This window comes from Flavobacterium sp. ASV13, assembly GCF_000745775.1.
GTDB lineage: Bacteria > Bacteroidota > Bacteroidia > Flavobacteriales > Flavobacteriaceae > Flavobacterium.
Genome location: NZ_JQJY01000002.1, coordinates 749,728 through 834,512, shown reverse-complemented (window position 1 = coordinate 834,512; position 84,785 = coordinate 749,728). Strand labels below are relative to the sequence as shown.

General features: G+C 33.2%; 63 protein-coding genes and 1 tRNA gene (1 of these 64 running past the window's edge). 29 read left to right on the top strand and 35 right to left on the bottom strand.

From position 1 onward, the window contains the following. From GQ47_RS07330 to GQ47_RS07305, 6 genes are all read right to left on the bottom strand, one after another. Positions 1-13,118, bottom strand: a 13,118-nt coding sequence (locus tag GQ47_RS07330; protein ID WP_035646770.1) for a SprB repeat-containing protein, incomplete at its 3' end; no start/stop codon positions are given. A gap of 128 nt (positions 13,119-13,246) precedes the next feature. Beyond that, positions 13,247-18,073 (bottom strand): PorP/SprF family type IX secretion system membrane protein, encoded by a 4,827-nt coding sequence (locus GQ47_RS07325; RefSeq protein ID WP_035646768.1) that lies wholly within the window; start codon positions 18,071-18,073, stop codon positions 13,247-13,249. Between the two features lies 1 nt (position 18,074). After that, positions 18,075-19,559, bottom strand: coding sequence for a gliding motility protein SprC (gene sprC / locus GQ47_RS07320; RefSeq protein WP_035646766.1), 1,485 nt, complete (start codon positions 19,557-19,559; stop codon positions 18,075-18,077). Beyond that, complete coding sequence (locus GQ47_RS07315; protein ID WP_035646764.1) at positions 19,556-19,969, bottom strand: hypothetical protein; 414 nt, start codon at positions 19,967-19,969, stop codon at positions 19,556-19,558. The genes sprC and GQ47_RS07315 overlap by 4 nt, the downstream gene beginning before the upstream one ends. Positions 19,970-20,067: 98 nt before the next feature. Continuing rightward, entirely contained in the window at positions 20,068-21,357 is a 1,290-nt protein-coding gene (locus GQ47_RS07310; RefSeq protein WP_035646763.1) for a hypothetical protein, read from the bottom strand. A gap of 188 nt (positions 21,358-21,545) precedes the next feature. Next, positions 21,546-21,998, bottom strand: a complete 453-nt coding sequence (locus GQ47_RS07305; RefSeq protein WP_026727351.1) for a hypothetical protein — start codon at positions 21,996-21,998, stop codon at positions 21,546-21,548. A gap of 435 nt (positions 21,999-22,433) precedes the next feature. Here GQ47_RS07305 and GQ47_RS07300 point away from each other — a divergent pair, with 435 nt between their 5' ends. The 4 genes from GQ47_RS07300 to recA all read left to right on the top strand — a co-directional run bounded on the left by GQ47_RS07300 (position 22,434) and on the right by recA (position 25,689). Beyond that, positions 22,434-23,582 carry a DNA polymerase III subunit gene (locus GQ47_RS07300; RefSeq protein WP_035646761.1) on the top strand — a complete coding sequence of 383 codons (1,149 nt, stop codon included), beginning with the start codon at positions 22,434-22,436 and terminating at the stop codon, positions 23,580-23,582. A gap of 7 nt (positions 23,583-23,589) precedes the next feature. Next, a complete protein-coding gene (locus tag GQ47_RS07295; protein ID WP_035646758.1) occupies positions 23,590-23,973 on the top strand; it encodes a hypothetical protein in 384 nt (127 codons plus the stop codon). Between the two features lie 34 nt (positions 23,974-24,007). Then, positions 24,008-24,520, top strand: coding sequence for an acyl-CoA thioesterase (locus GQ47_RS07290; RefSeq protein ID WP_035646756.1), 513 nt, complete (start codon positions 24,008-24,010; stop codon positions 24,518-24,520). Between the two features lie 161 nt (positions 24,521-24,681). Beyond that, entirely contained in the window at positions 24,682-25,689 is a 1,008-nt protein-coding gene (gene recA, locus GQ47_RS07285; RefSeq protein WP_035646753.1) for a recombinase RecA, read from the top strand. A gap of 539 nt (positions 25,690-26,228) precedes the next feature. Here recA and GQ47_RS07280 read toward each other — a convergent pair. Then, the gene (locus tag GQ47_RS07280) at positions 26,229-27,014 is read right to left on the bottom strand and encodes a lysophospholipid acyltransferase family protein (RefSeq protein WP_035646751.1); all 786 of its coding nucleotides are present in this window, start codon (positions 27,012-27,014) and stop codon (positions 26,229-26,231) included. A gap of 197 nt (positions 27,015-27,211) precedes the next feature. On the opposite strand from GQ47_RS07280, the gene trpS reads away from it, so the two are divergent. Further along, positions 27,212-28,186 (top strand): tryptophan--tRNA ligase, encoded by a 975-nt coding sequence (gene trpS, locus GQ47_RS07275; protein WP_035646749.1) that lies wholly within the window; start codon positions 27,212-27,214, stop codon positions 28,184-28,186. A gap of 69 nt (positions 28,187-28,255) precedes the next feature. Here trpS and GQ47_RS07270 read toward each other — a convergent pair whose 3' ends face one another. The 6 genes from GQ47_RS07270 to GQ47_RS07245 form a co-directional block, all read right to left on the bottom strand. Then, entirely contained in the window at positions 28,256-29,113 is an 858-nt protein-coding gene (locus tag GQ47_RS07270) for a hypothetical protein (protein ID WP_035646746.1), read from the bottom strand. A 75-nt stretch (positions 29,114-29,188) separates the two neighbouring features. Then, positions 29,189-30,289, bottom strand: a complete 1,101-nt coding sequence (gene dprA, locus GQ47_RS07265; RefSeq protein ID WP_035646743.1) for a DNA-processing protein DprA — start codon at positions 30,287-30,289, stop codon at positions 29,189-29,191. Between the two features lie 226 nt (positions 30,290-30,515). Further along, positions 30,516-31,748, bottom strand: coding sequence for a hypothetical protein (locus GQ47_RS07260; protein ID WP_035646741.1), 1,233 nt, complete (start codon positions 31,746-31,748; stop codon positions 30,516-30,518). A gap of 172 nt (positions 31,749-31,920) precedes the next feature. Then, on the bottom strand, positions 31,921-32,532 hold the full coding sequence (locus GQ47_RS07255) for a response regulator transcription factor (RefSeq protein ID WP_035646738.1): 612 nt from the start codon (positions 32,530-32,532) through the stop codon (positions 31,921-31,923). Continuing rightward, on the bottom strand, positions 32,529-34,289 hold the full coding sequence (locus GQ47_RS07250) for a sensor histidine kinase (RefSeq protein WP_193745214.1): 1,761 nt from the start codon (positions 34,287-34,289) through the stop codon (positions 32,529-32,531). The genes GQ47_RS07255 and GQ47_RS07250 overlap by 4 nt, the downstream gene beginning before the upstream one ends. A gap of 25 nt (positions 34,290-34,314) precedes the next feature. After that, positions 34,315-34,722 (bottom strand): hypothetical protein, encoded by a 408-nt coding sequence (locus GQ47_RS07245; protein WP_035646732.1) that lies wholly within the window; start codon positions 34,720-34,722, stop codon positions 34,315-34,317. Between the two features lie 436 nt (positions 34,723-35,158). On the opposite strand from GQ47_RS07245, the gene GQ47_RS07240 reads away from it, so the two are divergent. Further along, the gene (locus GQ47_RS07240; RefSeq protein WP_035646730.1) at positions 35,159-36,124 is read left to right on the top strand and encodes an HU domain-containing protein; all 966 of its coding nucleotides are present in this window, start codon (positions 35,159-35,161) and stop codon (positions 36,122-36,124) included. Positions 36,125-36,252: 128 nt separating this feature from the next. Further along, a complete protein-coding gene (locus GQ47_RS07235; RefSeq protein WP_035646729.1) occupies positions 36,253-36,696 on the top strand; it encodes a hypothetical protein in 444 nt (147 codons plus the stop codon). Positions 36,697-36,731: 35 nt separating this feature from the next. On the opposite strand, the gene GQ47_RS07230 is transcribed toward GQ47_RS07235, so the two are convergent. The 7 genes from GQ47_RS07230 to GQ47_RS07200 all read right to left on the bottom strand — a co-directional run bounded on the left by GQ47_RS07230 (position 36,732) and on the right by GQ47_RS07200 (position 48,567). After that, complete coding sequence (locus GQ47_RS07230; protein WP_035646726.1) at positions 36,732-37,493, bottom strand: hypothetical protein; 762 nt, start codon at positions 37,491-37,493, stop codon at positions 36,732-36,734. Between the two features lie 207 nt (positions 37,494-37,700). Then, the gene (locus GQ47_RS07225) at positions 37,701-39,980 is read right to left on the bottom strand and encodes a helix-turn-helix domain-containing protein (RefSeq protein WP_035646723.1); all 2,280 of its coding nucleotides are present in this window, start codon (positions 39,978-39,980) and stop codon (positions 37,701-37,703) included. A gap of 103 nt (positions 39,981-40,083) precedes the next feature. Beyond that, complete coding sequence (locus GQ47_RS07220) at positions 40,084-40,665, bottom strand: OmpH/Skp family outer membrane protein (protein ID WP_035646720.1); 582 nt, start codon at positions 40,663-40,665, stop codon at positions 40,084-40,086. A gap of 670 nt (positions 40,666-41,335) precedes the next feature. Further along, positions 41,336-42,184 carry a class I SAM-dependent methyltransferase gene (locus tag GQ47_RS07215; protein WP_035646717.1) on the bottom strand — a complete coding sequence of 283 codons (849 nt, stop codon included), beginning with the start codon at positions 42,182-42,184 and terminating at the stop codon, positions 41,336-41,338. Between the two features lie 299 nt (positions 42,185-42,483). Further along, a complete protein-coding gene (mnmG, locus tag GQ47_RS07210) occupies positions 42,484-44,355 on the bottom strand; it encodes a tRNA uridine-5-carboxymethylaminomethyl(34) synthesis enzyme MnmG (protein ID WP_035646715.1) in 1,872 nt (623 codons plus the stop codon). A gap of 403 nt (positions 44,356-44,758) precedes the next feature. Further along, the gene (gene ybeY, locus GQ47_RS07205; protein ID WP_035646712.1) at positions 44,759-45,178 is read right to left on the bottom strand and encodes an rRNA maturation RNase YbeY; all 420 of its coding nucleotides are present in this window, start codon (positions 45,176-45,178) and stop codon (positions 44,759-44,761) included. After that, positions 45,175-48,567 (bottom strand): O-antigen polymerase, encoded by a 3,393-nt coding sequence (locus GQ47_RS07200; protein ID WP_035646709.1) that lies wholly within the window; start codon positions 48,565-48,567, stop codon positions 45,175-45,177. Before GQ47_RS07200 ends, ybeY begins: the two co-directional genes overlap by 4 nt. A gap of 163 nt (positions 48,568-48,730) precedes the next feature. Here GQ47_RS07200 and gltX point away from each other — a divergent pair, with 163 nt between their 5' ends. Together gltX and GQ47_RS07190 are read left to right on the top strand one after the other, a co-directional pair. After that, complete coding sequence (gltX, locus tag GQ47_RS07195; RefSeq protein ID WP_035646706.1) at positions 48,731-50,236, top strand: glutamate--tRNA ligase; 1,506 nt, start codon at positions 48,731-48,733, stop codon at positions 50,234-50,236. 256 nt (positions 50,237-50,492) lie between these two features. Further along, positions 50,493-51,479 (top strand): SPFH domain-containing protein, encoded by a 987-nt coding sequence (locus GQ47_RS07190; RefSeq protein ID WP_035646704.1) that lies wholly within the window; start codon positions 50,493-50,495, stop codon positions 51,477-51,479. Between the two features lie 25 nt (positions 51,480-51,504). Here GQ47_RS07190 and GQ47_RS07185 read toward each other — a convergent pair whose 3' ends face one another. The 5 genes from GQ47_RS07185 to GQ47_RS07165 all read right to left on the bottom strand — a co-directional run bounded on the left by GQ47_RS07185 (position 51,505) and on the right by GQ47_RS07165 (position 56,032). Continuing rightward, complete coding sequence (locus tag GQ47_RS07185; RefSeq protein WP_035646701.1) at positions 51,505-51,759, bottom strand: DUF6327 family protein; 255 nt, start codon at positions 51,757-51,759, stop codon at positions 51,505-51,507. 5 nt (positions 51,760-51,764) lie between these two features. Beyond that, a complete protein-coding gene (locus GQ47_RS07180; RefSeq protein WP_035646698.1) occupies positions 51,765-52,115 on the bottom strand; it encodes a hypothetical protein in 351 nt (116 codons plus the stop codon). 73 nt (positions 52,116-52,188) lie between these two features. Next, positions 52,189-52,515, bottom strand: coding sequence for a YtxH domain-containing protein (locus tag GQ47_RS07175; protein WP_035646694.1), 327 nt, complete (start codon positions 52,513-52,515; stop codon positions 52,189-52,191). Positions 52,516-52,605: 90 nt separating this feature from the next. After that, positions 52,606-53,085, bottom strand: a complete 480-nt coding sequence (locus GQ47_RS07170; RefSeq protein ID WP_035646692.1) for a hypothetical protein — start codon at positions 53,083-53,085, stop codon at positions 52,606-52,608. Between the two features lie 829 nt (positions 53,086-53,914). Beyond that, positions 53,915-56,032, bottom strand: coding sequence for a glutamine--tRNA ligase/YqeY domain fusion protein (locus GQ47_RS07165; protein WP_035646690.1), 2,118 nt, complete (start codon positions 56,030-56,032; stop codon positions 53,915-53,917). A 107-nt stretch (positions 56,033-56,139) separates the two neighbouring features. On the opposite strand from GQ47_RS07165, the gene folB reads away from it, so the two are divergent. Both folB and GQ47_RS23430 read left to right on the top strand, forming a co-directional pair. Continuing rightward, positions 56,140-56,499: a dihydroneopterin aldolase gene (gene folB / locus GQ47_RS07160; RefSeq protein ID WP_035646687.1), complete on the top strand. Its 360-nt coding sequence runs from the start codon at positions 56,140-56,142 to the stop codon at positions 56,497-56,499. A gap of 94 nt (positions 56,500-56,593) precedes the next feature. Continuing rightward, a tRNA-Cys gene (locus GQ47_RS23430) sits at positions 56,594-56,664 on the top strand. Positions 56,665-57,105: 441 nt separating this feature from the next. Here GQ47_RS23430 and GQ47_RS07155 read toward each other — a convergent pair. Genes GQ47_RS07155 through rnr form a run of 3 tightly spaced genes read right to left on the bottom strand, consistent with a single transcriptional unit; the run spans position 57,106 to position 60,665 of the window. After that, positions 57,106-57,786, bottom strand: a complete 681-nt coding sequence (locus tag GQ47_RS07155) for a LysE family translocator (RefSeq protein WP_035646684.1) — start codon at positions 57,784-57,786, stop codon at positions 57,106-57,108. Positions 57,787-57,792: 6 nt separating this feature from the next. Beyond that, positions 57,793-58,461 (bottom strand): head GIN domain-containing protein, encoded by a 669-nt coding sequence (locus GQ47_RS07150; RefSeq protein ID WP_035646681.1) that lies wholly within the window; start codon positions 58,459-58,461, stop codon positions 57,793-57,795. 23 nt (positions 58,462-58,484) lie between these two features. Next, the gene (rnr, locus tag GQ47_RS07145; protein ID WP_035646678.1) at positions 58,485-60,665 is read right to left on the bottom strand and encodes a ribonuclease R; all 2,181 of its coding nucleotides are present in this window, start codon (positions 60,663-60,665) and stop codon (positions 58,485-58,487) included. Between the two features lie 109 nt (positions 60,666-60,774). Between rnr and GQ47_RS07140 the strand changes: the two genes are divergently transcribed. Beyond that, positions 60,775-61,008 carry a putative signal transducing protein gene (locus GQ47_RS07140; RefSeq protein WP_026727317.1) on the top strand — a complete coding sequence of 78 codons (234 nt, stop codon included), beginning with the start codon at positions 60,775-60,777 and terminating at the stop codon, positions 61,006-61,008. An 802-nt stretch (positions 61,009-61,810) separates the two neighbouring features. Then, positions 61,811-62,242: a ribose 5-phosphate isomerase B gene (gene rpiB, locus GQ47_RS07135; RefSeq protein WP_008465784.1), complete on the top strand. Its 432-nt coding sequence runs from the start codon at positions 61,811-61,813 to the stop codon at positions 62,240-62,242. 144 nt (positions 62,243-62,386) lie between these two features. Here the strand turns inward: rpiB and GQ47_RS07130 are convergent, their stop codons facing one another. Beyond that, positions 62,387-62,656 carry a DUF1294 domain-containing protein gene (locus GQ47_RS07130; protein ID WP_035646894.1) on the bottom strand — a complete coding sequence of 90 codons (270 nt, stop codon included), beginning with the start codon at positions 62,654-62,656 and terminating at the stop codon, positions 62,387-62,389. 116 nt (positions 62,657-62,772) lie between these two features. On the opposite strand from GQ47_RS07130, the gene GQ47_RS07125 reads away from it, so the two are divergent. Further along, the gene (locus GQ47_RS07125) at positions 62,773-64,896 is read left to right on the top strand and encodes a Tex family protein (RefSeq protein ID WP_035646676.1); all 2,124 of its coding nucleotides are present in this window, start codon (positions 62,773-62,775) and stop codon (positions 64,894-64,896) included. 76 nt (positions 64,897-64,972) lie between these two features. Here GQ47_RS07125 and GQ47_RS07120 read toward each other — a convergent pair whose 3' ends face one another. Then, positions 64,973-65,149: a Sec-independent protein translocase subunit TatA/TatB gene (locus tag GQ47_RS07120; protein WP_035646675.1), complete on the bottom strand. Its 177-nt coding sequence runs from the start codon at positions 65,147-65,149 to the stop codon at positions 64,973-64,975. A 211-nt stretch (positions 65,150-65,360) separates the two neighbouring features. On the opposite strand from GQ47_RS07120, the gene GQ47_RS07115 reads away from it, so the two are divergent. The 9 genes from GQ47_RS07115 (at position 65,361) to GQ47_RS07075 (ending at position 75,511) form a co-directional block, all read left to right on the top strand. Further along, positions 65,361-65,861, top strand: coding sequence for a hypothetical protein (locus GQ47_RS07115; protein ID WP_035646673.1), 501 nt, complete (start codon positions 65,361-65,363; stop codon positions 65,859-65,861). 11 nt (positions 65,862-65,872) lie between these two features. Beyond that, positions 65,873-67,357 carry a GH3 auxin-responsive promoter family protein gene (locus GQ47_RS07110; protein WP_035646670.1) on the top strand — a complete coding sequence of 495 codons (1,485 nt, stop codon included), beginning with the start codon at positions 65,873-65,875 and terminating at the stop codon, positions 67,355-67,357. Positions 67,358-67,427: 70 nt separating this feature from the next. Beyond that, positions 67,428-68,081 carry a transposase gene (locus GQ47_RS07105; RefSeq protein WP_035646667.1) on the top strand — a complete coding sequence of 218 codons (654 nt, stop codon included), beginning with the start codon at positions 67,428-67,430 and terminating at the stop codon, positions 68,079-68,081. A gap of 77 nt (positions 68,082-68,158) precedes the next feature. Continuing rightward, positions 68,159-69,838 carry a DUF6909 family protein gene (locus GQ47_RS07100; protein ID WP_035646666.1) on the top strand — a complete coding sequence of 560 codons (1,680 nt, stop codon included), beginning with the start codon at positions 68,159-68,161 and terminating at the stop codon, positions 69,836-69,838. A gap of 8 nt (positions 69,839-69,846) precedes the next feature. Beyond that, the gene (locus GQ47_RS07095; RefSeq protein ID WP_035646663.1) at positions 69,847-70,821 is read left to right on the top strand and encodes a hypothetical protein; all 975 of its coding nucleotides are present in this window, start codon (positions 69,847-69,849) and stop codon (positions 70,819-70,821) included. 4 nt (positions 70,822-70,825) lie between these two features. Next, positions 70,826-72,130: an oligosaccharide flippase family protein gene (locus GQ47_RS07090; RefSeq protein ID WP_051951415.1), complete on the top strand. Its 1,305-nt coding sequence runs from the start codon at positions 70,826-70,828 to the stop codon at positions 72,128-72,130. A gap of 11 nt (positions 72,131-72,141) precedes the next feature. Then, entirely contained in the window at positions 72,142-73,161 is a 1,020-nt protein-coding gene (locus tag GQ47_RS07085; RefSeq protein WP_051951401.1) for a glycosyltransferase family 2 protein, read from the top strand. A 9-nt stretch (positions 73,162-73,170) separates the two neighbouring features. Then, complete coding sequence (locus GQ47_RS07080) at positions 73,171-74,235, top strand: hypothetical protein (protein ID WP_035646660.1); 1,065 nt, start codon at positions 73,171-73,173, stop codon at positions 74,233-74,235. Continuing rightward, positions 74,207-75,511 carry an O-antigen ligase family protein gene (locus GQ47_RS07075; protein ID WP_051951399.1) on the top strand — a complete coding sequence of 435 codons (1,305 nt, stop codon included), beginning with the start codon at positions 74,207-74,209 and terminating at the stop codon, positions 75,509-75,511. The genes GQ47_RS07080 and GQ47_RS07075 overlap by 29 nt, the downstream gene beginning before the upstream one ends. Here the strand turns inward: GQ47_RS07075 and GQ47_RS07070 are convergent. Beyond that, the gene (locus tag GQ47_RS07070; RefSeq protein WP_035646659.1) at positions 75,480-76,556 is read right to left on the bottom strand and encodes a glycosyltransferase; all 1,077 of its coding nucleotides are present in this window, start codon (positions 76,554-76,556) and stop codon (positions 75,480-75,482) included. The two genes, GQ47_RS07075 and GQ47_RS07070, sit on opposite strands and share 32 nt — an antisense overlap. 183 nt (positions 76,557-76,739) lie before the next feature. Here GQ47_RS07070 and GQ47_RS07065 point away from each other — a divergent pair, with 183 nt between their 5' ends. After that, positions 76,740-77,723: a UDP-glucuronic acid decarboxylase family protein gene (locus tag GQ47_RS07065; RefSeq protein ID WP_035646657.1), complete on the top strand. Its 984-nt coding sequence runs from the start codon at positions 76,740-76,742 to the stop codon at positions 77,721-77,723. A 73-nt stretch (positions 77,724-77,796) separates the two neighbouring features. After that, positions 77,797-78,564, top strand: coding sequence for a glycosyltransferase family 2 protein (locus GQ47_RS07060; protein ID WP_035646887.1), 768 nt, complete (start codon positions 77,797-77,799; stop codon positions 78,562-78,564). 130 nt (positions 78,565-78,694) lie between these two features. Here GQ47_RS07060 and GQ47_RS07055 read toward each other — a convergent pair whose 3' ends face one another. Together GQ47_RS07055 and GQ47_RS07050 are read right to left on the bottom strand one after the other, a co-directional pair. Beyond that, positions 78,695-79,216 carry an ORF6N domain-containing protein gene (locus tag GQ47_RS07055; protein ID WP_035646656.1) on the bottom strand — a complete coding sequence of 174 codons (522 nt, stop codon included), beginning with the start codon at positions 79,214-79,216 and terminating at the stop codon, positions 78,695-78,697. A 42-nt stretch (positions 79,217-79,258) separates the two neighbouring features. Beyond that, positions 79,259-80,569 carry a phenylacetate--CoA ligase family protein gene (locus tag GQ47_RS07050; protein WP_035646653.1) on the bottom strand — a complete coding sequence of 437 codons (1,311 nt, stop codon included), beginning with the start codon at positions 80,567-80,569 and terminating at the stop codon, positions 79,259-79,261. 135 nt (positions 80,570-80,704) lie between these two features. On the opposite strand from GQ47_RS07050, the gene purD reads away from it, so the two are divergent. After that, positions 80,705-81,979 (top strand): phosphoribosylamine--glycine ligase, encoded by a 1,275-nt coding sequence (gene purD / locus GQ47_RS07045; RefSeq protein ID WP_035646650.1) that lies wholly within the window; start codon positions 80,705-80,707, stop codon positions 81,977-81,979. A gap of 40 nt (positions 81,980-82,019) precedes the next feature. Here the strand turns inward: purD and GQ47_RS07040 are convergent, their stop codons facing one another. Continuing rightward, complete coding sequence (locus GQ47_RS07040) at positions 82,020-82,250, bottom strand: DUF6341 family protein (RefSeq protein WP_031453858.1); 231 nt, start codon at positions 82,248-82,250, stop codon at positions 82,020-82,022. A 143-nt stretch (positions 82,251-82,393) separates the two neighbouring features. Here GQ47_RS07040 and GQ47_RS07035 point away from each other — a divergent pair, with 143 nt between their 5' ends. Further along, positions 82,394-83,323, top strand: coding sequence for a DUF6427 family protein (locus GQ47_RS07035; protein ID WP_035646648.1), 930 nt, complete (start codon positions 82,394-82,396; stop codon positions 83,321-83,323). Here the strand turns inward: GQ47_RS07035 and upp are convergent. Beyond that, on the bottom strand, positions 83,318-83,971 hold the full coding sequence (upp, locus tag GQ47_RS07030; protein ID WP_035646646.1) for a uracil phosphoribosyltransferase: 654 nt from the start codon (positions 83,969-83,971) through the stop codon (positions 83,318-83,320). The two genes, GQ47_RS07035 and upp, sit on opposite strands and share 6 nt — an antisense overlap. 111 nt (positions 83,972-84,082) lie before the next feature. Between upp and GQ47_RS07025 the strand changes: the two genes are divergently transcribed. Next, positions 84,083-84,688: a DUF4254 domain-containing protein gene (locus tag GQ47_RS07025; RefSeq protein ID WP_035646643.1), complete on the top strand. Its 606-nt coding sequence runs from the start codon at positions 84,083-84,085 to the stop codon at positions 84,686-84,688. Positions 84,689-84,728: 40 nt separating this feature from the next. Then, on the top strand, positions 84,729-84,785 hold the beginning of the coding sequence (locus GQ47_RS07020) for a glycosyltransferase family 9 protein (RefSeq protein WP_035646886.1). The gene runs 951 nt beyond the window's last position; 57 of the gene's 1,008 nt are visible here — the first part of the coding sequence; the start codon lies at positions 84,729-84,731; its stop codon lies off the right edge, out of view.

The following is an 84,785-nucleotide window of genomic DNA, read 5'->3' as shown; positions in this document are numbered from 1 at the left end:
TTAACACCATTTGTGATAGTGAATGTACAACCATTTGCATCCTTAACGATTACATCAAATGTAATTCCAGCAAACGTCTCATACGTATTCGTTCCTGAGAAGCTTGTGCCATTGTCATAGCTGTACTGATACGGAGATGTTCCTCCTGATGGAGTTACCGTAACAACCGCTTTTGATGGAGCATTGCCTGCTGTACATAATAAAGCTGTCGTAATCGTTGAACTCGCCGTCAATGGAGTCGGCTGGCCAATAGTCGCAGGTTTAGTATCTGTACAATCTCTTGCATCTTTAACACGTACTACATACGTAGTTTTAGCTGGCAAGTTTTTAAATTCATTAGAATCTTGGTAAGCAGCAACTATTGTAGCACCATCTTCTAATTGATATTTAAATGGACCTACACCTGCTGATACAACAGCTGTAATAGTTCCGTCAGATGCTAAGTTACAACTAGCATCTACAGAAGAAACTGTAAAGTTTATTGTTGGAATAGCATCTAAATTAATAGTATAAGTTGCCTGACAGTTTTGAGCATCAGTAACTGTAAATACATAAGTACCTACACCTCCTGCCGTTAGAACATTTGATGGCATAGTAGTACTAGTACCACCATTATAAGTATATGAATAAGCATAAGTACCATAACCATCTGTAGCTGTCAAAGTAAACTGAGCATCTTCACTTCCAACGATACAGCTTAAATCTCTTGTTTGTTTAACATCAAGTTTAAGTTGTGGTTTAACCTCGAAAGGTGTACTTGCGATACAACCATTTCCATCTTTAATCGATAACGTATAAACTTTAGCTGCGCTAAAAGTAAACGTTGGTGAACTTTGGAATGTACTTCCGTCAACACTATAAGTTGCTCCACCTACGATAGTTGGATCAACTGAACCTGTTATTGTAAATGTGAAAGGACTTCCAGTATAGCATATCGCAGCTGGTACATTGATAGTTGGATCAGTATATTTATCAAGTGTAATTGGGAATGCTTTAATACAGTTGTAAGCATCTTTTGCATAAACTACATAGTCGCCTGCATTTGCATTAAAAGTATTAGGAGTATTCCAACCTGAAGTACCGCTTGTAGGAGCTACAGCTGTATCAGGTAATAATTGATAAGTATATGGAGCTGTTCCAAACGATGCAGTAGCTGTAATAATTCCAGAATTATTTGCACAATTTGCTTTCTTGATTACTGAAGCTGTAAGAACAAGTAATTGTGGAGATTCCAAAATATTAAAGTTAGCTGACGCAACACTACAACCAGCATTTGGCCCTACAAGTTCTTTTATCAAAACATAATAAGTACCTTTTGGCAAAGGCCCAACATTCGACATTGCAAAATTTGAAGTCGTACTTGGAGATGTACCCGTTATTCCCGTGCTTAAATTATTAAAAGCATTGATTACATCATAACCAATTGTAATTGGTGTAGCTGAACCATAAGGATTTGTAACAACAAAATCAACTGCACCATCAGCTGCACCAGTACAAGTAATATTATGTCCAGTAGCGGCAACGGTTAACTGAGTATTAGTTGGTATTTTATCCCCTGCAACTTGATAATAATAACATTTTGTGTTTTCATCGTAAACGATAAAAGTATATTGTACTCCAGGAGTAAGACCTGTGAACGTAGTTTGTTTACTTCCTGCTGGATCTTCGCCCTGCCATCCATCTGTGCCATCTGCAGTAAAGATTTGAGGTGGTGTAGCTCCTCTATAAATATTAAAATGGAATGGCAATGGACCTATATATGTTGATCCAATTTTTACCACCGCAGTACCACCTGCAGGAATTGGACCTACAGCTGTACAATAAACCGTTGAAAGATCTACCTGAATATCAAGAGCAGAAGGTGGAGAAGCCACCAAAACGTCTGATTTAACTACTGTACATCCTTTAGCATCTACGACACGAATTTGATATAAACCAAAATCAACTACATCAAAAGTAACAGAAGTTGTTCCAGAAAGATTATTTTCTGATGCAAAATAATTATTAATTCCTGTTACATAATATGTATAAGGTGCAGTTCCTCCAGTTACATTGTCAACAATAACTGATCCTTTTGAAGTTCCAACTCCTGGCACACAAGTAATGTTAACTGCATGACTTGTAACGACAATTTTTAAAGGTTCATTAATATGAATTGTTTCTGTATCTGTACAACCTTTTGAATCTGTAACCGTGATTGTGTAATCACCAGCTGTTAATCCAGAAGTTTGTGTACCATAATCTTTAACTGTTGGAGCTGTTCTTCTTACATTGAATACAAATGGAGAAACTCCTTTAGTATTGTCTACTGCAATACTAATAGCAGCAGTTTCTTCTCCGAAACAGTTAATAAATTGTGTTTGAGTTACACCTGTAATCTCAGGATAAACCGGCAAAGTAATGCTAACAGGCACTGTAGTTGTAAATGTACAACCACGTCCATCAGTCACAGTGAAAGTATAATTTCCAGCATCACTTGTTGTCAACACATTTCCAGATAAAACTGCTGTTGGAGCAGCTGCTGAACTTGTGAATGAATAAGTGTATACTCCATTTCCACCACCTGCTGTTAAAGTAATTTGAGCTGCCTCGCTTCCTACAACACAAGTAATGTTTTTATTTAATTGAGCAGATAAAGTCAATTTATCATTAACAATAACTGGAACAGTAGTCTGAGCTGTACAACCATTTGCGTCTTTACCCCAAATGTTATAAGTACCCGCCGCAGTAACTGTAAATGTATTACCTGCTTGGTAAGAAGTACCATTGATACTATATTGTAAAGTACCGGTTCCTGTACCAACAGCAGTAATTGTATAAGTACCAACACCTAAACATTGACCTACAGCAGAAGCTGTAACTGTTGGTGCATTATCTTTCGCAATTGTCACATCTAATTTAACCTGACAATTATTTGCATCTCTAACATAAACATCCCAATCCGTGGTTGCCGGATCAAGGTAAGCAACATTGCTTGGTCCAAAATCAGAAGCATTAAGTGTTGCTCCATCATGGATGAAAGCATATTTGTAAGCGATTGTTCCGCCTGCAGCAGTAACTGTTACTTTTGAAGTACCAACAAGACAGTTAGCGTTAACTGTTGCGAAAGTTGCTGATAAAGCATTTGCAGGTTCTGCAATAGTAATTGTCGCATTTGCTGGACAACCTGTTGTATTGTCAACTACAGCTAGAGTATAATTACCATTACTCATACCTGTTAATGTAATTACATCTCCACTAGTACTTGTTGTATAAGGTAACCCCGTAGGTGAAGTTGTAACCACAACTGAATAATTACCTGTAGAACTAAATCCAGTTACGGTATATCTTGCTGATCCTGTTGTGTCTCCTTTACATTTAACATCACTTAATTTACTAACTCCAACTGCAATCGGTGTAACCGGATTAACCGTAATTGATTTAGTATCGTAACATCCGTTTGCATCGGTAACCTTGAATGTATAAGTATCCGGTGCCAAACCTGTAAATACTCCTGATGTAGCTCCTGTAGTATTACCTGTAGCGGTAGCCGGAGAAATGATACTGTATACCAATGTACCAACTCCTGTTCCCACTGTTGTTGTAACTGTAACTGTACTTGATGTCGCCAAACAAGTAACTGCAGATGCAACAACGGTATTGATTTTTGGTGAATTTAATTTATTTAAAACAACTGATCCGTTTGTGATACATCCTTTTGCATCTCTAACAGAGTAGTTGATTGTCTGATCTGTTCCGTTGTCATTTACGGTAAGAACTCTTGTTGAGCCATATCCGCCTCCATTGAAGCTATATTCGTATGGAGATGTTCCTGTTGTTGGAACTGCAATCGTTACCGAACCTGCAACTTTTGTGTTTGTTGTGCTACATGTGAAACCTGTCGATGTAGCTGAAACTACTAAAGCAGTCGGTTCTAAAATAGTAACTGTAACACTTCCTGAACATAATTTGCTGTCTTTCACATAGAAAGTATGCGATCCAGGAGTTAATCCTGTAAAACTAGCTGTTGTTGAATAAGTACCAGCTAAAGCATCACTGTAAGTATAATTGCCTGATCCTCCAGATCCTGTTAATACTACTGATCCGTTATTTGCTCCAAAACAAGTTATGTTAACCTGAGTAGCAGTTACTGTTGGATTACTGATCGCATTAACTGTAGCAGAAACAATAACCTTACATGCTGTTGGGTTATTAGAATCTGTAATTTCAAAATTATATGTACCTGCTGCTGCAGCTCCAGTATACACAAATTGTGTTCCTGTAACCGGAATACTTGCTCCGTAAGTTCCTGTACCAGGATCTACTTTGTAAGTGTAAGTCGATTTACCTCCTGTAATGTCAACTGTAATAGCTGCATTTGGAGTAGGTGTACAATCCAATTGCTTAGTTACTTTGGCAATTGCTGTTAATTGTGGATTAACTGTAATTGGTGTTGCTGAAGCCGGACAGTTATTCGCATCTTTTACCCAAACAGTATAAGTTCCAGCAGCAACATTAAATACATTGCTTGTTGAAAACGCTCCGTTTACGCCATTGATACCATACTGTAAAGTTCCAGTTCCTCCAGTTCCTGTAGCCGTAATTGTAAATCCGCTTCCTGTTCCTGTACATTGGTTGCTTAAAACTGCTGTAACTGATGGGGTTGGGTCTGTTGCCAATGGAACAGCAACCGTATCTGTACAACCGTTAGCATCCATTACATAAACAACCCAGTTCATATCAGCTCCACTGTTAGTGTCTACTGTAAGAACGTTGTTTGTTCCATAAGCTGTCGTTGCCGGAGCTGAAGCTCCTTGTTTTACAACTGCGTAGCTATAATTTGTAGTTCCGCCTGTTGCTGTTGCTGTAATTACAGCATTATCATTATTACAATTAATGTTTGTTGCCAAAGCTGTAACATCCAATGCCAATGCTGGCTCACCTATTGTAATTGAAGTTGAGTTAGTACAACCTGTAGCTGTATCAGTAACTGAAACTGTATATGTTCCTGCTGCAACATTAGTCAATGACAATGTGTTGCCAGATTTTGTCAATGTGCCTGTTCCTAAAGTTCCTGCTGTTAATGTGAAACTGTAGTTTCCAACTGTAGCGATACCAGAAATAGTGAATGTTCCGTTTCCTGTTGATGTGCCTTTACATTTTGCATCATTATTCTTGTTGCCTGCAATTGCAATTGGTGTAACCGGATTAACTGTAACTGATTTAGTATCGTAACATCCGTTTGCATCGGTAACCTTGAATGTATAAGTATCCGGTGCCAAGCCTGTAAATACTCCAGACGTAGCTCCAGTAACATTGCTCGTAGCTGATGCTGGGGCAATGATAGTATATGCCAATGGTGCAACTCCCGTTCCTGCAGTTGTTGTAACTGTAACTGAACTTGATGTTGCCAAACAAGTAACTGCTGTAGGTGTAACGCTAGCAATAACCGGTGGGTTTAATTTATTTAAAGTTAATGATCCTGAAGCAGTACATCCTTTAGCATCTTTAACAGAATAATTAATAACCTGATCTGTTCCGTTATCATTTACCGTTAAAGTTCTTCCAGCTGCATATCCTCCACCATTAAAGCTATATTCGTATGGCGATGTTCCTGTTGTTGGAACTGCGATCGTTACTACAGCTGCTTGTTTAGTATTTGTAGTGCTACATGTGAATTTTGTAGCGCTCGCACTAACAACTAATTTAGAAGGTTCTGTTATTGTAACTGTTATTTTACCAACACAACCTTTACTGTCTTTAACAAAGAAATCGTAATCTCCAGCTGCTAATCCTGTGAAAGAAGAAGCAGATCCGTAAATGATTCCGTATTTGCTATATTGATAATTCTGACCTCCTGTTAATGAACCTCCTGCTCCAATTAATTGTACTGAACCATCTGCTCCTCCATTACAGCTTACATTAATTTGGTTTGCTGTTACTGTTGGATTAGAAATAGAAAGTATTGGAGTTGTAGTTACGAATGTACAACCATTCGCATCTGTAACTTTAATTAAGAATGTTCCAGCTGTTGAAGTTGTATAAACATTCGAAGCCATAGCGCTATAAGAAGTTCCGTTATTTGTCGAAACTTGATACGTATATGGACTTTTTCCTCCATTAGGAGTAACTGTAATTGTAGCATCTGGATTTGTAGTAGAACAATCCAATTCTTTAATTGCAGTCGTTGCTGTTAATTGTGGATAAACTGTAATAGCTGCCGCTTGAGCAGTACAACCGTTAGCATCTTTTACCCAAACGATATATGGAGTTGCGCTAGCAACAACATCAAAGAAATTATCTGGACCAAAAGCACCTGTAGCACCATTGATTCCATAAGTTAATGGAGCAATTCCTCCAGTTCCATTTGCTGTAATTCTGAATTTATTTCCAGAACCTGTACATTGGTTATCTAAAGTAGCTGTAACGCTTGGAGTTTGATCTTGTAAAACTTTAACAGAAACAAAATCAGTACAACCGTTAGCATCTTTAATATAAACATCCCAATCTACTTTTGTACCATTAACTGTATTAACAGATAATTTAGGATCAGTTCCATATGCACCGGCAGTAGGTACCGCACCTTTTATTACAACTGCATAAGTATAACTAGTTGTTCCGCCTGAACCAACAGCTGTAATAATTGCCTGACCATTATTACAATTGATGTTTGGAACCGTTGCTGTAACATCTAATGCATTAGCTGGTTGTGTTAATGTTACTGTATAAGCAGACTGACATTTTGTTGTTCTGTCTGTTGCAGTTATAGTATAAGCACCAGCAGCTAAAGCTGTTCCTACGGTAATTGTAGTATTTGTTGATCCGACTAGGTTATTTGCACTCTGGATAATAGTTCCTGAGCCATTTTTAATAACATAATCAAATCTGCTCTTTATTCCATTAACAGTAAACTGAATTGTTCCTGTACCACCAAAACATTTAATAGTCGTAAGGATTGATCCTCCAGTTACAATATCTGGTGAACCATTAACTGTATATTGTTTAGTAAATGAACAACCTGTTTTAATATCAGTAGCTTGAAAAATATAGCTTCCTGGAGCTAATGATTTAAACTCACCATCAGAATTAGTTGCTGTATCATATCCTGCAGGACCTGAAATAATTTGATAACGAATTGGCGCCGAAACACCACCTTTTACAGCTGCAATATTAACATGACCTCCTGGAGGAGTTGTCGAACAATCATAACCATTATCGGTAATTGTGATATCAGTAATTTGATATAAAGTCGCAATTGTAATACTTAACGGTCCAATTTGACAGTTATTGCTATCTTTAATATAAGCTGTTACTGTACCAGCAGCAGAAGTTGAATAAGTATTAGTAGTAGTGAAATTTGAAGTTCCGTTGAAACTATATTGATAAGGTCCTGTTCCTCCAGATCCTGTTACAGTAACAACAGCCGGAACAGTTCCAGTACTACTACATGTAAGTTCTGTTGCATTAATAGTTCCTTGAACTGCTGTCGGTTCTGTTAATGTAATAGAACCTATCGCAGATTTACAACCTTTATCATCCATTACTTGGAATGGATAAGCAATTCCGGCTTTTAAACCTGTATATTTTATCGTAGTTGTAAATCCGCTATTATTAAAACTATAGCTGTATCCTCCAGAACCGCCCGAAGCTACTAATGTTACTTCTCCAGTTGAACCACCATTACACGTTACTTGCACTGGTTGTGCAGTTACTGTTGGATTTGTAATCGCATCTACAGTAGCTGAAACCTCTACTTTACAAGAAGTCGGACTATTAGCATCTGAAATTTCGAAATAGTATGTACCAGCGCCTGCAGCTGCATAATTAAATGAAGTTCCAGTAACAGGAATGCTTGAACTATAAGTTCCTGAAGCACCAAGTTTATATTTATATGTAAAAGGAGCAGTACCTCCTTCGATATCCACTTTAATAGTTGCACCAGCTGTATTACAGTCTAATGTTTTTGTTACTTGTGGCTTACCTTTTAATTCTGGAGCAACAATAATATTACTAACTGTTACAGTACAATTATTAGCATCTGTTACTAAAACACTATGAGTTCCTACTCCCACATTTGTAAAAGTATTTGTAGTCACAGCAGCAGCACCATCTAAACTATAAGATAATGTTCCCGTTCCTGAAGCAGTAACGACAATTGTAGCTTTATTAGCATCAAAACATAAATCTGATGAACTTGCTAAACTTGCTGTAACTGGTGGCGCGTCATTTATAATAACCGCAGTTGAAACTGCAGAAGAACAACCTCTTAAATCTTTAGCAGCAACTGTATAAGTGCCTTTTCCTAAACCAGTAAATACCGCTGAATCTTGAAATGCGGTGATAACTGTAACACCGTCTGCAGCTCTAAGTTCATATTTATATGGAGAAGTTCCTCCTACAGCAACAGCTGTAATAGCAGCAGAATTTGGATTACATGTTAATGGTGTAGTAACACTTGCTGTAACTGTCACAGCACTTGGAGATCCAATTGTTTTACTATATGATTTCGAACAAGTTCCTGCTGCATCGCTTTGTACAACCACAGAATAATTTCCTGCTGTTAATCCGCTAATAGTAACTGGAGATGTTGTAGAACTTTGAAGAGTTCCACCATTTATAGAATAATAGAACCTTGCACCAAAATTTTGAGCTGTAATTGTAATTGCACCTGTGTTTCCTCCGTTACAAGCAACATCTTGAATAACTGGCTCTAAAACAGTAAATGCTTTATCTGTTCCAACATCAAATAAGATTTTTTGTTCTTGTAAACAAGACTTCGGTAATTGATATACTGAAATATCATCAATCAATAAATCGTTTCCATTATATTCTAAACTTCCTGAACGAATAACAAATGTCAGGTTAGTGTTGTTTCCTGGATTCAAAGAAATTGTTGGAATCTCTATCCATTTTGTTCTGTTTGGGTCATTTGGATCCTCAGCAATTTTTCCTGTATCAACTCGGGCAACCACAACACCTGCTGGATTTACTAATTCAAATCGAACAATTGGAGCGGCTCCACCTTTACCTGCATTTAATAAATTGGCAACTGCCAAATCTACTTTTACTGGCTGATTAGGAATAACATCTGCAATTGGTTTACTATAAAGAATTCCATAATCACCTGCTGCAGAACCGATATTTACTAATAAATATCTTCCGTCGGCAACTGCTCCATTTGAAGTGTGATCTTTAAAGTGATACCACGCATTATCATTTCTCCAAAAGAAACTAGCTACAGAATATTGATTATCTTCTACAGATTGTGTTCCGCATACATAAGGTGCCGTTACTCTCTGATCATTAAAACAATAAGCTGCTGCAATACCAGGACTTGTTGTAGGATCACCGTGTCCAAAATCTTCTTTTAGTAAGTTACTATAAGTACTAGCGTCTTCTAATTTATATTTAACTTTAATATTATGACTTCCTGATATAACATTCGTAAATACATTATTATCAATTGGTGTATTTGGAACGTCATCTAAATAATATTCATAAGAATAATTTCCATTTGCAGGATTATTAACCGTTACAGTAGCTATTCCAGTACCAGTACAGTTATAAACTACATTAATTGGGTCAATTTGTGGATCTGCTGGTTTTGGATCTAAAATTACATCATAAGGTAATTTATAAGTACAACCTTTAGAATCTCTTACGATAAGCACATATGTACCATCCATAACATCTTTCTCTGGTGAAGTCTGCCAGCTTGCTCCTCCATCAAACGAATATTCATAAGGAATTGTACCACCTGTAACGTTTGTAAATCTTAATCTTCCTCCAAGACCTCCAAGTCTACATCCTGCTAATTCTGAAACTCCTCCAGAAGCAGTTAAGGCATTTGCCGGAGGTAAAATTGCAACAGCTTGAGCAGGGTCTGTACATGTTTGTCCTGATAATGTATATCGAACAACAACATTATATGTTCCTTCTTTTAAGTTTAAGAATGTTGGATTTGAACCAAATGTAGCGCCATTATCAATACTATATTCTAAAGCATAGCCATTTGCGTTTGTTACATTTACAGTAATTGATCCTTTTTCTCCATAACAGTTAATAGTTGATGGAACAACGGTATATACTGGTTTAGGGTTTGCTGCAACTGTAAATTTGTACGTAGTTTCACAACGATTAAAATCGCGTACTAATATAGTATACTCTTTTGCCGTAGGAGTATTTAATATTATTGAATTCAAATCAGTATTACCATTTTCATCTAATGCATACTCCGTTGCTGAACCGTCTACAAAAAATGCATAAGGAAATTTACCACCACTAGCCGTAATTCTATATTGTCCATCGGCACAAGCAGTAAGAGGTTTTATAACTGAAGATGTTAGAGTTAAAGCAGCTGCTGGATTAGGTATAAGTTTACTTACTTCGTCAGTACACTCAATAGACCCATCCGCTTTTTTAGTGAAAACTACAATTCTATATGTCTTTCCTGGTGTTAAATCTTTAAAATCTTGAGTACGATTTGGTAGTGGTCCTAAATCTTGATATAAAACACCATCTTCATAAACTGTATAATAATATCCTGTAAATCCGCTTGTCGCACTTACCTGAATTCTTCCTTTATCTCCAAAACAAAGTGGATTTTCATTTGGATTATCAATTCCTACAGTAAAACCATCTTTAGCAATGATAATTTGATTGGTTTTGTATGCACAAGTTGGGTTTACATTTTTAAGTCGATAATTTACTACATAATTACCCTCTTGTGTAATGCTAAAAACATTACTGTCTCCCCATGCAGTGGTAGTAGAGCTTGAAGCCGGAATCAGAACATGTGTCAAGCTAAATTCATATCCTGTAAGTTTATCTACAGTAATGCTTCCTGGAGTTGTACATAAAATATTTTTATGCGTTTCATTTATAGCAACATCACTTTTGTAGACATTAAAATAAAATTTGTTTACACAGCCTCCTGAACTAATGGTTACTCTATAATAACCTGCTTCACTAGCTGTAAAAAGAGAACCGTTTGGTCCTGCTGAAACCCAGGTACAAGATGCTCTTTCGTCAGCACATAAATCAGATAACTCTGAAAGTGGGGGACGAACACAAGTCGTTTTTTCCCATACAACTGTTGCCGATGGAAGTGCTAAATCAAAAAGTCTTGAATCATTGGCACCGCAAAGAAATATTTTTGGTAATGGCTTTCCATCAATATCACAAGGAGCAATAACACCATTAGAATCTTTATTATCTGCATATTTAATAATAGGATTGGTTTTTACTCCACCTCCATCTGTTACAGTAATAATTTGTTCGAAATCAGGACAACCTGTTTTTGTACTATAAACATAATATGTTCCTGGTCCTGTAATTTTAAGTTTTTGATTTGTTCCTAAAACAGGATTATAAGCTGTGCTTGTTGCCCATTTGTAAGTAGTGTAACCACCAGCTGCAGAAAGTTCCATGTCTGTCAAACAGATTTCTGCTTTACTATTTTTACAAGCATCTAAACCTACAAGGAAATTGGTAGACTGAGGTGTAGCATTACAAGAATTTGCAGAAGCATAACTCGTATCTCCAAATAGAGTACCATTACCACCTCCACCTGCCGCAGGGTTACCGCGATAGCTTGTAAGCGCAGAGTTTCTAATAACATTATTACAAGCATCTATCAATGAAGCGCAATCATCTACCACTTTGACTTTAAAACGGATTGTCTCTTCCGGATCATTCTTTTCAACCAAACTATTTGGTACCTTGAATGTTATAGTTCGAGTTGCAGCATTATAGGTAACATTGTTAGCTATGGTCATTCCAGTAGGCAACTTAAAAATATCTGCTGGAAAATTAAAATTGGTGTTAGTTGGCAACTGATCCGTTATCGTAAATTCGGTTGCACTGTCATTTCCACTATTTTTAAATGATAAAGTATATCGCAACTCCTGACCTAATGTTACATTTTTATTTTCTGCGTCAACTTCAGCTGCATCATGTACCTTCTTTATCAATTTAACATTAGGCGCAATAACATCTACCGAAAAAGCCAAAAAATAATTGATATAAACATCCACATTTGTACCTATGGTGATTTGTGCAGATGTTGCTTTATTTGGAATAATTCCACTTTGGGGCGTAATATCAAGAACTCCGGCATCAAAACCTAAAGTATTGGTACCATTAGGATTTCTATCTGTAAATACACCATTTGAGGTTGTTATCGAACTTTTAAAGAAATTATTTATTGGTCTCACCGAACTTGGTGATGTCGTAATAGACTTACTGTTAATGTAAAGGTAATCACCTGAATAATTTTGATCCCCTTCAAGAGCTGAAAAAGCGACTCTTGCATTAACGTCACCTAGATCTGGAGTCGTAAAACCATTAACCGTTGTGCTAATAGGGCCTGCATTACTACCTATCCCAAAAAATCCATTAAAAGTAGAAATTGACTTGGTTGGTAATGAATTATCTTCATAAATAATAAAAAGAGACCATCCAGCGGCCAAACCAGTTGAACCATTAGTATTCTTTACACCTTCAGTAGCTAGTACATTTGCTACGGTGTAAACTCCATTTGGATTAGTTGCATTTAATAATGATGTAATAGGAGCAAAACAGGCATAAGCTTGTGTTTTATTACCTCCTGAATCAGAAATACCATCAGCATTTTTATCAATATCCCAAATAACGGTTCCTACCACATCCTGATAATTACTATTAGTGGTATTGGGAACCTTAATTTTTACATTTTTAATTTTTGTTCTATCTGCTGGTGATCTTAAAATACCTGACCAATACAAAGCAGCATAAGCAACTTTATAACAAGGAGCTGCAGGAGCAATATTATTTGGTACTGTAAGAGTGGCACTACTCGAACTAAATATTGGAGTACTATTATTCGAGACAGGGTCAACATTGATATAGTACATATCAAAATTACCATTTGTATCATTACTAGTAGTACCGCTAAAAGGTGTGTTAGGACTTACACTATACGTACCGTCAGATTTCTTAGTACCTCTGTTAAGTATACTATTTCCAATGTTAATAATATCTCCTCTAACCTGTGTGGTATATTCTTTATTAAAAGCCTTATAAGTTTGAGAAAATACTACATCTGCTTGTAAAATCAACAGAAGCAATATTGCAATTTTAAGAATAGTAGGTTTTTTCATGGTATTTAATTTTTGTGGCCTTCTTAATCTCTAAGGGGCATTAGCGATTAAAATTTTGGCCGCTTTAAACTATTTATTTTTAACGAGCACCTTAAAAAAATAAGGTGCTTAACTCTTATTGTCTATTATTAATTCTCCACTTTTACGATGGCCATTTTTCCGTTATAAGGTTTATTTCCTTTAGCTTCTAATGCTTTAGTCGCTTCTTGTAATCCCTCATATTTCTCGTAATAGATGTAATATTTACTTGTTGCTATATTATAGAAGAAATTAATGTCTGAACGTCCTGCAGCAACTGCTTTGGTTAAGAATTCATCTCTTTTTTCAACACTGCTATGAACTGCAACAATCATATAATAACCACTATCAGAATTTTTAATATTCTTGATGATCTGCATATTTGATTGGTCTTCACCAAAATCAAAATCACTTGCTGTTAAAGGCGTACTGCTAACTTTAGTAGTTTCCTTAATACGTTTAAGAGCTGCCAGATCCTGATTATATCTTCCTTGATCGTTTTCATAAGCTGCACGCTTAATTCTACGTTTTTTCTCGATTTCAGTTTCTGCTTTAATACGCTCTAAATTCGCAAGTAAAGCTGCACTATCTTGTTCCATTTTCAATTGTGCTGCTTTCAACTGATTTATCTTTTCTAGATAAGCTCTGTTTAAAGCGTCATTTTTATTCGGAACTTTTTTAAGTCTTTCGTTATATAAATTCGTCAACTTGGCAATCTCATCTTTTTGAATTCTGTTTGCCTCAGCAATATTTGTTTTCAAAGCTTCTAACTGGCTGTTCTCTGCTGCAACACTTTTGAATGGTTTCGGTTCTTTGTAAATTCCTTTTTCACTTAAGTCATTTTCCTCTCTTAAATCATTCAGGTCTTTTTGTTTATTTGCAACTGTAGCATTAAACTGAGCCAATAAATCAGTTTGATTTTTATTTGACGCATCTAATGATTGCGTTAAATTATCAATAGCTTTTGCTGTTTCATCTTTTTGAGCTTCTGCCGCTTTTGCTGCTGCATCCGCCGCTTGTTTAGCTCTTAATTCCGCTTCTTCAGCTTGTTTTGCCTGTAACGCTTCTGCGTCTGCTTTTGCTTTTGCGTCAGCAGCTAATTTTGCTTGTAATGCTTCTGCATCGGCTTTTGCTTTAGCATCAGCAGCAAGTTTCGCCTGTAATGCTTCTGCGTCTGCTTTGGCTTTAGCATCAGCAGCAAGTTTCGCTTGAAGCGCTTCTGCATCTGCTTTAGCTTTAGCATCAGCAGCTAGTTTTACTTTTAATGCTTCTGCATCCGCTTTCGCTTTTGCATCTGCAGCTAGTTTCGCTTGTAATGCTTCTGCATCAGCTTTGGCTTTTGCATCTGCAGCTAATTTTGCTTGTAAAGCTTCTGCATCCGCTTTTGCTTTTGCATCTGCAGCTAGTTTAACTTTTAATGCTTCTGCATCCGCTTTTGCTTTTGCGTCAGCAGCTAATTTTGCCTGACGAGCTTCTTCATCTGCTTTAGCTTTTGCGTCAGCTGCTTGTTTTGCTTGTAAAGCTTCAGCATCTGCTTTGGCTTTTGCATCAGCAGCAAGTTTTACTTTTAATGCTTCGGCATCCGCTTTCGCTTTTGCATCAGCAGCTAATTTCACTTGTAATGCCTCTGCATCAGCTTTTGCTTTTGCATCTGCAGCAAGTTTTGCTTGTAAAGCTTCAGCATCTGCTTTGGCTTTTGCATCAGCAGCTAGTTTTACTTTTAATGCTTCGGCATCAGCTTTCGCTTTTGCGTCAGCAGCTAGTTTTGCCTGACGAGCTTCTTCATCCACTTTTGCTTTCTCTTCAGCAGCTTGTTTTGCTACTAAAGCTTCAGCATCAGCTTTTGCTTTCGCATCTGCAGCAAGTTTTACTTTTAATGCTTCGGCATCCGCTTTCGCTTTTGCATCGGCAGCTAATTTCGCTTGTAATGCCTCTGCATCTGCTTTCGCTTTTGCATCTGCAGCAAGTTTTGCTTGTAAAGCTTCTGCATCAGCTTTGGCTTTTGCATCAGCAGCTAGTTTTACTTTCAATGCTTCAGCATCAGCTTTCGCCTTATTATCTGCTTCTAATTTTGCCAAACGAGCTTCTTCAGCTTCTTGTAATTTTTTTGCGGTTGCTTCAGCATCTGCTTTTACTTTTGCATCAGCAATTAATTTTGCTTGTAAAGCTTCCATATCTGCTTTTGCTTTTGCATCAGCAGCAAGTTTTGCTTGTAAAGCTTCTGCATCAGCTTTTGCTTTTGCGTCAGCAGCTAATTTTGCTTGACGAGCTTCTTCTTCCACTTTTGCTTTCTCTTCAGCAGCTTGTTTTATCTTAAGTGCTTCAGCATCGGCTTTTGCTTTTGCATCAGCAACTAATTTAGCTTGTAATGCTTCTGCATCAGCTTTTGCTTTTGCGTCAGCAGCTAATTTTGCTTGACGAGCTTCTTCATCAGCCTTCTCTTTTGCATCAGCAACTTGTTTCGCTTTAAGAGCTTCAGCATCCGCTTTTGCTTTCGCATCAGCAGCTAATTTCGCCTGACGAGCTTCTTCTGCTTCTTGTAATTTTTTTGCTTCTGCATCGGCTTTTGCTTTTGCCGTAGCTTCAGCATCTGCTTTTACTCTTGCGTCAGCAATTAATTTTGCTTGTAAAGCTTCCATATCTGCTTTTGCTTTTGCATCAGCAGCTAATTTAGCTTGTAACGCTTCTGCATCCGCTTTTGCTTTTGCATCTGCAGCTAATTTTGCTTGTAATGCCTCTGCGTCAGCTTTTGCTTTCGCATCAGCAGCTAGTTTCGCCTGAATTGCCTCTGCATCCGCTTTTGCTTTTGCATCAGCAGCTAATTTCGCTTGTCTTGCATCTTCTTCTACTTTCTCTTTAGCGTCAGCAGCTTGTTTTATTTTCAATGCTTCTGCATCAGCTTTCGCTTTTGCTTCAGCAGCAATTAATGCTTGTCTCGCCTCTGCGTCTGCTTTTGCTTTTGCGTCAGCAGCTAATTTTTCTTTTAAGGCAGCATCTGCGGCAGCTTTTTCTTTCAATGCTACGGCAGCTTTCGCTTTGTTTGCAGCATCAATTGCAGCTTTCGTTTTAGCTTCAGAAGCTGCTTTAGCTTTTGCTTCAGCCGCTAATCTAGCCTGATAAGCATCTGAATCTGCTTTTGCTTTTGCATCAGCAGCTAAAATTGATTGTAAATCGGCAGCCTCAGCTTTTGCTTTTGCATCAGCTTTTCTCTTCGCTTCAGCAGCATCTGCTTTTGCTTTTGCATCGGCAGCTAATTTAACTTTCAATGCTTCCGCATCTGCTTTCGCTTTTGCATCAGCAGCTAATTTTGCTTTAGCAGCAGTTTCGGCATCGGCTTTAGCTTTGTCTGCAGCTAATTCTGCTTGTGTTTTTTGAGGTGCTCCAGTCGCTTTAGCTTTTGCAGCTTCAGCATCGGCTTTTGCTTTCGCTTCAGCAGCTAGTTTTAATTTCATTGCCTCTGCATCAGCTTTCGCTTTATCAGCAGCTAACTGTGCCGGTGTTTTTGCTGCTACTGCTGCTGGTTTGTTTGCAGCAGCTTGAGCTCTTGCTGCAGCGGCAGCATCTACTCTGGCTTTGTTATCAGCAACCAATTTCAATCTGCGTTCCTCTGCATCTGCTCTGGCTTTATCTGCTGCCAGTTGCGCTTGTGTTTTTTGTGTTGCAGCAACCGCTCTGTTTGCAGTTGCAGTTTGTGTTCTTGTTGCAGCTGCAGCATCTGCTTTAGCTTTTGCATCTGCAGCAAGTTTTATTTTCAATGCTTCTGCATCGGCTTTTGCTTTATTATCTGCTTCTAATTTTGCTTTTGCTGCAGCTTCGGCGTCAGCCTTCACTTTTTCAGCAGCAGCAAGTCTTGCTTGTTTCGCTTCTGCATCAGCAATTGCTTTTGCTTCAGCAGCCAATCTTGCTTTTTCAGCACCATCTACTCTTGTAACCGGAGCCGATGTTGTTTTTTTAGCCATTACAGGTTTTGGTTTTGAAGGATCAATAAGTGAACCTTCATCATCATCACCGTAATAGTAATTTCTGCTTTTGAATTTATAAGCAATTGCAAATTCGTGAGAACCTCCTAAATTTGTAAAATTGCCAAAACCTCTTTCATAATTATATTCAATCGCGATACTAGGCGAGATATTTACACCTAAACCTGCCGAAACACCATATAAAGTATTATATCCAGCTTGAGCCCAAACTCCTTGTGGAATCGTTAGCATGGCTAACCCAGATAAAACAGTTTTATCTTTTTTAATCTCTGTTTTTACAATTCCTGAAAATTTACTTCTGTCGAAAAATCCGTAGCTGTCGATATAGCCTGTGTACATTCCATGCAATTCGATTGCTCTTTCCGGATCTTCCTTTACCATTCCTGAACCAAAATTGTAAAGAACCAAATTGTTGATCGATAACCCAAAATCTAGAAATGCTGTACCGTAGTTAATACCCGGATTTACGGTAAGTAATGTATTTGACTGAATGTTATCAATTGGAAGATTTGGATCATTTGTAACAATTTTACCTTTGTTTAAACCACTTTGGTAGGCACCCACATTAAGTCCAAATGTCAAATTGCTGTCTTCTTGCAAAACGATATTATGAGCAAAGTTGGCTACTCCTCCAAAGACTGTAAAAACACCATAATTTTGTTGAAATAATCCAAAAGCAAAAGCTTCATTCTCTCTAAAACGGCCAGAATAACCAAATAAATAAGTATTTGGAGCATCGTCAAATGAAACCCATTGTCTTTTATTATAAAAACTTACATACGGATTTGATTCACGTACAAAACTGAACGTTGGATTAATTATGTATCTATTAAACTTTAAAGAATTTCTGATAGGTAAAGAAAACGAAACAACTCCATCCTCAGATTTGGTATCTTGAGCATAGAGTACATTTGATAAACCGTAAAATAAAGTTATGAATAGTAGGATTTTCTTCATCTTATTTTATCAGGGTTATTGATCCTTTTCTTTCACCTGTCCCGGATTGAATGACATAGTAATATACTGGATTTACATTTTTAATATCAATTGATCCAGACGGGGGCCAATCGCCTTGATAGTTGACAACATCAAGAACCATGTCTCCGTTTGAACTAATTATTTTAACACTAGTTTCTGGGTTTTTGTATTCACTCGGAATATCCCATACATCATACGGATAACTGCTCAAGCTTATAATATTTGCAATCTTTTCTACAGAAGTAACCGGGTTACCATCGTAGCTTACTGTAAAAGGTAATTCTTGTTCAACAACACATCCTGCTGCCTGACTTACTTTTACTTTGTAATTTCCACGTGCAGACACCACATAAGTGTTGGTATTAGCGCCTGAAATCACATTATTTCCAAGAAACCATTGGAAAGTTGGATTAACCGCATTTGTAGTCACAGTAACGCTTAAAGTTTCGTTTGGAGCAATAACGTTCGCCGCTGGGACATTTAATGAAGCTGTAAAATTATTTCCTTTTAAATCGATTGTTCCTGTAGCTGTACATCCTCCAAAATCAACGTCAACAGTATAAACTGCAGCTTCATTTGTAGTATAACTGCGATTTGTGGCTCCGGTAATTACTGCACCGTTTTTTTTCCATTGGTATTTATTACCAGCTGTTGCTGTTAAAGTTGTACCTGTTCCGCTTGAACAAAATGGATTTCCTAAGCTTGAATCTACAGTTACAGATGATCCCGATGTTGATGAAGTTACAGTAACTCTGTTTGAGCTAAAGTTTTCATCATTACAGCCTCCGTAATCAATTTGTGCATAATAAACACCTGGAGCATTTACCAATAACGTTTTACCACTTTGTCCTGCAATTGCAACATCATCTTTAAACCATTTATATTTAAGATTTGAATAGTTTGCAGGAGATGATGGTATATCTGCTGGTGTAGGATTATAAATAGAAAGGCTTAAACTTCCGCCTGTACAATAAGTTGCAGTTGCCAGTTTATCATTGATAAAAAAGGATTCTACATAAGTTCTGTAATAAATAGGGAAACTTGTTACAGCTTGAGAATTTCTAAATCTTAAACTATAAACAGGCGTTGCAGTATTACTTTTAATGCGCATGCTATACGTATCAGATCCCTTCAAATTTGTTGGAACCGCAAACTTTATAGTTTGTTGCTGTAAAGCTGCATTATCGGTAATTGAAATTTTTGTAGTTGCAGTTGGTGTAGTAAAATTTCCTAAGTCATCTGAAAGTTCTACTTCGAAAGTAGTACCAGCAGGGAAATCTACATAGCTGAAAGTCGCGTTATACTCATTAAAAGGCTTCCCATCGACAATAAGCCCAGCACAAATTCTTGGATATCCAAGTTGCTGAGGCACTATTGTCTGGGCATAGCTATTTGTTTTAGTACATAAAAAAATACTAAAAAAAAGAATAAATCGGATTACAGATAGCGTAGTTTTCTGAATCATATAGTTCTAGTTCTTGCTAAGTCTATATTTTCAAAAAACAAAATATCTATGAATGTTTCAGAAAAATCATATTTATAGTTCTCAATAATGTCCTTCGCAAGAACAGAATAAGAAGCTGTAATTGATGCGTTTTCCTTGCATTCTGAAGTTGTCTGATCATTACAATCAGTAGCTATAGCAAAGCTATCCTTGGGGATGGATAGCTCTACTGCTAACTGATTAGAATTATCTAATTTGCTGATCACTGATGTACCAGCTATTACTGTTTTTTGGTTGTTGTTACACGCCGCTGCGATGCATTTTGTGTCATTAGAAACAGTGTTTCCTGACTTGCATTGTGCATTTATTGCTACTGCAGGCGAAACCAAAAATATAATATAAATAAAATATTTTTTTATAGATGGGGCCATTATGTTCTGATCTTTATTTGGTCACGAGACTGACATAAATTGTGTCTGGGGACTTAATTAATAAAATTTACGCTCTTGAAATAAAAATCGAAACTTATCTATTTTCCGCTAGATGCTGTAATTTTTCCTAATTGCAATCTGAAATCTGGTTTTTTAGCATTGTAGATATCAATGAAAGTTTCTTTGTTATCACTTTGTGACATCACATTAAAGAACACAGGGTTTCCATACCAGCCCTCTAAATCTTCATTGTTAGAATTGTACTCTGTAAAGATGTTTCCGCTACATAAGTTAAGATACATTTCTTCAATTTTGATTTTTTTAAGGTTGGCATCATTAATCTCAGTTTTGCTGTCCAATAGAACGGCCGGGTTAAATCCAGAGATTACACTACGCTTCATTTCAAGAGAAGCAGTTTCAGCAACATAAACTGCCTCTTTTACTAAACCTGCCTGAATATCAGCTTTAATGTTATCACTATCATTTAACATTGTAATATTTGTTGCAACAACAAATGTTTGTTTTTTAGTAAAATCTGTTTCGCTTTTCTTTTCGAAAGTTTTTACCTCCATACAACGAGATCCGTCTTTGTTACTTGATAAGTAAGATGATCTAACTGCCAATGAATTAAATAAACGACATTGAACACCTTGAGTAAATTTATAATCGTCGTTGATTGATTTGTAAGAAACTAGTTTCGTAGCGTTTAAATCTCCTCCAAAGAAAGCAAATGAATCACCTCCAGAGTAGCTTACCATTACATTTTCTAGTATCGTTTTAGCTCCAACACCAGCAACAGTCAAACCATTGAAAGTATCTGCACCTTTAACTTTTTTTCCAGCAAATTCGATTCTAACAAATCTCAAGATACCTGAATTTCCGTTTACGTTGTCACCACCATAAGAAGTAAGCGTAGGATCTAGATCTAAGTTGTAAGAACCAACTCCTCCAAATTTGTTGATTGGAGCATCGCCAAGAAGTACAACTCCACCCCAGTCTCCAGCTTTTTTCTGGCTGCGGTTTGAAGTAAATACGATTGGATCAGTCTCTAAACCATCTGCAACAAGTTGTGCACCTTTTGTAACTACCAATGTTCCTTTAGTTTCGAAATCACCAATAATTAAAGTTCCTGGTTCGATTGTTAATACTGCATTGTTTGTAACATAAACGTTGCCTTGCAAAACATAAACATTCCTTTTCAGCAATTTAGTGTTAACAGAAATATTTCCTGCTAAAATTTGGTTTGCTTCTCCATACTCTACTTTGTTAGGCTTAAATTCGGTCCAGTTATTTAACCAATTGTTGTAGCCCATAATTCCTTTCTCTTGCTGAGCACTCATACTAGTAACTGTCAAAAGAACGCAGATCATTTGAGTAATTTTTTTCATGATAAGGGGGTATTAGGGTTAATAATAAATTTGGGTATGCGTAAATGAAAAAACTCATCTCGATTTTTCCGAAATAATCAGAACACATCGAGAACGAGTTATTTTTTATCGCTCTTTTAAAATGTTTTTCGAAAATCTAAATCATCTACGTAAACAAGTCAAAAAAGGTTTTAAAAATATTTTATTAATTACATTTCGTTCAAATCGTTGAACTCGTGTAATGATTTCAATGTGCTTTCGTAAAATAAAATTGCCGCGATCAAGTTTCCTTTATCTGAATAAGGCATCATTTTTCTTTGGAAGTCTACCGTAGTATCCAGGAAAGTTGTAGTACCAACCGCTTGGTTGTCTAATACTTTTTTGTGTTCACTATCGTCAGGAATACCTAAGTCGGCCATAGTAACACCTGGTTTAGTAACCAAAGCAATGTAAGGGAGAGTTTTCACTAAAACTTTAATACGCTCAATGTATAATTCCAAAAGTTCTCCTTTTTGCATACCACTCAATTCTTTTTGATCATGGTATTTTCTGATAAGAGCTGTTGTACTAATGATACTTCTTGGAGCATTTTTTGCCTGCGCTGAAACAGCTGCAGTTGTCAAGAAAAAAAGTGTACTTAATAAAATAATTTTCCCTTTCATAGATTCTATTTATAAATGGTTGTTGATGCAAACAAAAATATATAATTTAACTTAAATTGCAACTTTATTGATTTCTTTTTTCAAAAAAAATCCTTAAAAAAAACTTAAAAAACAGTCGTATGTCGAGAAAATCTGCGTTTTAACGAGGGTTTTGTTAAATTTGTTAAAACCAAAACCGTAAGACATTACCTATAAAAAAGTGGTTGATTTTAACATTAAATAGCTAAAATTTCCTTACGTTTATCGTTTTTGGCAAAAAAATATTAACAAAAAAGTCTTCATATCTACTCGCGTGAAGTAATTTATTAACAAAATTATGCTTATACATCTCCGTTTTTTTTCAAAAAAAATTTCTCAAATTTTTCAATTTTAAGACAACCCATAATCTTTTAATCTAAAGTTTTTGACTCCACCATTTTCTTCTATCTTTGCTTCATGCAATTTTCTCAAATTTTAGGTCAGGATTATATCAAAAGTCACTTGATAAAAAGTGCATCTTCAGGACGAATTCCGCATGCACAATTGTTTATTGGGCCCGAAGGAAGCGGCACATTATCAACTGCTATAGCCTATGCGCAATACATTTTGTGCAACAATACAGGCAATGAAAATGAAAACGGAAACGAGTCCTGCAATTTAAAATTTCAAAATATCTCCCATCCTGATTTGCATTTTATTTACCCAACTGTTACCACCGAAGATGTCAAAACCAAACCAAAAAGTTTGGATTTCATTCAGGATTGGAGAACTTTTATCCAGGAAATGCCTTACGGAGGATTATTTGACTGGTATAAAATCCTGGGCGTTCAAAACAAGCAAGGAGAAATCAGAGTCGAAGATGCACAGGAAGTTTTAAAATCGCTTTCGCTGAAATCCTACGAAGGTGGCTATAAAATCATGATAATCTGGATGGCCGATAAAATGAATATTGCTGCATCCAACAAACTTTTGAAACTTCTTGAAGAACCTTCAGATAAAACTATTTTTATTCTGATTTCTGAAAATGAAGAAGATATTATTCAAACCATTCGCTCTCGTTGTCAGGTAATTCACTTTAATGGTCTTCCTGAAAAAGTAATCGCCGACACTTTAGTTTCACGAGAAAATATTGATCAAAATTTAGCTAAAAAAATTGCGCATCAGGCTCAGGGAAATTTTAATAAAGCGATGCATTTATTGAAAGAAGATGATTCTGAATATCCATTCGAACAATGGTTTGTAAACTGGGTTCGTGCCGCATTTAGAGCTAAAGGAAATGCTGCAGCAATTCAGGATTTGATTTCCTGGAGTGAAGAAATTGCCGGACTTGGACGCGAAAGCCAGAAAAAATTCATTCAGTTTTGCATCGAAATGTTTCGTCAGGCATTAATGCTTAATTATCAGGCACCAAGTTTGGTTTACATTGAACCGAAAGTCGATAAATTCAAACTCGAAAATTTTGCACCTTTTGTCAATGGAAATAATATTCATGAAATTTTCAAAGAACTTTCAGATGCGATGTATCACATTGAAAGAAACGGAAATGCAAAAATAATTTTAACCGATTTATCAATAAAACTTACTCGTTTAATTCATAAAAAATAGACTTCAAATGAATAATCCTGCCTCTATCTTAATTCTGGCTTTTTTAGCTTTAACATTCTTACAATCAGGATATGAAAAAATATTTTATTGGAAAGACAATGTTGAATGGCTAAAAGGTCATTTTGCCAACACGCCGTTAAAAAATCAAGTGCCGCTTGCATTATTGCATCTTTTAATTTTAGAATTAATTTCTGGAATTTTATCCGTTGTTGGAGCAATTCAGCTTTTATTAAACAGTGGCAGAGAATTTGGTTTTTACGGTGCAATTTTCTCTTGCATCAGTTTATTAATGATGCTTTTCGGACAAAGATTAGCAAAAGATTACGATGGCGCGAGAACCATAGTAATCTATTTTATCCCAGCTGTAATGGCGGTTTACTGGCTGAATTAATCAGCTTTTTATTTATAATTTTTACAATAAAAAAATGAATCCAAAACACCCTTCAGAATCCATAACTATTTTAACAGATTTAGTTTTACCGAGCGAAACAAATCCTTTAAACAATCTTTTTGGCGGCGAATTATTAGCCCGAATGGACCGTGCCGCAAGTATTGCCGCGCGCAGACATTCTCGCCGAATTGTGGTTACGGCATCTGTAAATCACGTGGCATTCAACAGAGCAATTTCACTAGGAAGTGTTGTTACTGTTGAAGCAAAAGTTTCAAGATCTTTCAAAAGTTCAATGGAGGTTTTCATTGACGTTTGGGTAGAAGACCGCGAATCTGGAAGCAGAACAAAAGCCAACGAAGCAATTTATACTTTTGTTGCTGTTGATGACACTGGAAGACCTGTTGAAGTTCCGGCAATTATTCCGGAAACCGAACTTGAAATCCAGCGTTTTGATGCTGCTTTACGTCGTAAACAGTTGAGTTTAGTGCTTGCAGGCAAAATGAAACCTTCCGATGCGACCGAATTAAAGGCATTATTTATAGAGTAAAATTGTAGCAATTTGTAACAATTTGTGACAACCAAACTCCAAAAAAAAGAAGTAGTTTTGCAATTTACAAGTCAGCTAAATAACAACACGAAAGTTATTTCTTACTTTTGATTTATGTTTTAAATGCAAAAAAAATAACAATTAAGATAATTTAAAAAGATATGAGTTCAGACAAAGAAGCCAAATTAAAAGCGTTACAATTAACGCTTGATAAACTTGACAAAACTTACGGAAAAGGAACCGTAATGAAAATGGGCGACAGAGCCATTGTGGAGGTAGAAACGATTTCTTCTGGCTCACTTGGAGTTGATTTAGCTCTTGGAGTAAATGGATACCCAAAAGGAAGAATCATTGAAATTTACGGACCAGAATCATCTGGTAAGACCACATTAACTTTACATGCAATTGCCGAAGCTCAAAAAGCTGGCGGAATTGCTGCTTTTATAGATGCTGAGCATGCTTTTGATAGAAATTATGCTGAGAAATTAGGCGTTGATATCGAAAATTTAATCATTTCTCAACCAGATAATGGGGAGCAAGCTTTAGAAATTGCTGAAAACCTAATTCGTTCTGGAGCTATAGACATTGTTGTAATTGACTCTGTTGCTGCTTTGACTCCAAAAAGCGAAATTGAAGGTGAAATGGGAGATTCAAAAATGGGTCTTCACGCACGTTTGATGTCACAGGCATTGAGAAAATTAACGGGAACAATTAGCAAAACAAATTGTACTGTTTTCTTTATCAACCAGCTGAGAGAGAAAATCGGTGTAATGTTTGGAAATCCTGAAACTACAACCGGTGGTAACGCATTAAAATTCTATGCTTCAGTACGTTTAGATATTCGTCGTTCTTCACAAATTAAAGATGGTGAGAATGTTATCGGAAACAGAACTAAAGTTAAAATTGTTAAAAACAAAGTGGCTCCGCCATTTAAAACTGCCGAATTCGACATTATGTACGGAGAAGGAGTTTCAAAAACCGGAGAAATTCTTGATCTTGCAGTTGAATTTGAAATCGTTAAAAAAGCAGGATCTTGGTTTAGCTATGGCGACACAAAATTAGGTCAGGGACGTGATGCTGTTAAATCTTTAATTAAAGATAATCCGGAATTAGCTGATGAATTAGAAGCTAAAATTAAAGAACATATGAAAGAATTAGCAAACGCTTAAACCTTTCAAAATCTGTAAATTGCAGGTTCATATATTATAACCCAACAAGGCAAAATCTTGTTGGGTTTTTTATTTTAAAAAAAAATCAAAAATCAACGCAACCTTTTCAAAATTATATCATCTAGTAAGTAGATATAAAATTTTAATTGGCATCGCCATAAATGCCTTTTAAAAAATTTTAGAACGAATTTGGTTGATTTGTTTTTTAATAAAAATCCGTCGGTTTGTTTGGTACTGACGGGTTTTTATTCCTTTTAGGAGAAAAAATTTCATATCTCACGCAACCTTTTTCATTTTTTACTCTCTATTAAATTGTGACGTCAACTTGAGTTTTAACCAAACTCTTTATTATCAATCCTTAATGTTTTTAAATTATGAAAGAGAAAATAGAAGTGTTGTACAATAAAAACCGAAGAAAAACCAAATTGAAGTTTAAAAAGGTATTACGATTTATTTCTGAAAAAATCATTCACAGATAAGATTTTGAATATAAATAAGGGGTTATTTTAGTTCAAAAGAAAACCCGATAATCCTGATGCTTAAGGATTATCGGGTTCTGTTTTTAAAATCGTTTTTTTCGAAATTTTTTTCTGAAATTCAACTAATGCGTCAAATATCAATTGTCGGACTTGCTCTCTGAGTTCTTTTCGATGCTCGCCTGTTACGCCTTTTGTTTCAACAAATGGGAGAATTTTAGCTCGCATTTTTCCTGGGCTACCGCTTAAAAAAGTATACGAGAAGCGTTCTTTATTATCAGCAAAAACAATTGGAACTATTGGGATTTGATGCTCTATTGCTAGTCGGAAAGCGCCGTCTTTAAATTCATCCAGCAAAATACTTTCATCATCTGGAACACCGCCTTCGGGGAAAATACAAATACTAAGTCCTTGATTAAGCCTGTTTTGAGCTCTTTTGAAAACCTCATTTTTACTTTTTGAAGAATTTCTATCAACCAAAATACAAGTTCTTTTATAGAAAAATCCAAACAATGGAATCTTCACCAACTCTTTCTTTCCAACAAAAACAAAAGGGTTTTTAATAATCGCCAACATCAGCATAATATCTGTCATAGAAGTATGATTTGCGACAATCATATAGCTTGTATTTTTAATAAGCTTTTGCTCACGCTTTACTTTGTAATAAAAACCCATCCCGAAAAGGATAAATTTAGCCCAAATGCGGGCCATTTTAAAGAAATAGGGGTAACCACGTTCTGATATGATAGAAATCAGTAAAAACGGCAACATAATCAATATCGGAATGGCCATTAAAACATAAAACCAAATGCGCCAAAGAATCCAAAAAGTAATTTTTAATATTTTCATAACTTCAAAAGTAAGAAAACAGAAATGAATTTGGTTTTCCAGATCTTTAGAAATTTTGAATATTTCGTTTTTTCCACTTCATAAATTTAAAAAACAGCTAAACCTTTGATAAACTTTGCCATCTTTGCGAAAAACTTTGCGAACTTTGCGGTTTAAAAAAATAAACTTGCAATCTTTGCGGTTAAGAAACAAAAATAATGGCAAAAATACTTACTGGTGTTCAGAGTACAGGAACGCCGCATTTAGGAAACTTACTGGGAGCAATTATTCCGGCAATTGAATTATCGAATAATCCTGCAAATGAATCTTATTTGTTTATCGCTGATTTACATTCGATTACACAAATTAAAGACGGCAAAACATTAAGAGAAAATACATATAGCACAGCGGCAGCTTGGCTTGCATGTGGGCTTAATCCTGATAAAGTTACTTTTTACAGACAATCAGATGTTACTCAAACTGCTGAGTTGACTTGGTATTTAAGCTGTTTTTTTCCGTTTCAAAGATTGACTTTAGCACATTCTTTCAAAGATAAATCAGATCGTTTGGATGATGTAAATGCCGGATTATTTACTTATCCGATGTTGATGGCGGCAGATATTTTGTTATATGATGCTGAATTCGTTCCAGTTGGAAAAGATCAACTTCAGCATTTAGAAATTACGCGTGATGTTGCATCGCGATTTAATCATCAAATGGGTGAAACTTTTGTAATTCCGGAAGCTAAAATTCAAGAAGACAGCATGTTGATTCCAGGAACAAACGGCGGAAAAATGAGTAAATCTGCTAATAATATCATCAACATTTTCCTTGACGATAAAACGCTTCGCAAACAAGTAATGAGCATCGAAACTGATAGCACACCTCTTGAAGCACCAAAAAATCCTGATACCTGCAACGCTTTCGCAATTTATTCTTTGTTAGCAAATGAAACTCAGATTGCTGAAATGAGAGCCAATTATTTAGGCGGAAATTATGGTTACGGACACGCAAAACAAGCTCTTTTTGAATTGATTACTGAAAAATTTAAAACGGAAAGAGAAAAATATAATTATTATATCAACAATCTTGAAGAGGTTGATGCACTTCTTAAAAAAGGCGCTGCAAAAGCTTCGGTAGTTGCAGATGGCGTTTTAGAAAAAGTTCGCAACGTTTTGGGATTTGAAAAATAAAGCCAAAATTAAAAAGCCTAATAGAAACTAAATCTATTAGGCTTTTTTTCTTATTTAATATTCTGTTTATTAAGCTCTTCCAAGCCTAGCTATTAGCAGAATTACTCTAATAATTACAATTATAATCACGACTATTGACCAACCTGAAAAGCCTGATGAACTGCTGGCATTGTCTACTCTTTCCTGTGCAGCATCAAGTTGATTTTTGTTTTTTCTGAATAAATTATTCAGATCAGAATCAACCGCATTATAGTTTATTAAAGAAGAAATCATTGGGTTTAACAATTCATGTCTAACAACTGAATTACTGTGCAAATTGTACACTTTGTTATAAACTGCTCTGATTTTTTCGTCTTTTTCAGCAGATCTAAAATGAGAAACCAAAATATAAAAACTTCGGTATTTTAAAAACTCAACTGTCTCACTTATAGCAGCTGGCTGTAAATTTCCATTAACCGTTTGAATAGCATAATCTAATTTTTCCGACACCTTATTGCTTAATTTATCAAGCGAACTTTCAGGCAAATATTCCTTAACTTCAAATAAATCATCAATATTATCAAATCTGTTATTTGATATATAATATTCTAAAATTGCATCTAGATCTTTAGACAAAAATTTATCGATAAAAACTCTAACATCCTCTTTACTAGAGGAAATCGGGTGATCTGTAATGAATCGGTTTCGCGAATAATTCTTTTTAGAAAAGAAGTTATATAATATTCGGTTATTGCTAATAAACAACAGCTGATTGGCATAATTCTCAATTGCTAAAACCAAATTGCTACCTAAATCAGGCTGTACATTTGTATTTCCAGATCGCTCAATTTCAAACTGTCTTCTTGCTTTTTCAATATCTTCAGCGCTGAAAGATTGTATGTTTGCTTTATAAATTCCAGCATTTTCAAATAATTCAATTATGTTCATTTTAACTTTAGTTTTTTGGTTAAACAAATATATTCTTTATATCATTTAATCCAAGTTTCTGTGTTAAAAAAACACTTAAATTGCTTCGAACATTTTGCCGGGCAAAGGTCGAATTAAGCCTTTAAGTTCCATGTTTAAGAGAATTCCAGATATTTTAAAAATTGGAAAATTGCACTCTAAAGCAATGATATCTAATAACTCTTTTCCGTTTTTAATCAAGAAATTATAGATACATTCTTCATCAGGATTTAACTCCACAAAAAGCTGTCTTTGCACCGATTTAGGTTTATTTTCAAGATCCCAGTTTAGTACGTAAATCAAATCGGCGGCACTGGTTAAAACATTTGCCTTTTGCGTTTTAATAAGATTATTGCAACCTTGACTATATCGGTCTGTAACACGGCCTGGAACGGCAAAAACTTCCCGATTATAATCATTCGCTAAATTGGCTGTAATCAATGAACCGCCTTTGTCTGCAGATTCAATCACGATCGTAGCTTCGGTCATGCCCGCAACAATTCGATTTCGGCGTACAAACTTTTCTTTGTCAGGACTTGAAGAACTCCAGAATTCAGTAATAAACCCGCCATTTTCTTCCATTTTTACCATGTATTTTTTATGCGCTCGTGGATAAATCTGATTTAATCCGTGTGCCAAAACACCTATTGTTTGTAGATTATTTTCCAAGGCCAATTGATGTGCTACGATATCGACTCCATAGGCGAAACCACTTATAATAACGGGATCCAGAGGCGCGAGATCTTCAATAAGTTTTCGACAAAATTCTGTTCCATAAGAAGTTATCTGACGAGTTCCAACAATACTTATAATCTTTTTGCTACTTAAATCTATATTACCAGAAGTAAATATGAGCACCGGACCGTCGATACAATGTTTAAGTTTATCCGGATAATTTCCATCCTGAAAATAGGAAACTTTTATATTATCCGATTTTATAAATTCTAATTCTTTTGCGGCTTTTTCGAATACCGTTTTATCTTTAAGGTTTTTTAATAAAACCGCACCAATTCCATCAATTGCAGCTATTTCCTTTGATTTTGCTTTAAAAATAGCTTCAGCATTTCCAAAATTCGACAACAATTTTTTAGCCATAATATCTCCAACTCCATCCACTTTCATTAGGGCTAATAAATAAAATAAATCTTGATCTGACATGGATATTGAATACATTAAATGGCGGTGAAAAAATAGGTTTTTAAAACAAATATTGGATTTATTTCAAAAATTGCAAAGATATAAAATATAAGTAAATTCTTTCGAAAATAAAAAACAGCTACATAATTTTTTTATGCAGCTGTTTAGTAGGCTAACTTTAAATGTCATTCTAAAGATTATTTCTAATTCATTAAAAAATAAAACATCTGTTTTATTTCATTCTTTTTTATTTTGCTGAAAATTTAACTTCAAAAACTTTTTCTAACTGTCTAAAATTAAACTCAATATAATTGTTTTTAAAACTGGAACTCGCTGATTTAAAAACTGAACCATCGTAATACTTAGCCTCAGTTCTAACTAAACTAATAAGATTGTCAGGAAGCGAAACAATTTCTTGCTGATTAAAATCAATTTTTACTTCTGACGTTTCAATAGAATCTTTTGGAACAATTCTATATTCATTCCACTTACAACGACAAGTTGCATGTCCATCTTTTGCATAAGCCTTTGCAACGAATGAAACATCTGTCATTGTGTGTCTATAAGGTCCACCAAAACCATGTTTATCACCATTCCCACTTTCCTTCCAGCATACCACTGAATTTTTATCAATTTTCCATCCTTCAGCTGCAGAGTTATAGATATTAAATTGTTTCTCTACATCCTTTGTTTTGTTACTCCCTGATGTTGCATGAACTATATCGGTCTGTCCGTTACTTTCTTCTCTAACTTTATATTGTACTTTATAAAAGGTTTTAACTGTGGCTAAATTTTTTGGAACAACAATAAATCTTGGAGTATATATATACTCTTTATCTTTACCAATAAGTCTTTTCTGAAATAAAAATAATTTAAAGGTGTTTATTGAATCTGGAGAGAATAAATCTGCTTGAGTTAACGGTATTGTAAACGAAATTAATTTCTCACTACTAATTGAGGTTACAGGGATAGTTTTTCCCGCAAAAACAATATAATTCTTATTATTATTAAGTCTTACCCCTTTTATATCAATCACAATATTTTTATTTTGCGCTGCCGTAAGCATTGGTATTTTAAAAAATGTTGGACTAGGAGATTTATCAGAACCAATAATTCTAGCAGCAGCATTTTCAATAGTTGTTGAGCCATCTTCAAGTCCATTAAGTAAGTCCCCTATCGAACTTTCCAATTTTCCATTTATTGCATTCACATCATTAAGAATAGCCAATTCTTTCTGAGTTAAACTCCTGTCTGCATCATCACCAAGTGATTTAACTACTCCGTTTAAATATGATGTATAGTTAAGCAAATTAATATACAAGGTTCTTTGCTGATCAGATAAAACATTATCAGCCTTTTCAATAGCTGTATTAACGGTATTGTCAAGTGTTTTTGCCCCAGCAACGAGCGTTCCTACTGTTTGTGCGCTTAATGAATAGCCACAAATTAATATTAGCATTAGCATAATTTTCGGTTTCATAATTTATGTTTTTTAGGTTTGCCTACTCTATTTACCCTTTTCGGCTAACTGGTTGATTATTAAACCAAAATTCTAAATTATGAGGCAAAAAAAAATCCCTACAAATAGGGATTTTTTGGTTAAAATTTATTTCAATTAATTTATATCTTCATTAAGTCTGTTATAGGGAAATTTAAAAATCATATTTCCGTTCTACAGCAAAACGTATTAAATCGGTTTTGCCATAGAGATTCATTTTTTTGAGGATATTTTTACGATGGGTATCTACGGTGCTTTTACTTATAAAAAGTTCTTCAGCGATTTCGTTAGATGTTTTTCCTTCTCCAATAAGTCTTAAAATTGCCTTCTCTCTAGTGCTTAAAAGAATGTTTTCTTTCGTTAATTCGTCTTTTACAACAATTGCGTCGTCAAAAAAAGTTTCGTTGCTTATAACGGCTCTAATTGCTTGAATTAATTTTTTAAGTGGGGAGTTTTTCATAATATATCCTGAGGCTCCGGCTTCTTTCATTTGCTGAACAGCTTCGGACTGATCAAACATGCTAAAAGCAATAATTTTGATCTCAGGAAATTCACGCTTAATTATCCTAGTAGCACTAATTCCGTCACATTTTGGCATTCGGATATCTGTAATTACAATCTGTGGTCTTTTATTTCGAACCAATTGTATTAATTCATCTCCATCATTGGCTTCACCAACAACGGTAATATCCTCTTCAAATTCTAAAGAAAGTTTAATACCGTCTATAAGCGACTGATGGTCTTCGGAAATTATTATTGTGATCATAATGGCAAATCTATAATGATGGAAGTTCCTTTAGTCAAAATCGAATCTATCGTAAATGTTCCGCCCATCTGTTCTACTTTTTTCTCCATGTTTTTAAGGCCAATGCCGGATTTTCCGACTATCGTTTTCGGATTGAATCCTTTGCCATTATCTTCAATAATGACATTAATTTCCTTTGGTGATCCTTGTGTTAAATAGATATTTACTTCTGTTGCTTCAGAATGTTTTATAATGTTTGTACAAAGTTCCTGGATCATTCGAAATAAGGCAACTTCTATCGTATTTTCCAATCTTTCTGTAAGTTCAAACGGAATAACATTGATAATTAAATGTTCTAAAACACTCATTTTATCTGCCATTTTATTAACTGCAACCAACAATCCTTCGCTACCGATAACTCCTAAATTTTTGAGATGTGCAATATTTCGAACCTTTTGATAAGCTTCTTCTAATAATACATCGGTTTTGTCGTAAAGCTTATTTTCTGGTTGGTTTGCAACTTCACTTTGGCGCTTCAGATTTTGGAAATTTAATTTTAAAGTAGCCAAAATGCTGCCCAAATCATCATGCAATTCGTTGGCAATATTTTGACGTTCTTTTTCCTGACTTTCGAGCATTAAATCAATATCATTTAGCTCTTGGTCTCTGAGTATTTTTTCGGTTTTTTGTATTTCAATTAGTTTCTCTTGTTCTGCAATTTTTTTCTTTTTAGTGATGTTTTTATATCCTAAAACACTAATTAACAAAACAATAATTAAAATACTCGCTATCAGATATAAAATTACATTGTTTATTTTAATGTCTGTTTTTAACTGAAGATTTTCAAGTTCTTTTTCCTTGGTTTTGTATTTGGTATCAAAATTATTAATGGCAATATTTTGCTGCTCTGTATTTAAAGAATCATGATATTTATTTGAAATTTCTAAGTGATATAATGCTTTATTAAGATTATTGGCGTCTTTGTAATTCAAATAAAGAAATTTATTAATGTTTTCCTTGTTAACTTTAACATATTCAATCAGCTTTATTTTATCTGCCTGATGTAATAAATCAATTGCTTTTTGGTACTGACGAAGCTGAGAATAATTTGATGCCTGATTCATCAAGTTATAACAAATGTAGTTGGGATTTGGTCTTTTTTCCTGATGTAAAAGCAAATTATCTTTACGCAGATAATACAAACTGGAATCTGGTTTGTATAAAACATCACTAAAAAGCACAGCCAGATTATTATATATCTTACTCTCAAGCTTTTTGTCCTTTACTTTTTTGTTTAGAATTAATGCTTTTCTAAAATAAGAAAGACTCTCCTGAGCTTCTTTGCTGTTTATTTTTAAAGAAGCTAATTGAACATAACCTTTAAGAATTTTAAAATCATCTTTTGTAGAAAAAGCATAATCCATATATTCTTTGAGATAGAATTGATGCTTTTGAGTATTGTCTTTGTAAGTCACTAATAACGAAGCAATGTTGAGATTTATTTCCATAGCTTTCTCGACAATATTGGCTTTCAGATATTGTTTTTTTGCCATTAGATAATTTTCAATGGCTTTTACATCGTTGTTTTGTTTACTATAACTTTTCGCTGTCAAAAAATAATAATATCCTAAATCTTCGGGCGAAAAAGTAGTAGTATTTATGAGAGAAAGTTCCTTTAATGCTTCTTTAGACTTCCCTTTTTCAATGGATTTTTCGATGGAACTCAAAACTTTATTTTGCCCCATGCAAATGCTCACTGTACAAAGTAAAGTGAGCATAAAACAAAAAGTTATATGTAATCGATTATAAACCATCTTCCTCACCTTCTCGAATTGTTCCTTTTCCAGTTGAGTCAGGAATGGCTCCATGAGGTAATTGAGTTTTTTCAAATATTTTTTCTAATGGTTCCAATGATTCGTTTATATCTTCATTTTTATGATAAAGACCTACGATAATTCGTTTACGAAATTTAATTGAATCAAATTCCTTCCCTGTTAAATCAATAACAAATGAAACTAAATTATCGTCCGCTTCCAAAGGCTTTCCTAAGCGATCTTTAAAATGAATAAGAATTTTGTTTTTTTGTGTGTCTGTGAGATTATAGACCTTATAAATCTCATACTTATTATCTTCTGAAGGCGCAGGTAATGTTACTGCAATAACTGCTTTTCTTTCTTTTAAAATAGTACCTCGTACGTAATAATCTTCCATAGTTTAATTTTTTAAGTTAATAATAATCAAATCTATGTATTTATAAAAGAAAAAAAATACCTACAAATAGGTATTTAGTAAAATAATCCAAAACCTTAAAACACTTTAATTTTAAGAAAATCAATAGTTTACTTTTTTATCTTTTCCATTACTAACTTCATCTACCTTTATTGAGGCTAATAAATAAAACATGTTTGCAATTTGGCATTGCTTAAAAAATATTATGTAAAATAGAAATAAAAATTAAATGGATTTTAGATTAAAATAAACGTAATTTCTTAATAAAATACAAAAATTAAGCATTAGCTAAAGTACAAATTTTAATAAGATTTTAATTAAAAATCTAAAAATCAATTGTCTATAAAAAAATCAGAATTGTTAATAAAAATTGTGAATAAAATTTTGATAACTATATTCGTTCCCTAACTTTGTTACTATGAAAATCGAAACTTACATAGGACAGTTATTGTATCGTTATCAGTGTGTAACGGTTCCGGGATTTGGTGCATTTTTAACTGAAATTCAATCAGCACAGCTGAATGAAAACACGAATTCGTTTAATCCTCCTAAAAAATTGATTTCTTTCAACAGCCATTTAAAAAACAATGATGGTTTGCTTGCAAATCATATAGCAAATGCTGAAAAAACATCTTATGGTTTTGCCGTAAGTGCAATCGCATTTGAGGTTTTAAGCTGGCAAAAAACGCTCGAAGAAGATGGCACGATTAGCTTAAAAAATATTGGTGAAATTCGTTTGAATTCTGAAAAAAACATCATTTTCACACCAAATGACCAAACCAATTATTTAGCAAGTTCTTTTGGATTAAGTCCGTTTATTTCTCCTCTTATCAAGAAAGAAGTTTTAGAAAGAAAATTAGACGAAGTTTCACAAAAAGAAACCATAGCACTTTATGAAGATGAAGAAACAAGATCTTCAAATCCTTTCTTGAAATATGCTGCTATTTTTATTTTAGGACTTGGTATTACAGGAAGCATTGGATATCCTTTGTATCAAAATCAAATTGATTCAAAAACTTTAGTTGTTGAAAGTGCTGTTCAGAAAAAAGTTGAAAACAAGATTCAGGAGGCTACATTCTTCATTCAGAATCCATTGCCAGCGGTTACACTTTCTGTTGACTCTGCAAAAGTTGAATCTCCAGAAGCTAAACTGATGCCTTATCATATTATGGCCGGAGCATTCAGAAGTGAAGCAAATGCTAAAAAAGCTTACGATCAGTTAATCAAAGATGGTTATCAGGCTCGTATGCTCGGCGAAAACAAACACGGCTTATTCCCTGTTTTATATGGAAGTTACGCTACTATGGCCGAAGCTACAAAAGCGCAAAAAGAAATTCAAAAAGGCGAAAATCCAGATGCCTGGATATTAGTCGAAAACTTATAAAACTTAAAAATCCGATTCAATTGAATCGGATTTTTTTTTTGGCTTATTCTAGTGTTTTAAAACTCTCAAGTGATATTCCCTATTTAGTTCATCTCATAATTTAGCTTCCTCACTAAATTTAGAAAAAGATGAAAAAATTTAAAATTATAGTATTGACAATTCTTCTGATGAATAGCTCTTATTTCTTTGCGCAAGAGACAAATACATATAAAAAAACACAGGAAGCGGAACAAAGAAAATTAGAAAACGATTTTAAAAATACTAGCGCTAAAAATCACAAAGCATTAGATACAAAAATTACAGAATTAAAAAGCAAATTAAAAGAAATCGAATTAAAAAAGAAAAATCTGGTTAAATCTGAAGATAATTTGAAATCAACAACAAATAAAATCGAAAAGCTTCAGGCAACAAATCAAAAACTAGAAAATAAAATTACCACGACAAGCATATCTGAAGAAGAAACGCAAAAAATGCGCATAAAAACGAAAGAAAACGAGGTTACTATTCAAAAACTAAAATTAACGCAAATAACACAGCAAAAAGACCTCGAAAAAGTCATGTCAACGCTATAAACAGAAAGCCTATTCGATTTGAATAGGCTTTCTGTTTATCGTGAAACAATTTTAGCATCTTGAAGAAGTATTTTTTTGCTGCCCTGATATATCGTAAATCTGGCCGGAGGCGAATTTTTTTCGCCCAAAATTATAATTGCACATTCGTAAGTATACTTATCATTTGCAAATTCATATTGATGATTGCCACCAATACCTTCGACAATAAGTTTGCCCTTATAAAGAATCATATCAGGCTTTTCACTCATCTTTTTTCCAATTGCCCACGATGCAAAACGATAGTTATTTTTTCCGAGATCATCGATTCTGATGATAAATTTAGCCGTTTCTAAGATGCATATCGGAGTCTGGAAATAATTAATACTTGCATCTAAATCATTTTTCTGCTCGGCAATAAGTTTCTTTCTGAGATCGATTTCAAATTTCGACAAATAATTAACTGCCGTCAGGCGTCCATCTACGTCGAGCCAAATACTTCCCTTATTAAGCATTATGCCTCGCAAACCCATATCATACCAATTTTTTTCAGGATTCGATTTTATGATTTCATCTTTGAAATTAGCATCAAAAACTTCATCATATCGCTTTATGAAATCTGCTTTATCGATTATATCAGGTATTGGATATTCCCTATTCAGTGGGTAAACAACCTGATCCGCCAATGCTTCTTTTTTGTTGTCTTTTATGTTTTCAATAAAACGCTTTGCAAATATCTGGTACTCTGAACTTGCCTCTTGGGCAGATACATTATTACAGATCAGAATCGATAGAATTACAAATAAATAGCTTCTTTTCATCTTAAAAATATTTTTAATTAAAAACTAACTATCACAAAAACAATCAAATATAATCAAATTAAATTTAGTTCGTATTGAGGCTTAAAGCCATCGCTAATTTGTTTATCGTGAAATACTTCTCTAGGGGTAAATTTTAAGAATTGCTTTTATTTTAAATTCTATTTTACATAATGTTTTTTGTGGAAATTCTAAATTTCTCTATTGAAATCAGTTTATACTAGCTTTGAACATTTTAAGTTCATCCCAGGTAAATTCATCGCCATATTTTTCTTTTAGAGGCGCCAAAGATTCTTCTTGATAAAATTCAAAAGCATCACGAAGCGCCAAAATTTTATCATCTGAAAGTACATCAACAATATCAACTTTTTTCGCCTGAATCAGTTTTATCAAATGGGTTTCGACCGTTTGTACCGTCAATTTTCTGATACGCGCAATATCTTCAACAGAATTTTTCTCAATCCAGAGATCGAACGTTTCTTCAACAGTTGTCTTTTTTACAGCTTTTTCAGCCGTTTTATCCGCTTTTTTATAAGAATAACGCGTAACAGGCTCATCAACCTGAAACATGTCCGTATTTGCTATTTTAAACTCTTCTCTAATTTTAGAAATTTTATCCGTTTTATAATTCTTAATCGTCGGAGAAGTCAAACTTTCTTTGCTGATTGTTTCACGGGAAACCACAATTTCGACAAGCAATTTTGCTTTCATTAAACGCAAAACCGCTTTAGTTTGTAAATCGTCCAAAACAGACAATTCTTCGTAAAATTCCTTTACTTTTTTAAATTTCTGAATTTCAGCCATTTTACTCAAAAGATCCGTAACCAGTTTATCCATCGGTTTAAAAAAGTAATCGTATGCCGCTTCTACCCTTTCTTTCACAAAAACTAAATCAACAGTTTCATTGCTGAAAATTTTATTAAGCTGATTAATGAATTTCTGGGAAGGATCTACAAGCGCTTCAATCGAATCCAAACGTTTATGTGCCCACACTGAATGCTTCGATTTTTCTGATCCTGTCGCATTTTCGTTATAACTAAAACGATGATTGCGCCATTCCTGCGCTAAATCTGTCCAGTTAAAACTGTTAATCAAATAGTTATGAATAAAATTCTTAGTTTCAAAATGCAGTGAATTTTTCAAATCATCTTCAGTCGCTTTATTCAAAGCATAATCCATAACATCCTGATCATTCGAAAGACCATTCATCTGCATCGAAGAAAGTAAAATTAGCCCATTTAAGGACGTTAAACGCGAAAGTGCAACATATGCTTGTCCGGGCAGAAAAACTTGCGATACATCAAGTGCTGCTTTCTCAAAAGTTAAACCTTGGCTTTTGTGAACCGTAATTGCCCAAGCTAACTTCAACGGATAATGCGCAAACGTACCCAAAACTTCTTCTTCAATCTCTTTGGTGAGCTCGTTTACTTTGTAGCGGATGTTTTTCCACTCGTATTTTTCGACTTCAATGGTTTTGTTTTCTTCTGGAAAATGCACAAAGATTTCTTCTGGAGAAAGCGATTTTATCACGCCCATTTTTCCATTAAAATATCGCTTTTCAAAAGATAAATCATTCTTCACAAACATAACCTGAGCGCCTACCTTCAACTTCAAATTTTCTTCAACCGGAAAAATTTTCTCTGGAAAATCGTGAACTACAAATGGCTGATACGAAAATTCATTTCCCGGCAAATCATTGATTGCCTGTTCATTGATTGCATCGGCTTTTGCATTATGTGTGGTTAAAGTTATATAACCCGGATTCATTTTTAAATCGAAATCGGGTTTCACATATTGGTTTAAAACTTCAATATCTTCTTTTGTGATTTGATTGTTTCGAAGATTATTCAAAACCGAAATAAAAACATCGTCACTCTGACGGTAAATCTTAGATAATTCGATATATATCGGTGGATTCTGCTGAATTACATGCGAATGAAAAAAGAATTTTCCCTTATAATAATTTCGCAATGTGCGCCATTCTTCATCTCGAATTACGGGCGGAAGTTGTAATAAATCTCCAATAAAAAGCACTTGAACACCGCCAAAAGCACGCGTATTTCTTCGAACTGTCTGCATCATAAAATCGATAGCATCCAGCAAATCGGCACGAAGCATACTTACTTCATCAATAACCAGCAGCTCCATATTTCGAATAACGTTACGCTTGACATTGTTCATTTTGAAATGTCTTCGCAACGATTCTTTGTTCTCAAATTTCACTGTTTCTGTAAACTGTGAACTCTCTTCATAAGTGGGGATAAAAGCAGAAAAAGGCAACTGAAACATCGAATGAATCGTAACGCCACCTGCATTTAAAGCTGCGATACCAGTTGGCGCCACAACGACAGTATTTTTGTGTGTTGTTGCAATGATTTCACGCAATAAAGTAGTTTTCCCTGTACCGGCTTTACCAGTAAGAAATATTGATTTTTGCGTTTGATTTATGAATTGTAAGGTGTAAGCTGCAGCTTCTGAAACGTTTTGCATTAAGCGGGTATTAAACGTCAAAAATATCGCATTTTTATAAAAGAAAAAAACCTAAATCAATTACTGATTTAGGTTTTTCATAAAATTTAGTTAGTTTGGTAGTTTATTTTTTTGCCTCTTCACCATCTTTTGCAGCAGCTTTTCCATCAGTTTTTGGAGTCGCTTTGTACTTCTCATTCAATTCTTTAATGATATCTTTTGTGATATCAAATTTATCTTCTGCATATAAAATTGATGCAGCATCACCTGTACCATAAATGTATGCGTAACCATTCTTTTTACCGTAATCTTTGATGAATTTTTTAACACCACTGATTAAAGAATCCATTTCTACACCGCTTTCTTGCTGTAATTGCTGTGATAAAGCTTGTTGAGCATAACCCAATTGTTGCTCTCTTTTTTGCAATTCAGCTCCTCTCTGTTGTGCCCATTGCTGACCATTTGCCTGCGCCTGGCTTTGAAAATTAGCAGCGTCTTGTTTAAAACGAGTAATTTCAGCTTGTAGTTGTCTCCCTTTTTCTTCTGCCTGAGCTTTGTATTTAGCTTCAAGGTCTTTTGCTTCAGTGTATTCTTTCATTAAAACTGAAGTATCTACGTAAGCTGTTTTTACTTCCTTAACTTCCGCTGTTTTATTACAAGAAACAGCCAAAATTGAAAGTCCGATAATTACTAATGCTTTTTTCATTTCTAAATTTCTATTTTTTTTATTGGTATGAAAGACAAAAATATAAAAAAATAAATAGCACCAACATAAAGTTTAAAAAATGCTAAAAATTTATGATATTAGTTTTCTTTATGGCATAAAAGGGTTTCATAAAATATCATTATTAAAAGTGACTTCCATAGCTTTAGTCTAAGATATACTTTCAAAAAAGACAACACAAAGCCTCGTTTTACCTATAAAAACGCCTTAAATGCGCTTATTTTAAGTTTTACTCCTTTTTAAGCGTATAATCCATCTCTAAACTTTTTTAAATTTTCTGTTTCTAAAAATCGATGAAAAAATGGCGCAATAAATGTTTATTTTAAAATTTCGTTTTTTTTGAAAATTGAAACGAAATTTTTTTTGAAACTTTTTTGGATTTTCATTTTTTTAGAAAAAATCACAAAGCAAAAAAAATCCGAAATTTTTTGCCTGATTAAATCCAAAATTTAAAATTGAAAAAAAAAAGAAAAAATCCCAAAAATTGTAGTGATTTTAAGGTATTAGTTTTCTTTATGGACGAAAAAAAAGCTATAAAATATCACTATCAAAAGTGACTTTCATAGCTTTTATTAGAGCCGTTTTCTCAAAAAAGACAATACAAACCCTCGTTTTACCTAAGAAAACGCTTTAAACGCGCTTATTTTGCGTTTTAGTTATTTTTTAGGACGTAAATGTGCGATGAATACTCTTTTGTTGAGGACGCTTTTAAATTTGATCGTAAACCGATAAAAAATGCTTTTATAAAATTCATTTTTCCGGTTTTGTATTTTTCAGAAAGAAGACTCACATAAAATGAATCAAATTTCATTGGAAGTACTTTTTTTAATTTCATGTCCACTTTTTCAAAAAGCATTTTGATGGCTTTTTTTGAAAAATGCCAAAAATGAATTGGCACATCAAAAGCTGCCCAAAATTCTCCATAATGTTTTGCGTCGAACGATTTGAAATTTGGAACCGCAATAATTAATGTTCCAGTTGGTTTTAATAAACGTTTCAATTCCTGAATTTGAAGTTCTAAATTTGGAACGTGTTCCAAAACGTGCCACATCGTAATTACGTCAAAAGAATTATTTTCAAGTTCACTTATTTCTTCAACAAATGAAATTCCTTTTTGCTTTGCGATATTTTTTGCTCGGTCGCTTGGTTCAACTCCAATTACATTCCAACCGTCATTTTTTGCCGTTAACAAAAAATCACCAGTTCCGGCACCGATGTCTAAAATTTTTCCTTTTTGAGATTGTTCCGAATTAATTAAATTCAGTTTGTTTTTTAAAGCGATGCTTTTTACGAAATGATATGCTTTTTCAAAAACAGAACGTTTGTTATCTGTATGCGAAATATAATCTTCGCTTTCGTAATATCTTCCTAAATTTTCTAAATCTGGTTGCGGGGATGTAATCAGCATATCCAAATTTTCATCATGATATAATTCGAAAATTTCTTTCGAAACAGAATGGTCTTTTACGGTAAGAAAATGTTTTTTGTTTAAAACGTCCATTTTTTAATTAATAGTTATTTAATAGAATTCGGGTTTGAATTTATTCAGAATTGAACAAAAATTCATCTGAACATTTATTTTATTATTTTCAATCAAATCGTAAAAAGATGGACAACTGTCCATCTCTACGATTTTAAATATTTTATTTCGAAATAATCCAACGCACTACTTTTTAAAAAGTTTCACGTGGAACAATTTATTTTTGTTTCAGGTATCAAGTTTCACGTGGAACGAAAAACAAATAAAAACAAGTTTCAGATTCCAACAAAACTTGAAACCTGAAACTTGAAACATTTATTTTATCTTCCCATATAAATCAAAAGCACGGAAATATCACTTGGTGAAACTCCGCTAATTCTTGAAGCTTGAGAAATTGTCACAGGACGAATTTTGCTTAATTTTTGTTTCGCTTCAATTGACATGGATTTGATTTTATTGTAATCGAAATTCTCTGGAATTTTTACTTCTTCTAAACGATTTAGTTTATCAGCATTATTTCTTTCCTTTTCGATATAGCCAGAATATTTAACTTGGATTACCGCTTGTTCAACAATTTCTTCATCCAAATTATTTTCTTTGATATATGCTTCCACTTTTTCAAATTTCAACATATCTTCCAATTCGATCTGCGGACGAGAAAAAACTTTAAACATTTTATCTCCTTGAGAAATTGGTGCCGATTCTTTCGCTTCCAAAATTGGATTTGTTTCAGCAACCGTTACACTAGTTTCTCTAAAAAAAGAAACCATCTTTTCAGACTCATTTAATTTGTGTTCCATTCTTCTCATTCTTGCTTCAGAAGCCAAACCAATTTCGAATGACATTGGCGTCAATCTAAAGTCGGCATTATCTTGTCGCAACAATGTTCTATATTCTGCTCTTGATGTAAACATACGATATGGTTCTTCCGTTCCTTTCGTAATCAAGTCGTCAATCAAAACTCCAATATACGCTTCATCACGTTTCAAAATTAACGGCGCTTTTTCGTGCACTTTAAAATGCGCATTTATTCCGGCCATCAAACCTTGCGAAGCTGCTTCTTCATATCCTGTCGTTCCATTAATTTGTCCGGCAAAATATAATCCTTCAACTAACTTCGTTTCCAAAGTATGTTTCAATTGCGTTGGCGGAAAATAATCATATTCGATTGCGTAACCTGGACGAAGAAATTTTACATTTTCAAAACCTGCAACTGTACGCAAAGCTTTAAATTGAATATCCTCTGGAAGTGAAGTCGAAAATCCATTCACATAAACTTCACAAGTTTTCCATCCTTCCGGCTCAACAAAAAGTTGGTGACGTTCTTTATCTGCAAAACGATTAATCTTATCTTCAATTGATGGACAATATCTCGGACCTATACTTTTAATTCTACCGTTGAACATTGGCGAACGATCAAAACCAGATCTCAAAATATCATGAACATCCAACGACGTGTATGTCATGTGACAAGATCTTTGATGCGTTAACGGAACCGTCAAATCCGAATAAGAAAACTTATCCGGTTTTGCATCTCCTTTTTCTTCATTCATTTTCGAATAATCCAAAGAGCGTCCATCAACTCGTGGTGGCGTTCCTGTTTTCATTCTTCCAGCTTCGAATCCGGCTTTCACTAAATCTTCGGTAATTCCAGTTGCAGCACTTTCGCCTGCTCTTCCTCCACCGAATTGTTTTTCTCCGATATGAATTAATCCATTCAAAAAAGTTCCGTTTGTCAACACAACCGATTTAGATCGAATTTCAATTCCAAGCGAAGTTCTAATTCCTTTTATCTTTCCGTTCTCGATAATCAGACCCTTTACCATTTCTTGGTAAAAATCTAAATTTGGAGTTCCCTCCAACATCATCCTCCATTCTTCTGCAAAACGCATTCGATCACTTTGAACTCTCGGCGACCACATTGCTGGTCCTTTTGATTTGTTCAACATCTTAAACTGGATTGCAGTTCGATCTGAAACAATTCCAGAGTAACCTCCAAGCGCATCGATCTCACGAACAATTTGTCCTTTTGCAATTCCTCCCATGGCAGGATTACAAGACATCTGAGCTATGTTCTGCAAACTCATTGTAACCAATAAAGTTTTGGATCCTAAATTTGCGGCCGCTGCCGCGGCTTCAGATCCTGCATGACCAGCACCAACTACAATAACATCGTATTCTTCTAAAAACATTTTGTTTTACTATTCTCTGGAAACCGTTTAAGGCAGTTCTCAGAATTAACTTTATTTTTCTTTTGTTCCACGTGGAACGGTTTTATTTTGATTTCAGGTTTCAGGTTTCAAGTTCTAAAACCAAACTTAAAAGTTCCACATGGAACACTTACAACTTCTTCCAAAATCAAATATTCAATGTTTCACGTGAAACATTTTATTTCATCTTTCCCTTTTAAATAAACTTCACGTATTCCACGTGAAACAACTTATTAAATTTAAATCATCTTTCATGTTCCACGTGGAACGAAATCTTAAAATTCAAATTCAAAAATTATAAACGTTTCACGTGGAACACAAAATACTTTTCTTTAAAAAACATGTTCCACGTGAAACATGTTACGCTATTTATTTAGATGTTTAATTACTGTTTCACGTGAAACATCGCGATCTTTTCATCTTCTTTTGAACGCATCATTTCTGCATCTACATCACTTTTGTCTTTGTATCCGCAGTAGTGTAATATACCGTGAGCAAGTACACGTTTCAATTCTTCTTCAAAAGAAACATTAAAATCTTTTGCGTTGTCTTCTACTCTTTCTACAGAAACAAAAATATCTCCGTTCAATTCGTTGCCAACAGTATAATCAAAACTGATAATATCTGTTAGTGTATCGTGGTTTAAATACTCTACATTTATTTTATGCAAGTATTCATCATCACAAAAAATATAATTTATTTCTCCCTCATTCTTCTTTTCAGAAACAATAACTGCGCTTAACCAATCTGTAAAAGCTTGTTCGTTGTCTAAAGAAAATTCAGTTTCGTAATTAAAGTTTATCATTTTGTATTAAAATATTCTTGAACCTTTTGATTAAAATTCGAGCGCAAAGGTAGCGATTGTCTATTTAAAATTTCTACACTATTTAAATAATCAGTTAATGAGCTTGGTAAAGCATTTGAACGATTAGGAAATTCTGTCTTATTTGTTTCAGATTGACGCTTCGTATCTTGACCTTGTTGCTGAACTGCATTGTTTAATTTTAGCAATTCTTGTTGAATATTTAAAATTCTTTGAAGGTTCTCATTCTTAAAACCTTTATTTAAAATCTGTTTTTCTGAAGCTTTCATTTGTTCGATTGCAGATCTTCCTTGTGCGTCTAAACCTTTTTTAGCTAATTCATTTTGCAATGCTTCACGTAGTTTGACTTGCTCTTTATATATCTCCATTATTTTTTCAGCATCGCCTTCTCCATCTTCACCTTCATTTCCGTCTTTTCCTTTTCCTCCTTCTTTTCCACCTTGACCATTTTTACCCTGTCCATTCTTTCCATCTTTTCCATTTCCATCTTTCCCTTGCTGACCATCTTGACTTGGTTTGCTCTCTCCACTTTTTCCTTGTTGGCCACTTCCTTGCTTATCACCAGGCTTCATTCCCTCCTTCATTTTATCAGCCAGACCTTTTTGTTTTTGGATAATATCTGGTAATTGCATTCCTTGTCCGTCACCTGGTTTTGGTTTTCCAGCTCCAGGATTAGCCATTGACATTTGCATATTATTTAAAAGATCACTTAGAAAGTCTGCTAATTTATTTGCTGATGAAACTGCATATTGCTGATGTGATACTCCTTTTGGGATTTGAACATCGGTTAAAACTTCGATTGCTTTATCCATATTATATTGTACGTTTCCAATTTCCTTGGTTACATCTTCTGCAATTTTTGGATTTCTAAGAGACATTGCAAACAAACTATCATCGACATGACGGAACTGTTGTTTTAAATTCTGCTGAATTTTTATGTTCTTCGTATAAGCAGAAGAACCTAATTTCATCGATTTAAATTGTTTCATAACATCTTCTTGAGACAATGAAAAAGCTAAAAGGTTATCCAAAATTTGACGAAGCATTGCAACATCTTCTTCCAATTGTTCCTGGTCGCCGGCTTCCATATTAGATTCCATTTGTTGTGCCATGCTCTTCATTTTCTTAGAAGCACTTTTCTGTTTTGGCTTAGCCGAAGAAGTATTCTTTTTACTCAATTCTTCAGAAGCTTTATTCAAATCGTTCTCTACATCTTTTTCTTTTGAAGCATCTTTCGGAATATCTAAAGGAGATTTTAAAGTATTGTTTTCCTCTTTCAAATCTTTAAGATCTTCCTGAATTTTATCAAATGTTTTATTGATTTCGTCTTGCTTCTCTTTTGTATTTTCTTTGTCTTTATCTGATAACTGTTCTTGTTGTTCTGACAGTTTATTTAATTTTTCAGCAACTTGTCCTGCTTTCTTTTCTACATAAAAACGTTTCGTTAATTCAACTAATTGTTCTAAATTACGAGATTGGTTTTTACTGATTTGTTTGAATTTTTCCATCTTATCAAACAACTCATCGCTGTTTAATTTATCATTTAAATTCTTTAATTCGTCTAGTAACTTCTGATTCTTTTCTAAATCTTTCTCGGCATTGTCTAAACGCTTTTGTAAATCTTCGGCAGTTTTATCTTTTTTCTCAGCGCTGTATTTATCTAAATTCTTATTCATCTTTTCAGTAAACTGTTTCATCAATTCGTCTTGTTGTTTCTGACGTTTGATAAAATCATTTACTTTTTGCTGGTCTTTAAATTCTAAATTATCTTTTTCTTTTCCGGTATTTTTCAGTTTATCCATTTCAGAAAATTGCTTTTCCTGATTCTTTAATGACTTCGACAAACTATTAATATTCGCATTTTGTTGTTGCAATTCTGCATCATGAATTTCATCTGTTGTCGCAACACGATCTGAAAATGTAGAAGACTTTGTACTCTTAAATCCGTGTGGTGCATCATTATCAAAAACCTCAAAATAGTATTCATAAGATACTCCTTCTTCTACTGGAAGATTACTCGGAAAGTTAAAAACAAACTGGTCGAATACTGCTTGCTTAACAGGAATGGTTCCGCGCTTTGCAGTTTGTAGTTTGTTTTTTTCATAATAAACAACTTGTAATTTTGACAAACCGTAGTCATCTCCTAACCTTCCAAGAACATAATTCTTATCTAATTTCAAACTATCCGGAGCAGGCGAAACTGAAATTGTTGGATGCTGATCTTTGATAACCGAAAGCTGATAATCTAATTTTTCGTAGTTCTTAACTTTATTGTTTGAAGTTAAAATTTGATATTCTGTATTTTGATTAATGCTTTTTGATAACTTAAATTCATCTTCTATTTTATTAAATTTAGATGCTGAGTTCTCATCTTTCCAAACAATTTCCTGAGTTGACTTTGTAGACATTTTCCATGTTACAGATGTACCTTCAGGAACGATTGCATTTCCAGTTCCCTGAATGGTTTCTGATTTCTTTTTTAGATAAGAAGGAAAATTCAAAACCATTTCGAAGTTGGCAATTGATGGAACTGTAATAACTTTTAATTCATATTCATTTGATGAAACTGAATTTCCTTCTAAAGAAAACTGAACATCTGAAGTTGGTTTTTCAATCTTGAATTCGAACTTTCCTGTTTGAGAAGATTCCATAAAATAACTTTCGTTACCAATATGGATCATCACATTTTCTGGAACAACCTTTCCTTCAGTTTCAACTTTTACAATAAAATCTTTGTTTTGTTCTGTCTGTAAATTGTCATTTAAAACCACAAATTTGAAAGGTGCCGGTGGTAAAAACGAAGCATTAAAATGCACTACTCTATTAAAACTTTGAGAAATGATATTGCTGTTTCCAGAAACAAAAAAGACTGCAAACAATAAAACCGGAATTAAAGCTAATGGCAAATACTTTTTATTTGATTTATAATTGATGGCATTTCCAAACGGAATTGGTTGCAATGAATTTGCCTTTTGTTCAATTGAAGCCAACATTAATTCTGAACTTTCTGCTGAATTTTCGTTTGAAGAAAGCTGTAAAAAGTTCGTTAGTTTATCACTTACTTCTGTAAAATGATTTCCAATAATAGCCGAAGCCTGATTATAATCGATTCCTTTTTGAAGTTTGAACAACTTGAAAATTGGAAATAAGATAAATCGAAACAACAGAAAAACTTCTACTCCAATAAATATCCAGAATAAAAGTGTTCTTCCTAATGGTTTTAGCCAAAGAAAATACTCAATGAAAAGTGTAAAAAGAAAATACAAAAGTCCGAAACCAATAAAAAGAAGCCCTCCTTTTATCAATTCATTCATGTAATATTTCTTTATAAATCCTTCTAACTTCTGATATATTGCAGATGATGTTTTCAAAATAAAATCTCTTTTAATTATAACCTATAAAAGTAGTAATTTTAATTAGATAATGATCAATGAGAAAATTAGTCAATTAAGCTACAAACAAGGCATTATCTAATTAAACTCATTTTCTAATTCTCTAATTAGAATCGTATCTTTGCATCAAAATTATAAACAAATGTCAAAGCAAGTTCGAGTGCGTTTTGCACCAAGTCCGACTGGACCATTACATATTGGCGGAGTTCGTACTGCCCTATTTAATTATTTATTTGCAAAAAAACATAACGGTGTTTTTTATCTGAGAATTGAAGATACAGATCAAACACGTTTTGTTCCAGGTGCCGAAGAATATATTATGGAAGCTTTGGAATGGTTAGGAATTTCTCCTGAAGAAACAGTTGGAAAAAATGAAAAATTTGGTCCGTACAGACAAAGTGATCGTAAGGAATTATATCAATCTTATGCTGATCAACTAATCAATTCTGGTTGGGCATATTATGCTTTTGATACTCCGGAAGCTCTTGATGCACATAGAAAACAACACGAAGCTGAAGGAAAAACTTTTATATACAATCATCATAACCGTGAAAAATTAGATACATCTTTAGTAATTTCTGCTGACGAAGTTTCTAAAAGAATTGCAAATGGAGAACATTATGTGATTCGTTTTAAAACTCCAGTTGATGAAACTTTACATTTAAAAGATATCATTCGTGGTGATGTAAAATTTGAAACGAATCTACTTGATGATAAAGTTCTTTTCAAAAGTGACGGAATGCCAACTTACCATTTAGCTAATATTGTTGATGATCATTTAATGGAAACTTCACACGTAATTCGTGGTGAAGAATGGTTGCCATCAATGCCACTTCACGTTTTATTATACAGAGCTTTTGGTTGGGATGCGCCAGAATTTGCACATTTACCTTTGATTTTGAAACCAATTGGAAATGGAAAATTATCTAAAAGAGATGGTGATAAATTAGGATTTCCTGTGTTTCCATTAGAATGGAAAACTGAAGAAGGTATTTCATCTGGTTACAGAGAGAAAGGATTTTTCCCGGAAGCGGTTGTAAACTTCCTTGCTTTGTTAGGTTGGAATGATGGAACTGATAAAGAATTATTTTCTTTAGAAGAATTAGTTGAAGCTTTTGACTTAAACAGAGTTCATAAAGCGGGAGCAAAATTTGATCCGGAGAAAAACAAATGGTTCAATCACCAATACTTAATCAAACAAAATGATGCAGATTTAGCGAAAGACTTCTCTACTATTTTGGCTGAAAAAGGCATTGATGTTTCTAAATATGACATTACAAGAATCGTTTCATTGATTAAAGAAAGAGCAAATTTCGTTTCAGATTTTTGGGATTTAACTGATTTCTTTTTCCAGGCACCAACATCTTATGATGAAAAAGCAAGCAAAAACTGGAAGGAAGAAACTCCGGCTTTGATGCAGGAATTGATTTCAACTCTTGAATATATTGATGGTTTTGATTCGGCAAATATCGAAGCAATCGTAAAAGATTGGTTGACTAAAAATGAAATTGGAATGGGTAAAGTAATGCAACCTTTCCGTCTAAGTTTGGTTGGAGCTTTGAAAGGTCCTCACCTATTTGACATTGTTGAAATCATTGGAAAACAAGAAACTATTTCGAGAATTCAGAAAGCAATAGCAACTTTATAAAAAAATTTACCATTAAGATATTAAGTTAATTAAGCTTTACTTAATGGTAAAAAATATAATATTTTAAGTTCATAAAGCCAAACTTAATTCTCTTGACAAAGCTTGAACTTAATTAACTTAATACCTTAATGGTAAAAAAAGCAAACGCTAAGAAACATCTAATAAATGTTCTTAGCGTTTTTTTAATGTTTTAAAATTTTCTTTTAGAAGAATTTTCGTAATTTACCAAGATCAAAAATCTAAATTAATTATCACCATGGGTACAGCATTTATTATTCTAATAGTCTTCGGATTATTTATTTTACTGTCGTCTTTCTTTACTGTAAAACAACAAACAAGTGTTATCGTAGAACGCTTTGGAAAATTTACAAGTGTTAGAAATTCGGGTTTACAATTAAAAATTCCAATAATTGATAGAATTGCAGGTCGTGTAAATCTGAAAATTCAACAATTAGATGTTCTTATTGAAACACAAACTAAAGACAATGTCTTTATCAAAATGAAAGTTTCTGTTCAGTTTAAAGTAATACAGGAACATGTATATGAAGCTTTTTACAAACTAGAATATCCACATGATCAAATTACTGCTTATGTATTTGACGTTGTTCGTGCCGAAGTTCCTAAATTAATCCTGGATGATGTGTTTGTTCGTAAAGATGATATTGCAATTGCAGTAAAACGAGAATTGAACGAAGCGATGACAACTTATGGTTATGACATCATCAATACACTTGTAACAGATATTGATCCAGATATTCAGGTAAAAAATGCAATGAACAGAATCAATGCAGCCGAAAGAGAAAAAACAGCAGCAATGTTTGAATCTGAAGCACAACGAATTAGAATTGTAGCCAAAGCAAAAGCTGAAGCCGAAAGTAAAAAACTTCAAGGTCAAGGTATTGCCGATCAACGTAGAGAAATCGCACGTGGATTAGTAGAAAGTGTTGAAGTTTTAAACCATGTTGGAATCAATTCACAGGAAGCATCTGCATTGATCGTAATTACACAACATTATGATACACTACAAGCTATTGGAGCTGATACAAATTCAAATTTGATATTATTACCAAACTCTCCACAAGCTGCAAGTGATATGTTAAATAGTATGGTAACTAGTTTTTCAGCTTCAAATATAATTGGAGAAGAGATGAAAAGACAACCTAGAAAAGTTAAAAAAACAAACAATTCTGATATAAACTACAATCCATCAGATACTTCAGAGCCAACAGAAACAGCTCAATAAATAATGTTAAAATAAAAAAAGAGGCTTAATTGCCTCTTTTTTTATTCATAAACCAATTGATAACAAAAGGTATTATTGACTGTAAAATTTTCGGATACGATTTTTTAAAGTAATCTGTGTAAGAAGAAACAAAACCATTTACAATTTTTTGCGGTGTTATGCTCTCTTTTGTTTTTTGAATACTTAAAACTAATTTCTGATAATTGATCTCTTTTTCTAATTTTAAAATTTCCAGATCTCTGTCAAGTTCTGCGTACGATGAGTATTTTTTCCTTTCCATAATTCTTAATCATTAAAAAAGATTTCTGAAAATTTCTCCAAAATTGGTCCTTCCACAAACTTGTCTTTTACAAAGAAAAGTAAAATTGTAAAAAATAAATAGATCCCTCCTACTGTCAAAAATCCCAGGGCATTACTTTCAAACAAACTTCCAAAAGCATACGCTGCAGCAAAAGATCCAAAAATTAAAACCATTGTAAAACAAACCAAAATCAAAGTAAACTTAAAAATTAAAGTGGTTGATTTCATTGCCACTTTAAAACCCCAAAGTTTATAATAAGCCAAATGACTTTCAATATATTCTTTAGCCTGATCCTGAATATTTTCAGTATTTTCTTTTAATTCTTCAAAAGCCATAATTCTGATTTTAAATAAAAAAACACATTACTGTTGATCAAATATAAACAAGTAATGTGTTTTTAGAATAATATTATTTTTGAAGTTTAGCGTTCTGAGCTTTTAAATCAGCCAATTTAGATTCTAAAAAAGAAATTACTTCTTCTGTTTTGTAACTCATATTTGAAAGTAACTCGTCGTAAGTTCCATCAAGATTCTTTTTTGCATGCGTAAATTTTTCACGAAGTACTTCAGAACTTGCAGAAAGTGAATCCTTTAAATTATGTGTAGCATCATCAATACCTTCTTTTAATTTTGCACGAGTTTTTGATCCTTTGTCTGGAGCAAATAAAATTCCGATTGCTGCACCAGCAGCAGCAGCAGCTAAAATTGCGGCTGCAGTATTTAAGTTCTTTGACATAATATTAAAATTTAAATGAGTAATAAAGGTAAACTTTTTTAAAATATAAATTACTGAATAAATGGTATTTACATAAATTTAACAATATAATTAATACATATAAGCAACAGCTTCGTATTTACCATCTGACTTTTGAATATAACTCACAAAAGGATAACCATTTGTAGCAGATTGAGTTTTGATTCTCATTGCTGTATGATTTTGATTTGCAATTGGCGGTTCACCTTTTGTCCTTGTCGAAACTCCAGAAAAATTAGCAGCTTGTTTTAATCCTATTGTCTTTTCTTGAGGCAAAACAGTTACCATTTTGTAATCATCTTTTGAATCAACAACTATTTTATCAGAGATTTTTTGAGTTTGATTGGTTTGTTTATTCGTAATTTTTGCAACTGCATATTTACTGATCTTCACCTCTTCTGTACTTCCGTTCAGTGAATAATAAATTAAACCATTTTCATTTTTAATGAAATTAACATCAAGTTGTTCACCATTGTGTTTTGTAATTTGATGTGTTTGAGAAATTGCAATATTTGCAAATAACATTGCTAGCGTAAAATATAAAATTTTCATGATTATTAGATTTAAATTAAAAATGATCAGATTTGAAATTTAAAAACTAAAGCTTCACACAAATTCAATGTTATGGAATTTTGTACATTATGAAATAATTTGAAAAATACCTTTTACGCGAAATATTATCAAAATTACATCACAATAAAAATGAGAACATAAAATTGTCTTTTCAAGAAATCAATATTGAAAATCTACTGCAGTAAAAATTATAAATTTTTAAAACCAATAAATTTCAGTTTCGTTTCTATAACGGCAAATTTTAATTTTTATAAAAATCATCTCTGATTTTTAGTATTGAGATAAAAATACCAACTTTATAAACAATTGTATGTTAACAACCCGTTAAACTGACAAAAATGATAGTAAAAACTTAAATTAAAGCCAAAAATAAACAATAATTTAAAAAACGAGTTATCTATCCAACCTTTAAAAATATTCGCTTAAAATCAATTTATGAAGGTTGATTTCAATCTAAATAAATTATTAAAATATATTTTTTAATAGTTTTTATAAATAATAATAAAAATCAATTAAATATATAATTATATAGAAATAATTAATAATAATAAAAACGATGCATTTTCATTTTTTAATCTTAAAAATCTAGAAAAATGGGTCAAAAAAAGCAAAACTTAAAATAAAGAGTTTTAAAAAAACATTTCTAAAAAAAGGATTCAAGAGATGGACAAAATTAAAAAATGCCTTAAAATTAATTTATGAAAGTCAATTTTAATCTATAAAAATTATTAAAATTTAGATTTCAATAGTTAATCTATATAATAAAAAAAAGCGCTTATAAAAGCGCTTTTAATAAATTTAGTTGATATTATTTCTTCACCATCTCAGAAAGAATTTCTATTTCTCTTTCCGAAGCATTTTTTGGTGGATTTGAATTTAATTTTAAAATTTCGTCAGAAAATTGATTTCTCAAACTTTCACTTTCAATATCTCTTAAATTCAAAAGTGCTTTTGATCGAACATAAGTTGATTCACTTTTTAACGACATTGAATATAATTTCTTAATATCCTCTTCTTCAAAATCTGTAGATTTCCAGTTTGAATACTTCAAAATAAACTGAGAAAACAACAACGAAGCCTTATTATTGTTGATATTCTTCTTCAAAGAATTCTGTAAAAGTGAAAAACTAGAGATATTTTTGATGTTCTCCCCTATTGCACTTTCAATTGCAATACGTTCTGGTTTTGTCTCAACTTTAAAATATTTGTTGATATCTTTCAAAGAATTATTGATGCTGTTTTCTTCTTTTTTACCTTTTTCTTCCCAGGCATCTTTCAATCCAACAGTTTTATTAAATACTAATTTTGAAGCAGTTGAGTCTTTATCAACAGTAAAATAACCTAAACGTTGAAACTGGAATTTATCCTCATTTTGAGCTGTTGATAAACTTGGTTCAACATATCCAGTCACAATTTCTAACGAATTTGGATTCACAAAATCTAAGAAATTTTTCTCTTTATAACTGTCCGGAGCTTCATCTGTAAACAAACGATCGTATAAACGAACTTCTGCTTCCAAGGCATGTTTAATAGAAACCCAGTGTAATGTTCCAGACACTTTTCTTTGGCTTGCTTCTGTCCCACTTCCACTCAAAGAATCTGTATCATATGTCACATGAATTTCTGTAATATTTCCTTCAGAATCTTTTATAACCGATTCACCTTTAATGATATAAGCATTTTTAAGACGAACTTCTTTTCCTAGAGTCAAACGAAAATATTTTGCCGGAGCATCTTCCAAAAAGTCCTCTCTTTCAATGTATAATTCACGAGAAAATGGTACTTTTCTGAAACCAGCACTTTCATCTTCCTGGTTATTTTCAGCTTCTAACCACTCCTCTTTTCCTTCTGGATAATTTGTAATTACCAATTTTACAGGATCTAAAACAGCCATTACACGAGGTGCAATTTTGTTCAAATCTTCACGAATACAGAATTCTAAAACGGATACATTGATTAAATTATCACGTTTTGCAATACCAATTGTATTAGCAAAATTACGCAAAGATGCAGCTGTATAACCACGTCTTCTTAATCCGGAAATGGTAGACATTCTTGGATCATCCCAACCGTTAACATGCTTTTCCTTAACAAGTTGCTGTAATTTTCTTTTACTAACAACAGTATGTGATAAGTTACGTCTCGCAAATTCTCTTTGCTTTGGACGTAGTTTATTTTCATCTAAAATTTGATCTAAAAACCAATCGTATAATTCACGGTGAGGCAAAAATTCAAGTGTACAAAATGAATGTGAAATCGCTTCTAAATAATCACTTTGTCCATGTGCCCAATCATACATTGGATAAATTTTCCAGCTATCTCCAGTTCTATGGTGATGTTTGTGTAAAATTCTGTACATAATTGGATCACGCATCAACATATTTGTTGATTTCATGTCAATTTTAGCACGAAGAATATGCGTACCAGCCTCAAATTCACCATTTTTCATTCTTTCGAATAAATCTAGATTTTCTTCAACTGAACGATTTCTATATGGACTGTCAGTTCCTGTAGTTGTTGGCGTTCCTTTTTGAGTTGCCATTTCTTCAGAAGATTGACTGTCAACATACGCTTTATCTTTTTTAATTAATAAAACAGCCCAATCATATAATTGTTGAAAATAATCTGATGCATAACGTTCTTCTGCCCAAGTATAACCTAGCCATTCAACATCTTTTTTAATAGCATCAACAAATTCCTGTTCTTCTTTTTCAGGATTAGTATCGTCAAAACGTAAATTTACAGGTGACTGATAGTCAATTCCTAAACCAAAATTTAAAGCAATAGAACTTGCATGACCAATATGTAAATAACCATTTGGTTCTGGTGGAAAACGAAAATGAAGTTTAGTTTGTGAAAGACCTGATTTTAAATCTTCCTCTATGATTTGTTCAATAAAATTGAGTGATTTCTCTTCTGATGCCATTATTTTATAGTAATTTTAGCAAAGATAAAAAAAAGGTTTCAGGTTTCAGGTTTAAAGTTATTTAACTAGCGTAAAACCTGAAACTTTAAACGTGAAACAATATAAAAATGGGAGTTATAAAACTAAAAAACATTCGTACTTTTTCTTACCACGGATGTTTAATTGAAGAAGGAAAAATTGGATCTGATTATACTGTCGATCTAAAAATTAAAACAAATCTTCAGAAATCAGCCGAAACAGATCATCTTTTAGACACTGTTGATTATGTTCATTTGAATAAAATTGTTGCCGAAGAAATGGCAATTCGTTCCCATTTATTGGAACATGTGGCCAAAAGAATCAATATTCGCGTACTTGCAGAGATAGAAACGGTAGAAAAAACAACAGTTTGGGTTTCAAAAGTAAATCCACCTATTGGCGGTGATGTTGAATCAGTTACAATAAAAATGACGGAAATTAGAAAGTAATTTTTCAAATTAAAAATCTAAAATTTTAAAATACTTCATTCGAAACTTTTGAAATTTAAAGATTTTAGTTACTTTTGCCATCCGTTCAAGCAATGGCGTCGTGGCCGAGCGGCTAGGCTGGGCTCTGCAAAAGCTCCTACTCCGGTTCGAATCCGGACGATGCCTCAAAACCTTCAAAGCAATTTGAAGGTTTTTTTTATGTTTAATTTTTAGAAAAAATTAGATACAGATTTACGTTCGAATCCGGATGATGCCTCTAAAACTTTCAAAGCAATTTGAAGGTTTTTTTATGTTTAATTTTTAGAAAAAATTAGATACAGATTTACGTTCGAATCCGGACGATGTCTCTAAAACTTCAAAGCAATTTGAAGTTTTTTTTATGTTTAAACTTTCCACGATCTTGTCATTTCGAGGAACGAGAAATCTTCACGAGAAGCTCTACAAAGATTGGATAATTATTACGGAGTTACTTGCTAAGATTTCTCATTCCTCGAAATGACAAACTGTATATAATAACTTTGCAAAAATTTAAAAACCAACAATTATAAACACAAAAAAACCTCTGAAATTCAGAGGTTTAATTTTATATTTTTGAGTTATCAACAACTACTTCTTTTCTATTCTTTCAAAAGCGTTTTTAACCATTTCTTTTTCTTTCGGAAACCAACCTTGAATTACTAAAGCAAATCCGAAAACCATTAAAACAATACTAATTCCCTTTTTGATTTTAAGGATATTCGTTGGAGTCATTTTTGATTTTAACTGTTTGGCTAATAAAATTTTACCACAATCAATTAATAAATAAGTAATGATTACAGAAGTAAAAAATGTCATCATTCTTGAAGTTTGCATATCTAATTTTGGTCCGACAGAAATAATAACGGCAAGCCAAAAACCAAGAACACCAATGTTGATAACATTGAGTAAAAAGCCTTTTACAAACAAACTTCCATAATTTCTTTTCAAGATATCGCGATCAATTTCTTCATCGTTGATTTTTTCTTCTTTTTTTAATTTTACAAAAGAAATTATACCATAGGCAAGCATTATTATACCACCAAAAATAAACAATGCAGGATCATCTTTTAAACTGGAAATCAGTCTGTAACTTCCTAAATAAGCAATAGCTATAAAAAAAACATCACCTAAAACAACTCCAAAATCAAAAGCTATTGCAGCTCTAAATCCTTTTGTAATGCTGGTTTCTAATAAAACAAAAAATACCGGACCTACCATAAAGCTCAGAACAAGTCCCCATGGCAGTCCAGCCAGAATATCATTTATCATCAAAAATTATTTTACTTCTTCAATTTTACCACCAAAAACTGTTTTTTGGTTTATTTGTCTAGGTTTTCCATAAATGTAAATAGAGCCTCCTGCGCTTACTTTTGCGTCAACAAGGGTTGATGCATTCACATCAGCTTTTCCTCCCGCAGAAACGCTTACAGTAGTCTGAGACGTTTCTAATTTACTTGCTAACAAATAACCTCCGGCTCCTAAACTTGCATCTTGATTTGCGGCCTTACCAGTTAATGTAATTTTACCTCCAGAAACTGAACTTACTTTTAGTTTATCAACATCTAATGCTGCATCAATTATTCCGCCTTCCTGAGCGCTTACTTTAAACGAAGTTGCTTTGATAGCTTCACTGCTTTTTACCTCTGCTCCTTCGTTTACATCTATAAGTTCTATATGTTTGTAATATAGCGTAATATCAAGATCATTTCCTGATAAAAGCTTTGGAAAGGGCATTCTTAATTTCAAAGTTCCGTTTTTATTTACGGCTTCTACTTCAGATTCTCTTGCTCCTTTTATAACAATTTTATTTTCAGATGACTGAACTAATTTAACACTTAACTTATCAAATACTTTTACGGTATCAAAATCACCTAAGTCTTTAGTAACCTGGCCAAAAGACATTTGAACAAATAAAATTACTGCTCCAATAATTAGCTTTTTCATACTTTTATTTTTTTAATTAATACTTATTCGGCTCTTCGTAAAAAATGAAAATCAAGTTGTTTTTTAACTAAATCAGCATTTTTTACTTTAACATAAATTTCGTCTCCCAATTGCAAAATGCTGTTTGAAGTTGCTCCAACCAATGCATATTGTTTTTCATCGAAAGTATAGTAATCATCTTTTATTTCTCTGATTCTTACCATTCCTTCGCATTTATTCGAAACGATTTCAACATAAATTCCCCATTCTGTAACACCAGAAATAACTCCCAAGAATTCTTCATCCTGATGATCCTGCATGTATTTAACCTGCATGTATTTGATACTGTCACGTTCAGCATTAGTCGCTAAACTTTCCATATTTGAACAATGCAGACATTTTGTTTCGTACGTTTCTTCATCTACAGAAGCTCCTCCATCCAGATAATATTGCAGCAATCTGTGTACCATAACGTCTGGATAACGACGAATTGGCGATGTAAAATGACTATAATAATCAAAAGCTAAACCATAATGACCAATATTTTCTGTCGAATATTTGGCTTTACTCATACTTCTAATCGCAAGAGTATCAATTAAATTTTGCTCTTTTTTTCCATTTACTTCTTCCATCAAGGCATTCAATGATTTTGAAATATCGCCTTTATTTCTGAAATCTATTTTATAACCAAATTTAGCAATTACTGTTGCCATTGCAATTAATTTATCTTCATTTGGTTCATCATGAATACGGTAAACAAATGTTTTCTTTTGTTTACCAATGTATTCTGCCACTTTTCTGTTGGCCAAAAGCATGAATTCTTCAATCAAATGATTGGCATCTTTTGAAATTTTGAAATACACTCCTTCTGGTTCTCCTTCAGCATCTAAATTGAATTTCACTTCTACTTTATCAAAAGAAATAGCACCATTCTGCATTCTTTTCTTTCTTAAAATTTTAGCTAATTCATCTAATTTTAAAGTAGCTTCCACAATTTCATCTGAAACAACATACGATTCTCCGGTAATTGAAATATCAACCGGAATTGTATTGTCTTTTGTTTCAATGATATATTGTGCTTCTTCGTAAGCAAAACGCTGATCGGAATAAATTACTGTTCTTCCAAACCATTGGTTAATAACTTGCGAAGTTGGCGAAACTTCAAATACTGCAGAGAATGTATATTTCTCTTCATTCGGACGAAGCGAACACGCAAAATTAGACAAAACTTCCGGAAGCATTGGCACCACTCTATCAACCAAATAAACTGAAGTTGCTCTTTGATAGGCTTCATCATCTAAGATTGTTCCTTCTTCCAAATAATACGAAACATCAGCAATATGAATTCCTATTTCGAAGTTTCCGTTTTCTAACTTTTTGAAAGACAAGGCATCATCAAAATCTTTTGCATCTTTTGGATCAATCGTAAATGTAAGCGTATCACGCATATCACGACGTTTTGCAATCTCAGATTCCTGAATCGAAGTATCTATTTTTTGTGCAAAAACCTCTACTTCTACTGGAAAATCTGCCGGTAAACCATACTCGGCTAAAATAGCATGAATTTCTGTATTGTGTTCTCCTGGTTTTCCTAAAACTCTGATTACAGATCCAAACGGACTATCCGCTCTTTTTGGCCAATCTTCAATCTTAACTAAAACAACATCTCCGTTTTCTGCTTCACCCATTTTATCCTTTGGAATAAAAATATCGGTATACATTTTAGGATTTGCAGTCGAAACAAAAGCAAAATTTGCCTGAATATCAATAACTCCAACAAACTCTGTTTTATCTCTTTCTATAACTTCAATTACTTCACCTTCAGGTCTTTTTCCTTTTCTTCGGTTATAAACGTAAACTTTTACTTTGTCTTTATCTAATGCTCGATTCAAATTATTTGTCGGAATAAAAACATCTTCTGCAAAGTCGGGACAAATAAAATACGCCGTTTTTCTGCTCGTCATATCTATCGTTCCTTCGTAATAATCCTGACTAATTGCTTTGATCAAATACTTTCCAGGTTCAGTTTCAATAATCTTCTTTTGAGCTGCAAGAATTTTCAAATCTTTAATAATCTGATTTCTGCTATTTGTATCATCAAGTTCAAGCTTTGCAGCTATTTGTTTATAATTGAATGGTTTATTAGCACTTTGCGATAAAATTTTTACTATCTTACTAGAGAAATCTTTCTCTTTTTTTATCGGCTTTCTAATTTTCTTACTCATATATCTTTTCTTATAAGGTTTAAAATTACAAATAAGATATCAGAATATAGATTTTAACAATTAGAATTATTAAAAATATAACTTTTCGTACATTTACAAAAAGACCTTTATGGAAAGCTTTAAAACCATCGCCATATTCAATTATCAGCACGAAACTGTGGTTCTGAAACACTTACTTGAACAGGAAGAAATTCCGTATTTCTTTGAAAACGAAATGACACTTTCAGTCGCGCCAATGTATTCTGCAGCGCTGGGAGGCATTCGCCTGAAAGTTCATCCGGACGATTTCGAACAAGTTCAGGAAATTCTGGACAATCTCAACAATCCTCTAAAAATCGTCTGAAACAAAATTCAAAACAAACTCAAATCAAGGTAAAATTCAATTCAAAAAAAATTTTTTTTCCTTTTCAACTTTTTTAGTTTTCAACATATATTAAATACAACAAAAAAGATTTTTAAAAATTTAAAAAAAATTTATGGTTATTATAGCTTGTTAATATGTCGAATAAATTTATTTTTAAAAGTATTGAAATGAAGTTTCTCTTAGTTATATTGAGTTATCAACATAGTTATATTTAGTTAAATGATTAATTTATAAGACTTTTTGTATTTTAATTAACAACGGTTGACAACCAAAAATGAATTCATTTTGTAGATAAGTTGATATGTTGATTTCTGTTGAAAATGTCATTTTTGATATTGATAACTTTTCCAAAAATTCATGAAACTTTTCTTGCATATTTCATTCCGGTTTTGGATTAGGTTTTTTTTCGACACAACCAAAAAAAACTTCTAATTTTCTTTTCGAACTTATTAACATTTTCTGTTAACTTAAAGTTAATTGAATATCAAGCAATTACAAAGTCCTATTAACACCTCAAAATTTTAACAAATATTATGTTTATTTTTCATTGATTGTGAGATAGTTATAGAGTTATCAAAATTGTTAATAACTGATAAGGTTTTGAAAGTAAGATAGTTGTAAAATAAAGTGTTTTGCCACGAATTGCAAGAATGTACACGAATTTATATGTAATGTTTATAAAGTATTTAAAAAGAAAAAAATTTGTGAAAATTGGTGCAATTCGTGGCAACCATTTATTAATTAAGTAAATTTGCAAGACACAACTAAATAGTATAGAAAAATGAAAATTTCAATAGGAAACGATCACGCAGGTCCAGAATATAAAAAAGCAATAGTTGAAATGCTGAAAGCTAGAGGATATGAAGTAACTAATTATGGTACAGATACTGATGCTTCTGTAGATTATCCAGATTTTGGGCATCCGGTTGCAAATGATGTGTCTGAAGGAAAAGCTGATTTTGGAATCGTAATCTGCGGAAGCGGAAATGGAATTGCAATGACTGTTAATAAACACCCGAAAGTAAGAGCTGGCTTATGTTGGACTAAAGAAATCGCTTATTTAACACGTTTACACAACGATGCAAATATTGTGAGTATTCCAGCGCGTTTTACTTCTATTCATCAGGCTGTTGAAATCGTTGAAACTTTCCTTGATACAGCTTTTGAAGGTGGAAGACATCAAAATAGAGTGAATAAAATCGCTTGTGCATAATAAGTCAAAAAAAAATTCGGTGCTTCGCACCAATAGATAAATATACACCGGGCGGATTTTTAAATCCGCCCGGTTTTTTATTATAAATAATTGATTTTAAGTTAATTAAATATTAAGTTTTAAGGTTATTAACAATGTTAATATCTATATTTTAGAACTTAATTTAAGGTAAATGAAGAAAGCTTGAATTAAAAAAATCAGCGTGAATTTGACAATAAATGAAGTTTTACTCGTTTTATGTCTGAAGATTAACATCGCTGTTAATAAACCTGGAGTTCCTCCAATTAATTGTAGAAAGAACAGCGTGTTTTCAGGGATTCTTCGTTTATTTTTTCGAGCTTGATGTTTATCATATCCAGCAAGAATAAAAACGATGATATTTATAAATAAAAAATAGAGTAAAAAAATTTCCATTGGCATAATATTAAAAACAAAGATATTATTTTAGCCGAATCGTTAGTGATTTTCCTTGTATGTTTTAACAAGTAAATTATGCTAATTTATAATTAAGAATTTATTTCATTAAAAGTATGACTAATATTCAATTCATTGCCAAGTCTGTTCAGGCGCCGGCAGTAAGTATTCAAAACACAGTAAAATTATTAGAAGAAGATTGTACGATTCCGTTTATTTCGCGTTACCGAAAAGACTCAACTGGAAATCTTGATGAAACTGTAATTGAGCTGATTGCAAAATTGCAAAAGGATTATGATACACTTGTAAAGCGTAAAGAAGCCGTTCTTAAATCTATTGAGGAACAAAAAGCACTTACAGCAGAATTGAAGAAAAAAATTGAAGATAGTTTTGATTTACAGGAAATAGAAGATTTCTACCTTCCATACAAAAAGAAGAAAAAAACAAAAGCCGATGTTGCGCGCGAATTTGGTTTAGAACCTTTAGCAAAATTGATTATCTCAGAAAGTGATGTTGATATTGATTTCCTTTCTACACAATACATTAATGAAAATGTAATTAATGAAGAAGCGGCAATTCAGGGTGCAAGAGATATTGTAGCGGAATGGATTAACGAAAACATTTATGTTCGTAAACAGCTTCGTAGATTATATCAGCGAAAAGCAACTATTGCGACAAAAGTTGTTAAAAAGAAAGCCGAAGAAGAAGGAGCCCAAAAATTCAGTCAGTATTTTGATTGGGAAGAATCGTTGACAAAAGCGCCAGCGCACCGTTTATTGGCCATGCTTCGTGCAGAAAATGAAGGTTTTATCAAAATGAAAATCGATGTTGATATCGATGACGCTTACGATGTTATTGATGAAATCATCATAAAAAAACAAAATAATACAACAGCTCATTTGCAATTAGCGATTGAGGATAGTTATAAACGTTTATTGAATCCGGCAATTGGAAATGAAACTTTGCAGGAAGCAAAAGCAAAAGCTGATGCTAATTCAATCCAAGTTTTTGCAAACAATTTAGGACAGTTATTATTGGCTCCGCCTTTGGGAGAAAAACGAATTTTGGCAATCGATCCAGGATTTAGAAGCGGTTGTAAAGTAGTTTGTTTGGATGAAAAAGGCGATTTATTATACAATGAAACTATTTATCCACACGCGCCTCAAAATGAGGAATCAATGGCGATCAAGAAAATCCGTTCAATGGTAAATGCGTATCAAATTGATGCTATTTCTATTGGAAACGGAACAGCTTCAAGAGAAACGGAATTTTTCATTAAGAAAATCGCATTCGACAAACCGATTCAGGTTTTTATTGTTTCTGAAGCTGGAGCTTCGGTTTATTCGGCTTCAAAAATCGCTAGAGAAGAATTTCCTAATTATGATGTAACGGTTCGTGGTTCGGTTTCTATTGGAAGACGACTTTCAGATCCTTTGGCCGAATTGGTAAAAATTGATCCAAAAGCCATTGGAGTTGGACAATATCAACATGATGTTGATCAAACGAAACTAAAAGAAGAACTTGACAGTACTGTAATTCGCTGCGTAAACTCGGTTGGAATTAATATCAACACCGCAAGTAAACATTTACTAAGTTATGTGAGTGGAATAGGAGAGAAGCTTGCTGAAAATATTGTACAATACCGTTCTGAAAACGGACCTTTCGAAGACAGAAAACAGTTAAAAAAAGTACCGCGTTTGGGCGATAAAGCCTATCAGCAAGGCGCAGCGTTTATCAGAATTACAAATGCTAAAAATCCGTTGGATAATTCGGCAGTGCATCCAGAAGCTTATCCGGTTGTTGAAAAGATGGCGAAAGATTTGAACATTTCTCTAAACGACTTAATTGCAAACAAAGAGAAAACTGCGCTTATTAAGCCTGAAAAGTATATTACACCTGAAATTGGTTTACTAACATTAAAAGACATCATTAAAGAGCTTGAAAAGCCTGGATTAGACCCAAGAAAGTCGGCTAAGGTTTTTGAATTTGATGCAAACGTAAAATCGATTAAAGATGTAAAAATCGGAATGATTTTACCAGGAATTGTTAATAACATCACCAACTTCGGTTGTTTTGTTGACATTGGAATCAAAGAAAGTGGTTTGGTTCACATTTCTCAGTTAAAAGCCGGATTTGTGAGTGATGTAAACGAAGTGGTGAAATTACATCAGCATGTTGACGTGAAGGTTACTGAAGTTGATGAGGATAGAAAGAGAATTCAGTTAACGATGGTTTTGTAAAAAATCAAATAGAAATAAAATAAAAAAATCCCAGACTACAGTTTGTAATCTGGGATTTTTAATACGTTTTAATTTCTTATTTTGTTTCTTCTTCTTTTTTAGAAGCAGCAGGTTGATCGTCTTTAGCAGCGTTTTTAAATTCCTTAATTCCACTTCCTAAACCTTTCATTAATTCTGGAATTTTTTTACCTCCAAAAAGTAATATCACAATACCTACGATAACAAGGATTTCTGTAAGACCTAATCTTCCCATGACTATTATATTTAATGCCGAAGCAAATTTATTTTTTATTTTCACCGCAAAGGTATATAGAATATACGAACAACAAGAGATTTTGGATTAAAATATTTGTTTCTTACCGCGTTAAATATTTTATAAAATAATAAAATTACATTATTTGTCGTTTTTTCTTCACCGCCATCAATACTATTAATTGCTATATTTGCTCATATAATCATCTAAAATGACGAAGAAAAAATTTGATTTCAGAAAAAAATTATTCATCAAAAACCGATTGGTAATTTTGAATGAAAACACATTTGAAGAGATTTTTTCATTTCGGCTAACGTTAATGAATGTCTTTGTTACGTTTACTTTAGGTGGAATATTTTTAATTTTAGTAACCACTTTTATTATCGCATTTACACCATTGCGCGAATTTATTCCGGGTTATTCTTCGACTGAATTGAAACGAAATGCGACTAAATTGGCCATAAAATCAGATTCATTAGAAACTGCGCTAAAGAAAAATGAAGCCTATTTACAAGGTGTTCAGAAAGTTTTGAGAGGCGAACTGGATTATGCAAAATTCAATAAAGATTCCATTTTGGCAGAAGTTGACGAACCAGGTGAACTCAATATGAAAGCTTCTGAAGAAGAAATAAAACTCAGAGAAGATGTTGCCAAAATAGAGAAAGAATCGGGCGAAAACAAAACCAAGAAAAAGAAAAGCGACAAAAAATAATACCATATCAAATGTCAATTAAATCGATAGCAGCAAAAATTTTTGCGCGAAAAATATACAATCAAACACAAACTTGGTCAAATAAACCAGTTGCAACACAATTGGAAGTTTTTAAAAGTTTGATTCAAAATGCCAAAGAAACTGAATTTGGAAAAGATCATGATTTTGGAAACATAAAAACGATTGAAGATTTTCAAAAAAACGTTCCGATTCGAGATTACGAAGACTTGAAAGCATATATCGAAAAAGTCAAAATTGGCGAAGCAGATATTCTTTGGAAAGGAAAACCGATTTATTTTGCCAAAACTTCGGGAACAACTTCTGGAGCAAAATATATTCCGCTGACGAAAGAATCAATGCCTTTTCACGTTGAAGCTGCGCGAAATGCGATTCTGCATTATATTCACGAAACCGGAAATGCTGATTTTGTTGATGGAAAAATGATTTTCCTGCAAGGAAGCCCAATTTTAACTGAAAAACATGGAATTAAATTTGGAAGACTTTCTGGAATCGTCGCACATTTTGTTCCTAAATATTTGCAAAAAAACCGAATGCCGTCGTGGGAAACCAATTGTATAGATGATTGGGAAACAAAAGTAAACGCTATTGTTGACGAAACGATCAAAGAAGATATGTCGGTAATTTCAGGAATTCCATCTTGGGTACAAATGTATTTTGAGCGTTTACAACAAAAAAGCGGCGGAAAAAAAATCAGTGAGATTTTCAAAAACTTTAATTTGTTCATTTACGGAGGCGTAAATTACGAACCGTATCGTGCCAAATTTGAGCAAATGATTGGCAAAAAAGTAGATAGTATTGAATTGTTTCCAGCTTCGGAAGGATTTTTTGCGTATCAGGATTCTCAGAAAGAAAAAGGAATGCTTTTACTTTTGAATTCTGGAATTTTCTACGAATTCATAAAAGCCGATGAATTTTTTACCGAAAACCCAAAACGATATACTATTGGAGAAGTTGAATTGGGGGTAAATTATGCTCTTATCGTTTCTACAAATGCCGGACTTTGGGGTTATAATATTGGTGATACTATTCAGTTTACATCTTTAGCTCCGTATCGTGTCATAGTTTCAGGACGTATCAAACATTATATTTCGGCTTTTGGTGAACACGTTATAGCCAATGAAGTTGAAAATGCGATGAAAGAAGCCACTGCCGGAACAAATATCGTAATTAACGAATTTACCGTTGCGCCTCAAATTACACCGTCAAGCGGATTACCATATCACGAATGGTTAATAGAGTTTGAAAGAGAACCGGATAGCATCGAAATTTTCGCGGAAGCAATTGACGATTCGATGCGAAAACAAAATATATATTACGACGATTTAATTACCGGAAATGTTTTGCAAAAAGTAGTTATAACCAAAGTTTCAAAAAACGGATTTCAAGAATACATGAAATCACAAGGAAAATTGGGTGGGCAAAATAAAATTCCGAGATTGTCGAATGATAGAAAGATTGCGGATAATTTAAAGTAGGAAAATATTTATATTTGTAAGTTAATGCCTCTTTTTTAATGAATAAAAAAGATAGAAGCATTAAGTTATTATGAATAAAGAAAAATTTCAAAATAAATATCGCATTTCTTCAATAAGAGCGCAATGGTGGGATTATGGTTGGAACGGTGCTTATTTTATAACAATTTGTACACAAGACAGAGAACATTATTTTGGAAAAATTCAAAATAATAAAATGGTTTTGTCAGAGGTTGGTATTATTGCTGATCTATTGTGGCATCAAATTCCAATACATCATAAAAATGTTGAATTAGGTGATTTTGTGGTCATGCCAAATCATATTCACGGGATTTTGATTATCGATAAACAATCGACCAATATTGATATAGATAACGTAGAGACAGGGCGTGTAGAGACAGGGCATGCCCTGTCTCTACCATCGGTGGGGTCGGTACCGTCGATATCATCGTCACAATCACCACCCGACCCATTTCAAAAACCAGGTTTGCAACGATTTCAAAATATTGGAAAAAACACCATTTCGTCAATTGTTGGATCCTATAAATCTGCCGTAACCAAACATGCCAACAGATTAGGATATCCACATCAATGGCAAAAATTATTTTACGACAATATCATTAGAAGCAATAATGACTATCAAAGAATTTCTGATTACATTGTTTCAAATCCGGAAAATTGGACAAAGGATAAATTTAAAACAGAAGATAAATCAAAATCAATATGATTTTAAAAAAAAATCATATTGTAGATACAAGGCATGCCTTGTATTTCCCTACATTTGAGTTTACAAAATAAAATAGCATGAAAGAAACCAAACATATATCAAGATCAAGAGCGCAGGAATCATCTGCGGCTATTGAAAAAATGTACATTACAATGCGCCATTTATTCAACCGTGGTTTTTATAAACCAATGGGAGTTTCTGGTGATAGTTTAAGAGAATCATTATTGGCATTGCGTCCGGAAATTTACGGAAATATCGCCGAAGAAAAAGTAGAATTAAACGGACTTTTATACGTTATAGAACGTCTTCCAATAGGAATTGAACAATGCCGATTCATCAATTTAACTTCAGACGAAGGATATTCAAAATCGCATTTTCAGCCGATTGTTCCTCCAAAAAGAAGAAGAAATTGCTACCGAATCGACGAAGAACAAATGAATGTCGAAATCACGCGCGGACGTTCAGACATTTATGATATTCTGACGCATTTGACTTTTATTTTCATAGAATCACATAAAATCAAAAACAGAGTTTTAATTGACGACGGAGGAGAAGTTTCTCGCGATTGGCTAAAATTAGAACAAGCCGTTACGCAAACAAAAAAGCTTTCGCAGATTGAAAAAGAAAAAGCAATTTCGCATGTTGCCAATATTTTAGCGAGAACATTTGAAGAAGTTTTGGATATTTATGATGCTTTTGGTTCTGAAAATGCGCCAGATCGTTTCTTGCACGTAATTTATTGGTTAGGAAAATTAGCAATTGAAGAGATTGTTGAAAACAATAAACGAACAATTACGTTCAGTCCTGTTTTGCGCGAGCGCTTAGGACACCATATTCACGGAGAAATCTGGGCAACAAACATCAAGGAAGTTTTAAAAGCAAACGATCTTTTAAAACGTCCAATTCACGTTATCAGTGCTAATATGCACAGTGTGATGAACTCGATTTTTGCGACGCCATTATTGACGTCAAAATATAAAGGGAAAAGTGATTTCCACATTTATGAAGAATTGAGCAGTTCAGGTTCAAAAGAAATTAGAAGTCATGTTGAAGAATTAGCACTTAAAAACGGAATGATTTCTTTGCCAGATACATCAGGAACCAATATCGATGTTCAGATTTTTGATACAGCCAAAATTGATTGGTCAAAAACAGCATTTTCAAATGCAAATGTGGGTGAAGAAAAACCGGTAATTATCGTAATGGATTATGCATTCGGCGAGCAGGCTTATGAAACCATCGATGAACTTTTAAAACCATTTAAAAAAGAAACTTTATTAAATGTAAAATCGGTTTCGATTATGGGTAAAGCCGGAATTCTGGAAGGTGGTAAAGGCGATATCATGATTCCTACAGCACATATCAATGAAGGAACGGCTGATAATTATTTCTTCGAAAATGAATTAACAGGTGCTATGTTTGAAGGAAATGACATTGCAATTTTTGAAGGCGCAATGGTGACTGTTTTAGGAACATCTTTGCAAAACAGAGATTTATTGAAGTTTTTCCACGAATCGACTTGGGGCGTAATTGGTCTTGAAATGGAAGGATCATATTACCAAAAAGCAATTCAGTCGGCATCTAAAATTAGAAAAAGCGTGCCGCACGACATTAAAGTGCGTTATGCTTATTATGCATCAGATAATCCTTTGGAAACCGGAAGTACATTGGCTTCAGGCGGATTAGGAACAACCGGCGTAAAACCAACGTATTTGATTACTATTAAAATTTTGGAACAAATTTTCAACGTAAAATAAACGAATAAATGAGTACAAAAGTACCCCAGAATACAGATCAGGAAATTGATATTTTTCAGCTTTCAAAAAGCATTGGCGGTTTTTTTGATCGTGTTAGCAGATCAATTTTTAGAACAATTCAGTTTTTTATCCGAAACTGGATTACAGTTCTGATTTTGATTGTACTTGGGGTTGCTCTTGGATTTTATTTAGATTCGAATAAAAAAACATTTAAGAATGAGGTTGTTGTTGCACCAAATTTTGAAAGTGTCGATTATTTGTATGCCAAAATTGATTTGATTCAGGCTAAAATTGCAGCAGGCGATGTTGATTTTTTATCACAGATGGGAATTCCTGACCGAAATGCAATCAAAAGAATTGAAATTAAACCTGTTGCCGATGTTTACAAATTTATTGAAGACAAGGAACAAAATCTGGAACTGATTAAATTAATGGCTGAGGTTGGCGACGTAAAAAAGGTTTTAGAAGACAATGTAACCAGCAAAAATTATACGTATCATACAATTACTTTTATTTCAAATGAAGAAATAAGCGAAAAACAAGTGATTGAACCGTTGTTGAAATATTTGAACAATTCGGCTTATTTTGACGCGATTCAAAAAATTGGATATAAAAATCTTGAAAAAGAAATTGCCCAAAATGATACTATAATTGCGCAAATAGATCAGGTTTTAAAAGGCCTTTCGAGCAAATCAAAAAGTGATAAAGTGGTTTATTATAATGAAAATCTGCAATTGAACGACATTCTTAAAACCAAACAAAAACTGATTCTCGAGCAGGGAAAAAACAGATTTAAATTAATCACTTTTGATAAAACAATCAAAGAGATCAACTCGACGCTGAATATAAATGAAAATAAAATAGTGAATGGAAATCTAAAAGTGATTCTTCCATTTGTCTTTATTTTTGTTTTTGCTCTGGTAAGTCTGTTTTTGAATTTTTATCGCAAACAGCTTGCGCTTTCAAAGGAAAACCAACTTTAAAAAATTGAAAACCAACGCTATATTAGAAAGGATTTCGAAAAATCTGTTTTTAAAACAAATTTTCAGCACTTTATCGCTACGTGTTTTTGGAGCATTATTGTTGTTTGGATTTACCGTTTTTCTTACCAAAACCTATAGCCCAAAATTAGTTGGACAGTACGATTTTGTGCGTTCATTTCTATTATCGATCGGAAGTATTTGCTTGCTCGGCTTTGATCAGTCGATTTTGTATTTTAAAGGAAAATTAGCAAGCCAAAATGCGCTCGAAGAATTAACAAAGATATATGCAAAAATGGTTCTAATGCTTTTTTGCACCTCGTTGCTGGTTTTGCTGATTATTGCAATTATCAGCAAAGAAACGATTAACAACTATTTTGCTGATTCTGATGTATATTCGATACTTTTAAAAGCAGCGGCAACGTTGTTTTTCTCCGGAATTTCGACATTAAATACTGAGGTTTTCAGAGCTTTAGATAAATTATATGTAGCCGAATTATTTCGGAATATTATCAAATATGTTCCATTGATTATCGGTTCTGTTATTTTGTTTTATTGGCACGAAGAAGAGTATTTGGTTGATATTTTTCTATTTGGATTTGTTTTTCTAGCAGTATTGAGCTCGCTTTTTGTTTTTATCTATTTTAGAAAAACAGAATGTTTAAAAACAGCTGAAAAATTTTCGCATAAGGAAGTGTTTTTAAAATCATATCCAATTGCAATCAGTGCAATGGCGTTGTTTTTATTAATGTGTTTTGATATTATGTTTTTGAAGAAATATCGAAACGATGAAACCGTTGCTTTTTATTCGGTTGGAGTTAAAATAATGACGATAATTTCCATTATAATCGTTTCTATAAATATTACGGTTTCAGCCAAAATTGCAGAATATTTTTCGGGCCATAAAATGATAGAATTAAAAGCAGTTTCCAGACATAGCGCTCGCATAATTTTCGGAATTACGCTTCCGGTTATTGTGCTGATTAGTTATTTTTCAGAACATATATTATCCATTTTTGGACATCAATATGTTGTGGCTCAGCAGGCTTTTTTAATTTTAATTATTGGTCAGGGAATTTGTTCGGCATTTGGAACAGCTTCGGTTTATTTGAATATGACTGGAAGACAGCATATTTTTCAGGTTATTTTAATGATTGCGGTTGTAATTAATTTTACTTTGAACCGATTTTTAATTCCGATTTACGGAATGACCGGCGCCGCGATTGCTTTTGTTTCAAGTTCTTTTTTCTGGAATCTTGTTTCGGCAATCGTTATTTATCGAAAAGATAAAATAAAAGTGTTTCTGCATTAAAAAACTGTGCTATGAACATCCAGAAAGAGACTTTGCTTTTTAGCATTATTATTCCTGTTTATAACGTTGAGGATTATTTGCCACAATGTTTAGAAAGTATTTTGTGCCAAAGTTTTTCTGACTTTGAACTAATTTTAATCAATGATGGATCAACAGATTCTTCGTTGGAAATTTGCCAGAAATACAAGGAAAAATTTCCACAGATAATCCTGATTAACAAAGAAAATGGCGGATTGTCTGATGCGAGAAATATAGGATTATTATCAGCAAAAGGCGATTATATTATTTTTACTGACAGCGATGATTATTGGCAGGGAAAACAGGTTTTGGAAGATTTGAACAATTTAATTTCTCAGACAAATCCCGATATTATTATTCATGAGGAAAGTCGCTTTTTTTCAAAAAATGATGTGCACTGCAAATACAATCAGCGATTTATAAAAAACAAAAATGGGAAATTTGAAGACGAAATTGTAAACTTAGTTTATCACGATTTATACGTTGCTTCGGCTTGGGATAAAGTAATTAAAAGGTCCATTTTAATTGAAAATCAATTGTTTTTTCCTGTCGGAAGAAAATCAGAAGATATAGAATGGTGCGGAAAATTGATGCATTGTATCAAGACATTCAGTATTTATTCGAAATCATTTTATGTGTATCGCCAAGCACGCCAAGGTTCGATTACAACTACGGTAAGTGCAAAACATATCGAAGATGTTTATGAAATGGTAAAAGCGGGTTTGTATTCACAGAAAACACAATCAGAACCATTAAATAAAGCAATCGAAAATTATTGGGCGTGCAATTATGTGGTAATTCTAAAAGATTTTTATGTTTTATCGGCTGAAACGCAAAAAAAGATTTGGCACGATTTAATTTCTTGGAAATATCTTCTTAAAAAAGGACGCAATGTAAAAGTGGACAAAGTCATGAAATTTTATAAATTTTTGTCCTTTAAAACATTGATTTTCTTTTTGAATGGGTACCGATTAAAAAGAAGCCTGAATAAAAAACGCAGAGCATCAAAGTAAATAAGAAATATGCAATTATTAATCAAAAAAAGTACAGCGGCATTTTTGCTGATTGCTTCAGCTAATTTAGTTGTGGCATTTCTGGCTTATTTTGTTTTGCCTCCAAAATTCTTCTTTGATACAGCTATTATTATTTATGATAAGTACAATGAAATAGGGTATTTCGGGAGTTATCCGTTGACTATTTTGTTTTATAAAATAATAGGTTTCAGGCATCTTCCTTTTCCAATAATTGCCTTAATTCAGTTCCCGATATTGATCTATATTTTATACAAAATCGGGATTCCGGATAACTTCGAAAAACTGAATGTCAAAAACATTTTAGTCTATTTGGGTATTTTTATGATAGCGATTTTCATATCGATGCCATCAAAGGAATTTATAACATATCTATTTATTGCGGTAATTGTTTTGTTGTGCCAAAATGAGCGGTTTTCGTTCCCGAAAACCATTTTTATAGCATCAGTGCTCTTAATTGTTTTTGGAGCTTTATATCGCCCTTATTTTGCTTTGATTCCCGTTGTTGGGGGCGGAATGTATTTAGTGAGTTTTATCAATTTTAAAAATAAAACCGTAAGCACAATTTTCTACGGATTGCTGATTGCCGTTTTTCTATCGTTGAGCTACGGAATTTTAAAAGGAAAATATTTTTCTGAAATCAGCAGGGAAGTGGTGAACAGCACCCGAATGGTTTCCGGAGACGCCAATTCGATGATTACTTCGCCTGTAAAAACAGATACTTGGTACGGAGAAGCTATCGGAATTTTTTATGGTTTTTTTACTGTAAATCTTCCTGTAAACGGTTTAAAACACATTCTTTCGCCTCAAATTATTGTTTTTGTAATTTGGCAACTTTTGGTGTTTTACATTTTATTGGTTCGTTTTTCAAAATGTTTAAAAGAAAGAAAAAAATATGGTTATGAGCTTTTGACTATGTTCATTTTATTTTCTTTTTTCATCCTCCAAGGCGTTTTCGAGCCCGATTTAGGTTCGGCTGTCCGACATAAAATTGGGATTTTTCCTTTAATCTATTTTGCATTATATTATGAACATTTCCGAAAAGAACTTCAATAAAATATTTCATATTTTTCTTTGTGCGATTGCGGCTATGATGATTTTCAGGAAACCATGTTCTTTGCTGATTATTTTGTTTGTAGTATTTAATTTGGTGTTTTTCAAAAAGCTGAAATACTCTAAAAAACAGTTTATTTTAATGGCCTGTATTGCTTCGCCAATTTTATTAGAATTGCTACTTTTTTGGAACAATGACTCTTTTGCTCAAGGATTAAAGGCTATTGAAAAAAGAACATCGTTATTGATTTTTCCTTTGTTTATTATTGGAAATTATCATCGCGTCAATTTTCTTAAAATAGTTCGGACTTATGTTATTGGAACAACGGTAATTATGTTTTTTTTCTTAATCCGTTTTGTGATTCTGTTTCCAGATTTGGTGGAGAAATATCTTAACCGAATTGATTTATGGGAAATGGGTTATCAATTTGCAAACAGTATCGGAATTCATGCCCCGGCTTTGAATATGCACTTGGCTTTTGTATCGGTTTGTGCGTTGTATTTTCTTTTTGAAAGTTTTAAAAACCAGAAGAAATTGGTATTTAAAATCAGTACGCTATTCGTTTTTTTATCTTCCTTTTTCTTTGTGCTTTTGGTAAATACGAGAATGGCTTTGATAAATGTTTTACTGGGATTTTTGATTGTTTTCTTTTATGAAATCCAATCAAAATTCAATTTGAAAAAGATTGTTTTAACGGGTTTTGCGATTGTTATTTTATTGGGCGGAATTCTGTTTTTATTCGTTCAGAAGAATCCTTATATGAAAGAAAAATATTCATCGGTAACTTTTGCCTATATGGATAAAGTGGGGAAATTGGACGAAATAGATCATCCTGAAATTAAGGTTTTTAATTCATTGGTTACAAGGATTTCGATATGGAAATCGGCTTGGGAATTGTCTGTAAAAAACCTTCCTTTTGGAGTTGGAGCATCAGATGGAAAACCCGAATTAAATAAATATTATAAAGCCACAAATCAGCAATTTTTAGCCAAATATGAATTTCCGACACATAATCAGTTTTTGGATTTTTTATTAAAATTCGGAATTCTTGGACCTTTGGTCGTAGCGCTTTATATTTTTACGATTGGTTATTTAGGTTACGATTTGAAAAATGCGATGATACTCTCGTTTTTTCTGATTTTTTTCACTTCAAATCTAACTGATGATTTTTTGCTCCGCTTTGACGGAATTGCCTTCAGCGGATTATGGTCATCAATCTTTGCAAGTTATTGGCTTCAACAGAAATTTACTCTTGATAAAGCGTCAAAAGCTGTTTAAAATTTTGATTTTTGTCGAATAAATCGTGACATCTTGCCAAAGCATTTTCACCAAATTCTGTTCTGGTTTCAGGATTTTTTAAAGTTTCAAAAAAGCCATCCAATTCTGAAATATCAGTAAAAAGAAATCCGGTTTTGTTGTGCAAAATAGCATCTTTATTACCAATTATATTAGTGGCAATTACAGGTTTTTGCAATGCCATAGCTTCAAGAACGGCAATTGGCAATCCTTCCCAAAGAGAAGTCTGCATATAAATATCAATATTATTTAGTTCTTTTAAAACCGTTTTTCGATCTAAAATCCAGCCCGTTATTCTGATGTTTGGAGCTGTAATTAAATGTCTCAATTCGCCGTCACCAATCCATACAAAATTAAAATCAGGGAATTTTAAAGCAATTTGGTTGAACATTTCGGGATTTCTGGCTGCTGTAATTCGGGCCATAATTCCAATCGTTAATTTCTCGTTTTGATGAGGTTTATAATGTTCTTGTACACTAACGATATCAATTCCGTTTCGGACTAATTTAGCGGGACCTAATTTTTGAGCGATTTTCTGTTCTGTATCGCCGCAAGCTACAATTGTTCCGCCAAAGAAACGCTGAAAATTCTTTTCAATTGTCCAATAAATCGTTCGGAAAGTACTTGAAATATCAGTTCTTAAAAACGAATATCCGTGAGGCGTATAATAGAGTTTCTTTTTTTTAAATAAGAAAAAATAGGCAACGCGACCTAAAACACCCGCTTTTGATGAATGAAGATGGATGATATCCGGATTGATTTTTTTCAGTTCTTTAGTTAAGTTGTAAGCCGATTTTAAATCCTGAAATGGAGAAAGCTCCCGAACCATATTAACCTGGATCAGTTTAATGCCATCTGAGAATTCAGATTTGATTTTTTGAGCATCAATTTCTTTTCGATTACCGCTATAAATAATAGTGGTTTCTATGTTTTGGTTTATTTCATCATCTCCAAAGAAAGTCGATAAATCTCTAAAATAGGTATAAACGCCGCCGCCCAGCGCCTCAATTACATGTACAACTTTCAAAATAGTGGTTTTATTTGCGGGTAAAAATAGATAAATGAGTTTAATAATTATCTGAAATCACAAAACTTCTTTCAAGATATGGTTTGAAGTGTAATTTGAAAGGAAAGATATTTTATTACATTTGTGCGTCTATCTTGAGTTTTGCTGTACAATTAAACTCAGAAATGTTCAATAAAATCAATTATGAAAAGAATACTTATTACCGGAGCTGCAGGATTTTTAGGATCGCATTTGTGTGATCGATTCATTAAAGAAGGCTATTTTGTTATTGGAATGGATAACCTGATTACGGGAGATCTTAAAAATATTGAACATTTATTCAAGCTAGAAAACTTCGAATTTTATCATCATGATATTACCAAGTTTGTTCACATTCCGGGTGAGTTAGATTATATTTTGCATTTTGCATCGCCTGCAAGTCCAATAGATTATTTAAAAATCCCGATTCAGACGTTGAAAGTTGGATCTTTGGGAACGCATAATTTATTAGGTTTAGCGAGAGTTAAAAAAGCCAGAATTTTGATTGCATCAACTTCTGAAGTTTATGGAGATCCATTAGTTCATCCTCAAACAGAGGAATATTATGGAAACGTAAATACAATTGGTCCACGTGGCGTTTATGATGAAGCAAAACGTTTTCAGGAATCAATTACAATGGCGTATCATACTTTTCATGGTGTAGAAACCAGAATCGTACGTATTTTTAATACTTACGGACCAAGAATGCGATTAAATGACGGACGTGTAATTCCGGCTTTTATTGGTCAGGCTTTACGCGGCGAAGATTTAACGATTTTTGGTGACGGAATGCAAACACGTTCTTTCTGTTACGTTGATGATCAGGTTGAAGGTATTTTCCGTTTACTGCATTCAGATTATGTTTATCCAGTAAACATTGGAAATCCAGACGAAATTACAATCAAAGATTTTGCAGAAGAAATCATTAAATTGACAGGAACAAACCAGAAAGTGGTTTATCACCCGTTGCCAATAAACGATCCTTTACAGCGTCAGCCAGATACTACAAAAGCAAAAGAATTGCTTGGTTGGGAAGCAAAAGTAAACAGAGCAGAAGGAATGAAAATTACCTATGAATATTTCAAATCATTATCTCCTGAAGAACTTGCTAAAGAAGAACACAAAGACTTTTCAAGCTATATAAAATAACACTTCACACAGCTCGAATTTTCAATTGAATTCGGGCTGTTTTTTAATTCAATTCCAAAAAAAATCAGCATCAATGAGCGAATTAGTTTCTATTATTGTACCAACATATAATACTGAAAAGTTCATTCGATTAACAATTGAATCAGTTCAAAATCAAACCTATACAAACTGGGAAATGATTTTGGCGGATGATGCATCAACGGATAATACGGTTGCAATTATTGAAGAATTTGCGCAAAAAGACAGCCGAATAAAACTCTTTAAATCACCTGAAAATAGAGGAAATGGTTTTGCCAGAAATACCGCTTTAGAAAAAGCTACAGGAAAATATATTGCTTATTTAGACGCCGATGATTTATGGTTTCCTGAGAAATTGGAAAAACAAATTGAATTTTTAAAAACGAATAACCTGCATTTTACTTTTAGTTTTTATGATTCAATTGATGAAGAAGGAAATGATTTAAATAGAAGGGTTGAATCACCAAATCCGTTAACATATAAAGAATTATTTTTCTGTAATTATGTTGGAAATTTAACCGCCATTTATGATGCCGATTATTTCGGAAAAATTATTCTTGAAACTACACAAAAACGTCAAGATTGGAGAATTTGGTTAACGATTTTAAAACAAATTAAAATAGCCAAACCAGTTCCAGAACCTTTGGCATTTTACAGAATTAGAAAAGACTCTGTTTCTTCTTCAAAATTTAAATTAATCAAACACAATTTTGGTGTTTACAGAGAATTCCACGGATATAATCTTGTTTATTCTGTTTTATTGATGATTAGGTTTTTGTTTACTCAATTGATAATTAAACCAAAGTATATAAAGAAAGTTTAATGTTTTTTCAAGGTCGCAATTTGCGACCTTGAAGAATTTCACTTAAAATTGGAGGTCACAAATTGTGACCTCCAATTTTTTTTAATAATACGTTTCGATTTCTAAGGTCACAATCTGTGACCTTAAAGAGTTATTTTTTATAGCCAATCTTTACTCGTTCAGACTCATTTTCTTTCTTTTCAGTCAATTCATCCAAATAAGAAAATACCAATTCAATATTTTTATCATGATTTTCTAACTTCTTCTGAATCTGCAGAATATCAACTTTAATTTCTGTTGTATCTAGAAGCATTTGTCTCACTTTCGTGAAAATCCTCATAATTTGAATATTGGTTTGGATGGCTTTGTCGCTTTTTAGGATACTAGATAACATTAATACACCATGTTCAGTAAAGGCAAAAGGTAGTTTTCTAATTCCTCCCCAACTTGATGTCGCAATTTGCGACATCAAGTTTTGTAATTCGGCTTCAGTGAGCTGAAACATAAAATCAGAGGGAAAGCGAGATATGTTTCTTTTTACTTGCTCGTTTAATCTTCTTGTTTCAACTTCATATAAATTTGCAAGGTCAAAATCAAGCATCACTTTTTGGCCACGAATAAAATATATTTTATTAGAAATTGTTTCTTCAGATAGTAAAGATTGATCTTCCATAAGTTTTTAATTGAGAAAACAAATGTAAGATTTTATTTATATTTATAAATACGATTTAAACTGTTTTAGTTTCCCGCGATTGGTTCTTTCTAAGACAGTTTTTCTTGTAAAAGTGAAGTTTAAATTGGGTTCTAAATATAAATTGATAGCTTCTTTTATTTTTTGAATTTGTTCTGAAACTAATTCTGTATCAGCAATATATTCAATTTCAAAAGTATCAATTTTGGTTTGTTTGATGATAAATTCTTTTACGTTTCCGTCATCTTCAATGATGCTTTTGGTTACATAATAGAACGTCAAACCTGGCGATTTTTTTCCGCTTGGAAGAATCGCAACGTCGTTGGTTCTTCCAATTAGTTTTTTTAGAATTGGTTTTTGAGGCGTACTTTTTTCGTCTAAAATTCCAATATCGCCAATCTCATATCTGATGAAAGGATTTGCTTTGTTGAATAAAGATGTAATCACAATTTTTCCTTCTGTTCCATGTGGAACAGGATTATTATTTTCATCTAAAATTTCCACGAACAGCGTTTCTGAATTTACCTGCCATTCGCCTTGAGGATTTTCAAAAGCAATTAAATCCAATTCTGAAGCACCGTATTCACTTATAATTGGAATTCCGAATTGTTTTTCTAAAAGCTTTTTATCCATTTCAAAAAGCATTTCCGAAGTGACAAAACAAGCTTTTAAAGTCGGGCAAATTTCATTTAAAATAATATTTTTCTGTTCTAAAAATTTAGCGAACAAAACAATAGAACTTGTATATCCGTTGATGTAATCGAATTTTTTTGTTTTGAATTTCTTCAGAAATTTTTCCAGAATTTCATCAGATAAATCAAAAACCGGAAAACGAAAACGGTGTGTTAAAAAATCTTTGAAACGTTCTTTTTGGTATCCAATAAAATCCATCGGAATGCCGTAAAAACGTGCCTGATACGAATGATTAAAATCAATCTCAAACCAGCCAAAACGCATAATATTTGATGCCCAGGTTAAGGCGTGCGAATATTTGTCTTTTGCAAAAACAAAAGGAGTTCCACTTGATCCAGAGGTTTTGTTGAGGTAAATGTTTTTTTTTGAAAATCCGTTTGAAAGCCTTTCTTCGAGAGGTTTTTGAAGATTTTGCTTGTTTAAAATCGGAAGGTTTTCCCAATTTTCAGAAGTTGCATTTCCGGCCAATTCTTTATAAAAAGAATTATTTTTAAGATGAAAATCAACAATTTCCTTCTTTTTACTTTCGAGAAACAGAGTAAATTCTTCTTCAGAAAAATGAACAATTTGATCCAATTCGGCTTTGGCCTTCTTTACCGGAAAACCATTTAACTGAAGCGAAAGATCAAAAAGACGAATCATTTTTCGGGATAATTTTCGTCAAAAATAATGTTTAGGAATTACTAACAGGGCAGAACCAACAATTTTTTGAAGATTTAATTATTTTTTACGTGCAAAAGCAAGTATTTTTGCACCACAACTAAATACAACAACACCATGACAATTTTATTATTGGGATCAGGCGGAAGAGAGCATGCATTTGCGTGGAAAATGACTCAGAGTCCGCTTTGCGAAAAACTTTTTGTAGTGCCTGGAAATGCAGGAACTGCTGCAATCGCTGAAAATGTTGCAATATCTGCAACTGATTTTGAAGCTGTAAAAGCATTAGTACTTAAAGAAAATATAAGTTTAGTAGTCGTAGGACCAGAAGATCCATTGGTAAAAGGTATTTATGATTATTTTAAAAACGACGAAAGTTTAAAACATATTCCAGTTATTGGGCCTTCAAAATTAGGAGCTCAATTAGAAGGAAGTAAGGAATTTGCAAAAGAATTCTTGATGAAACACAATATTCCAACAGCTGCTTATGATAGTTTTACTGCTGAAACAGTTGAAAATGGATGTGCGTTTCTAGAAACATTACAGCCACCATATGTTTTAAAGGCAGATGGTTTAGCAGCAGGAAAAGGTGTTTTGATTATTCAGGATCTTGAAGAAGCAAAAACGGAATTAAGAAATATGCTGGTTCATGCAAAATTCGGAACAGCAAGTGCAAAAGTTGTTATCGAGGAATTTTTGGACGGAATCGAATTAAGCTGTTTCGTTTTGACTGACGGAAAAAACTATAAAATTCTTCCAACTGCAAAAGATTATAAACGTATTGGTGAAGGCGATACAGGTTTAAACACAGGTGGAATGGGAGCAGTTTCTCCAGTTCCGTACGTAGACGCTGTTTTGATGGAAAAAATTGAAACTCGTATTGTAAAGCCAACAATTGAAGGTTTCCAAAAAGACGGAATCGAATATAAAGGTTTTGTATTTATTGGTTTAATAAATGTAAAAGGAGAACCAATCGTTATTGAATACAACGTAAGAATGGGAGATCCGGAAACTGAAGTTGTGGTTCCAAGATTAAAATCTGATTTAGTTGAATTGTTTTTATCTGTCGCAGATCAGAAATTAGGAGACTTTAATTTAGAAGTTGATCCAAGAAGCGCAACGACTGTAATGGTTGTTTCTGGCGGATATCCTGAAGATTTTGAAAAAGGAAAAGTAATTTCTGGATTAGAAAATGTTACAGATTCGATAGTTTTTCATGCAGGAACAAAATTAGATGGCGAAAATGTCGTTACTAATGGAGGACGTGTAATTGCTGTGACTTCTTATGGAGATAATTTCCAGGAGGCCATAAAAAAATCTTACCAAAACATAGATAAACTAAGCTTTGATAAGATGTATTTTAGGAAAGATATCGGCTTCGATTTAATTTAAAAAATATCGCCAGCCCTTTTTAAGTAAAGGGTTTGGTTTATTATTTTAAAAATGAATGAGCTGTTGTATCTTGGTTTTCTGTACCAGCGTCATCAAAAATGCGTAATTGTTTAATCCAATAAACGATTGCACATGAACAGATGATCATGAAAATCCAGTTAATAGTGTTTGCACCAAACCATGTAATTAATTCCAAACGACGTAAAAAGTCAAGAGGAGCAAACAAAATGTTAACGAATAAGTATTGTATTCCTTCAAAAAAAGCTGTCATAATTTTTTAAAATTATATGTTATTTATTGTTGTGTAATGCTTTGAAGACAAAATTCGATTAATCGAATCTTTTTTTCAACTTGTTCGGTTTTTCATTTTAAACAAGTATTATCTTTACAATCACAAAAGTATAAAATATCCTTATGATAACAAGTGTTTTTAAAAAATCTACACCATTAAATTATTCTTTGGTTGTAATTTTAATACTGGTTTTCTTTTTTCTGTTTCAAATTCAGGATCCATCTTGGATTACTAATTATTTTTTGGGATTCCAAAAAGTAAGTTTGCTGTGCTTTGTTTTGGCTTCTTTTTTCCTGATTAATTTCATTGCAAAAAAGAACGGACTCAGCAAAGACAACGGATACGCGATTTTTTTCTACTTGCTGTTTATCTTATTTTTCCCGACGATATTTAACGATTCGAATGTTATTTATGCCAATTTTTTTCTGCTTCTGGCACTTCGAAGATTAATTTCGTTGCAGTCTTTAAAATCTTCTAAAGAAAAAATATTTGATGCTTCTTTTTGGATTTTAATAGCATCTTTGTTTCAATTTTGGTGTATTCTTTTCCTGATTTTGGTTTTTATATCCATTATTTTTCACGTTTCACGCGATTATAGAAACTGGGTTTTGCCTTTTGTAGCACTTTTAGCAGTTTCGCTAATCTTTTTAATGGTCTCGCTTTTATTTCATTTTGATGCCATTGCATTTGTTGAAAAAAGAGCTGTAATCGATTTAAGTATCGACTATTTTAAAAATAATTACGAAAATGGAGCACTTTCAATTTATGTTGCGGTAGCTTTATTTTTTGTGGTTTCAATGTTAATGACTTTATCAAATAGACCCCAGATTGTGCATACTTCGTATAAAAAAATCGTGGCTTGTTTTTTTATTGCCGCTTTTGTTTTTATTCTTTCACCTAACAAAAGCAATGATTTACTGTTGTTTAGCATTACGCCATTAACTCTTATGGCATCGAGCCATGTAGAATATATGCAGCAAAAATTAAACAACGAAATTGTATTTTATGTTCTTATTTGCTGCAGTTTATTTACTTTTTTCTCTCAATTATAATTTGCTTCCATAGGCAAGATCTCCGGCGTCGCCAAGTCCGGGAACAATGTAGTTTTTCTCATTTAGTTTTTCGTCAAGAGCTGCAACCCATAAATGGCAATTGTCAGGAAGATTTTTTTCTAAGTGTGCAACACCTTCCGGAGCAGCGATAACAACAACAATATGAAACTCGGCCGGAGTGGCATTCTGCATTAATTTTTCGTGAACGGCAACGATTGATTGTCCGGTTGCCAACATGGGATCAAGCAGTAATACAGTTTTATTGTTGAGATTTGAAATTGCTTGATATTCAACTAAAATTTCAAATTCATCATCATTATTTGGATGAAATCTACAGGCCGAAACGAAGCTGTTTTCAGCATGATCAAAATAATTCAAAAAGCCATTATGTAGTGGTAATCCAGCTCTTAAAATCGGACATAAAACAATATCAGATGCAATTTCGGTTGTTTTTTTAATGCCTAACGGTGTTTGAATATCGACGTTTTTGTACGGTAAAGTTTTGCTCAGTTCATACGCCATAATTTCTCCAATTCGCTCAATATTTCTTCGAAAACGCATGCTGTCGTTCTGAACATTTACATTTCTGATCTGGCCTAAAAAATGATTCAGTACGCTGTTATTTTCAGATATATAATGAATTTTCATATGTAATTTTTAAAATTATTGATTGTTTTTAACGCAAAAATGAAAAAATAATAGTTTTTTTCACACCATAAAAGTATAAAAAGTATCTTTGTGTCTCTAATAATTAAAGACATGTTTTCAAAATTAGCATATTCTGTTTTCGAACAAAGTATCAAAGATTATCACCAATTTGATAATGTTGATCAGCCCATTAACAATCCTTATCCAAAGGATAAATTTGAGCATTTATTATATTTAAAAAATTGGATTGACACTGTTCAATGGCATTTTGAGGACATTATTCGTGATCCGCAAATTGATCCGGTTGCAGCATTGACTTTGAAAAGAAGAATCGATGCTTCAAATCAGGAAAGAACGGATATGGTTGAATATATCGACAGCTACTTTTTGCAAAAATACAGTTCTGTACAAGCAAAAGATGGTGCAAAAATCAACTCTGAAAGTCCGGCTTGGGCATTTGACAGATTGTCTATTTTGGCTTTAAAAATTTATCACATGCATGAAGAAGCTACTCGTGCAGAGGCTTCGCAAGAACATAGAGATAAATGTCAGGAAAAATTAAACATTCTTTTAGAACAAAGAACAGATTTATCTACAGCAATTGAAGAATTATTGACCGATATCGAAAATGGCGATAAATTCATGAAAGTGTACAAACAAATGAAAATGTACAACGACGATGATTTGAATCCTGTTTTATATCAAAATAAAAAATAATTTGGCCGACTTGTCTACCAAAATTAAACACATAGCCGTCATGAGACTATCCGCAATGGGAGATGTCGCCATGACGGTTCCTGTTTTACGCGCTTTT

What these genes read in the sequence shown, in the direction of transcription:
- GQ47_RS07325 (WP_035646768.1), bottom strand. Translation starts at nt 18,073, where the DNA reads ATGAAGAAAATCCTACTATTCATAACTTTATTTTACGGTTTATCAAAT.
- sprC (WP_035646766.1), bottom strand. Translation starts at nt 19,559, where the DNA reads ATGATTCAGAAAACTACGCTATCTGTAATCCGATTTATTCTTTTTTTT.
- GQ47_RS07315 (WP_035646764.1), bottom strand. Translation starts at nt 19,969, where the DNA reads ATGGCCCCATCTATAAAAAAATATTTTATTTATATTATATTTTTGGTT.
- GQ47_RS07310 (WP_035646763.1), bottom strand. Translation starts at nt 21,357, where the DNA reads ATGAAAAAAATTACTCAAATGATCTGCGTTCTTTTGACAGTTACTAGT.
- GQ47_RS07305 (WP_026727351.1), bottom strand. Translation starts at nt 21,998, where the DNA reads ATGAAAGGGAAAATTATTTTATTAAGTACACTTTTTTTCTTGACAACT.
- GQ47_RS07300 (WP_035646761.1), top strand. Translation starts at nt 22,434, where the DNA reads ATGCAATTTTCTCAAATTTTAGGTCAGGATTATATCAAAAGTCACTTG.
- GQ47_RS07295 (WP_035646758.1), top strand. Translation starts at nt 23,590, where the DNA reads ATGAATAATCCTGCCTCTATCTTAATTCTGGCTTTTTTAGCTTTAACA.
- GQ47_RS07290 (WP_035646756.1), top strand. Translation starts at nt 24,008, where the DNA reads ATGAATCCAAAACACCCTTCAGAATCCATAACTATTTTAACAGATTTA.
- recA (WP_035646753.1), top strand. Translation starts at nt 24,682, where the DNA reads ATGAGTTCAGACAAAGAAGCCAAATTAAAAGCGTTACAATTAACGCTT.
- GQ47_RS07280 (WP_035646751.1), bottom strand. Translation starts at nt 27,014, where the DNA reads ATGAAAATATTAAAAATTACTTTTTGGATTCTTTGGCGCATTTGGTTT.
- trpS (WP_035646749.1), top strand. Translation starts at nt 27,212, where the DNA reads ATGGCAAAAATACTTACTGGTGTTCAGAGTACAGGAACGCCGCATTTA.
- GQ47_RS07270 (WP_035646746.1), bottom strand. Translation starts at nt 29,113, where the DNA reads ATGAACATAATTGAATTATTTGAAAATGCTGGAATTTATAAAGCAAAC.
- dprA (WP_035646743.1), bottom strand. Translation starts at nt 30,289, where the DNA reads ATGTCAGATCAAGATTTATTTTATTTATTAGCCCTAATGAAAGTGGAT.
- GQ47_RS07260 (WP_035646741.1), bottom strand. Translation starts at nt 31,748, where the DNA reads ATGAAACCGAAAATTATGCTAATGCTAATATTAATTTGTGGCTATTCA.
- GQ47_RS07255 (WP_035646738.1), bottom strand. Translation starts at nt 32,532, where the DNA reads ATGATCACAATAATAATTTCCGAAGACCATCAGTCGCTTATAGACGGT.
- GQ47_RS07250 (WP_193745214.1), bottom strand. Translation starts at nt 34,289, where the DNA reads ATGCTCACTTTACTTTGTACAGTGAGCATTTGCATGGGGCAAAATAAA.
- GQ47_RS07245 (WP_035646732.1), bottom strand. Translation starts at nt 34,722, where the DNA reads ATGGAAGATTATTACGTACGAGGTACTATTTTAAAAGAAAGAAAAGCA.
- GQ47_RS07240 (WP_035646730.1), top strand. Translation starts at nt 35,159, where the DNA reads ATGAAAATCGAAACTTACATAGGACAGTTATTGTATCGTTATCAGTGT.
- GQ47_RS07235 (WP_035646729.1), top strand. Translation starts at nt 36,253, where the DNA reads ATGAAAAAATTTAAAATTATAGTATTGACAATTCTTCTGATGAATAGC.
- GQ47_RS07230 (WP_035646726.1), bottom strand. Translation starts at nt 37,493, where the DNA reads ATGAAAAGAAGCTATTTATTTGTAATTCTATCGATTCTGATCTGTAAT.
- GQ47_RS07225 (WP_035646723.1), bottom strand. Translation starts at nt 39,980, where the DNA reads ATGCAAAACGTTTCAGAAGCTGCAGCTTACACCTTACAATTCATAAAT.
- GQ47_RS07220 (WP_035646720.1), bottom strand. Translation starts at nt 40,665, where the DNA reads ATGAAAAAAGCATTAGTAATTATCGGACTTTCAATTTTGGCTGTTTCT.
- GQ47_RS07215 (WP_035646717.1), bottom strand. Translation starts at nt 42,184, where the DNA reads ATGGACGTTTTAAACAAAAAACATTTTCTTACCGTAAAAGACCATTCT.
- mnmG (WP_035646715.1), bottom strand. Translation starts at nt 44,355, where the DNA reads ATGTTTTTAGAAGAATACGATGTTATTGTAGTTGGTGCTGGTCATGCA.
- ybeY (WP_035646712.1), bottom strand. Translation starts at nt 45,178, where the DNA reads ATGATAAACTTTAATTACGAAACTGAATTTTCTTTAGACAACGAACAA.
- gltX (WP_035646706.1), top strand. Translation starts at nt 48,731, where the DNA reads ATGTCAAAGCAAGTTCGAGTGCGTTTTGCACCAAGTCCGACTGGACCA.
- GQ47_RS07190 (WP_035646704.1), top strand. Translation starts at nt 50,493, where the DNA reads ATGGGTACAGCATTTATTATTCTAATAGTCTTCGGATTATTTATTTTA.
- GQ47_RS07185 (WP_035646701.1), bottom strand. Translation starts at nt 51,759, where the DNA reads ATGGAAAGGAAAAAATACTCATCGTACGCAGAACTTGACAGAGATCTG.
- GQ47_RS07180 (WP_035646698.1), bottom strand. Translation starts at nt 52,115, where the DNA reads ATGGCTTTTGAAGAATTAAAAGAAAATACTGAAAATATTCAGGATCAG.
- GQ47_RS07175 (WP_035646694.1), bottom strand. Translation starts at nt 52,515, where the DNA reads ATGTCAAAGAACTTAAATACTGCAGCCGCAATTTTAGCTGCTGCTGCT.
- GQ47_RS07170 (WP_035646692.1), bottom strand. Translation starts at nt 53,085, where the DNA reads ATGAAAATTTTATATTTTACGCTAGCAATGTTATTTGCAAATATTGCA.
- GQ47_RS07165 (WP_035646690.1), bottom strand. Translation starts at nt 56,032, where the DNA reads ATGGCATCAGAAGAGAAATCACTCAATTTTATTGAACAAATCATAGAG.
- folB (WP_035646687.1), top strand. Translation starts at nt 56,140, where the DNA reads ATGGGAGTTATAAAACTAAAAAACATTCGTACTTTTTCTTACCACGGA.
- GQ47_RS07155 (WP_035646684.1), bottom strand. Translation starts at nt 57,786, where the DNA reads ATGATAAATGATATTCTGGCTGGACTGCCATGGGGACTTGTTCTGAGC.
- GQ47_RS07150 (WP_035646681.1), bottom strand. Translation starts at nt 58,461, where the DNA reads ATGAAAAAGCTAATTATTGGAGCAGTAATTTTATTTGTTCAAATGTCT.
- rnr (WP_035646678.1), bottom strand. Translation starts at nt 60,665, where the DNA reads ATGAGTAAGAAAATTAGAAAGCCGATAAAAAAAGAGAAAGATTTCTCT.
- GQ47_RS07140 (WP_026727317.1), top strand. Translation starts at nt 60,775, where the DNA reads ATGGAAAGCTTTAAAACCATCGCCATATTCAATTATCAGCACGAAACT.
- rpiB (WP_008465784.1), top strand. Translation starts at nt 61,811, where the DNA reads ATGAAAATTTCAATAGGAAACGATCACGCAGGTCCAGAATATAAAAAA.
- GQ47_RS07130 (WP_035646894.1), bottom strand. Translation starts at nt 62,656, where the DNA reads ATGGAAATTTTTTTACTCTATTTTTTATTTATAAATATCATCGTTTTT.
- GQ47_RS07125 (WP_035646676.1), top strand. Translation starts at nt 62,773, where the DNA reads ATGACTAATATTCAATTCATTGCCAAGTCTGTTCAGGCGCCGGCAGTA.
- GQ47_RS07120 (WP_035646675.1), bottom strand. Translation starts at nt 65,149, where the DNA reads ATGGGAAGATTAGGTCTTACAGAAATCCTTGTTATCGTAGGTATTGTG.
- GQ47_RS07115 (WP_035646673.1), top strand. Translation starts at nt 65,361, where the DNA reads ATGACGAAGAAAAAATTTGATTTCAGAAAAAAATTATTCATCAAAAAC.
- GQ47_RS07110 (WP_035646670.1), top strand. Translation starts at nt 65,873, where the DNA reads ATGTCAATTAAATCGATAGCAGCAAAAATTTTTGCGCGAAAAATATAC.
- GQ47_RS07105 (WP_035646667.1), top strand. Translation starts at nt 67,428, where the DNA reads ATGAATAAAGAAAAATTTCAAAATAAATATCGCATTTCTTCAATAAGA.
- GQ47_RS07100 (WP_035646666.1), top strand. Translation starts at nt 68,159, where the DNA reads ATGAAAGAAACCAAACATATATCAAGATCAAGAGCGCAGGAATCATCT.
- GQ47_RS07095 (WP_035646663.1), top strand. Translation starts at nt 69,847, where the DNA reads ATGAGTACAAAAGTACCCCAGAATACAGATCAGGAAATTGATATTTTT.
- GQ47_RS07085 (WP_051951401.1), top strand. Translation starts at nt 72,142, where the DNA reads ATGAACATCCAGAAAGAGACTTTGCTTTTTAGCATTATTATTCCTGTT.
- GQ47_RS07080 (WP_035646660.1), top strand. Translation starts at nt 73,171, where the DNA reads ATGCAATTATTAATCAAAAAAAGTACAGCGGCATTTTTGCTGATTGCT.
- GQ47_RS07075 (WP_051951399.1), top strand. Translation starts at nt 74,207, where the DNA reads ATGAACATTTCCGAAAAGAACTTCAATAAAATATTTCATATTTTTCTT.
- GQ47_RS07065 (WP_035646657.1), top strand. Translation starts at nt 76,740, where the DNA reads ATGAAAAGAATACTTATTACCGGAGCTGCAGGATTTTTAGGATCGCAT.
- GQ47_RS07060 (WP_035646887.1), top strand. Translation starts at nt 77,797, where the DNA reads ATGAGCGAATTAGTTTCTATTATTGTACCAACATATAATACTGAAAAG.
- GQ47_RS07055 (WP_035646656.1), bottom strand. Translation starts at nt 79,216, where the DNA reads ATGGAAGATCAATCTTTACTATCTGAAGAAACAATTTCTAATAAAATA.
- GQ47_RS07050 (WP_035646653.1), bottom strand. Translation starts at nt 80,569, where the DNA reads ATGATTCGTCTTTTTGATCTTTCGCTTCAGTTAAATGGTTTTCCGGTA.
- purD (WP_035646650.1), top strand. Translation starts at nt 80,705, where the DNA reads ATGACAATTTTATTATTGGGATCAGGCGGAAGAGAGCATGCATTTGCG.
- GQ47_RS07040 (WP_031453858.1), bottom strand. Translation starts at nt 82,250, where the DNA reads ATGACAGCTTTTTTTGAAGGAATACAATACTTATTCGTTAACATTTTG.
- GQ47_RS07035 (WP_035646648.1), top strand. Translation starts at nt 82,394, where the DNA reads ATGATAACAAGTGTTTTTAAAAAATCTACACCATTAAATTATTCTTTG.
- upp (WP_035646646.1), bottom strand. Translation starts at nt 83,971, where the DNA reads ATGAAAATTCATTATATATCTGAAAATAACAGCGTACTGAATCATTTT.
- GQ47_RS07025 (WP_035646643.1), top strand. Translation starts at nt 84,083, where the DNA reads ATGTTTTCAAAATTAGCATATTCTGTTTTCGAACAAAGTATCAAAGAT.